We start from the raw sequence: 110,676 nt of genomic DNA on the forward strand, positions 1-110,676 counted from the left end.
CCTCAACCAGATGAGCGCCAACCTGTTCGGCATCGTCGCCGACGTCGGCGTCAACGTCGCGGGCGTCCTGGATGCGTCGGGGCGGATCACCACCGGCAACCAGAACCTGTCGGCGCGTACCGAGGCCCAGGCCAGCGCGCTGGAGGAGACCGCCGCGGCGATGGAGGAGCTCACCAGCACGGTCAAGCAGAACGCCGACAACGCCCTGCAGGCCAACGCATTGGCGGTGTCCGCCTCCGACGTCGCGCTGCGGGGCGGCGACCTGGTGGCGCGGGTGGTGGACACCATGGGCTCGATCGACGCGTCCTCGCGCAAGATCGTGGACATCATCGGGGTGATCGACGGGATCGCGTTCCAGACCAACATCCTGGCGCTCAACGCCGCGGTGGAAGCGGCGCGGGCCGGCGAGCAGGGCCGCGGCTTCGCGGTGGTGGCCGGCGAAGTGCGCAACCTGGCGCAGCGCTCGGCCGCGGCGGCCAAGGAGATCAAGGGCCTGATCGGCGACTCGGTCGGCAAGGTCGACCAGGGCAGCCAGCTGGTGGGCGAGGCCGGCCGCACCATGACGGAGATCGTCGAGAGCGTGCGGCGGGTGACCGACATCATGGCGGACATCACGGCGGCCAGCCGGGAGCAGACCATCGGCATCGAGCAGATCAGCCAGGCCGTCACCCAGATGGACCAGGTGACGCAGCAGAACGCGGCGCTGGTGGGCGAGGCCCTGGCCGCCGCGCAGTCGCTGCAGGCGCAGGCGCGTGGCTTGTCGGTGGCCGTGGGCACCTTCCGCCCTGCCGGCGCCCGCGACCCGGCGGCGGCGCCGCGCCTGCCGCGCCGCCCTCAAGCTTTCGCGCCGGCTGCCGATATCAGGAAGGAAGCCCTTTCCATGGAAGACCATGTCTAACCTGTTCAGCACCGGCCTCAGCGGCCTGGCCGTCGCGCGCGCCGCCTTGCAGACCACGGCGCACAACACCGCCAACGTGTACACGGAGGGCTACAGCCGTCAGACCGCGCAGGTGGTTTCCAGCGGCGGGATCCTGCGGCCCGGCATCGGCTTCTTCGGCTCCGGCGCGCAAGTGACCACCATCGCGCGCAGCTACGACCAGTACCTCGTCTCGCAGCTGGTGCAGGCGCAGGCGGGCAGCGCCGCGCTGTCCACCTACCACGCGCAGATCGGCCGCATCGACAACCTGCTGGCCGACCCCGAAGCGGGCCTGGCGCCGCTGCTGCAGGGCTTCTTCGCCGGCGTGCAGGGCGTGGCCAATGCCGCCGCCGACCCCGCCGCGCGCCAGCAGCTGGTGAGCGCGGCCCAGACGCTGGCCGGCAAGTTCCGCTCCGTGGACCAGTACCTCAACGAGCTCCATGCCAGCGTCGACAGCCAGGTCGAGGGCACGGTCGGCCAGATCAACAACTTCGCCCGCGAGATCGCCGGCCTCAACAAGCAGATCTCGATGATGCGCGCCAATGCCGGCGGGCTGCCGCCCAACGACCTGCTGGACCAGCGCGACCAGCTGGTGAGCGCGCTGAGCAAGCTGGTGGGCACCCGGGTGGTGGTGCAGGACGGCGGCCAGTACAACGTGTTCATCGGCAACGGCCAGACGCTGGTGCTGGGCGACACTGCCCGCCAGATGCAGGTGGGCCCCTCGCACGCGGACCCCAGCCGCCAGATGGTGTCGCTCACCATGGCCAGCGGCGCGGCGGTCGAGCTGCGCGATGCCGACCTGGCCGGCGGATCGCTGGGCGGGCTGCTGCAGTTCCGCTCCGAAACCCTGGTCCAGGCGCAGAACTCGCTGGGCCGGATGGCGATCGCCCTGGCCGACAGCTTCAACCGCCAGCACCAGCTGGGCGTGGACCTGCACGGGGCGGCCGGCCAGGCCTTCTTCACGCAGTCCACGCCGGCGGTGATCGCCAACGACCGGAACCAGGGCAACCTGCAGCTGCAGGCCGCCTTCGCCAGCACGTCGGACCTGACCGCCAGCGACTACGTGATCTCGGTGCAGGACGTGGCCGGCGTGCTGCAGTACACCGCCACGCGCTTGTCCGATGGCCAGGTGTTCCCGCCGGCGGCGGGCTTTCCGATGACGCTGGACGGCGTGACGCTGTCGGTCAGCGGCGGCACGGCGCAGGCCGGCGACTCCTTCCTGCTGCAGCCCACGCGCACCGGCGCGCGCGACCTGGCGGTGCGGGTGACGGACCCGACGCAGGTCGCCGCCGCCGTGCCCATCCTGGTCGAGCCGGCGCCGGGCAACCGCGGCGGCGCCGGCATCAGCGCGGGCGCGGTCGACCCCAGCTACCTGCACGGCACGCCGGCGGCGCCGGTCACGCTGCAGTACGCGGGCGGCCAGCTCACCGGCTTTCCGGCCGGCGCGGCCGTGAGCGTGACGCTGCCCGACGGCTCGCCGGCCGCCGGCAGCCCGTACGCGCCCGGCGCGGCGGTCACGCACGTGCCCGGGGCCACGGTGAGCTTCGAGGGCATGTCCTTCGTCCTGAGCGGCGCGCCCGCCGAGGGCGACAGCTTCACGGTCAGCCGCAACGGCGCCGGCGTCTCCGACGGCCGCAACGCGCTGCTGCTGCGCGCGCTGCAGGGCGCCAAGACCATGGACGGCGGCACCGCCAGCTTCGCCCAGGCCTACGCGCAGCTGGTCAGCAGCGTGGGCAACCGCTCCAACCAGCTCGGGATCGCGAGCGAGGCGCAGGCCAGCGTCACGGCGCAGATCCGCGCCGCCCAGCAATCGGTGTCCGGCGTCAACCAGGACGAGGAGACCGCCAACCTGCTGATGTTCCAGCAGATGTACCAGGGCAACGCCAAGGTGATCCAGACGGCGGCGGCCATCTTCGACGCCATCCTCGCCATCGACCGTTGACGCCCGCCGGCCCAGGGGACCCACATGCGAATCAGCACGCAATCCTTCTACGAACAAAGCCAGCTCGCGATGAACTCGCAGCAGGGCAGCCTGCTGCGCTCGCAGCAGAAGATCGGCGCCATGACGCGCATCCTCACGCCGGCCGACGACCCGGTCGGCGCGGCGCGGGCGCTGGGGGTGTCCGAATCGCTGGCGGTCAACGCCCAGTACCAGGCGACCCGCGGCGAGGCCATCCATACGCTGTCGCTGGAGGAGAACGCCCTGCAGGCGGTCACCGGCGTGCTGCAGGACGTCAAGACGCTGATCGTGCAGGCCGGCAATGGCGTGATGACCGACGCCGACCGGCGAGCCCTCGCCACCACCCTGGAGAGCGCGCACGCGCAGCTGCTGGGCCTGGCCAACACCGACGACGGCAACGGCCAGTACCTGTTCGCGGGCTTTCGCAGCGGCAGCCCGCCCTTCGTGCGCGACGCCGCCGGCGCCGTGAACTACCAGGGGGACCAGGGACAGCGCCTGATGCAGGTCGACGTCTCGCGCCAGGTCGCCGGCACCGATGACGGCCGGACCCTCTTCCAGTCGGTCCAGGGCGCCGCGGGCTACGTCACCTCCGAGGCCGGCGGCAATGCCGGCAGCGCCGTGTACGGCGCAGTCAGCGTGATGGACGCGGGCGACCCGCTGTACGGCCGCGACTTCAGCATCAGCTTTGCCGGCGGCAACTACACGGTGGAGACCCAGGACGCGCCGCCGGTGGTGGTCGCCTCCGGCGCCTTCACCGCCGGGGTGCCGATCGACTTCGGCGGCCTGCAGATCAGCATCGCCGGCACGCCCGCCGACGGCGACGTGGTGGAAGTCAGGAACGCGCGCAACGCCGGCACCGACGTGTTCGCCACCCTCTCCGAGCTGGTGGCGGCGCTGCGGGCGCCGCTGGCGGGCGGCGGCGATGCCGCCCAGGCGCGCCTGCTCAATGCCTTGAGCACCGCCAACGTGCGCATCACCAACGCGCACGACAACGTGCTGACGGTGCGCTCCTCGGTCGGCTCGCGCCTGAAGGAGCTCGACATCCTCAACGGCGGCGGCCAGGCGCGCGCGCTGATGGACAAGAGCCACCTGTCGGACCTGCAGGACCTGGACTATGCGAGCGCGATCACCGATTTCTACCAGCGCCAGTCGGCGCTGCAGGCGACCCAGCAGACCTTCCTGCGGATCCAGCAGATCTCCCTGCTGAACCTCCTGTAGGTCAGGGGCGCAGCGCCTGCAGCACCCGCAGCGTGGCGTCGAACGCGGCCGCGAAGCGCGGCTCCAGGAAGGCGGGCAGCTGCTGCACCACCAGCTGCAGCAGCACCAGGCCGGCCAGCAGCGTCATCGGGAACCCGACCGAGAAGATGCTGATCTGGGGCGAGACCCGGGTCAGCACCCCCATGGTCAGGTTCAGGATCAGCAGCGCGGCCACCATCGGCAGCGCCAGCATCAGGCCGCCGGCGATCACCTGGGTGCCGGCCGCGGCCAGCACCATCCAGCCGCGCGCGGCCAGCGGCTCGGTCGACACCGGCAGCGCCTCGAAACTGTGCACCAGCACGGCAACGACCATCAGGTGGCCATCGAACGCGAGGAAGGCCAGCATCGCCAGCGCGTTCAGCAGCCGTCCCAGCACCATGGTCTGCCCGCCGGAGCCGGGATCGAAGAAGGAGGCGAACGACAGGCCCATCTGCAGGCCGGCATACTCGCCGGCCGCCTGCACCATGGCGAACACCAGGCGCATCGAGAAGCCCATCGCGAGGCCGACCAGGACCTGCTGCGCGGCCAGCCAGGCCCCGTCGCCCGACACCGGCGGCACCTGCGGCATCGGCCCCAGTACCGGCGCGACCGCCAGCGTCAGCAGCGCGGCGGTCGCGACCTTGTGGCGGCGCGGCACCGCGCGTTCGCCGAACACGGGCGCCATCGACACCAGCGCCAGCATGCGCAGGAAGGGCCACAGGAAGGCCGCCATCCAGCCGGCCAGCTGGGCCGAGGTGACCGCGATCGGGCTGCCCATCAACCCACCAGCTGCGGGATGCTGGCGAACAGGTTGCGGATGTAGTCGAGGGCGACGCCCAGCATCCAGGGGCCGGCGACCACCAGCGTGGCGAACACGGCCAGCAGCTTGGGGATGAAGGACAGCGTGGCCTCGTTGATCTGCGTGGCCGCCTGGAACAGGCTCACGACCAGGCCCGTCACCAGCGCGACCAGCAGCAGCGGCGCGCCGAGCAGCAGCGAAACCTTCATCGCCTCGTGGCCCAGGGTGGTGACGGTCTCGGGGGTCATGGGTGGAAGCTTTGCGCCAGCGAGCCCACCAGCAGTTGCCAGCCGTCCACCAGGACGAACAGCATCAGCTTGAACGGCAGCGAGATGGTCGCCGGCGGCACCATCATCATGCCCATGGACATCAGCACGCTGGCGACCACCAGGTCGATGATCAGGAAGGGGATGAAGATGGTGAATCCGATCTGGAAGGCGGTCTTCAGCTCGCTGATCACGAATGCCGGCACCAGGATGCGCAGGGGCACCTGCTCGGGGCCCTGCATCGGCGGCACGTCGGCCAGCCGCGCGAACAGGCCCAGGTCGGCCTCGCGCGTCTGCTTCAGCATGAACTCCTTGAAGGGCTCGACGCCGCGCTCCATCGCCTGCTGCGCCCCCAGGGTGCCCTTGGAGTAGGGCAGGTAGGCGTCCTGGTAGGCCTTGTCGAACACCGGCGACATCACGAACAGCGTCAGGAACAGCGACAGGCCCACCAGCACCTGGTTGGGCGGCGTGGACTGCGTGCCCAGCGCCGTGCGCAGCAGGCCCAGCACGATGAGGATGCGGGTGAAGCTGGTCATGGCCAGCAGGGCGGCGGGCAGGAAGGACAGCGCCGTCAGCAGCACCAGCAGCTCGATGCTGAGGGACCAGGTCTGCGCGCCGCCGGGGCCCTGGCTGCTGGTCAGGCCGGGCAGGCCCTGCGCCCAGGCCAGCGCCGGCAGCGCGCCCAGCGCGAGCAGGGCGAGCGGGCGCCAGGGGCGGCGCGCCGGCTGCTGCGGGGCGCGGGCCATCAGCTGCGTCCCTTCAGGGCGTCGAGGGAGGCGCGCAGCTTGTGCGCGAAGGCTGCGGCATCGAAGGCCGGGGCGGTCGCGCCAGGCGCGGCGGCATCGGACGATTGCGCCGCCGCCGGCAGCGTGTGCAGGTGGCGCACCTGGCCGGCGGCCACCCCCAGCACCAGCCAGGAACCGCCCACTTCCACCATCACCACCCGTTCGCGCTGGCCGACCGCGGCGCTGGCGACCACCTTCAGCAGGTGCCCGCCGCCGGCCGCCGGCACGCCCAGCCGGCGCACGACCCAGGCGCAGGCGAACACCAGGGCCAGCACCAGCACCAGGCCGACGCCGGCCTGCAGCAGTCCGGCCGCCGCCGAAGGCGGTTGCGCCGCTGGCGCGGCCACGGTGGGCAGCGCCGCGCGCACGGCGGCGGGCGCCAGCGCCGCCAGCGGCAGGCCGGCCCGGAGCAGGCGCGCCGGGGTCATCGATTCAGCTTCTGGATGCGCTCGGACGGCGTGATGATGTCGGTCAGCCGGATCCCGAACTTGTCATTCACGACCACCACCTCGCCCTGGGCGATCAGGTAGCCGTTGATCAGCACCTCCATGGGCTCGCCGGCCAGCCCGTCGAGCTCGACGACGGATCCCTGCTGCAGCTGCAGCAGGCGCTTGATGGTGATGCGCGCACGCCCGAGTTCGGCCGTGATCGTGACCGGCACGTCCAGGATGCGGTCGATATCGGCCTTGACCGCGGCGGCGCCGGCGGCCTCCAGCGGGGGGAAGGCCGCGGCGCCGGCGGCGACCGGCTGCCGGGAGGCCATGGCCTGCGCGGCCAGGGCGCTTTCCCAGTCGTCCGCCGCGTCGTCGACGCCGTCCGGGGTGCCTTGTTCATTCATGCTCGCTCCCCTTGCTCGATTCGGGGTCCTGGTGCTTGATCATCTTTTCCACCCTCAGCGCGTAGCGGTCGCTGGAGGTGCCGTAGCCGCATTCCATGACGGGGATGCCGCCGACCTTGCCGACGATGGTCCGGGGCAGCTCGATCGGCAGCACGTCGCCGGCCTTGAGCGCGAGCGCCTTGCCGATGGTCGTGTGCAGGGTGACGAACTCCGCGCGCAGCTCGACGTCGGCGCTCTGCATCTGGTTGGTCAGCTGCTTGACCCAGCGCTTGTCGACCTCGATCTCGTCCTGCAGCGGATTCGACAGCAGGGCGCGGATCGGCTCGATCATCGAGTAGGGCATGCACACGCGCAGCGCCCCGCCGATGGGGCCGAACTCGATCTGGAAGGTGGTGCTGATCACCACTTCCGTCGGCGCCACGATGTTGGCCATCTTGGCGTGCATCTCGGCGCGCACGTACTCGAACTCCAGCGGGTACACCGCCTGCCAGGCCACGCCGTAGCTGTCCAGCGTGGTGTCGAGCAGGCGCTTGATGATGCGCTGCTCGGTGGGGGTGAAATCGCGCCCCTCCACCCGCACGTGGTAGCGGCCGTCGCTGCCGAACAGGTTGTCCACCACCAGGAACACCAGCTGCGGGTCGAACACGAACAGGGCGGTGCCGCGCAGCGGCTTCATGTGCAGCAGGTTGATGTTGGCCGGCACCGGCAGGTGCCGGATGAAGTCGCCGTACTTCTGGATCTGCACGGTGCCGACCGAGATGTCGGCATTGCGGCGCATGAAGTTCAGCAGCGCGCCGCGCAGGTGCCGGGCAAAACGCTCGTTGATGACCTCGAGCGTGTGCATCCGGCTGCGCACGATGCGCTCCTGCGCGCCCAGGTTGAACCGGGGCGGCGCCTCGCCGTCGGGCTCGGACCGGGCCGCCGGCTCCGCGGCGCCGGTGACGCCCTGCATGAGGGCATCGACCTCGTCCTGGGACAGCGGTTGCTCATTGGCCATGGATCGTGCGGGCGCGGCGTGCCTACTGCAGCACGAAGGCGGTGAACATCGCGTGGGTGATGCGCTGTTCGGGCAGGCCGGCGGCGAACGGCCGGTTGACGGTGGCGACGATCTCGTCGGCCAGCTGCGCCTTGCCGGCCGCGCTGGCCAGCGTTTCCGCCTCGCGGTTCGACAGCAGCGTCAGCACGCGGCTGCGCACCTCGGGCAGGTATTGGGCGATGCGCTCCTGCGACGCCGGGTCGGCCGACTTGAGCGTCAGGCTCACGTGCAGGAAGCGGCCGCGGCCGTCGGCGTGCAGGTTGACGGTCATGGGCTCCAGCGCCACGAAGATCGGCGGCGGCGCGGCGGGCGCGGCGGCCGGGGGCTGCGCCCGCGTGAGCAGCAGGTAGCCGCCGGCCAGGATGGTCAGCAGCGCCGCCACGAGCAGCGCCACCAGCACCAGGTTGATCTTGGAGGAAGGGGGCGTGCCGCCCGGTCTGGAACTGGTAGCCATGGTTGCCGCAAGTGGATGGACGAGATTCTTTTTCAGCAGGGGCCGAACCTATAGGGCGATGAGCAGCTGGAATCGCGCTCAGCTCCGGGCTTTGCGTCCTCAGGCGAAGGTGTCGACGGCATGGCCGCCGGAGCCTCCTCCGGCCGGGGGCCGGGTCGCGGCAGCCGGCACTTCGGCGGGGGCCTGGCCCGGGCTGGCCGGACGGCGCTGCGCCGACGGGTCGTGCTGGGACTGCGGGGAGCCTCCGGAGGCCGGCTGGTGCTCGGCGCCGACCGAGGCCTGCCCCAGGGCGATGCCGCTGTCGGCGAGCGCCGCGCGCAACTGCGGCAGGGCCGCTTCCAGCGCGGCGCGCACCGCCGCGTGCGGCGAGACGAAAAGCGCTTGCGCCTGCTGGTCGGCCACCGACAGCGTCACCGACAGCGGGCCCAGGCCGGGCGGGTTGAGCTCCAGCTGTGCCTGTCCCTGGCCGCGGTGGTGCATGCCGGTGAGCGCCTGGCCCAGGGCGGAAGGCCAGGCACGGCTGCCGACCGGCGGCTCGACGGCGGCCTGGCCGGCGAGTGGCAGCTCGGCGGCGGCGGCGGGGAACCCGGTCGCTGCCGGCGCGGCCGCAGCGGCTGCGAAGGGCGCCGCCGGCGCAGTGCCGGATCCCGGCAGCACCGGCGCATCGCTGCCGGCGGCGGGGCCGGCTGCGGCATCGGGATCGGCCGGCGCGGCCAAGGTGAACGACGCGCCGGTGGCGCTGGTGTCCGGCCGGCGGGCCGCGGCCTCGGCCTCGGCCGGCCGCCCCTGCGGCGGCACGGCGCCGGCGGCCGCTTGCGCGGCGTGGCCGCCGCCGGCCACGGGGCGCGCCGCGGGCGTCGCGGGCAGGAAGGCGGGCGCAAAGGCTGCGCGCCCGGCCCGGTCGCCGACGTCGTGCTCGGTGGCGCCGGCAGCCGCTGCCCCGGCCGCCGCCTGCGACAGCGGGGCCGCCACTGGTTCGGCTTCACCACCGCGGGGCGCCGGCCGAAGGGCTTGCGCGCCGGCCGTGTCCAGCCGAGGCCCGGCGGGAGCGTCGTGGACGCCCGTCGCGAGTGCCGTTCGGACCGGCCCGGCGGCCGCCACGGCGCCGCCCGCTGCGGCCTGGCGCGGGTCCAGCGCTGCCGCGATCAGCGGCGGCGACATGCCGGCCTCCAGTGCTTCGCGTTCGCCGGCCTCTTGCGGGCGCCGGGTGCGCGCGGGGCGGGCCAGGGGCGTGGCGAGGTCCTCCCGCACGGCGTCCGACCGCGTCTTCATGCGTCGCTCCAGGACTTCGGCGAAGGCGCCGGATTCGCCCGCCGGCGGAACATCGTTGCGCGCGGCGGCATTGACGGTGGGACTCAGGACGGCTGGGACGTTCATGACGGTTCCGGTGGGTCAGCTGGCGAACGCGGAGGAGCGCAGCTGGAAGCGGGTGGCGGAGCGCTCGTCGCCCTCGCGCTGTTCCTGCCGGCCGGCGGCCAGCGCCTGCTGGCTGCGCATGCGCCCGGCCAGCGTGTCGAAGGCGCCGAGCCGGCGCCGGCTGTCCTGCCAGTGGCTGCGGCCCTGCGCCAGGCGGGCCTCCGCCTGCTGCGCCAGCGCGCGCTGCTGCTCGATGGCGCCGTCGAGCGTGGCGACGAAGAGCTGGAAGTTGCGCAGCTCGGAGGCGGGCAGCCCGGCGCGCATGCGCTCGTGCAGCCGCGCCAGGTACTCGTCGCGGTACTGCTGCAGCAGCGCCAGCTTCTCGGCCGCGCCGGCCTGCGCCTTCAGCAGCTCGGCCAGGCGGCGTGCCGCCTGATCCGTGCGCTCGCTCGCGAGCTCGATCAGGGTGTCCAGGGGGAGCTTGCTGCTCATGCGTTTCCTTGGAAGAGGGCGTGCAGGCCGCCGATGGCGGCCGGGTAGTCGGAGCGCTCGTGCATTTCCTGCTGCAGGAAGGCCTCGATGCGCGGGTACAGGGCCACCGCCTGGTCCAGCTGGGCGTCGTGGCCGGGCGCGTAGGCGCCCACGCTGATCAGGTCGCGGTTGCGCTGGTAGCGCGAGAGCATCTGCTTCATGCGGCGCACCAGGGCGAACTGCTGCGGCTCGATCAGCGCGGTCATGGCGCGGCTGATCGATGCCTCGATGTCGATCGCCGGATAGTGACCGGCCTCGGCGAGCGCGCGCGACAGCACCACGTGGCCGTCCAGGATGGCGCGCGCCGCGTCGGCGATCGGATCCTGCTGGTCGTCGCCTTCGGTCAGCACGGTGTAGAAGGCGGTGATCGAACCGCCGCGACCGGACGCATCGACGGCGCCGTTGCCCGCACGCTCCACCAGCGCCGGCAGCTTGGCGAACACGGACGGCGGATAGCCCTTGGTGGCGGGCGGCTCGCCCACGGCCAGCGCGATCTCGCGCTGCGCCATGGCGTAGCGGGTCAGTGAATCCATGATCAACAGCACGTCCTTGCCACGGTCGCGGAAGTCCTCGGCCAGGCGCGTGGCATAGGCGGCGCCCTGCATGCGCAGCAGCGGCGAGGTGTCGGCCGGCGCCGCCACCAGCACGGCGCGCGCCAGGCCCTCGGCGCCGAGCGTGTGCTCGATGAACTCCTTGACCTCGCGGCCGCGCTCGCCGATCAGGCCCACCACGATGACGTCGGCGCTGGTGTAGCGCGCCATCATCCCGAGCAGCACGCTCTTGCCGACGCCCGAGCCGGCGAACAGGCCCATGCGCTGGCCGCGGCCGACCGTGAGCATGGCGTTGATCGCGCGCACGCCGGTGTCCAGCACCTGCTCGATGGGCGCGCGCGTGAGCGGGTTGAGCGGCGCGGCGCCCAGCGTGACCTGGATGGTGGCGGCGAGCGGACCCAGTCCGTCGAGCGGCCTGCCGGTGGCGTCCACCACCCGGCCGAGCATGCCGTCGCCGACCGGCAGGCGCTTGGTGCTGTCCTGCCCCGGGGGGGCGCCGGGATCCTCCGGCGGATAGACGCGCGCGCCGGGCAGCAGGCCGGCGACCTCGCTGCGCGGCATGAGGTAGAGGCGGTCGCCGGAGAAGCCGACCACTTCCGCTTCGGCGGTGGGCTGCGCAAAGCCGGGCGGCAGTTCCACCAGGCAGTCGCTGCCCACGGCCAGGCGCAGCCCGACGGCTTCCAGCACCAGGCCGACGGCGCGCGTCAGGCGCCCGTGGGCCCGCACCGGCCGGCAGGCCGCGACGTCGGCGCGGGCCTGGCGCAGCGTTTCCTGCCAGGCGCCGACGTGGGGATTGCCTTCAGGCCGCACAGCGCTCGCGGTCCGGCAGGCGGCAGGTGAGCGCGGCTTCCACCCGCTGCCAGCGCGTTTCCACGCTGGCGTCGAGTTCGCCGACGGCCGACTTGACCCGGCAGCCGCCGCGCGTGACCGCGGCATCGGCCTGCAGCGACCAGCCGGCCTCGCGCAGTTCCTCGCCCAGCTGCTCGCGCACCAGCGCAGCGTCGTCCGGATGCAGCAGCAGGCGCGGCGAGCCGCTCAGTTCCGGCGCGGACGCCAGCAGGTCGCGCACCACCGCGAGCACGCAGTCGGGATCCGTCTTCAGCGCGGTGCCGGCCAGCTGCCGGCCCAGGTCCAGCGCCAGCCCCAGCACGCCCTCGGCCAGTTCGCGCTCGGCGATGCGCAGGGCCGCCGGCAGGGCCTGCGCCAGGGCCAGCAGCTGCGCGGCTTCCTGGCGCATTTCCTCCAGGCCCGCGGCCCGGCCTTCCAGGCGGCCCTGGGCCAGGCCCTGGGTCCGCCCTTCGGCGGCGCCGGCCTGGCGGGCCGCCTCGCGCAGGCGCTCCAGCTCGGCCTCGTCGAACCGGCGCACCGGCTCGAGCGGCGTCAGCACGGGCGCCGGCGCCGGCTTCGGCGGCGGCGGCGGGGCCGGCACCGCCTGCCGATCGGGGCCGGCGAAGGAAGCCATCTCCCAGCGCTGCCAGGCGGTCAGGGTGACGGCCGGCGCGGCGGCCGTTGGCGCGTCGCTGCTAGACATAGGAGTCGTCGCCCGAGGCGCTGATCACGATATCGCCGGCCTCGGCCAGGCGGCGCACGACGGCCAGGATGTTCTTCTGCTCGGCTTCCACCTGCGACACGCGCACCGGGCCGCGCATCTCCAGGTCCTCGCGCAGCAGCTCGGCGGCGCGCTGCGACATGTTGCGCAGGAACTTCTCGCGCAGCTCCTCGGGCGAGCCCTTGAGCGCGACGATCAGCGACTCCGATTCCACTTCCTTGAGCAGCAGCTGGATGGAGCGGTCTTCCAGTTCCAGCAGGTTCTCGAACACGAACATCTCGTCGACCATGCGCTGGGCCAGCGCTTCGTCCTGCTCGCGCAGGTACTTGATCACCGCCTCCTCGTGCGCGGTGCTCATCTGGTTGACGATCTCGGCGGCCGCGCGCACGCCGCCCAGGCGGCTGCGCTTGACGCCTTCGCCGGACAGCATGTTGGTGAGCACGTCCGTGAGTTCGGCCAGCGCGCTGGGCTGCAGGCCGCCGAAGGTGGCGATGCGCTGCACCACGCCGTGGCGCGTGCGCTCGGGCAGCTGCTCCAGCACCGCCGAGGCCTTCGGGCGGTCCATGTGCACCAGCAGCGTGGCGACGATCTGCGGGTGTTCGTCGCGGATCAGCTCGACGATCTCGTTGGGCTCCAGCTGGTTCAGGCGCTCCAGGCCGGTGGTGGTGTCGTCCTGCTTGAGGATGTGGTCCAGCAGGTCGGCGGCCCGGTCATCGCCGAGCGCCTTGGTCAGCACCGCGCGCAGGTAGCCGCCGGAGTCCAGGTGCAGCGCGGAGTACTGCTCCGTTTCCAGCCGGAAGTCCTCCAGCACCTCGCTGACCTGGGTCCGGGTGACGTGGCCCAGGCGGGCCATCGCCGCGCCCAGCGCCTTGACTTCGCCGGCCGGCAGGTGCTGCAGCACCTTGGCGGCCGCGTCCTCGCCGAGCGACATCAGGAGGATGCCGGCGCGGCGGATGCCCTCACCGTTCATGCTGGGCCATCCAGTTCTTCAGCAGCACCGCCACCATCAGCGGCTCCTTGCCGGCGATCTCGCGGGCGTACTGCAGGTTGTCGGCGTGGCGCGCGGCGCTGTCCTCCTGCGCCGGGTCCGGCCCTGCTGCCAGGGCGGGGGCCGCCGTGGCAGCGGCCACCTGGGCCGGCGCGGCCGGCTGCAGGTGCTTGCGCAGGAGCGGACGCACCACCGACAGCCAGGCGTACAGGCCCAGCAGCGCCAGCAACAGGGTCCAGCCCGCGGACTTGGCCAGGGCGACGTTCTCCGGCTGCTTCCACAAGGGCAGTTCGGGGGCGGGACTTTCGGCCACGAACGCGCTGTTGACCACGTTGAGCGAATCCCCGCGCTCGGCGCTGAAGCCCACGGCCTCCTTCACCAGGTTGCGGATCTGCTCGAGTTCGGCCGGCGCCAGCGCCTGGGTGACGCGCTTGCCCTGCGCGTTGGTGGTGTCGCGATGGTTCACCACCACGGCCACCGAGACGCGACGCACCGCGCCGGGGGCCTGCTGCACGTGGCGCAGCGTGCGATCCACTTCGTAGTTGATGGTGGCGTCGCGGCGCGCGTTGCCGGCGCGGGTGCCGGCCAGGCCGGCGAGCTCGGTGCTCATCTGCAGCTGGCCTTCGACGCGCGGCGCGTCGGGCGGCCGGGTGAGCGGCGCCGTCGGGGTGGCCGGCGGCTGGTTGGACAGCGCGCCGGGCACGCCCGCGGCCGCCATGCCGGCCTGCTGCACCGATTCGCTGGACTGCTGGCTGCGCACCGCGGCGCTGCCGGGCTCCTGGTTGGGACGGTGCTTCTCGTCCGTCGCCTCGACGATCGAGAAGTCGATGTCGGCGGCCACCTGGGCGTGCACGTTGCCGGCGCCCAGCAGCGGCTGCAGGATCGCCTCGATGCGGCGGGTGTAGGCCTGCTCGATCTCCTGCACGTATTTCAGCTGGCTGCCGTCCAGTCCGCGGGCGGCGGCCGGCGAGGTCAGCAGCTTGCCGTGCTGGTCCACCACGCTGATGCTCTTGGGCGACAGCTCCGCGACGCTGCTGGAGACCAGGTGCACGATGGCGTTGACCTGGGCGTCGTCGATCGCCCGCCCGCGGTGCAGCGTCAGCACCACGGAGGCGCTGGGCTTCTTCTGGTCGCGCACGAACAGGGCCGGCTTGGGCAGCGCCAGGTGCACCCGCGCCGATTCGACCGCCGAGATGGCGTTGATGGAGCGGGCCAGCTCGCCTTCCAGCGCCCGCTGGTAGTTGATCTGCTCGGCGAACTGGCTGGTGCCGAACTTCTGGTTGTCCATCAGCTCGAAGCCCACCGCGCCGCCCTTGGGCAGGCCTTGCGAGGCCAGCCGCAGCCGCACCTCGGCCACCTTGCCGGCCGGCACCATGAGCGCCGTGCCGCCCTCGGCGAAGCGGTAGGGCACGTTCATCTGCTGCAGCGCGGTCATGATGGCGCCGCCGTCGCGGTCGGACACGTTGCCGTACAGGACCCGGAAGTCGGGGGCGCGGCTCCACAGCCACAGCGCCGCCAGCGCGGCGACGGCCAGCGCGGCGGCCACCATCAGCGGCAGCCGCGGGTTGGCGCGCAGCTGCGCAAGCAGGCTGGGCGGCGGGGACGGCACGGACGCCTCGGCCAAGGCAGCGTTGTTCATGATGCCGTGGCAAACACAAAGGACATGCGACGGGGTTCCGGTTGGATGGCGGGGCCGCGGGCCGCGGCCGGGAAGACGTGGCGTGAAGGCGGCGTGACGGAATTTTCGGCTCGGGGCCGCAGGGCCTATCGCGCGAACAGCCTCGCGTTTTGCCGTCTTTTCGCGGGGCCTGGGCGGCGGGCCCGCTGATAGCCTTGCCGGCCTTGTCCATCGAGGAGCGGCATGTCCATCTCTCCCATCGAATCCGTGCTGCAGCAGATCCGCGCGCTGTCCGCGGCCGCCGCCGGCGATCTGCCCGCCGCGCCCGCACCCGGCGGCGGCTTCGCCCAGGAGCTGGCGCGCTCGCTGGACCGAATCAGTGGCGCGCAGCAGCAGGCCCAGGCACAGGCGCGGGCCTTCGAGCTGGGCGTGCCCGGCGTCGCGCTGAACGACGTGATGGTCGACCTGCAGAAGGCCAACATCGGCTTCCAGACGGCGCTGCAGGTGCGCAACCGCCTGGTGGCGGCCTACCAGGAAGTCATGAACATCCCGGCTTAGGCGCTTTCCCTAAGCCATTGCTCTTCAAAATGCCGGGGGGCGGCCGATAGCCAGGAGAGCGATGGCTTGTTGATGACACCCGGTCAGGCAGGTCCAGCGTTACGGCGAACCCGCCGGTCCCCTTAGCCACACAGGAGTCGAACATGGCGTCAGTCATCAACACCAACTCGCTTTCGCTGCTCACGCAGAACAACCTGAACAAGTCCCAGGCCTCGCTGAACACGGCGATCCAGCGCCTGTCGTCCGGCCTGCGCATCAACAGCGCCAAGGACGACGCCGCCGGCCAGGCCATCGCCAACCGCTTCACGGCCAACATCCGCGGCCTGCAGCAGGCCCAGCGCAACGCCAACGACGGCATTTCGATGGCGCAGACCACGGAAGGCGCGCTCAGCGAGATCAACGCCAACCTGCAGCGCATCCGCGAGCTGACGGTGCAGGCCAACAACGCCACCAACTCCGGCGCCGACAAGAGCTCGATCCAGGCTGAAATCAACCAGCGCATGGCCGAGATCAAGCGCACCACCGAGCAGACCGACTTCAACGGCACCAAGGTGCTGAACGCGAACCAGTCGCTGAGCATCCAGGTGGGCGCCAAGGACGGTGAAACCATCAAGATCGACCTGAAGCGGATGGACCTGGAGGGCCTGGGCCTGAGCGGATTCAACGTCGACGGCCAGGGCAGCGTGGACAATGCGGCGGCCAAGGGCGACGACCTGTTCCTGGCGGGCTTCAGCAAGGCCGGTGCGGCCAACGCCAACGGTTCCTACACCTGGTCCAAGACCGTCGACACCGACAACGTGGCGGCGAGCGCCGCCAGCGTGCTGTCCAAGATGGCGAACGGCGACACCGCGACCTTCGCCGGCACGAACAACGCCTACGGGGCGGCGGCTGCCGGCAACGCCTACGTGTACGACGCCGCCAGCGGCAACTTCTCGTACGATGTCGCCGACGTGAGCGCCGCCAGCGCGGCGGCCGTCCTGACGCCCGGCGCCGGGGAGGCCGCGCGTGCCGCCAAGATCGAGATCGGCGGCACCGCCATGGACGTGCTGATCGCCAACAGCGGCGACATCACGACCGCCGACGGCAAGGCGCTCTTCATCGACGGCTCGGGCAACCTGACCGAAACCACTTCGGGCGCCAACAGCACCTACGCCAAGGCCACCGTCGCCAACCTGACCACGCTGATGGACAGCGATGCCGGCACGACCTCGATCCTGGCGGCCGACGGCCTCACCAACCTGGTCGTCGGCCCGGCCGACGACATCGGCGTCGCCATCGCCAGCGCGAAGATCACGCTGGCCGACGGCTCGACCCTGACCGGCAACGGCGGCGTGGTGGCCAACGGCATCGACGTCGTCGGCGCCAAGATGAGCGCGCAGCAGCTGCTCAACGCCGAAGCCGCCGACGCGGTCAACGACCTGACCTTCAGTGTCGCCGTGAACACGGCCGGCGTGAGCGCGGCGACCGCGGTGACGGTGAGCACCGCCGCCGGCGCGACGACCGTCAAGGCCGGCGCCGACACCATCCGCGCCGACGGTTCCGCCGGCAACGCCGGCGAGCTGACGATCGACCTGCAGTACTCGACGACCACCGATTACTTCGAGCAGACCAACGGCAACGTGACCGACGGCTTCGGCGCCCGGGTCTACCAGGAAACCGAAAGCAAGAAGTTCACGACCGACGAGAAGACCCTGTCGGCCGCCACGGCCAACCCGCTCGACGTGCTGGACAAGGCGCTGTCGATCGTGGACAACCTGCGCAGCGACCTCGGTGCGGTGCAGAACCGGTTCGACTCGGTGATCTCCAACCTGGGCACCACCGTCACCAACCTGTCCTCCTCGCGCTCGCGCATCGAGGACGCGGACTACGCGACGGAAGTGTCCAACATGACCCGCGCCAACATCCTGCAGCAGGCCGGCACCTCGGTGCTGGCGCAGGCCAACCAGACCACGCAGGGCGTGCTGTCCCTGCTGCGCTAAGCAGCGCCCGGCGAGGACCCGCCCGGGTCCTTGCCGCTCCGCTTGCAGGCGGCGCCCGCCGCCTGCGCTATGCCCTCCCGCTTCGGCTTCGAGGCGGGAGCGCATAGCGACTGTGAGAGCACCTGCCATGAGCCTTCCTCCGACTTCCGTGCTGCCCGCGGCCGCGAATCGCGACGTCGCGGCCGACCGGCCTGCCGCCCCCGCCGCCCGGCCCGAGCCCGGCGTGCGTGCCAGCGCGGCCAACGACGCCGACGCCGGCGACCGCCGGGCGGCCTTGGCGGTCGAGGAGGTGCGCGGCAGCCTGAGCATCGACGGCGTGAGCGTGCAGTTCGAGCTCGACCGCGAGCTCAACGAGATGGTGGTGAAGGTGATCGATCCCGCGACCGGCGAGCTGATCCGGCAGATGCCGTCCGAGGAGGCCATCCGGGTCGCCACGGTCATGGGCCGCCTGCGCGGCCTGCTCGTGGAACGCACCGCCTGAAACGGCCGCAGAAGGAGACGTTTTCCATGGCTTCCATCTCCAGCCTCGGCGTCGGCGCCAACCTCGACCTCAATGGCCTGCTCGAGCAGCTGGCCGCCGCGGAGCGCGCGCCGGTCGTCGCCCTGCAGCGGCAGCAGATCAGCTACACGGCCAAGCTCACCGCCTACAGCCGCCTGCAGGGTGCGCTGGGCACGCTGCAGGCCGCCGCGTCCAAGCTGAGCGATCCCAGGCTGTTCGAGGGCGTGAAGGCGGGCTCCAGCGCTGCGGACGTGCTCACGGCCGCCGGTTCGGCCCATGCCGTCCCCGGCGTCTACAGCGCCAGCGTCAGCCAGCTTGCGCAGGCGCAGTCCCTGGTGTCCGGCGGCCGCCCCTCCTCGACCACCGCCGCGGTCGGCGCCGGCACGGTCAGCATCAGCTGGGGCACGATCGCCGGCGGCGCGTTCGATGCCGCCTCGGGCCGGTACACCGGCGCCGGCTTCGCCGAGGACGCGGAGCGCGAAGCCGTCAGCATCGCCATCGCCGCCGGCACCACGCTGGAGGGCATCCGAGACGCCATCAACGCCAAGGCCGACGCGGGCATCACCGCCAGCATCGTCAACGACGGCAGCGCCTCGCCCCACCGCCTGGTGCTCACCTCGACCCGCACCGGCGAGAACGCGAGCCTCAGGATCTCCGTGAGCGGCGACGACGCCTTGCAGGACCTGCTGGCGCACGATCCGGCGGGAATCCAGAACCTGCGGCAGACCGCGGCGGCCCAGGACGCCAAGCTCACCGTCAACGGCATCGCCGTGACCAGCCAGAGCAACACCGTGGCCGAGGCGATCCAGGGCGTGACGCTCAACCTGCTGAAGACCGGCGCCAGCCAGGTCAACCTGCAGCGCGACACCGGCTCGGTGGGCAGCGCCATCGCCGAATTCGTCAACGCCTACAACGGGCTGCAGGCGACGGCCAGGCAGCTGACGGCGTACAACGCGGAAACCCGCAGTGCCGCGCCGCTGGTGGGCGACGGCACGCTGCGGCTGATCCAGACCAGCCTGCGCAGCGCGCTCAACACGCCCCAGGCCGGCAGCCTGCAGACGCTGTCGAGGATCGGGATCGCCTTCCAGAAGGACGGCACGCTGCAGATCGATTCGGCCAAGCTCACCGAGGCGCTCGGCTCCAACCTGGCGGGCGTCGCCGAGCTGTTCTCCACCCGCAACCCCGGCGGCGGCTACGGCCAGCAGCTGGCCCATCTGGTGGAGGGGTTCAGCAAGACCGACGGCACCCTGGACGTGGCCACCGCCGGCGTGAAGACCTCGCTCAAGCGCCTGGACGAGCGCATCGTGGATGCCGAGGAGCGCGTTGCCGCGACCGTGGCCCGTTACCGCGGCCAGTTCACCCAGCTCGACCTGATGATGAGCCGCATGGCGTCGACCAGCGCCTACCTCACGCAGCAGTTCGCCAACCTGAACCTGGGCGGTAGCGGCAAGAAGTAGGAGCCAGGACGAACACCATGTACACCTCCCAGGGTTTTGCCGGCGGCGCCGGCGCCTACGCCCGCGTGGGCGCGGAAAGCGGCGCCATGGCCGCATCGCCCCACCAGCTGATCGCCATGCTGTTCGACGGCGCCGCGGCCGCCATCCAGATGGCGCGCCTGCAGATGGCGCGGCGCGAGACCGCCGCCAAGGGCAAGTCCATCTCGAAGGCCATCAACATCATCGACAACGGGCTCAAGGCCAGCCTGGACCCGCAGGCGGCCGGGCCCGACGGAGCGGCGCTGGTGGCCGACCTGTCGGCCCTGTACGACTACATCAACCAGCGGCTGCTGTACGCCAACCTGCGCAACGACCCCGGGCTCCTCGACGAGGCGGGGCGGCTGCTGGAGAACATCGCTTCCGCCTGGCGCGCGATCGCCCCGACCGCGGCGGGCCGGCCATGAACCCGGCGGGCACGTGCACGGGCGAAGTGATGTCCTGCTACCGCCGGCTGGCCGAACTCACCCGCCAGATGCTCGGCCATGCGCGGCGCGAGGAGTGGGGCTCGCTGCCTGCGCTGGAGGAGCAGTGCAGCGCGCTGGTGCGCCTGCTGCAGCAGCTCGAGCCGGTCGCCCAGCTGGACGCCGCGCAGCGGCAGGAAAAGCTCGGCCTGCTGCGCGGCATCCACAGCGATCGGAACGAGGTGCGCGCCAAGGTGGGGCCGCAGCTGCTGCACCTGCGCGACGCGGTGCAGGGCCTGCAGCGCCAGCAACTGCTGCGCTCCTACGGCCTGTAAGCGACGTGATCCCGGTGCTGACTCCCAACGAGGCCGTGGCGCAGGCGCGACTGGCGCAGCACCTGGCGGAGCTGCTGCAGCGCCGGGCGGCCGCCATTGGCGAGCCGCCGCCGGCCCGGGCGGTCGATGCCGCGTCCCTCGATCCGCGCCTGCCTTCGCGCCACGCGATGGACGGCCTGGCGCAGTCCGGCAGCGCCGGCCCGGCCTCCGGGGGGCCGGGCCGCTCCGCCGTGCCGCCAGCCGATCCGACGCCGGCGCTGAGCGCGGCCGCGCGCGCGCTGGCCGCGCTGCTGTATCGCAGCGGGAGTGACACGGTGCCGCCGGTGCGCGCAGTCGCACCCCTGTGGCTCGCCGCCGGGCCGCCGGCAGGCCCCGTGCTGGCGCAGGCGCTGGAGAGCGCTGCGCGCGAGAGCGGCCTGTTCTACGAATCGCACCTCCAGGAGGTTGCAGGCGGCACGCGCGCGCTGGCGCAGCTGCGGCTCGAACCCCAGGCCGCGCTGGCGCCGGCCGACCCGGCGGCGGCAGGGCCGGTGCTGCATCCGGCAACGGTCGACCTGGTGCGCCAGCAACTGGAGCTGATCGAGTCGGGCATCTTCCGCTGGCGCGGCGAGGCCTGGCCGGGCGCGCCGCTGGAATGGGACATCCGCGACGAGCGCGGGCAGGACGACGGGCCGCCGGGCGAAGCGTCCCGCGCATGGAGCACCCGGGTGCGGCTGGTGCTGCCCGCGCTTGGCGCCGTGGAGGCCCGCCTGGAGCTGGACAAGGCGGGTGGGTTGCAGCTGGGCCTTGCGGCGCGGCAGGAGGCCTCCGCTTGCCTGCAGGAGCACCGAGCCGGGCTGCTCCTGCGCCTGCAGGCGGCTGGCACGACCGTGCTCGCCTGCGACATCGGAGCCACGCCGTGACGCCGCGGACGCAGGCCGTGGCGCTGTCCTACGCCGACAAGGGCAGCGCGCCCAAGGTGGTGGCGAAGGGTTACGGGGCGACCGCGGAAGCCATCGTCCAGAGCGCCCGTGACAGCGGTGTCTATGTGCATGGCTCGGTGGAGCTGGTGCAACTGCTGATGGGCGTCGAGCTCGACCGCCACATCCCGCCGGCCCTTTACGTTGCCGTCGCCGAACTGCTGGTCTGGCTGTACGAGACCGATTGCGCCGCAGCCTCGGCCAGCTCATCCGTGGGAAAGCCCCAAATACCTTAGGCGATTGGATTAGCGGTCCCGCCGGTCTTACTTACGCGTGAAATCTTCTAGCAAAGATACTTACTGGAACTTACCAAAAGACAGGATTGGTTGCTTTGTTTAGGCGCCGTCCAAAGTATAGAAATGACGGAGCAGTACCCATGAGTTGGATGACCGCTGGGGCGACCCCGGGCAACCAGGCCCGGCCCGCGGAGGCGGATATCGCGACCGACATCCGCGACGTGAACCTCGCCTACCTCCTGCTCGCGCAGCGCCTGGCGCGTGAGGATCGCGCCACCGCCATGGTCCGCCTGGGGCTGCGAGGCGAGATGGTCGACCTGGTTGCCAGCCTGTCGCTGGCGCAGGTGGTGAAGCTGGCCGGTTCAAGTTTCCTGCTGTGCCGCTTTCGAGTGGGGGACGATGCCGGCCTGCGCGCGATGACCGAGGACAGGAAGGAGTCGCCCCTGAAGCAGGCCCACGCGTCCATCCTCCTGTCGAGCCAGCAGTTGGAAGCCGCGTTGTGACCCGCGTCGCCGCCGCCTGTGCTGCGGGTACTGCCGTGGCCGCCAAGAGCGTCGCCGCCGAAGCGCGCCAGATCCAGCTGGCCATCGAGCTGATCCAGCTGGGCGCGCGCCTGCAGTTCCTGGAGGCCGAGACCGGCCTGAGCCGCGACAGGCTCATTCGCCTCTACAAGGAGATTCGCGGCGTGTCGCCCCCCAAGGGGTTACTGCCGTTTTCCACCGACTGGTTCATGACCTGGATGGCGAACATCCACTCGTCGATCTTCTACAACATCTACCGCTTCATGGTGACGCATGGCGGCTGCGGCAGCATCGACGCGCTGATCAAGAGCTACCGGCTCTACCAGGAGCAGATCGAACAGCAGGGCGGCGAGCAGGTGCTGGACTTCACCCGCGCCTGGCTGCTGGTGCGCTACTTTCGCAGCGACATGCTGCAGCTGAGCACCTGCGGCAGCTGCCGCGGGCTGTTCGTCGCGCATGCGCACGATCCCCGGCGCGGCTACGTCTGTGTCCTGTGCCGGCCACCTTCGCGCGCCGGCAAGACGCGCAAGGCCGTGGCGGCGACCTCGATCGCCGCCACGACCCTGGAGACCCCGCTGTTGGGCCCTGCAGCCTGATGCGCGGATCGGGCCGGGGTCCGGCCCCGGCGTCCGAAAGGAAACGACCTTGCTTGTACTGATTGGCTACGTGGTGGTTCTGGGTTCCGTCTTCGGCGGATATGCGCTCATGGGCGGTCACTTCGGCGCCCTGTACCAGCCGCTGGAGCTGCTGATGATCGGCGGCGCCGCCTTCGGCGCATTCCTTGCCGGCAACAACCGCAAGACGATCCTTGCCACCGTGAAGGAGCTGCTGCGGGTGCTGCGCTCGTCGCGCCACAACAAGGCCCTGTACATGGACCTGCTCGCGCTGCTGTTCCTGCTGCTGGCCAAGGGCCGCAAGGACGGGATGCTGGCGCTGGAGAGCGAAATCGAGAACCCGGCCAACAGCGCTTTGTTCCAGCAGTACCCGCGCATCCAGGACGAGCCGGGCGTGGTCGATTTCCTGTGCGACTACCTGCGCGTGATCATCAGCGGCAATGCCAACCCCTTCGAGGTGGAGGCGCTGATGGATCACGAGATCGAGACCTACCGGCACGAAGCCTCGGTGCCGGCCCAGGCGCTCGCCCGGGTGGGCGACGCGCTGCCGGCGCTGGGCATCGTGGCCGCCGTCCTGGGCGTGGTGAACGCGCTCGCCTCGGCCGACCAGCCGCCGTCGGTGATGGGCCAGATGATCGCGCACGCGATGGTCGGCACCTTCCTCGGCGTGCTGCTGGCGTATGGCTTCATCACTCCGCTGTCGTCCCTGATCGAGCAGAAGCTCGCCGAGTCGGCCAAGATGTACGAGGCCATCAAGGTCACGCTGCTGGCCAGCCTCAACGGCTACGCGCCGCAGCTGGCGGTGGAGTTCGGCCGCAAGGTGCTCTATTCCACCGAGCGGCCTTCCTTCGGCGAGCTGGACGCCCACGTGCGCGAGGTGAAGGCGCGCTGAGCCGGGGTCGCAGATGAGCACGAAACCAGACGGCCACCGCATCGTCGTCCGGCGCAGGCCCGCCAGCGGCCACGCCGCCGCGCACGGCGGCTCCTGGAAGATCGCGTATGCCGACTTCATGACCGCCATGATGGCGTTCTTCCTCGTCATGTGGCTCCTGCTGATCTCGCCCAAGGAGCAGCTCGAGGGCATCGCCGAACACTTCAGGATGCCGCTGAAGACCGCCGTCAACGGCGGCCCCCGGAGCAGCGCCAGCAGCACCGTCATCCCGGGTGGCGGCCGCAATCCCCAGCATGTCGAGGGCGAGGTGAGCCGGGGGCACGAGGCCGAAGCCGAAGCCGAAGCCGACGGTCGGCGCCTGGCCGACCTCAAGGAGCGGCTGGAGGGCGTCATCGACAACAGCCCGGAGCTGCAGCAGCTGCGGCCGCAACTGCTGATCGATCTCACGCCCGAGGGCCTTCGCATCCAGATCGTCGACACGCGCAACCGGCCGATGTTCGAGCTCTCCAGCGCCCGGGTGCTGCCGCACATGCAACTGATCCTGCAGCAGATCGCGCCCGTCATCGACGGCCTGCCGAACAAGATCACCGTGGCCGGCCACACCGACGCAACCCTCTATGCCGGCGGCGCCAGGAACTACGGCAACTGGGAGCTCTCCGCCGACCGCGCCAATGCCTCGCGCCGCGAACTGGTGACCGGAGGCCTGCGCGACGGCCGCGTGTTGCGGGTCACCGGACTGGCCGCCAGCGTGCCGCTGGACAAGACGAATCCAGCCGCCGCGATGAACCGCCGCGTCAGCATCGTGGTGCTCAACCGGGAGGCGCAGCGGCGCATCGAGCGCGAGGTGCTGGGCGAGGGCGGGCTGGCCCGCAGGGCGCCCGCCGCCGAGCCTCGGGGGGCTCTGCCTCCGCTCGAGCCCGCCCCGCCTGCCAAGCTGCTCGCCGGCATCTGAGCCCGCGGGCGAACCCTCCCTTTCCACGCGTACCGGCATCGAGCGAACATGGACGTCACCTCCTTCTATCAAGCCTTCTTCGAGGAAGCCGACGAACTCCTGTCCGAGATGGAGCTGCTGCTGATGAACCTGGACCTGGCGGCGCCGGGGAGCGAGGACCTCAACGCGATCTTCCGCGCGGCCCATTCGATCAAGGGCGGCGCCGCGACCTTCGGCTTCGCCGCGCTGACGGACACCACCCACCTGCTGGAGAACATCCTGGACCGGGCGCGGCAGCGCCAACTGACCCTGCGAACCGACATGATCGACACCTTCCTGAAGACAAAGGATGCCCTGAAGGAGCAGATCGGCGCCTACCGCGAAGGCGCCGAACCCGATGCCGAGGCGGTGGCGCACATCTGCGCCACCTTGCGCGACCTGGCGCTCGAGGCGCAGGGCGGCAGTGCCCCCGCGGCCGCGCCGGCGCAGTCGATGCCGGTCGAGCCGGCCGAGCCGGGCCCGAGCGGCCGCTTGCGCGTGCGCCTGTCCCGGCTTGCACCCGGCGAGGACGAGCTGTTGCGCGAGGAGATGTCCAACCTGGGCACCATCGTGGCCGAAACGCGCACCGACGACGGGCTGACCTTCTCGCTGGAGACCAGCTGCAGTGCCGAGGACATCGTGGCGGTGTGCTGCTTCGTGATCGACGCCGACCAGATCGAGGTGGCGGGCGAGCAGCCCGCGCCGACGCCCGCGCCCGCACCGCCCGCCGGGCCCATGGCCGCGCCCGTGGCCGCGGTCGGGCCGGCGGCCAGCTCGCCGGCCCCGGCCCCCGTGAAGGAATCGGGTTCGCTGCGCGTGGACGTGCACAAGGTCGACCAGCTGATCAACCAGGTGGGCGAGCTGGTGATCACCCAATCCATGCTCACGCAGACGGCCAGCCTGCTCGATCCGGTGCTGCACGACCGGCTCCTGAGCGGCATCGCCCAGCTCGAGCGCAACGCGCGGGATCTGCAGGAATCGGTGATGTCGGTGCGGATGATGCCGATGGACTATGTGTTCAGCCGCTTCCCGCGCCTGATCCGTGATCTCTCGGCGAAGCTGGGAAAGCAGGTGGAACTCGTCACGTTCGGCAAGGAGACCGAGCTCGACAAGGGATTGATCGAGCGCGTGGTCGATCCGCTGACGCACCTGGTCCGCAACAGCCTGGACCACGGCATCGAGTTGCCCGCGGAGCGCGTGGCCGCCGGCAAGGACCGGGTCGGCCGGCTGCGCCTGGCCGCCCAGCACCAGGGAGGCAACATCGTCATCGAGGTCGGTGACGACGGTGGCGGTCTGTCCCGCGAGCGCATCCTCGCCAAGGCGGCGCAGCAGGGCCTGGCGGTGAGCGACGCGATGAGCGACGACGAGGTCTGGCAACTGATCTTCGCCCCTGGTTTCTCGACCGCGGACCAGATCACGGACGTTTCCGGCCGCGGCGTGGGCATGGACGTGGTCAGGCGCAACATCGAGGACATGGGCGGTCACGTCCATGTCAGCTCCAGGCGCGGCGTCGGCACGACCACGCGCATCGTGCTGCCGCTGACCCTGGCCATCCTCAACGGCATGTCGGTCAAGGTGGGCGACGAGGTCTACATCCTGCCCCTGAGCTACGTGATCGAGTCGCTGCAGCCCGACCCCGAGCACATCCACGTGATCCGCCAGGGCGAGCACGTGATGCAGGTGCGCGGCGAGTACCTGCCGCTGGTGGCGCTGCGCCAGGTCTTCCAGGTCCCCGGCAGCCAGCCGGAGCTCACCCGCTGCATCGTGATGATCGTGGAGGTCGCGGACGCCCGCTTCGCGCTGATCGTGGATCACCTCGTGGGACAGCACCAGGTGGTGGTGAAGAACCTGGAGACCAACTACCGCAAGGTCCCCGGCATCTCCGGCGCGACCATCCTCGGCGATGGCAGCGTCGCGCTGATCGTCGACGTTCCCGCCCTGCGATCGCTGGCGGGCCGCCGACCGGTGCACGTACCGCAAGCGCTGGCCGCCTGAGCTTCAAACGGATCGCTGCAGTCCACGGCCAGCTGGCCGGGCTCGACGGGTCCTCCAGCAGCGGCCGCACAAGCCTGCACTCATGAACATTTTCGAAACCTCGTCCCTTGCTGAAGATCGCTGCCATGGCCACCAAAAGTAACCTGCCCCCGCCCGTGACGTCGAGGTCTTCGGGCGACTCGTTGGAGATGCTGAGCCGATACGCTTCCTCGCAGGGGCTGGCAATAAGCGGGACTTGGTTCAGGTGGGAGCTCGCTGGAAACGCATGTGACGCACGCAACTGCCTGCGCGCTCTGCGGTACCTGGGCTTGCCAGCTGTGCTGCGGCATGGCTCGATGAAAGAGTTCCTTGCGCTCGACCAGCCGAGCCTGGCAGAAATGAAGGATCTGCGAATGGCATTGGTCGAGCCCGGCCAAGGGCGGGTACGGGTCTGGCGGGAGGGCAGCGGCAGCCTTCAAGTCTGGACGCTCGAGCGTTTCCGACAGGCCTGGAGCGGCGCCTGGATCCTGATCGAGGATCCGAAGACCGAGGCGGATTGCACAAAACCCGCCAGGCAGTCGCACAGGTCACGAGCGCTGGTCATGCATTGAGGCCGGCGGCCAGGCATCGGGGTGGGACATCCTGCCGTCGGCAACCGTTGCGGCGCGTGACGGTCATCGCGATGGAGGCGGCAAGCCGCCTGGTGCAAGCCGAGAGAAGCTGCGGCGTTAGCGGTTTGTGATTGACTTGCGCCCTGAGATGTTGCCGTTCCCCGCATGGGGGGTACAGACAGAAAGGATTTCGTTGCGATCCCCGCGCACTACGGAGGGGGTAACCATAGCCGGGACGCGGCCGATGCTGGAGCGACCGCCCGTTCCAGGGAGCCGGTGGCACGGCGCCGGCTCCTGCTATACTCGCTGGCTTCGCGGCTGTAGCTCAGTTGGATAGAGTACTTGGCTACGAACCAAGGGGTCGTGGGTTCGAATCCTGCCAGCCGCGCCAAATTCGTTAGCGAATTAAGGGGTTACGTCTCACAAGGGCGTAACCCCTTTTCATTGGGCGGGGCCTGCCGGCGACCGCCCGCCCAGCTGTGTCGAGACTCGGCGGATCAGCTTGCCGGCGTGCCCAGCGGCCGCTCCGGCCTTCAGGAGCTGCAAGCTCCGGTTCCACCGTGTTGGCAGGCGTCGTGATCCTCTCCAGCGCCTCATGGATCTCGTGGATCGGCGCCTCATTGTCGTGATCCGGGAAGTTGCCACGGCAAATGCCAGAGGACGTCCCGGCTGGAATGGGCCCCTGAATGACATGACCGATTCCGCAGGACCGATTGAAGCGAGATCGGCAGTCTCTCGAATGACCGGCGGCAGGCCCCTGGTCGGCTGACTGCGAGAGCTCGTTCCCTGCACGCAGCGGCCCGGAAAGACCTTGTTCTACTCGCGGCTTTTTGCCCGGCCGCCCCATGACCGACTCCCACGGACGTTCCCGGCTGCACGCTGGCCGCATCCTCTCGACCCTTGCCGCCTGCCTGTCCCTGGCAATGGCCATGGCCGGATGCGGCGGGAGCGACACCGTGCCGACGAGGGACGCCCGCAGCCCCGCCGGCGCACCTGCGCCGGCCCCCGCGGCGCCGACCATTACGGCGGTCCCGCCGGGCATCGGCTCCACCAGCGGCGGTGACACCGTCACCCTCACGGGCGCAGGCCTGAGCGGCGCGACGGCGGTGCGCTTGGGCACCAGCCTCGCCACCGGCATCACGGTGGTCAGCGACACCCAGCTGACCCTGACCGCCCCGCCGCACAGTGCTGGCATGGTGGACGTGAGCGTCATGACCGCGCACGGCATCGGCACGATGGCTGGCGCGTTCAGCTACCGGATGGCCGGCCTGATCTTCACCCTGACCGGCACCGGGGCCGCGCTGGGGGCTCGAGCGGCGATGGCGGCCCGCCGCTCGCCGCTGCGATCGACGGGCCCACCGGCCTGGCATTCAATGCCGCCGGCAACCTGCTGATCAGCACGGAAAACGGCCGCGTCCGCGCGATCGCGGCGCGTACCCAGACGCGCTACAAGGTGGCGATGACGGACGGCAAGATCTACACCGTCGCCGGCGGCGGCAGCAGCATGCCGGGAGACGGGGGCCCTGCCGCGAGCGCGCTGATGGATCCGCTCTATGGCGTGGCCGTCGATGGCACCGGACAGGTGCTGGTGAACGAATTCTTCCAGCACCGGGTGCGCACGATCACGCCCTGACGAGGCATCCATGCCCAGGCTCGCGTCAGCGCAGGTCGAGGTCAGCATGGGAGAGGGCTGTATTGCCGTCGAGTAGCCGGCCTCCTACGCGATCACCGCCAGCCGGCTGACACAGCCGTCATGCAGCGGCTCTCTACAGTGGCGCTGCCGATGCAAACTTTTCTTACGCCGTGTAAGTGCAGCAGGCCCGCTGGAGCCCGGGCGGCGCGTGCGCCACGCTGCGCGCGTGGCGGCCGCCCTGGAGGCGGGCGGTGATCGAGCTGCTCTCGCGCGCCGAAGCCGCCGTGAGGCGGGTGCGCGCGCTCCAGCCGGCCCGGCCGCCAGCAGGCCAGCCGCTCACGCCCGGGCAACTCGCCATGCTGCATGCGGCGACGCTGCTGCCGGCCGACGAGCCGCAGCGGCTGGCGGAGTTGCGCGACGTTTCCCTCCTCGACACCGAGGCCGACGAGGAGTACGACAGCCTGGTCCAGCTGGCCGCGGCCGTCTGCGGCACGCCGATGGCGGCGCTGACGTTCGTCGATGCCACGCGCCAGTGGTACAGGGCCCGCGTCGGCATCCCGGTGGCGGATGCCCCGAGGGAGGCCGGCTTCTGCGCCCGCGCCATCCTGGTCGAGGACACGCTGCTCGAGGTGCCGGATGCGGCGGCGGCCTCGTGGTTCGATCCCTTCCTGCACGGGCCGGCGTCGCGGCCGGTGCGCTTCTATGCCGGGGTGCCGCTGCGCACGCGCGAGGGCAGCGCGATCGGCACCCTGTGCGTCATGGACGAGGTGGCCCGGCACCTGACGGTGTCGCAGCGGCAGGCGCTGGAGCGCCTGGGCCGCGCCCTGTGCTCGCAGCTCGGCCTGCGCCGCCAGCTGCGGCGGGCCACCCAGACCGACCGGCTGACCGGCCTGCCCAACTGGCTGCACTTCGAGTCGCAGTTCGAATCGGCGCATCCGCGCGAGGGGGTGGTCTGCTTCGTGCGGCTGAAGGCGCTCAGCCAGATCAGCACCGCCCACGGCTTCCGGGTCGCGGATGCGCTGGTGCAGCAGGCCGCGACCCGGTTGCGCGCCCTCGCCGAGGAAGGGGCTTTCGTCGGGCGCATCAAGCGTGGGCTGTTCCTGCTGTTCTTTCCCGACATGGCGCCGGCCGCCTTCACGAGCCTGCAGGCGCCCCGGCTCGCGGCCCAGCTGCAGGCGCCGTACACGGTCAACGAGCTGACCCTGGTGTGCCCGCTGCACCTGGGCTTCGCGGCGTACCCGCGCGACGGCGCCACGCTGGACGAGGTCGTCAACGCGGCCGACAACGCCCTGCAGCTGGCGATCGAGCGCGACGAGCCGGCGGCCTTCTTCGACCGCCACGTCGACACCGCCGCCAGCACCCACTACCGGCTGGAACCGCAGCTTCGCGCTGCCCTGGCGCGGGACGAGTTCGTCAACTACTACCAGCCCAAGGTCGAGGTGGCGAGCGGACGCATCGTCGGCGTGGAGGCGCTGATCCGCTGGATCCACCCCCAGCGTGGGCTGGTGCCGCCGGCCGAATTCGTGCCGGCGCTGGAGGCCACGGGTCTGATCCGCGAGGTCGGCCGCCACGTCCTGCAGCGCGCGGCGGCCGACTGGCAGCGCTGGCACGACGCCGGCTTGCCGGCCCCACGCATCGCCATCAACGTCGCGGCGGCCCAGTTGCGCGACGGCGAGTTCATCGGGGACCTGCAAGCCGCGCTGGCGCGGGTCGGCGGGCAGGCCGCGGCTCTGGGCATCGAGGTGACCGAGAGCGTGCTGATCCGCAACATGGAGCGGGCCACGGCCGTGCTCAGCCAGGTGAGGGCGATGGGGCTGCCGGTGGCGATCGACGACTTCGGCACCGGCTACTCCTCGCTGGCCTACATCGTGACGCTGCCGGTCGACGAGGTGAAGATCGACCGCTCCTTCGTCGCCCGGATCGCCACCGACGCGGCCTACCGCGGGCTGGTGGGCACCTGCGTCGGCCTGGCGCGCAACCTCAGCCTGCGGGTGGTGGCCGAAGGGGTGGAGAACGAGGCCCAGGCCCGGGAGCTGCTGGCGCTCAAGTGCGACCAGGCCCAGGGCTACCTGTACAGCCCGCCGGTGCCGGCCGGCGACATCGTCGGCATGCTGGCCCACCGTGCGCTGCCCGCCTGAGCCGCGGCAGCAGGGGTCCGGGGCGTGGTCGGCAGTAGGACTGAGCCTACCGGATTGGCCCGCGCAGCCGTCTTAACATGGCCCTTGCCCGCAGCACCTGCAGTTTCCCGTTGCGACACTGATCCATGCCCTTGACCGAACCGACGCTGGACGACAGCGTGGTGCCCATGCTGGAGCGCGCCGCATGCATCGGCGTGTGGCGGCTGCGGCTGGACGGCGGCGAGCTGTACTGGTCGGACCAGCTGGCCGCCATCCATGGCCAGCCGGCCGGCTACGCGCCGCCGGCGCAGGAGGCCTGCCGCCACTACGCGGCGGGCTTCCAGCCGCGCATGGAGGCGTTGCTCGAGGCCTGCTCGACCGAGGGCACGCCGTTCGACGAGGAAGCGCAGATCGCGCTGCCCGACGGGCGCCGATCCTGGGTGCGCTCGCTGGGCGAGGCCCTGCGCGACGGCGAAGGCCGCATCGTCGCGGTGCAGGGCGCGGTGCAGGAGATCGCCCCGCGCGGGCTGCGGCCGGGCACGCTGCTGCGCATGGGCGCCGCGCTGGCCAGCGGCGATGCCTTCGTCACCGTCGATGCCAACGGGCAGTACAGCTACCTCAACGAGCAGGCCGAGCGCCTGCTGGGGGCGGCCAGCCCGCAGCTGCTCGGCCGCCGGTTCTGGAACTCGTTCCAGAAGACGGTCCGCCTGCGCCTGGAAGAGCAGTTCCGCAGCGCCTGCTCGCGCGGCGTCAGGCTGGAATTCGAGGAGCTCGATGCGCGCCTGGCGCAGTGGTTCGAGGTGCGCGGCTTCCCGTTCGCCGACGGCATGGCGCTGCACCTGCGCGATGTCACCAGCCGCCGCAAGGCGCAGCAGCAACTGCGCCTGCTGGAAGGCAGCATCGCGCGCCTGAACGACATCGTCATCATCACCGAGGCCGGACCCTTCAGCGAACCCGGCCCGCGCATCGTGTTCGTCAACGACGCCTTCGAGCGGCGCACCGGCTACATGCGCGAGGAGGTGATCGGCCGCTCGCCCCGGCTGCTGCAGGGGCCCAACACGCCGCGCCCGGCACTGGACCGCATCCGCGCCGCGATGGAGGAATGGCGTCCGGCCCGGGTGGACCTGGTGAACTACAAGAAGAACGGCGAGCCGTTCTGGGTCGACCTGGACGTCTCGCCGGTGTGGGACAAGGAGCGCAAGCTCACCCATTGGGTGGCGGTCGGCCGCGACGTCACCGAGCGCAAGCTGGCCGAGGAGAAGATCCAGCACCTGGCCTTCTACGACCCGCTGACCAAGCTGCCCAACCGGCAGCTGCTGATGGACCGGCTCCATGCCGCGCTCAACGACCCGGCGCGGCCGCGCGAAGGCGCGCTGATGTTCATCGACCTCGACAACTTCAAGGTCCTCAACGACACGCTGGGCCACCAGAAGGGTGACCTGCTGCTGCAGCTGGTGGCCGAGCGCCTGCGCGCCTGCGTGGCCAAGGGCGACACGGTGGCGCGGCTGGGCGGCGACGAGTTCGTGATCCTGCTGGAAAACCGCGGCGACAAGCCGATGGACCCGGCCACAGGCGCGCACGCGGTGGCCGACCGGATCCTGGCCGCGCTGGGCGAACCCTACGTGCTGCCCGGGTACCTGCACCACAGCACCTGCAGCATCGGCGTGACCCTGTTCAGCCGCAGCGACCGCACCGTCAGCGAGCTGCTCAAGCAGGCCGACCTGGCGATGTACCAGGCCAAGAGCTCGGGCCGCAACGCGGTGTGCTTCTTCGACCCCGAGATGCAGGCGGTGGTCAGCGCCAACGCGGCACTGGCGGCCGACATGCGGCAGGCCTGGCGCGAGAACCAGTTCCACATCGAGTACCAGCCGCAGGTGGATGTCGAGGGCCGCATGATCGGCGTCGAGGCGCTGCTGCGCTGGCACCACCCGCTGCGCGGCGTGGTGCCGCCCGAGCAGTTCATTTCCGCCGCGGAGGAGACCTCGCTGATCATCCCGATCGGGCGCTGGGTGCTGGACCAGGCCTGCGCCCAGATCGCGCAGTGGGAGCAGCGGCCCGGACGCGCGCACCTGAGCATCGCCGTCAACGTCAGCGTGCGGCAGTTCCGCCACCCCGAGTTCGTCGATGAGGTGATGCAGGCCATCGGGCAGTCGGGCATCCAGCCGCACAAGCTCAAGCTGGAGCTGACCGAAAGCCTGCTGGCCGACGGCATCGAGGTGACCGTCGCCAAGATGGGCAGCCTCAAGGAGATGGGCGTGGCCCTGTCGCTGGACGACTTCGGCATCGGCTACTCGTCGCTCTCCTACCTCAAGCGGCTGCCGCTGGACCAGCTCAAGATCGACCGCGAGTTCGTCAAGGACATCCTGACCGACGCCAACGACGCAGCCATCGCCCGCACCGTGATCGGGCTGGCCCACAGCCTGGACCTGGACGTGATCGCCGAAGGGGTGGAGACGCCGGAGCAGCGCGACTTCCTGGCCCGGCAGGGCTGCCTGTCCTACCAGGGCTACCTGTACTCGCGCCCGCTTCCGATCGAGGCGCTGGAAGTCTTCATGGACCGGCTCTCGACGCCGGAAGCCGAGCCCGCCTGAGGTGCGGCGGGCGCCAGGCGCCTCAGAGCGGCGCGATCTGCAGCGGCGTGGTGGCGACCATGCGCGGCACGCGCATGACGATCTGGTCCTGCGTGCGGAACAGCTCGACGCCTTCGGCCAGCGCCAGCGCCTGCACGTCGGCCCACTCCAGCGCCCGGTAGTTGGGCTCGGAAGCGATGGCGTCCCGCATCAGGCCGCCGTCGTCGGAGCGCGGCGCGCAGCGGACGGTGAGCACGGCAAAGCCGGGTGACAGCTCGGCCGACACCGACAGTGCGGCGGGACCGTCGGCCGCATCGGCCAGAGTCAGCAGCGAAGCGGCAACCAGGTGGCGCAAGGCCACGCGCGAGGCCTCGAAGTCGGTATCCGGCACCTCGTTGGCCAGGGTGCAGCCGCGGAAGTTGAAGCCGCTGCGCAGCAGCCCCACGCACTCGTCCACGCCGTCGCGCAGGCGCACGCTCTCGTCCTCCGAGGGGGCGATCCAGGCGGCCACCTTCAGGCAGGTCATCACGGCGTCGCGCGCAAGCCGGTTGACCTTGGACACGCTGCGCTCGAGCTCGGCGGGCTCCGGCATGCCCTTGTCGAGCCGGGCGTTGAGGACCTCGGCCATCATGGCCACCGCCTGCAGGTTGACCACCATGTCGTGCTTGAGCGCGGGCGCCAGCCGCCGCAGCACGCCGTAGCGCGCGGCCTCGGCGCCGGTGCGCGGGACGCGGCGGCCGGATTGCGGCGCCGCCGCCGCGGAGGTGGGCGGGTGGATGGCGACGCTCATGTGCCCAGCCTTCGCGCCGCGCGCGCCAGCATCGGTGTTGCTGCCTGATTCATCGGCACCGATTGTTGGCAGCGGGGCCGTTTTCCCCCGTCAGGAGAAGACCGTGGCGACTGTAGGAGAGAGCCTGCGTTGCGTTTGCCGCGCGAGGAGCGGGCTATCCTACGCGGCATGAGCAAGGCGTTCACGCGCGAGAGCGAAGCCGCCGACGTCGACGACGACGAAGCACTGCCCCCGTTGCCGCCGGGCGGTCGCAACTACATCACCCCGCAGGGTTATGCGCGCCTGCGGGCGGAGCTGCTGCAGCTGATCGACGACGAGCGGCCCAAGGTGGTGGAGGTCGTGCACTGGGCGGCCGGCAACGGCGACCGCTCCGAGAACGGCGACTACCTGTATGGCAAGAAGCGCCTGCGCGAGATCGACCGCCGCATCCGCTTCCTCACCCGGCGCCTGGAGATCGCCGAAGTCACCGACCCCTCGCTGCACCACGGCGGCACCCAGGTCTTCTTCGGCGCCACCGTGACCTACGCCGAGCCGTCCGGCGCCGAGCGCACGGTCACCATCCTGGGCATCGACGAGGCCGACAGCGCCCAGGGGCAGGTGAGCTGGATCTCGCCGATCGCCCGCGCGCTGCTCAAGGCGCACGAAGGCGACGTGGTCCGGCTGGTGACGCCGGCGGGCGCGCAGGAGATCGAGGTGCTGGAGGTGCGCTACGCGGCGCCGCAGTCAGGCGCCTGACTGCCCGGCGCGCATGCGCTGCGCGCGCATCACCGAGGGCGTGCGCTTGAGCGTGCGCATCACCGCATCCAGGTGCGCGCGGTCGCGCACCGCCACCAGGAACCGCAGGTCGGTGGCGTCCTGGTCGCGCTGGTCGTCCATGTCCACGTGGGTGATGTCGGCTTCCACGCTGGCCAGCGCGGAAGCCACCCGCGCCAGGGCCCCCTTGCCGTTGGCCACGGTGACCAGGATCGCGGTCTCGAACGGCCGCACCGGCTCGTCGGACCAGTCGACCCCGATGAAGCGCTCGGCGTCCTTGTGCTGCAGCCGGCGCGCCACCGCGCAGTCCTCCAGGTGCACCACCAGCCCCTCGCCGCGGCCCAGGTAGCCGACGATGGCGTCGCCCGGAACCGGTCGGCAGCAGGCGGCGAACTGCACCGAGGCGTTCTCGCTGCCGTCGAGCACGACGCTGCCCTGCGAGACGTTCTCGTGCGCCGTGTAGCGCTCGCGCGTGATCAGCAGCGTGTCGGGCCGCTGGCCCAGCTCGCCCATCAGCGTCATCAGGCGCTTGGCCACGATGCCGGCGATGCGCTTGCCCAGGCCCAGGTCGGTCAGCAGCTCGGCCCGGCTCTTGCTGCCGGTGAAGCGCAGCAGCTTGTCCCAGATCGGGCGGTGCTCGTCGTCGTCGGCCGGCAGGCGTTCGATGCCCTCGGCGCGCAGCGCCTGGGTGAGCAGCTTCTCGCCCAGCTCCTGCGACTCGACCTGGGCCAGCGACTTCAGGTGGTGGCGGATCTTCGAGCGCGCACGGCCGGTGCGCACGAACCCCAGCCAGGCCGGGTTGGGCGTGGAGAACGGCGCCGTCACCACCTCCACCACGTCGCCGTTGTTCAGCTCGGTGCGCAGCGGCACCTGCAGGCCGTTGATCTTGGCGGCCACCGTGTGGTCGCCCACGTCGCTGTGGATGGCGTAGGCGAAGTCGACCACCGTGGCACCGCGCGGCATGGCCAGGATCTGGCTCTTGGGCGTGAACACATAGACCGCATCGGGGAACAGGTCGATCTTGACGTGGTCCCAGAACTCGGCGGCATCGCGGGTCTCGTGCTGGATGTCCAGCAGCGACTGCAGCCACTTGGTGCCCAGCCGGTCGGAGCCGTCGCCGTCCGGGTGGCTGGCCTTGTACAGCCAGTGGGCGGCCACGCCCGACTCGGCCACCACGTGCATGCCCTCGGTGCGCATCTGGAACTCCACGTTCACGCCCGAGGGACCGACCAGCGTCGTGTGCAGCGACTGGTAGCCGTTGACCTTGGGGATGGCGATGTGGTCCTTGAAGCGGCCCGGCACCGGCTTGTACATCTGGTGCAGGATGCCCAGGGCCGTGTAGCAGTCGGTCACCGTGGGCACGATGACGCGGAAGCCGTAGATGTCGGTCACCTGCGCGAACGACAGGTGCTTCTCGTCCATCTTGCGGTAGATCGAGTAGATGGTCTTCTCGCGCCCGGCGATGCGCACCTGCATGCCGGCCTGCTCGAACGCCGATTCGACCTCGCGCTGCACCTTCTGGATCAGGTCGCGCCGCCGGCTGCGGGCCTTGGCCACGGCCTTGTCCAGCACGCCATGGCGCCACGGCATCAGGTAGCGGAAGGCCAGCTCCTGCAGCTCGCGGTAGGTCAGGTTCAGGCCCAGCCGGTGGGCGATGGGCGCGTAGATGTCCAGCGTCTCGCGCGAGATGCGGCCCCACTTCTCGCGCGGCACGTCTTCCAGCGTGCGCATGTTGTGGGTGCGGTCGGCCAGCTTGATCAGGATGACGCGCACGTCGCGCGCCATGGCCAGCAGCATCTTGCGGAAGGACTCGGCCTGGCTTTCCTCGCGGGTGTCGAACTGCAGCTTGTCGAGCTTGGTCAGGCCGTCCACCAGCTCGGCGACCGGCATGCCGAAGCGCTCCACCAGTTCGGGCTTGGTGACGCCGCAGTCCTCGATCGAATCGTGCAGCAGCGCCGCCATCAGCGCCTGGACATCGAGCTTCCACTCGGCGCACTTGGCCGCCACCGCGATCGGGTGGGTGATGTACGGTTCGCCGCTGGCGCGGATCTGCCCCAGGTGGGCTTCGTCGGCGAAGCGATAGGCCTGGCGGACCTGCTCGACGTCGGCGGGCTCGAGGTAGTCGAGCCGCGCCATCAGCGCCGCGAAACTGGCGGCCGCTGCGTTGGCGGCTGCGGGGCTGGGCAGCGCCGCCCCGGCGCGCTGGCCTTTGCCGGCGGAGGGGAGCACGGCACTCATGCCTCAAATGTAGCGTGAGCGTGCGCTCGCTGCGGCAGGGAAATGAGAAAGGCACCGCCGGGGCGGTGCCTATTGGTGAGGCAGGGACCGAAACGGCCCTGCTTGTGCAGCGGAATCCCCGCCGGCGCGGGGATGCCCGGACTACGCTGCGCTTAGCCGGGCACCTTCTTCAGCATCTCCAGGCCGACCTTGCCGTCGGCGATCTCGCGCAGGGCAGTGACGCCGGGCTTGTTCTTGCTCTCGATCTTGGGCGCGTGGCCCTGGCTCAGCATGCGGGCGCGGTAGGTGGCGGCCAGCACGAGCTGGAAGCGGTTGGGGATCTTTTCCAGACAGTCTTCGACGGTGATGCGGGCCATGGTCTCTCGCGTGTCAGGGGATGTTGAGGGCCTTGAAGGTCTCGGCCCGGGCCCGGCGCTGGGCGGAATACTTCAGCCGCTGGGCGTGAACGATGGCTTTGAGGTCGAACAGCGCTCGTTCGAAAAGCTCATTGATTATAACGAAGTCGAATTCCGGGGCCTTGGCCATCTCCTCGGCCGCATTGCGCAGCCGCAGCTCGATGGTCTCGGCCGAATCCTCGCCGCGCCGCTCCAGCCGCGAGCGCAGCTCCTCCCAGCTCGGGGGCAGCACGAACACCAGCACCGCGTTGGCGAAGATGCGCTTGATCTGCAGGGCGCCCTGGAAGTCGATCTCCAGGATCACGTCGGCGCCCAGGGCGATGCGCTCCTCGATCGCCTTCTTGGAGGTGCCGTAGCGGCGCCCGTGGACGAACGCCCACTCGACGAAGGTGCCGGCCAGCACCATCGCGTCGAACTCCTGCTCGGAGACGAAGTAGTACTCGCGGCCGTGCTTTTCCTGCCCGCGCGGCGCGCGCGTGGTGTGCGAAACCGAGGGCTGGACCTGCGAATCGAGCTCCAGCAGGGCCTTGACCAGGCTGGACTTGCCGGCGCCGCTGGGGGCGGCGACGACGAACAGGTTGCCGGGGTAGTCCATGGTGGTTACTGCTTCACTCGATGTTCTGCACCTGCTCGCGCATCTGCTCGATCAGGACCTTCATGTCCACCGAGATGCGCGTCAGCTCCAGCGCGGCCGACTTGGAGCCCAGCGTATTGGCCTCCCGGTGCAGCTCCTGGATCAGGAAATCCAGCCGCTTGCCGATCTCGCCGCCCTTGGTGACCAGGCGCTCGATCTCGTCCAGGTGGGCGGCCAGCCGGGTGAGTTCCTCGGCCACGTCGATGCGGATGGCGAACGCGGTCGCCTCCGTCAGGGCGCGGTCCTGGGCGGCTTCCGGCGAGGCCGTGCCTTCGGCCAGGCCCATGGCCTCGTTCCAGCGTTCCAGGAAGCGGGCGCGCTGCTGCTCCACCAGCTGCGGCACCAGCGGGCGGGCCTGCTCGGCCAGCCCGCGCAGCTGCGCCAGGTGGCCCAGGAGCATGGCGGCCAGGCGGGCGCCTTCGCGCTCCCGTGCGGCCAGCAGGTCGTCGAGCGCCTGCTTCGCCAGCGCCTGCAGGGCCGGGCCGGGGTCGGCGTGCGGCGCGTCCTCGCCGGCGCCCAGGCGCAGCACGTCGGCCACGCTCAGCGCCCGCGCATCGGGCAGCCAGGTGCGCACCGTGTCCTGCAGCGCGGCCAGCCGCTGCAGCAGGCGGGCGGTCGGCTCGCGCACGGCATCGGCCTGGGTCGATTCGAGGCCGGCGCGCAGCTCCACCTTGCCGCGCTTGAGGCGGCCCTGCAGCAGCTCGCGCAACGCCGGTTCGTGCTGGCGCAGGTCTTCGGACAGGCGCAGCGACAGGTCGAGGAAGCGGCTGTTGACCGACCGGATCTCGAGCCCGAGGCGGCCTTGTGCCGACGCCTTGGCGTCGGGGGCGGTCGCGCCCGCGGCCAGGCTGTGCTGCCCGCTTGCGTAACCGGTCATGCTGTAAACTGGCATCGACTCTCTGGGGTGTTGCGGGATAGCGAGGATAACGGGGCCGCGCCGGCGGCCCTAGACTGGAAATTATGTCAAAGGTCAAGCCGGCGCCCCTGCCGCCGGATACGGTCATCGGGGGCTATCGCGTGGTGCGCAAGCTCTCCGCCGGCGGCTTTGGCGTCGTCTACCTCGCTGTCGACAGCGAGGGCCAGCAGGTCGCCATCAAGGAATACCTCCCGGCCTCGCTGGCCACCCGCGCCCCGGGCGAGCTGCTGCCCCAGGTGCAGCCCGAGAAGCTGTCGCTGTACCGCCTGGGCCTCAAGAGCTTCTTCGAGGAAGGCCGCTCGCTGGCGCAGATCTCGCACGCCTCGGTGGTCAGCGTGCTGAACTTCTTCCGCGAGAACGAGACCGTCTACATGGTGATGAACTACCTGGAGGGCGCGACCCTGCAGGACTTCATCATCACCGCGCGCGAGCTGAAGAAGCAGAAGGTGTTCCGCGAGTCCACCATCCGCTCGCTGTTCGACGAGATCCTGCGCGGCCTGCGCATCGTGCACCAGCACAAGATGCTGCACCTGGACATCAAGCCGGCCAACATCTTCATCACCGACGACAACAAGGCGGTGATGATCGACTTCGGCGCCGCCCGCGAGGTGCTGTCCAAGGAAGGCAACTTCATCCGGCCGATGTACACGCCCGGCTTCGCCGCGCCCGAGATGTACCGGCGCGATTCGTCGATGGGCCCGTGGACCGACATCTACGCCATCGGCGCCTGCATCTACGCCTGCATGCAGGGCTACCCGCCCAACGACGCGCCGCAGCGGCTCGAGAAGGACCGCCTGGCGCTGGCCTTGTCGCGCCTGCGCGGCGTCTACTCCGACAACCTGATCGAGGTGGTGGAATGGTGCATGTCGCTCGACCCGCTGTCCCGCCCGCAGTCGGTGTTCGCGCTGCAGAAGGAACTGAGCCGCGAGGGCGAGCGGCGCTACACCAAGCTGACGGTGGGCGAGAAGGTGCGCCTGCAGTTCGACAACATGGTGGCGGACTCGAAGAAGGGCTTGCGCCGCGCCACCGGCGCGGCCAGGCTGAAGTGACCTCCGCGCGGGCCAGGCCATGAAGTTCTCCGTCTTCCAGATCAGCCGCAAGGGCGGGCGCGAGAAGAACGAGGACCGCATGGGCTACTGCTACACCCGCGGGTCGGGCCTGTTCGTGCTGGCCGACGGCATGGGCGGACACCCCGAGGGCGAGGTGGCCGCGCAACTGGCGCTGCAGACCATCTCGGCGCTGTACCAGAAGGAAGCGCGGCCCACCGTGCGCGACCCGGAGGAGTTCCTCTCCGGCGCGCTGATGGCCGCCCACCACCAGATCATCCGCTACGCCAGCGAGAAGGGCATGCTCGACACGCCGCGCACCACCCTGGTGGCGGCGCTGCTGCAGGGCACCTCGGCGAGCTGGGTGCATTGCGGCGATTCGCGCCTGTACGTGGTGCGCGAAGGCGAGCTGCTCACGCGCACGCGCGACCACTCGTACATGGAGCAGCACAGCTCCGGCGTGATCAAGCTCGAGCGCGTCAACCGCAACATCCTGTTCACCTGCCTGGGCTCGCCCACCAAGCCGGTGTTCGACGTCACCGGGCCGGTGGTGCTGCAGCAGGGCGACAAGATCCTGCTGTGCTCCGACGGGCTGTGGAGCTCGGTGCCCGACGCCGACATCGTGCGCCAGCTCAGCACCCGGACGGTGTCGGAGGCGGCCCCCGAGCTGGTGGAACTGGCGCTGCGCAATGGCGGAGCCACCTGCGACAACACCACGGTGATCGCGCTGGAGTGGGAGACGCCCGACGTGTTCGAGTCCACCCATGGCGTGTCCACCGACAGCATCTCCGACGGCGTGTTCGCCTCCACCATCCAGGCCGGCGTGATGGACACGCTGATCGACGACCTGGACGACGACGCCATCGAGCGCTCCATCGCCGAGATCAACGAGGCGATCCGCCGCTCCGCCGCGCGCAAGGGTTGAGCCGCGGCGCCGCGCAGCCGGCGCCGAATGACCCGGCCGCGGCGCGGCACCGATGGCGAATGAGAAAATGACAGGTTGCCCGCGCCGCTTTCCGCCAGGTCGAAGCGCAGCGAAGTCATCCGTCCTCCGTCACTTTCCCTCCATGATCCTTTCCCGCCCCAACGGCCGCGCCGCCGACCAGCTTCGCCCCGTGCGCATCAGCCGCGGCTACACCATCCATGCCGAGGGCTCGGTGCTGGTCGAATTCGGCCTCACCAAGGTGTTGTGCACGGCCTCAATCGAGGAGAAGGTGCCGCCGCACAAGCGCGGCAGCGGCGAGGGCTGGGTCACCGCCGAATACGGCATGCTGCCGCGCGCCACCCACACCCGCGGCGACCGCGAAGCGGCCAAGGGCAAGCAAAGCGGCCGCACCCAGGAGATCCAGCGCCTGATCGGGCGCTCGCTGCGCGCCGTGTTCGACCTCCAGGCGCTGGGCGAGCGCACCCTGCAGCTCGATTGCGACGTGCTGCAGGCCGATGGCGGCACCCGCACCGCGGCCATCACCGGCGCCTTCGTCGCCGCGCACGACGCGGTGAGCCAGCTGCTGCGGCAAGGCAAGCTGGCCGCCTCGCCCATCACCGGCCCGGTCGCCGCCGTGTCGGTCGGCATCGTGCAGGGCGTGCCGATGCTGGACCTGGAATACGTCGAAGACGTGGCCTGCGACACCGACATGAACGTGGTGATGACCGGCGCCGGCCACTACGTGGAAGTGCAGGGCACGGCCGAAGGCGCGGCGTTCACCCGCGCCGAGATGGACGAACTGCTGCGCCTGGCCGAGAAGGGCATCGCCGAGCTGGTGCGGCTGCAGCAGCAGGCGCTGGAAGCGCCGCTGCCGGCGTGACGGGGACCGCCCTGATGGTGTCGCGCATCGTGCTGGCCTCCAACAACCGCGGCAAGCTGGCGGAGCTGCAGGCCATGCTGGCGCCGCTGGGCGTGCAGCTGGTGCGCCAGGCCGAACTGGGCATCCCGGAGGCGGAAGAGCCGTTCCGCACCTTCGTCGAGAACGCGCTGGCCAAGGCCCGCCACGCCGCCCGCCACAGCGGCCTGCCGGCACTGGCCGACGACGCGGGGCTGTGCGTCGATGCCTTCGGCGGGCTGCCCGGTGTGGACACCGCCTATTACGCGACGCAGTTCGGCTACGAAAAGGGCGACGACCACAACGTGCGCGCGCTGCTGGAGCAGATGCGCGGCGTGGACAACCGCCGTGCCGCCCTGGTCAGCACGCTGGTGGCCGTGCGCGCGCCGGAAGACCCGGAGCCGCTGATCGCCGTCGGCCGCGCCGTCGGCCAGATCGCGCGCGAGCCGGCCGGCGGCAATGGCTTCGGCTTCGACCCGGTGATGTTCATTCCCGCCTTCGGCAAGACCTTCGCCCAGTTGCCGCCCGAGGTGAAGAACGCCCACAGCCACCGCGGCCAGGCCGCGCGGCAGATGGTCGAGCTGATGCGGGAGCGCTGGCTGTGAACACGCCGGTGGACGCCTCGCACTACCTGCGCCCCGGCCTGCTGCAGCTGCCGGCGCTGCCGCCGCTGTCGGTGTACGTGCACCTGCCCTGGTGCCTGCGCAAATGCCCCTACTGCGACTTCAATTCGCACGAGGCGCAGGGCGGCGCCGTGCCCGAGCAGCGCTACATCGATGCCCTGATGGCCGACCTGGAAGCGGCGCTGCCGCTGGTGTGGGGCCGCACCGTGTACAGCGTGTTCATCGGCGGCGGCACGCCCAGCCTGTTCTCGCCGGCGGCGATCGAAGGCCTCATCGCCGGGCTGCGCGCACGGCTGAAGCTGGAGCCGGGCTGCGAGATCACGCTGGAAGCCAACCCCGGCACCTTCGAGAAGGACCGCTTCCGTGCCTTCCGCGACGCCGGCGTCACGCGCCTGTCGATCGGCGTGCAAAGCTTCAGCGACCCGCACCTGCGCGCGCTGGGCCGCGTGCACGACCGGGCGCAGGCGATCGCCGCCGCCGAGGAAGCCGCGCTGGCCTTCGGGACCTTCAACCTGGACCTGATGTATGCCTTGCCAGGGCAGGACCTGGCGATGCTGGAACAGGACCTCACCCAGGCGCTGGCGCTGATGCCGCCGCACCTGTCGGTCTACCACCTGACGATCGAACCCAACACCTTCTTCGCCAAGCATCCGCCGCCGCTGCCCGAGGACGACCTGGCCTACGCCATGCTGGACCGGATCACCGAGATGACCGCGGGCGCCGGCCTGGAGCGCTACGAAGTCTCGGCCTATGCCAAGCCGGACCACGCCTGCCGCCACAACCTGAACTACTGGCAGTTCGGCGACTACCTCGGGCTGGGCGCCGGCGCCCACGGCAAGCTGAGCTTTCCGCACCGCGTCGTGCGGCAGGTGCGCTTTCGCGAGCCTCGCCTTTACATGGAAAAGGCACTGGCCGGCAATGCCGTCACGCAGGAAGAAGAGGTTCCGCGCCGCCAGCTGCCCTTCGAGTTCATGCTCAATGCGCTGCGGCTGCGCCGCGGCTTCGCGCTGCAGTCTTTCTTCGAGCGCACCGGCCTGCCGCTGTCGGCAATCGAGCCGCAACTCGCGCAGGCCCAGTCCAAGGGCCTGCTCGAGGTGGAGGCCGGCTGGGTGCGTCCGACCGAGCGCGGCTTCGACTTCCTGAGCGACCTGCAGGGCCTGTTCCTGGCCGGCTGAACGCCGGCCGAACACTAGAATGCGGCTTCCCCCGGAAGCGGCAGAGCGGTTGAATGCACCGGTCTTGAAAACCGGCGACGTCGCAAGGCGTCCGTGAGTTCGAATCTCACCGCTTCCGCCAAGACGGCAGTCCAGCCCCTCAGTGCCCCGCGCGCGGTGTGTGCGTCCAGTTCCCGCGCGATCCCTCCCCGGACCTTCTCGCCAGGAGCAGTCCGCCGGCCGCCGCCAGTGCACCGGCCGCCGCCAGCAGCGTGCCGCTGCTCATCGACCGCGCCATGCTGCCGGCCAGTTCACCGCTGCGCGGGCCGATCAGCTGCAGGCGCCGGCGGGTCATGCGCGCCCCCATCTCGGACAACTGGCCGGACAGCAGGCGTTCGGCCTGCGGCAGGAGCTGTGTTTCCTCCTCGGCCACGTGGTGCAGCACGGTGCGCATCAGGTCGAACACGGTCTGGTCGAAACCGGCGTCCTGCGGCTGCAGCGCGCGCAGCCGCGCGATCAGGCTGCGCATCTCGTCGTGGTCCGCGCGCGACTTGTCGATCGCCTCGCCCGGCTCCACCTCGCGCATGGCCGGATAGAAGATCTCCTCCTCCAGCTGCGCATGCACCTCCAGGGCCAGGCAGATGTTGTCGGCCAGGCCTTTCTTCACGCGCGCCGGCGTGTCGATCTGGTACTGGTGGAAGGCCGAGACCACATGGGCGTGGTCCATGCGGATCATGTTGGTGATGGTGGGCGACATCCGGCTGAGGATGGAAGGGGAGGTCATGCGAAGCTCCTTTGCTGCATTCAGTGCCATGCGAGATCCAGGTGGCCGCGCAGGCTGCAGGGCATGATGCGGGGCGCCGGGGCGCACCGGTGTAGGAGCAACGCCCCACCGGGTGGTGCACCGCGCGGCCTGGTCGACCGGAACGCCGGTCCGCCATCCGACGACAGCGCGCCGGGCACGGCACCTACCTCATGAGGGGTCCCGGCCCCTCAGGGGCGGCCGGTGGCGGCGGTTACCTTCTGGCCATCAGAAACACGGGAGATTCCAATGCCGGTGATCCTTTGGCTGCTGGGCGTACCGCTCGTCGTCATCGTCATCCTGATGCTGCTGGGCGTGCTCTGACGCGGCGACCGGCTTCCGTCGTCAGGGCGGGGTGCCCTTGATCTGATCGAACTGCTCGGCGGTGCGGCCGGATCGCTCGCGCCGGTTGCCGCCGGCATATTCCGTGCCGCTGCTGGGTGTCTCCACCGGCCCCTGGTTGCCGTAGGGCTGGCGCCCGCTCAGCCGTGACGGGTCGCCGCTGGGCATGTCGCCGCGGCCGGAGCCGCCCTCCCAGTTCACTTCGTTGCGGTAGCCGTGGCGGGCACGGGCAGGCTCGGGCTGCTGCCGCGCGGCAGGCGTTTTCGGGTCTTCCATGGAGCTGCGTCCCTTCGTCTTCGCGCCCCGTCCAGCCGGGCGCTGCACAACGCTACAAGGCTAGCGGCAGGCGCAGCCCGCGGTGTAGGACGCAGGCTCGGCTGCGCGCTGTTACGCGCAGCCCACCCGGGCGCCGGACTACTGTGCCGGCTTCACCTGGGTGGCCGGGACCGGCACCAGCAGCACCGGGTCCGACGTCTTGGGTTCGATGGTGACCGAGTCCTGGCCCGGCGGCAGGACCACGGTCTCGACTTCCCGCAGCACGCCGCCGCCCGCCACGCTGCCGCTCACGTTGCCATAGCCCATCACGCGCGCCTCGCAGGCCGCCTTGCTTTCGGCATCCTTGAACACCTCGCAGCGGGCCATCGCGTTGGCTTCGTACTGCGCCGGGCTGGCGCCGTTGGAAAGGGCGCCGCGCTGTTGGGCGGCATGCGCGTTGCGCGCTTCCAGCAGGCAGGTGGCGCGGTCCTGCTGGGTGCGCCCCGCCTTGCAGTCCTGCACTTGCGCGCGGTAGCTGGCGGCGGATTCGGCGGGCGGGGCCGCATCGGCCGCGGCGGCCACCTGGGCGGTGGCGGCGCCCAGTGCCAGCAGCGAGAAGGCGGCGAACGACAACAGGGGCTGGCGCGAGCGCAGCCGCAGCTTGGCTTTCATGGCGGGCTCCTTCGGAACTGGAATCCCGCCAATCTAGCCCGGCTTGCCGGCGCTGGATGCCGGAGCGGGCGAACGGCCCGGGGCGGCCGCTGGCGGCTCTCCCCGTAGGACCGTGCTTGCACCCCCCGGTCTGGTTACTGCCCCTGCGAACCGCGGTGCGCCCAGGCGGTGGTGTGCCGCTCGATCCAGCTGAACAGCTCGTACATGGCCATGGCCATGATGCTGATCGCCACCAGCCCGGCGAAGGCCAGCGGCATGCGCTGCTGGCTGCCCGCGCTCTGGATCAGGTTGCCGATGCCCGAGTCGCCGGCGGTCATCTCCGCCAGCACCGTGCCGACGAAGGCCAGCGTGATGGCGATCTTCAGCGAGCCGTAGAAGTAGGGCATGGCGCGCGGCAGCCCGACCTTGACCAGCACGTCCCAGCGCCGGGCGCCCAGCACGCGCAGCACGTCCTCCAGTTCCGGCTCCAGCGTGGCCAGCCCGGTGGCGATGTTGACCATGATGGGAAAGAAGGAGATCAGGAAGGCCGTCAGGATGCCGGGCCCGATGCCGATGCCGAACCACACGACCAGGATCGGCACCACGGCCGCCTTGGGGATGGCGTTGAAGCCGACCATCAGCGGATAGACGGCGGCGTAGGCCAGCCGCGACGAGCCGATCAGGAAGCCCAGCAGCACCCCCGCCACGATCGACAGCGCGAAGCCGACCATGGTGACCCAGAAGGTGGCCCAGGCTGCCGCCAGCAGCGGCCCCTTGAATTCGGTGAACTGCTGGGCGATCTGCCAGGGGCTGGGGAAGATGAATTCCGGCACGTCGAAGGCGACCACGCCGGCCTGCCAGAGCAGCACCAGCAGCGTGCCCAGCAACACCGGCGCCCAGCGCTCGAAGGTCTTGCCGGTCGTCATCGGGACACCTCCACGCCGGGACTTTGGGGCCCCACGCTCACTGGCGTTTGGGGCGGCGCGCCGGAGCTGCGGCGGATCGCGCCGATGTGCCCGCGCAGCTCGTGCACCACGTCGGTGAAGTGCTTGGTGTAGGTGAGCTCCAGCTCGCGCGGCTGCGGCAGGTCGATCTCGCGGCGCACCACGAAGCGGCCCGGGCTGCGGCTCATGACGTAGACCGTGTCGGCCAGGAACACCGATTCGCGCAGGTCATGGGTGACCAGGATCACGTTGAAGCGCTGCTCGGTCCACAGGTCGCGCAGGATGCACCACAGCTCCTCGCGGGTGAAGGCATCGAGGGCGCCGAACGGTTCGTCCAGCAGCAGCATCTGGGGTTCGTGGATCAGCGCGCGGCAGATGCTGGCACGCTGCTGCATGCCGCCCGACAGCTGCCAGGGGTACTTGTCCTCGTAGCCGGCCAGGCCGACCTTGCGCAGCAGCTCGCGGGCCCGCTGCTCGAACTCGGCCCGGCGCGCCTTGAACTGGCGGCGATAGGGCTCGACGATCTCCAGCGGCAGCAGCACGTTGTCGACCGTGGTGCGCCAGGGCAGCAGCGAAGGCGCCTGGAACGCCATGCCGGAGATCTTCAGCGGCCCGGTGACGGGCTCGCCGGCGATGCGGATGCGCCCGCGCGAGGGCATGCGCAGCCCGGTGGCCAGCTTCATGAAGGTCGATTTCCCGCAGCCCGAGGGCCCGACGATGGCGATGAACTCGCCCTGCTGCACCTGCAGGTCGATGGCCTCCACCGCGAACTGCCCGGCCGCGAGCAGTTCGTCGTTGTAGGCCAGCCAGACGTCCTGGAATTCGATGAAGGCGGTGCCTTCGCCCGCCATCACTTGCGGGCCGGCGGCAGCACGTCGAGCTCGGCCTTGGCCGGCAACAGGCTGCCGTTCCAGACGGCGTCGGCGTTGACGCGGGTCTTGGTGGCGAAGGCATCGGAGACCTGCGAAGCCATCAGCGACAGTCGGCCCGGGTTGACTTGGCCGAAGCCGTCGGCACGCGCGTCGGGGCTGGCGATCACCGCGTCGATGGCCATGCGCAGGCGGCGCTTTTCCAGCTCGACGTTGATGATGCCGTCGCGCTGCTTGACGTGCTCGATCGAGGCGTCGGGGTTGGCCATCACTTCCTTGGCGCCGCGCGCGAAGGCCGACAGGAAGGCCTTGACCGCCGCCGGGTTCTCGCGCACCAGCTTGGGCGAGGCGATGATCACGTTGCCGTACAGCTTCACGCCGTGCTGCGAGTAGGGCATGACCACCACGTCCTGCATCTTGACCCCGCGCGCCTCCAGGTTGAGCAGCGAGGTGAAGCCGAAGCCGGTGATGGCGTCCACGTCGCCGCGGGCCAGCATGGTCTCGCGCAGCGGCGGGTCCATCGACACCCAGTTGACGTTGCCGACGCTGTTGGCCTTCTGGAAGATCGGAAAGCCGCGCCGGCCGGCGTCGAACACCGGGGCGCCGAGCTTGCGCCCGGTCAGGTCGGCGGGCGACTTGATGCCGGACTTCTTCAGCGCGAGCACGGCGGCCGGCGTGTTGTTGTAGACCATCATCACGGCCACCGGCTTGTTCGGCGCATCCGGGTTGTTGGCGTGGAACTCCATCAGGGCGGCCAGGTCGGCGAACCCCATCTCGTAGGTGCCGGTGGCGATGCGCTGGACGGCGGCGCCGGAGCCGGTGCCGGCGTCGATGGACACGTCGAGGCCGGCCTGCTTGAAGTACCCCTTGGCCAGCGGCTGCAGGAACAGCGCCGCCGGGCCCTCGAAGCGCCAATCGAGCAGGAACTTGACGGGTGTGCCCGACTGCGCCGAAGCCCCGGTGAAGGCGGCGCTCGCCGCGAGGGTCGCCAGGGTCTGGATGAGGATTCTTCGGGTCGTCATGGCTGTTGGAAAGGTTGGGTGGATGCGGGCGGCTGCTGGCTCAGGTGTGGTGCTGCCGCGCGGCATTGTCGCCTTGGCCCCGCAGCCTTTCTCCCCGGGGAAATACCGGCTCTCGCGGGTGCGGCGCAGGCCCGGGCCGAGGTAGGGGTTGTCTGACGTTTCCTCGCGAACCCCGCGCACGGTCAGCCTGTGCCCCCGACTACGCCTGCGCTAGGGGTACGCAACCATATTGCGATCACCGGCTGCCGACAAAGGGGCGGCAGGGGGTCGAGGCCAGGGGTCCGGCCGCTATCAACAAGAGCCGTACGCGGCATCAAAGGAGTGCATCATGGGCTTTCTCATCTGGTTGATCGTGGGTGGTGTCGTGGGCTGGCTGGCCAGCTTGATCATGCGCACCGACGGGCAGCAGGGCATCCTGCTGAACGTGGTCGTCGGCATCATCGGCGCCTTCCTCGGCGGCTGGATCATCTCGCCGATGGTGGGTGTGGGCACCATCAACGAGGGCATCAGCATCGGCTCGGTCCTGGTGTCGCTGGTCGGCGCCATCATCCTGCTGGCCATCGTCAACCTGTTCCGCCGCGGCCGCGTGCGCTGAGCGCACGCCAGCCGCTGCGCCACGTCGCAGCCGCCGTCGGACAAGGCCGGGCCGAGCCCGGTCTTGTCATTTGGCAAGCAGGTCCAGCAGCGTGCGGGCGATGACCTGGGTGGCGCGGCGCAGGTCCTCCAGTGCCAGGCGCTCGTCGGCCCGCTTGGCGTTGGACTCGCGCACGCTGCGCGGTCCGGCGCCGTAGATCACGCCGGGGATGCCGGCTTCGGTGTACAGGCGCACATCGGTGTACAGCGGCGTACCCACCGCGGGCACCGTTTCGCCGAACACCGCCTGGGCGTTGCGCTGCAGCGCCTCCACCAGCGGCCGGTTGCCCGCCAGCGGCACCATGGCCCGGGCCAGCAGCAGGCGCCGCACCTCCACCCGGATGCCCTTGCCGCCGCGCGGCGGATCGAACGAGCGGGCGGCCTGCTCGATGGTCGAGCGCAGCGCGGCCTCCACCTCGGCCGGGTCCTCCTCGGGGATCATCCGCCGGTCGAGCTTGAACTGGACCTTGCCCGGCACGACGTTGGTGTTGGTGCCGCCGGCGATCCAGCCGACGTTCAGGTAGGGGTGGCTGATGCCGGGCACGTTGGAGCGGACCTGCAGGTACTGCGCGTTCAGCCGGTACAGCGCCTGCAGGATGTGCACCGCGCCCTGCAGCGCGTCGGTGCCGCTGTCCGGGATGGCGGCGTGGCTCATGTCGCCCTGCACCGTCACTTCCATCTGCAGGCAGCCGTTGTGCGCCACCACCACCTCGTAGCTGAAGCCGGCGGCGACCAGCAGGTCCGGGCGCGTGATGCCGTTCCGCAGCAGCCAGCCCGGCCCCAGCTCGCCGCCGAACTCCTCGTCGTAGGTGAAGTGCAGCTCCACGCTGCCGGCCAGCGGCGCCTGCAGCGACTCCAGCGCTCGCACCGCGAACGTGAAGCTGGCGAAGTCGCTCTTGCTCACCGCCGCCGCGCGGCCGTACAGGAAGCCGTCCTCGATCTGCGCGCCATACGGGTCGTGCTGCCAGCCGTCGCCGGGCGGCACCACGTCGCCATGGGCGTTGAGCGCGATGGTGCGGCCCTCGCCGTAGCGGCGCCGCACCACCAGGTTGGTGATCGACTGCAGCCCCCGGGCCTGCACCTCGGCGGCCGGCACCGGGTGCTTCTCGGCCTCGAAGCCGAAGCCCTGCAGCAGCTCGGCCGTGCGCTCGGCATGCGGCGCGTTGTTGCCGGGCGGCGTGTCGGTGGGCACGCGCACCAGCTGCTGCAGGAATCGGACTTCTTCGTCGAAGTGGGCGTCGATCCAGGCGTCGAGCTTGTCGTGGTTCGTCATGGCGTATTCAGGCGGGGCGGGCGAGCCCGTCGAGCAGGTGGTGCAGGGCGCGCACCGCCAGCTCGATGTCGGCGGCGGTGGTGCTCTCCAGCGGGTTGTGGCTGATGCCGGCGTTCTGCCCGCGCACGAACAGCATGGCCTGCGGCATCACCTCGTGCAGCTTCATCGCATCGTGGCCGGCGCCGCTGGGCATGCGGTGCAGCGGAAGGCCCAGCGAGTCGACTGCGCGCTCCCAGCGGGCTTGCCACTGCGGGTGGCTCGGCGCGGCGGCGGCGCGCATGGTCTGCTCGCAGGTGAAGTGCAGGCCGCGCCGTTCGCAGATCGCCTGCAGTTGCGCCAGCACGTCGGCCACCAGGGCATCGCGCTGCGGATCGTTGGGCGCGCGCAGGTCGAGCGTGAACTGGCAGCGCCCGGGCACCACGTTGGTGGAGCCGCCCGGCACGGTGAGGATGCCGATGGTGCCGACCGAGTCGCCGTCGCGCGCCGCGCGCTGCTCGACGTACAGCGCCAGTTCGGCCACGCCGACCGCGGCATCGCGCCGCCGGTCCATCGGCGTGGTGCCGGCGTGGCTGGCCATGCCGGTCACTTCGCACAGGTAGCGCACGCCGCCGTTGATCGAGGTGACCACGCCCAGCGGCAGGTTCAGCTCGTTCAGCACCGGCCCCTGCTCGATGTGCACCTCGACGAAGCCCAGGTAGCGCGCCGGGTCGCGCCGCAGCGCCGCGATCGATTCCAGCGTGGCCGGCAGGCCGGCGCGCTGCATGGCCTCGCGCATGGCGACGCCGTCGGCATCGCGCTGGTCCAGCCAGGCCGCGTCGAACGCGCCGATCAGCGCACCGGAGCCCAGGAAGGTGGCCTTGTAGCGCTGGCCTTCCTCCTCGGCGAAGGCCACCACCTCGACGTCGAAGGGCAGCCGGCGCTGCCGGCGCGCGAGTTCGCGCACGCAGGCGATCGGCACGTAGATGCCCAGCCGGCCGTCGTACCGGCCGCCGTTGCGCACGGTGTCGTAGTGCGAGCCGGTCAGCAGCCGCCGGGCTTCGCCCCCGGCATCCTGGCCGGCCCGGTACAGGCCGACCACGTTGCCCACTGCATCGACCGACACCTCGTCGAACCCGGCCTCCTGCATGTCCTGCACGATCCTTGCCGCCGCCGCGCGGTGCGCCTCGGTGAGGTAGGTCACGGTGAGCTGACCCTGCTCCTTGAAGCCGGGATCGCTGAACTGCGCCAGCCGCTCGAGCTGGTCCCACACCTGCTCGCCCTGCACCGGCGTCGCATCGAACTTGTCGTCCAGGCGGATCTCCGCGATGCGGTGCACGTTGCGCAGTCCTTCGGCGAGTTCCACTTCCACCGGATTGCCCAGCCGGCGCTCGAAGGTTGCGATGATCTCGGCGCGCGTCAGCCCGGTGCCGCGCGGCCCGCGCACCGCCAGGATGAAGGGAAAGTCGAATTTCGCGTTGTAGTCGGCATTGAGCTGCTGGATCGTCGCGAATTCCTGCGGCGTGCAGTCGGCCAGGCCGGCCCTGCCCTGCTCGTTCGTGGATTCGGCCGTCAGCGTCCTGCTCACCATGGCCTTGCCGGCCAGCTCCGGGTGGGCGCGCAGCAGCGCCAGCTGGCGCTCGGGGCCGGCGTGCTGGACGACCTGCGCCAGCGCGTGCTTGAGGCCGGCCAGCGAGCGGAACGGCCGCTGCGCGACGGCGGCCTGCGCGATCCACGGCGAGTGCTCGTAGACGCCGTCCAGCAGGCGTGCGGCCTCGTCGGCGGCGGCGGCATTGAGTGTGTCCAGGGTCAGGGGCATGGGTTCAACCGGGGAAGGGGTGGGTCTGCTTCCAGTGGCGGGCCAGGTCGATGCGGCGGCACACCCACACGTGCTGGTGCCGCTCGATGTGGTCCAGGAATTTCTGCAGCGCGACGATGCGGCCGGGCCGGCCGAGCAGGCGGCAGTGCATGCCCACGCTCATCATCTTGGGCCGGTCCAGTCCGTTCGGGTCGCCCTCGGCGTAGAGCGCGTCGAAGCTGTCGCGCAGGTAGGTGAAGAAGTCCTCGGCCTGGGCGAAGCCTTGCGGCAGCGAAAAGCGCATGTCGTTGGTGTCCAGCGTGTAGGGCACCACCAGGTGCGGCACCACCCGGCCGTCGGAGCGGCCGACCTTCATCCAGAACGGCAGGTCGTCGCCGTAGTAGTCGCTGTCGTACTCGAAGCCGCCGTCGTCGGCCACCAGCCGGCGGGTGTTGGGGCTGTCGCGGCCGGTGTACCAGCCGGCGCCGTGGATCGCGCCGGGGCTGCCGTGGCGCACGCCGGTCAGCCGCTCGATGGCGCCGATCGCCAGCTGCATGTGCTCGCGCTCGAATTCGGGGTCGGCGTCCTGGTAGTGGATCCAGCGCCAGCCGTGGCTGGCGATCTCGTGGCCCAGCTCGACGAAGGCGGCCGTCACCTCCGGGTGCCGGTGCAGCGCCATCCCGACGCCGAACACCGTCAGCGGCAAGCCGCGCCGTTCGAACTCGCGCAGGATGCGCCACACGCCGGCGCGCGAGCCGTACTCGTAGATGCCTTCCATGCTCAGGTGCCGCGCCGGGTAGCTGGCGGGGTTGAACATCTCGGAGAGGAACTGCTCGGAGCCGGCGTCGCCGTGCAGCACCGCGTTCTCGCCGCCTTCCTCGTAGTTCAGGACGAATTGCACCGCGATGCGGGCCTGGCCCGGCCACCGGGCGTGCGGCGGGTTGCGGCCGTAGCCGGCCAGGTCGCGCGGGTAGGCGGCGGTGCAGTCGTAGATGTCGCTCACGTCGGTGTCCTTGCGGGGTGCTCAGCTTCTCAGGCGGCGGCCAGCGCCTGCGCGATGTCGTGGCCGGGCAGCGGCCGGTCGAAGGCCAGGCTGGCCTCGACGTTGTCCAGGTGCTGCTGCATCAGCAGCACCGCCCGGGCTTCGTCATGCGCCGCCAGCGCGCGCACGATCTGCACGTGTTCCTGCTGCGAGTGGCGGGCGGCGCCGGCGCGCTGGTACATCAGGGTGATCAGCGAGCTGCGCGAGATCAGGTCGCGCAGCAGCTGCGCCAGCACCTCGTTGCCCATCAGCTCGGCGATGCGCACGTGGAACTCGCCCAGCAGGCCGATGCCGGCGGCCGTGTCGTCGCCCTCCAGCGCGGCCTTCTCGCGGGCGATGTGCTCGCGCAGCGCGCGCAACTGCGCCGGCGTCGCCTGGCGCGCGAAGGCACGGGTCATCTCCAGCTCCAGCATGCGGCGCACGGCGAACACCTGCCGCGCTTCCTCCACCGTGGGCGCCGCCACGAAGGCGCCGCGCGCCGGCTCCAGCCGCACCAGCCGGCGCTGGGCCAGCTGGTGCAGCGCCTGCCGCACCAGCGTGCGCGAGACCCCGAAGTGGTCGGCCAGCTTCTGCTCGGCCAGCTTGGTGCCCGGCTGCAGCCGGTGCCCGGCTATGGCCTGGGTCAGCGCGCGTGCGATGAGGCTGGTCGTCGAGGTCTGCACAGCCGGCATGATAGTGGTGTCCACGAAAGTGTATACACTTCGCTCGACCATCAGGAGCTGAACATGGGCCTGAGCACCCACGTGCTGGACACGATGCATGGAACGCCGGCCGGCGGCATGGCGGTGGCGCTGTTCACCACCCAGGCCGGCCAGTCCGCGCTGGTGCGCCGCTTCACGCTGAATGCCGACGGGCGCAACCCCGACGGGCCGCTGTACCGCAACGAGGACCTGCGGGCCGGCACCTACCGGCTGGTGTTCGACGTGGCCGGCTACTTCCGCTCGCGCGGTGTCGCGCTGCCGGATCCGCCCTTCCTCGACCAGGTCGCCATCGATTTCGGCATCGCCCGGCCGAACGAGCACTATCACGTGCCGCTGCTGGTCAGCCCCTGGAGCTATTCGACGTACCGGGGGTCATGAAGTCCCCCGTCGCCTCAGTCCTGTCCCTCGGTCAGGGTGTCGAGCTGGAAGCGGCCGCTCTTGTGCCACAGCCAGGTGTCGGTGTAGACCACCTTGCCCATGCGGGCGGGCACGGGGTAGGGCGCGGCGGCGCGCACCATGCGCTCGATCTCGGCGATCACCTCGGGGGCGTGGCGCGGTGCGCGCATCCAGCTCACGTCGCGCACCTCACCCTTGCCGTCCACCTCGACCTGGATCACGCCGATGGCATACAGCAGCGGCGGCATGCGGCCCTTGTAGATGCGATCGCGGTGCAGCGTGTACAGGTGGCCGGCGGCATCGCGCCGGTAGGCGCGCGGCGTGCTGGCGGAAGAAACCGCTCTAGGGGCCGGCTCCACCACCGGCGGCGGTTCGGCGGGTGGCGGGATCACCACGACCGGCGGCTCGGGCTCGGGCGGCGGCAGGGGCGTGGAAGTGCAGGCGGCGAGCAGGGCGGCGGTGCCGCCGGCCACCAGCCAGCCGGCACCGCGCAACGACAACTTCTTCATCTTCTCTCCTCGGGCTCGGCAGGCCGGGCCTGCCGGGCGCGATCATCCGTGCTGCTGAGCCAGCCCGCCAGCGTGAAATTCCTTACGTTGTTTCTTACCGCTGTGTTCGCCTGTTGCCCACCGACACAGACAAGCGGGGCGCAGGTGTGATGGACGCCTTTGCCGAACTCGCCGCGCAGGGCCGCGCCGTGCTGGTCACGGTGGCATCGGTCGAGGGCTCGGGCCCGCGCGAGCCGGGCGCCTGGATGCTGGTGCTGCCGCAGGGCGAAGCCGGCACCATCGGCGGCGGCCGGCTGGAATTCGATGCAATCGCGCTGGCGCGCGAGATCCTCCGTGGCCGTGCGGCGGCGCCGCACCGGCAGCGCTACGCGCTGGGCCCCAGCCTGGGCCAGTGCTGCGGCGGCGTGGTGCAACTCGACTTCGAGGCTGTCGCCGCGTCCGACGCGCCGGCCCTGCAGCGGCGGCTGGCGCGTCCGCTCACCCCGGTGGCGCTGTTCGGGGGCGGCCACGTCGGCAGCGCGATCGCACGCCTGTTCGAAGGCCTGCCGCTGCAGCTCACCTGGATCGACAGCCGCGACGGCGTGTTCCCCGCGCAGCTGCCCGCCAACGTGCAGTGCGAGCACTCCGACCCGGTCCAGCGCGCGGTGCCGCTGCTGACCCCCGGCAGCCTGGTGCTGATCATGAGCTTCAGCCACGCCGAGGACCTGGACATCCTGGCGGCCTGCCTGCAGCGCCGCCGCGAACGCGCCGACCTGCCCTTCATCGGCCTGATCGGCAGCAAGACCAAGTGGGCGACCTTCCGCCACCGGCTGGAGCACCGCGGCTTCGGCGCGGCCGAACTGGCCGCTGTGCACTGCCCGATCGGCATCGCGGGCATCGCCGGCAAGCAGCCGGCGGTGATCGCGGTGGCGGCGGTCGCCCAACTCCTGCAAGCGGCGTCCGCGCCCGCCTGAACGCATCGACCCCCATGGAAAGCTACCTGCTCGACTGGTCCAACCTGCTGCTGCGCTGGCTGCACGTCATCACCGCCATCGCCTGGATCGGGTCTTCCTTCTATTTCGTGTTCCTCGACTCCAGCCTCACGCCGCCGCAGGACGAGGACCTCAAGCGCCAGGGCGTGTCGGGCGAGATGTGGGCGGTGCACGGCGGCGGCTTCTACCACCCGGTGAAGTTCGCGGTCTCGCCGCCGCAGTTGCCGGCCCACCTGCACTGGTTCTACTGGGAGGCCTACACCACCTGGCTGTCGGGCTTCGCGCTGTTTGCGGTGTCCTACCTGTGGAACGCCAGCAGCTACCTGATCGACCCGGCGCGCAGCAGCTGGTCGCCGTCGCTGGCCGGCGCGGTGGCGATCGGCTTCCTGGTGGTGTTCTGGCTGGCCTACGACGCCATCTGCCGCGTGTTCGGCAGCCGGCCGAACGGCGACCGCATCGTCGGCGCGGCGGTGGCGGTGCTGGTGGCGCTGGCGTCCTGGCTGGCCTGCCACTGGTTCCCGGGGCGCGCCGCCTTCCTCCTGGTGGGCGCCATGATCGCCACCGCCATGAGCGCCAACGTGCTGTTCTGGATCATCCCCGGCCAGCGCAAGATGGTCGCCTCGATCCGCGCCGGCCAGCCGGTGGACCCGATCCACGGCATCCGCGGCAAGCAGCGCAGCGTGCACAACACCTACTTCACGCTGCCGGTGCTGCTGGCCATGCTGTCCAACCACTACAGCTTCCTGTGGGACCACCCGCGCAACTGGCTGGTGCTGGTGCTGCTGATGGCCGCCGGCGCCGCCATCCGCCAGTTCTTCGTGCTGCGCCACGGCTGGAAGCTCGGGCGCAACCGCCATCCGCTGCCCTATGCGCTGGTGGGCGTCGCCCTGATCGCCGCCACCGCGGCCTGGATGGCGCCGGCCGCGGACCGCAGCGCGGCGGCCGCGCCGGCCTTGCCGGAGAAGGTCGGCTACGCGCAGATCCAGCCCGTGCTGGCGCAGCGCTGCTACCTGTGCCATGGCGAGCAGGTGCAGATGAAGAGCGTGCGGCTGGATTCGCCCGAGGCGCTGCGGCAGCACGCCGCCGCCGTCCAGCAGCAGGCGGTGGAGGCCAAGCTGATGCCGCTGAACAACGCGACCGGCATGACCGACGCCGAGCGCGCGCTGCTCGGCCGCTGGTTCCAGCAGGGCGCCCGGGTGGAGTGACGCGGGCGTGAGCGGGCCTGGCCGGGCGGCACAATCGTCCGCTGTGGAACACCCGGCCCTCCCTCCCGATCCGCGGCGCGAGCCGCGCGCCTTCCTCGAGCACCTGTTCCGCGCGGCCGTGCACCGCGCGCTGCCGCTGCACAACACCGCGCCCTTCCTGCCGCCGCCGCCCAGGGGCCGCACGCTGGTGCTGGGCGCGGGCAAGGCCGGCGGGGCGATGGCCCAGGCGGTGGAAGCGCTGTGGCCGGCCGAGGCGCCGCTGTCGGGCCTGGTCGTGACCCGCTACGGCCACGTGCCGCCGCGCCCGCCCGGGCTGCCCCGGCGCATCGAGGTGGTGGAGGCGGCGCACCCGGTGCCCGATGCGGCCGGGCTGGCCGCGGCGCAGCGCATCCTGTCGCTGGCGCACGGCCTCACGCCCGACGACCTGGTGCTGTGCCTGATCTCGGGCGGCGGCTCGGCCCTGCTGACGCTGCCGGCGGAACAACTGTCGCTGCAGGACAAGCAGCGCATCAACCGCGAGCTGCTGGCCAGCGGCGCCAACATCGCCGAGATGAACTGCGTGCGCAAGCACCTCTCGCGCATCAAGGGCGGGCGCCTGGCCGCCGCCTGCGCGCCGGCGCGGGTGGTCACGCTCACCATCAGCGACGTGCCGGGCGACGACCCGTCGATCATCGCCAGCGGCCCGACGGTGCCCGATGCGACGTCCTGCGCCGACGCGGTGGCCATCCTGCAGCGTTACGGCATCGACGTGCCCGGAGCGGTCATGAGCCTGCTGGAGCAGGGCGCGCTGGAGACGCCCAAGCCGGGCGATGCGGCCTTCGACGGCCAGCAGGTGCACCTGATCGCCACGCCGCAGCAGTCGCTGCAGGCAGCGGCCGAGGTGGCCCGCGCGGCCGGGCTGGCCGCCCACATCCTCAGCGACGAGATCGAGGGCGAGTCGCGCGAGGTCGGCAAGGTGCACGCGGCGCTGGCGCGCGCGGTGGCGCGGCACGGCCAGCCGTTTGCCCGGCCGTGCGTGATCCTGTCGGGCGGCGAGACCACCGTCACGGTGCGCAAGCCGCCCGCCGGCGCGGCACCGGGCCGCGGCGGCCGCGCCGGCGAGTTCTGCCTGGGGCTGGCGCAGGCCCTGCAGTCGGAACCCGGCGTCTGGGCGCTGGCGGCCGACACCGACGGCATCGACGGCATGGAAGACAACGCCGGCGCCTTCGTCGCGCCCGACACGCTGGCGCGCGCGATGGCGTCCGGCCTCAAGGTCGACGCCCACCTGCAGCGCAACGACGCCTACGGCTTCTTCGGCGCGGTGGGCGACCTGCTGGTCACCGGCCCGACCCACACCAACGTCAACGATTTCCGCGCGCTGCTGGTGCTCTGACGGACGCATCCCAGGACCGCCTGCCGGCCGGAGACTGCGGGAACAGGCACGGCCGAGCTGGTACCCAGCTCAGTGTCCAAGTGAAACGCCGCTTACAGAACGGCATGTGCCATGCCCTGGGCAAGGGCCTACCGTGGCGGCGCTTCAGGAGAGAGCGCCATGCCGCATTTCGCTCGTCCCCTGGTCGCCGGGAACTGGCGACCGTGGTTGCTGCGCGTGATCCTGGTGGCCGGCCTCGCGGCTTGCGGCGGCGGGGGCGATGGCGGCACAGGCATCGGCGAGGTCGCCGGCGGTGGTGACGCCGTCGCCGGTGGTGGCACGGCAGGCGGCGGCACGGGCGGCACCGCTTCAGGCGGCGGTACGACCGGCAACGGCGGCGCCATGGGCGGCGGGGGCGACGTGGCCGTTGCCCAGTACCGCGTCTTCCAGCTGACCCCCTACGACGACGGCAGCTGCCACACCTGCGTCAACGCGGCCGGCCAGATGGCCGTGACGGCCTCGCACGCCGGCCGTTTCGCCACCTTCTTCGACGGCAACACCAACACCTCCCGGTTGCTCGATTTCTCGCCTTTCCGGTGGTCGTTCGCGACCGCCCTGAACGAGGCCGGGCAGGTGGCCGGCGGCATCCAGATGGACGACGGCCGCACGCACGCCGCGCGCTGGACCCCGGCCGCCGGCAGCGGCCCGATTCCGCCGCTGGACCTGGGCGCGCCCGAAGGCGGGTCTTCCGCGGGGGCGGCCATCAACGAGGCCGGCCAGGTCGCCGGCACGCAGTCTGCCGTGGGCGGCATCGGCTCCAGCAGCCCCCAGCGCGCCTTCCTGTGGACCGAGGGCTCCGGCCGCATGGAGCTGGGCGAGCCGCCGGCGCCCTTCACCCAGACCTCGGCGTTGCGGCTGAACGAAGCCGCCCAGGTGGCCGGCTCGATGCGCACCGACGGCCCGCAGCCGATCACCCACGCCTTCTTCTGGAGCGCGGCCGCCGGCCTGCGCGACCTGGGCACCTTCGGCGGACCCAATGCGATCGCGAAGGACCTGAACGACGACGGGCAGGTCGCCGGCCAGGCCGAGTTCGCGCCCGATCCTTCGCAGGAAGGATTGACCCACCATGCCTTCCTCTGGAGCGAGCAGGGCGGCTTGCGCGACCTGGGCACGCTGGGCGGGCGGCAGTCCAGCGCCGAGGCGCTCAACAACGCGGGGCAGGTGGTGGGACAGTCCGACATCGCCTTGGGCAGCGAACCGCGGCCGCATGCCTTCCTCTGGTCCGGCGGCACGATGCGGGACCTCGGCACGCTGGGCGGCCCTTCGTCGATCGCCACCGCCATCAACGACTCGGGCCAGGTGGTCGGGCGGTCGGCGCTGGCCGGCACGGATCGCACCCATGCCTTCATCTGGACCGCGGATCGGGGAATGGTGGACCTGAACACCCGCGTCTCCGGCGTGGAGCTGCTCACGGCGTTCGCCATCTCCCGCACTGGAGCCATCCTGGCGATGAGCTCCGATGCCTTCCTGGTGCTCCTGCTGCCGGCCGCCGGCTCCTGACACCGGTCGTGGCGCGCGGCCGTCGCGCCGGGACCTCAGTGCGCGCGCCGCTGCGCGCTGGCGCGCGCCAGCTCCGGCGGCAGGCGGCTGAGCATCCAGCGGATCGCCAGCGGCACCAGCACCAGGTCGTCGACCACGCCGACGAACGGGATCGCGTCGGGCAGCAGGTCGATCGGCGACAGCAGGTACAGCGCGACCAGCGCCGTGCCGAGCTTGAGCCAGCCCGGCGCGGCCGGGTGCCGCAGCGCGAACCAGAGCTGGCGCGCGTCGCCGCGCACGAGGGTCCACAGCAGGGTCAGGCGTTTGAACATGGGCGCTCCGCAGGGGTCTGGCGCGCGCCGCGGCGCGCATTGCCGCACAGGTGGCGGCGGACGGGGGCGCTGCAAGGGGCTGGTACGGGGCGTTACACAGCGCTCGGACCCGCCACGGCCGGGCGAACCGCAGGGCACGGCCCGCGTCCAAGCGCCCATGCACCGGCGAGCCCTGCTCCTGCTGTTGTCCGCCCCGGCCCTGGCTGCTGCGCGCGCCGGCGCGCCCGCGGGCGAACCTGCGCTGCAGTGGCAGGGTCCGGTGGAGCTGGCCCGCGGCCCGGGCCTGCGCGGTGCCTGGCGGCAGAACGACTCGCGCTACGACTTCGTGGACGATCCGGCTGTCGCGCTGGCGCCGGACGGCAGCGCCGTGGTGGCCTGGGTCGACCAGGCGCGCAAGGCGGTGCTGGTGCAGCGCCACGGCACCGATGGGCGCGCTGCGTCCGGGCCGGTCGAGGTCTCGCGCCAGCCCGATACCTTTTCCTGGCTGCCGCGCCTTGCCCTGGCACCCGAGGACCCGGCGGTGGTGTACCTGCTGTGGCAGGAGATCATCTTCTCCGGCGGCTCGCACGGCGGCGAGATGATGCTGGCGCGTTCGGGCGATGGGGGCCGCAGTTTCGACGCGCCGCTGAACCTGTCGTCATCGCCGGGTGGCGACGGCAAGGGCCGCATCACGCCGGAGATCTGGCACAACGGCAGCTACGACCTGCTGGCGGCGCCCGGCGGCCGGGTCGTCGCGGCCTGGACCGAATACGAAGGCACCCTGTGGCTGGCGCGCTCGCGCGATGGCGGCCGATCGTTCGCCGCGCCGCGGCGCATCGCGGGCGGGGCCGGGCAAGCCCCGGTTCGGGCGCCGTCGCTCGCCATTGCGTCCGACGGCGCCCTGTTGCTGGCCTGGACCGAAGGCGACCGCCCCGACGCCGACATCCACCTGGCGCGCGCGGCCGATGGCGAGCGTTTCGCCGAGCCGGTGCGGGTGGCACGCAGCGCCGGCTACTCCGACGCGCCCCGGCTGGCCGTGGACGCGAACGGCGTGCTGCACGTCGCCTGGGGCGAGAGCGAGGGCGCGCCCCTGCAGCGCCAGCGCATCCTGCACGCCCGCTCGCGCGACGGCGGCCGGCATTTCGAAGCGGCGCGCACCGTCTCGGCCCGCCTGCCGCCGCCGTATGCCAGCGCCGGCTACCCGTCGCTGGCCATCGACGGCCGCGGCACGGTGTATGTGCTGGCCGAACTGCAGGAGGACCCGCGCCAGCGGCCGCGGGCGCTGGGCCTGGGCGTGTCGACCGACGGCGGCGAGCACTTCGCGCCGATGGCCGTGGTGCCGCACAGCCGCGACCCGGAGGGCGGCTTCAACGGCAGCTCGCAGGGGCTGCTGATCCCCAAGCTGGCGGTCAACGCCAGCGGGGAACTGGCGATCGTCAACAGCAGCCTGCGCGAGGGCTCGCACAGCCGGGTCTGGCTGCTGCGCGGGCGCCTGCGCTAGACGGCTATTCGCACAGGCGCCGGATGTCCGCCGGCACCGGCAGCGCGTAGATGCTGCCGTCCTCGCGCCTAGCGGCGAAGATGCGCACCTCCTCGCACTCCATCAGCAGGTCGTCGCCGCGCAGCACGCGGTAGGCCATCACGAAGCTCTTGCCGCGCCACTCGGCGATACGGGTGCGGATCTGCAGCGTGTCGCCGTACGTGGCGGTCTTGATGAAGCGCGCATGCGTGTCCACCAGCGGCGTGCCGATCAGGCCGGTGTCCCGCTCGGTCTCGCTCCAGGACGGCACGCCGCAGGAGACGAAGAAGTGCCGCGAAGCGGCATCGAGCCAGCGGAAGAAGTTGGGAAACCAGACGATGCGGGCCGGGTCGCAGTCGCCGAACTCGACCCGCTGGGTGAAGACGATCTCTCTTGTCATCCCCTGATTGTCAATCGGCCGAGATGCCGCGCGCCTTGATGATGGCGCCGAACCGCTTGGAGTCGTCCAGCGCGCGGGCGCCGAACTGCGCCGCGGAGCCTGGCAGCGCCTCGCCGCCCATGGCCACCAGCCGGTCCTGCATCGCCTTGGTCTGCAGGATCTTGTTGATCTCGCGGTTCAGACGATCGATCACCTCGGCCGGCGTGCCGGCCGGCGCGTAGAAGCCGAACACCGTGTCCGCATCGAAGTTCTTCAGCCCGGCTTCGTGCAGCGTCGGCACGTCCGGGAACAGCGGCGAGCGCTTCAGGCTGCCCACCGCCAGCAGCTTCAGGCGACCGCTCTTGGCGTGCTGCAGGCCGATGCCGGGGTCGAAGAAGAAATCGAGCTGGCCGGCCAGCAGGTCCTGCAGCGCCGGCGCGGCGCCGCGGTAGGGCACGTGCACGGCGAACAGGCCGGCCTGGCTCTTCATCATCTCGGCGGCCAGGTGCGGCGAGCTGCCGGTGCCCGGCGAGCCGAACGACAGCTTGCCCGGGTTGGCCTTCATGTACTGCACGAACTCCTGCACGTTGGCCACCGGCAGCGCGGGCTTGGCCATCAGGTACACCGCGATCCGCGCGGCGGCGGCCACCGGCACCAGGTCCTTGGCCGGATCGAACGCCATCTTCGCGTACAGGTGCGGGTTGACCGACACCATGCCGCCCGAGCTCATGAGCAGCGTGTAGCCGTCCGGTGCGCTCTTGGCCACCGCCTCGCCGCCGATGTTGCCGTTGGCGCCGCCGCGGTTCTCGATCACCACCGGCTGGCCCAGCGCTTCCGACAGCGGCTGGCCGATGGCGCGGGCGATCTGGTCGGCGGCGCCGCCGGGCGCGAAGTTGACCACCACCTTGACCGGCTTGGCCGGCCACGCCTGGGCGTGGGCCAGCGGCGTGCCGAGCAGGGCGGCGAGGCCGAGCGCCAGCAGGGCGCGCCGCGGCGCGGCGTTCAGCAGGAAAGGGATGGGTTTCTTCATGTCGTCCTCCGGGGTCTTCTGTGGGTCAGGCAGGCAGGCGCGAGCCCTTGGGCTTGCGCACGAATCGGATCGGTTGCGGCTGGATCTCGCGCGGCGGCGCGCCATGCCGCACCAGCGCGGCATCCAGCGCCGTGCCGGCATCGTCGGCCAGCGCGGCGGCGCGCGCCTCGGCGATGGCGCGGGCAGCGGCGGCCGCGTCGGGCCCGGCGGCCAGGTGCTCCAGCACGTGCAGCAGCGAGTGCTTGCCGCGCTCGTTGGTGGCGCCGTAGCCCTTGATCAGGCGGCCGCACAGGGCGATCTCGTGGCCCAGGTGCCAGTCGCGGCGCGTGCCTTGCAGCACGCCGTCGAGCCACTGGCCGATCATGCGTTGCTCGAAGGCGAAGCGGCTGCCGCGCACCCGCAGGCCCTTCAGGCTGGCCAGCGTGCGCAGCGCCAGCATGCCGAACACGGTGTGGGTGCCGACCTTCAGCGGCATGGCCCACGGCTCGCGCCCGGCGGCGATGCGGCGCCGGTCCCAGGCGAGCAGCCGCTGCGCCGGCCCGATCGGCAGCAGGGCGGCGAACTCGGGCACGCCCGGCTTGAAGTGGTCATAGACCTTGAGCAGCTCGCCCTCGGCCGCCTTGACTTCACCGCGCACGCGGTCGGCGCGGGTGGCCCGGGCCTTCAGCGCCGCGACCCGCACGATGTCGTCGAACGCCATCCACAGGGCCAGCCAGCGCGCCATCTCGCGCGTGATCGCGAAGCCGTGGGCGCCGGCCGGATCGGCTTCGCGCTCGGCCGCCAGCACCTGGCGCAGCCGCTGCGTGTAGAGATCGGCGTAGGCGCGGTCCTGGTAGTCGAGCAGGCGCGCGTAGCCCAGGGCGAACATTTCCTGCACCGGCTGGGGGAAGTCCTCGGCGTGCCGGACGGGGGCCGCGGCCTTGGCGGCGGCCTGCGCCGGCGCCATCAGCTGCGCGACGAAGTCGGCCTGCACCCGGCGCTGCGCCACGATGTCGAAGGCGCGGGCGAAGCCGCGCAGGCTGGCCTGCGCCATGCCGCCGGCCTGCTGCGGCTCGCGGCCGCCGCAGATCGCCTGCTCGTAGCAGCGCCGCTCGAACGGAAACAGTCCGCTGCCGGCAATCGCACCGAGCATCACGGCGCTGACCACGGTGCCGCATTCCTTGGCCACCGCGTTCATGTCGAACACCTGGTGCTCGCGGCTGAAAACCTGCACCACCTTGAGCAGGTCGGTGGCCTCGACCCGGCCGTCGGCCAGCTGCATGCGCTCCTGCGTGGTCAGCAGGCGCGCGGTGGAGCTGAGCACGCGGGTGCGATCGGGCGAGGCCATGCCGTTGCCGATCTGGCGCGCGGTCTCCAGCAGCTCGGACGACACCAGCGCGTCCAGCGCGCCCGGCACCGGGCTGAGGCTGAACACCGGCTCGCGCCCGCCCAGCTGGGCCAGCGGCACCGGCAGCACCTCGATGTAGTAGGTGGTGGCGCCGGTACGCTGGGCGACGCCGGGAATGGAGGTGGCCTGGGCCGGGTGGCCGGCGCGGCGCGCCGCGTCGACCAGCCATTCGGTCAGCACGCCGCCGCCTTCGCCGCCCAGGGCGCAGACCAGCAGGGTGATGGGGGATGCGTTCATGTTCAGGCGGGCTGGAGGGCGCGGACGACGGCGCCGCGCAGGGAGTGGATCAGGCGCTCGTGCCACTTCGGGTTCTGCACCACCTCGGCGCGGTAGAAGCTCGGGCACAACGTCGCCGCATGGGCGTTGGCGCCGCACAGGCCGCAGCCCACGCAGCCGTCGATCACGGTGGCGACCGGGTCCACCTTGAGCGGATCGGGGTTGTCCTTGAGCGTCAGCGTCGGGCAGCCCGACAGCCGGATGCAGGCGTGGTCGCCGTTGCACACGTCCTCGTCGACGCCGTACTTGACGCGGACCACGCGCTTGCCCTTTTTCAGCAGGCCGGCGATCCAGGGCTTGATGCGGCGCTGCCGCTCGAGCTGGCACTCGCCCTCGGCGATGATCACCTTCAGGCCGTCGAAGTCGCTGGTGAACGCCTCGATGATCGTGCGCCGCATTTCCTCGACGTGGTAGGTGTGCACGGTGCGCATCCACTTCACGCCCAGCCCCTGCAGCGTCGATTCGATGGTGCGGTTGACGTGGGCCAGGCTCTGGGCCTTGTCGCCGCTGGCGGCCTTGGCGTCTTCCTCCGGCGTCGAGATGATCTCCTGGGTGCCGGTGGCCGAGGTGTAGCCGTTCTTGAAGATCAGCAGCACGGCGTCGTCGCCGTTGAACAGGGCGCTCTGCACGCCGGTGAGCAGGCCGTTGTGCCAGAAGCCGCCGTCGCCCATGATGGCCAGCGTGCGCTTCTGCATCATGGGCGACACGCCGGCGCGGCTGGCCAGGCTCATGCCGTAACCCAGGATCGAGTGGCCCATGGAAAAGGGCTCGAAGGTGGCGAAGGCGTGGCAGCCGATGTCGGCCGCCACGTGCACGGGGCCCATCTTCTCCTGCGCGAGTTTCAGCGCCGCGAACACCGGCCGCTCGGGGCAGCCGACACAGAAGCTCGGCGGGCGCGCCGGCAGCGGCTTGGCGAGCAGGGCGGCCGCTTCCTGCCGGCGCCTGGCGTTGGCGTCCAGCCAGTTGCGGGCCGGCTGCCCGCTGTCGCCCAGGAACCCGAGCAGGCCCTGCACCAGCACCTCGACTCCCAGCTCGCCGCCCATGGGCAGCAGGTCCTTGCCATGCAGCCGGGTCTGCAGGTCGCGCCGGCGCAGGTGGGTGGCGATCTCCTGCTCGATGTACTCGGGCTGGCCTTCCTCCACCACCAGCACGGCCTGCTTGCCGACGCAGAAGTCGGCGACCTGCTCGGGCACCAGCGGGTAGGTGACGTTGAGCACCAGCAGCGGGATCTCGCTCTCGCCGAAGGCGTCGGCCAGGCCCAGCTGCTGCAGCGAGCGGATCAGCGAGTTGTACAGCCCGCCCTGCACGATGATGCCGACGTCGCTGCGCCGGCCCGGCATCAGCTCGTTCAGCCCGTTCTCCACGATGTAGCGGCGCGCCGCCGGAATGCGCTCTTCGGTCTTGAGCTTCTCGTGGCGGAAGGTCACCGGCGGGTGCGCCAGCCGCATGTAGTCGAAGGCGGCGGGGTTCTCCATCAGCTGGCGCGTGGACACCGGCGGCGCCTGGTTGTCGGCAGCGACGAAGCTGCCGCGCACGTGGCAGGCGCGGATGCGCAGCTCCAGGATGGCCGGCATGTTGGAGGCCTCCGACAGCCGGAAGCCGTGCTCGACCATCTTCACCATCTGCGGCAGGTGCGGGCGCGGGTCCAGCAGGCACATGGTGGACTTGAGCGCGTAGGCATGGGTGCGCTCCTGGATCACCGAGGCGCCCTCGCCGTAGTCCTCGCCCACCACGATCAGCGCGCCGCCCTTGACGCCCGGCGAGGCCAGGTTGGACAGCGCGTCGGAGGCGACGTTGGTGCCGACGATCGACTTCCAGGTCACCGCGCCGCGCAGCGGGTAGTGGATGGACGCGCCCAGCATGGCGGCGGCCGAGGCCTCGTTGGAGCAGGCTTCCACGTGCACGCCCAGCTCGTCGAGGTAGGGGCGGGCCTGCACCATCACGTCGAGCAGGTGCGACACCGGCGCGCCCTGGTAGCCGCCGACGTAGGCCACGCCGGACTGCAGCAGCGCCTTGGTGATGGCGAGGATGCCCTCGCCATGGAACACCTCGCCCTTCGAAAGGCGCAGTTGTTCGATTTCCTTGCTGAACGAGACTTCCATGGGTGCGGCTCCGCGTGAAGCGCGAGTGTCGGCGCTGGAGCGACATCCATCAATACAATGAACCGACTAAGCGACATAAGCAGGATGCATCTCAAGGACGTCGACCTGAACCTGCTGCGGCTGTTCGACGCGGTCTACCGCGCGCGCAGCGTGAGCCGCGCCGCCGAGCGGCTGGGCCTGACCCAGCCGGCCGCCAGCCAGGGCCTGACCCGCCTGCGCACGCTGGTGCGCGACCCGCTGTTCATGCGCGCGCCCGGCGGCGTCAAGCCCACGCCCAAGGCCGACCGGCTGGCCCCTTCGGTGGCCGGCGCGCTGGCCATGCTGGAAGGCGCCCTGGGCGAGTCGGTGGAGTTCGACCCGGCCTCGTCGCAGCGCACCTTCCGCCTGCACCTGAGCGACATCGGCGAGGGTCGCTTCCTGCCCGAGCTGATGGTGGCGCTGCGCGAGCGCGCGCCGGGCGTGCGGCTGACCAGCCAGCCGCTGCCGCGCGACGAGATCGCCGACGCGCTGGACAGCGGCCGCATCGACTTCGCCATCGGCTTCCTGCCCATGGTGCGCGACACCCAGCGGCTGGAGCTGCTGCGCGACCGCTATGTCGTGCTGCTGCGCGCGGGCCACCCCTTCACCCGCAAGCGCCGCAGCGGCGCCGCGCTGCTGCAGGCGCTGCGCGAGCTGGAGTTCGTCAACGTGCGCACCCACGCCGACACGCTGCGCATCCTGCAGCGGCTGCGGGTGGAAGACCGGCTGCGGCTGACGGCCGAGCACTTCATGGCGCTGCCGTCGATCGTGCTCGCCACGGACCTGGCGGTGGTGATGCCGCTGAACATCGCGCGGGGCTTCGCGGAGGCCGGCGGCTTCGCGATCGTCGAGCCGCCGGTGGCCGGGCGAGAGTTCGCGGTCTCGCTGTACTGGAGCCGGAGGTTCGAGGGGGATGCGGGGAATGGGTGGTTTCGAGTACTAGTCAAGCAACTTTTTCTCGACGCATAACAGTTTTTTAGGGCTGCCTTGGAGATTCGAGGCGGTGGCTTTTTTACAGGCTGCTAGGTGAAAGTGGAGACAACCGGTCGGTTCGGACGCGCCGCTGCATCCCAAGCCGTCTTCAGTTCTATATTCGTCTCCAACAGACCTGAGGAGGAGACATGGCAAAGATTGCGGTAACCCGGGGCGATATCGTCCTTGTCGACCTGAGCGGCGCCACGGGTGGCGAGAAGATGAATGACAAGGACTCTGGCGCTTAGACCGTGTGTCGTTGTCCAGAACGACTTCGGTAATAAGGTCTCGCCGCTCACCATCGTGGTGGCTCCCCTCACGGATCAAGCACAGTACAAGAAGTACCCCGATTCAGGTTCCCGTGACGGCAGAGGAACTAGGTGCTGGAGCCCGAGAAGGGCGCGGTCATTGAGTGCGGGCACCTTCGCTCGATCGACCGAGACGAGCGAACCCTGAAACATCTAGGCAAAGTCGCTGCCAAGGTTCTGCCTCGACTTGATGCTGCCCTGAAGGTTAGCCTCGGAATCAAATAGTCGGAAGCACCCTCTATAGGGCGAAGTCTCTGAAGACCGCTTCGACATCTGGGTGCGGTCCGAGCCAGCCCAACTTGACCGGCTCGTCAATAGAGTTGGGGGTTGGTTGAGCATCCAAGTCCGACCGGACACCGTTTGACCGGGCGCCCTGCTCCCGAACGAACCAGTCGAGTGACTGAAACTCGAAGAACACACGATTGAAGAGAGGTCGCGAGATGGCCGCAGTGAACTCTCCGTCATCACTTCGAATCCAAAACGCCCACGGACCTTCCGGGAGAAAAGCGACGCGGAAGCCCAACTCCGTGAACTTCTCCTTGACTATCTCCAAGTCGATAGTCACCAGCACCGAGACTTGTCCCCGGATGAACTCAAAGAGTGAGGTGGGTTCTCGAATTGAGAGGGTGAAGGGGTAATTCGGCATCCAAACCCTGTCAGCCTTCGCGTCATTCAACAACGTGGCGACGATCTTCGATCCGCTCAGCACTGAACTGAGAAGAGAAGTTCCGACATCGGGATCGCGAATGCACGCATAGCGGACGCCCGGCTCCGGCTCGCAGGTAGCCGCTCCTGCAACTTCTGAGTCTTTAATGCACTGGCCGATTTCAGCGAAGTAGTTCCGCTCGGTAGAACTCAGCGCAGTGCGAACTACATGCGGCGTGCCCCTGAAATTCCTGGCCTCGTCATCTCGGAAGAAGCCCGCAAGCTTCCCTATGCTCTCTAGCTGTCGCGCGATCCTCTCGTTAGTGTTCGTGCTTGACTTCACCTCCACCAAGAGCGGGTCTGGACCGACGAGAATGCAGACGTCCCCGTGCCGAAGCGTGTTGGTCAGATCACACAGCAGCGCGGGGACACCATGTGTAAGAACGTACTTGACAAATGACCATTCCACAGCCAAGCCCGCCTTACCGGAAAGACTTCCGGGTTCCTGCTTGACCACGTAGTCGACGGTGTCGAAATAGACATGCTTCAGCGCGTACTTATCCAAGTACATAAAGGCGATGCCATCACCGAAACATCGCCAGATGAACGTGAGGTAGCGATACGCATTCAGCGACTCTTCCGAAGCTGCGATTTGGCGCCTGAGAGCACTCGCAATCTTTTTGGGAGGACGCTCGCCTCTGAGCTTGGACTTCAGGCGGCGGGTCTGTTCTTTAGCCGCCTTTGCCCGACGTTCCGCGAGCTTGATGCGCCGAGTGATTGCCCCCTGAAGAGATCGGAGAAGGTCGAGGTTCTCTAAGTCTTCCTCGAGTCGTCTTAGGTCCGCCGAAATTGCAAGCACCGACGCCTTGTAGCGGCGGACCAATTCAAACGTGTCCACAACTTAGGATTGCTTCGGACGGAACGGGACAACAGTTCCTTGGCGTTGGGCGCCGCTGACCCCAGTTGGTGCCTCCGAACGCTGACGCAGACTGGCTAACTGCACCACGTTGTCTTTGCCCTCGAGGTATCCGTCAGGCAAGCCAGCCAGCATCTGCACATCTCGTGCCGAGATTCCAATCTGACGCGGAATCGATTCAAGCGTAAGCACGCCAGACTCAATCAGTAGGTCGAGAGTGCGCCGTAGCAGTCGGGGCTGTTCTGGCCGTCGGTCACCATCGAAAGGCTCTGACTTAGCTCCCCATCTCGCAGAACGGCGCTTGAACAGCACTTGGGCAGCTTCATCCGACAAGATCGAGAGGGCACGAAGCCTCATCATCATTGCCGCCACCGACACACCCCACCGCCGCTTCAAGAGCAGCAGGTCATCCAACGTCACCGGCGTGCGCACATCAGATGCGAACGTTTCCGCGGGGAGAAGAAACGCCCCCGCGAATTGATGCGCCTGCCGTTCCAAGAGCTTGTGACGGTCGCTGTCCGTAGGGTCGGTGATGTGTTTGTGCAGGATCAAATGGCCTAGCTCATGGGCCAGATCGAACCTGCTTCGAAAACCGTTGTCCTTGTCAGCGGAGAGCAAGATGAAGGGTCGGTTCAAGACGGCACTCCAAGCGGACAGCCCTTCAATCTGGGCAATGCCGGTTTCTTCCCGGAGAAGAATTACTCCTGCACCTTCCACTGCAAGAGCTAGATCAGGAATCGCCGCTCGTCCAAGTCCCCACAAGTCTCTGCACTCGCAGGCCGCACGTTCGATCTCCTCCGAAGTTATCTCCTCCGGGTTTTTGAACTCGCGGTGCGGCAACAAGACGTCTGGGTAATCAACGTACTCCTCCAAGATGGCAGCGAGTTCCTGGCCCCACTCCAGCCGTTGGCCCAGCATGGCACGAGCGGCCACATGAGCCGACGCATTGCTCCGAAACAGGGGCGTCGAGAGCGGAGGTGAAATCTTTCTGGTGAACCATTCCGGTGTCACATTGACAACGGTCGCAAGCCTCTCAAGCGCCTCCGCTTCGGGGTCCTGTTGCCCCGACCTCCACTTGCTGATGGTTGCAGGCGAAACGCCCACCAAAGAGGCAAGCTGCACTTGCGTCAGTCGCCGAGCAGCAAGAGCTTGGCTAAGACGCGCCCGCTCAAAACCTTGGATTCCGTTCCTAGCCACGCCCGGTCCCGTCCTGTTCGTCCTTCTTGACGATGGCGCTCTTGAGGCGCGGCACAGCGCGGTCGTTCACGGCAGCGGCAGGAGCTTGATCCTCGTATTGTTCAATGAATGCGGCAAGCGGAGCGCGATACAGCCAGCCAGTCATCTGCGGATTCGGCACAGCGATCTGGATCGAGACCGGACCCTCAGGTTGCACACGGATCGAACCGCTGAAGCACGCGACGAAAAATGCCACGGCATCTGCAGGCGGGGCGTAGTTAGTGAAGAGGCCGTGCTGCACGAGCGGCTCGATGGAACTGTTGGCAAGCGCCATCTGACGCCGCGTCTTGCTCCGCCTGCCGTTCACCCAGAAGCCCTCGGGGATGTTGAAACGAGCCAAGGTCACGACACCAGTCCGCCCGGTCACCACCGTGTTCCCACGCAGAGCAGTGGGCTGGGCCTCAGCGAGTGCCAGCGCTTGATGGAATGCCTCATTCATGTGGAAATGCCGGAGCTGTCCGACCACATGGGGAAGATGGCCGTCTTGCATGCCCTCGGCCGCCGCATAGGCTCGGGCTGCACCGGCAGTGAGCGCCTCCTCCACGGCCAAGACGAGTGGGCGCGGAATATGCCGCGAAAGCAGAGAAGGAACGGTTTCGGTAGGTTTAGCCACGGCGGCCCTTAGAGTTTCGTGCGACCGGATTCTATGGCCGTAAAGTTTCGTTTACAACCCCTGGCCTGCAGCTGCGTTTCGTTTTTCGTGCTGCGGAGGCGGTCGGCTAGGATGCGCCCGGGCAGATGACACTGTCCAAAATTTGTCCAACCCAAATGGGCAAGACGGCATCGGAGAAATCGCCTCGCGCCATATAAATCAACGACTTAGCCTCGCCCTGCTCACCATCTACGACATGTGCAAGGCAGTGGATCACTTCGCTTGCCTCTAAGTGCTACTGCACTTAACTGCTTTGAGTAGGCCACTCAGTCTATGTGTCGCTGGTACTGGGGCTCCGACGATCCGTGCGCAAGCCGCCGCGGTCCCTGAATGTGCAGATCAGCTCTATTTGGTTGGGACGACGGTGGCAAACTGACCTTCATGAGCGACTTTCAGCCGCAACTCGCCACCATCGACGTCAAGCCCGGCGCCGCGCTGGAGAGCCAATCGGGACTGCAACTGCTGCGCCCGCGCATCTACGGCGCCTTCGCGCAGCCGCCCGGCCCGAAGCGGGTGGCGGCGATCGTGATGCACCCGGCCAGCAACTTCATGGGCCACTACCTGCTGGCGCCGCTGGCGCAGCGCGGCGTCGCCTGCCTGGGGTTGAACTCGCGCTATGCCGGCAACGACACGCTGCTGCTGATGGAGCGCGTGATCCAGGACTTGGGCGCCGGCGTGCAGTGGCTGCGGGCGCAGGGCTACGACAAGGTGGTGCTGGTGGGCAACTCGGGCGGCGCCGCGCTGGCGGCGTCCTACCAGGCGCAGGCGGAGAACCTGACCATCGACCGCATGCTCGACGGCGACCCGGCCGGCCTGTCGCCGGCGGACCTGCCGCCGGTGCAGGGCATCGCCCTGTGCGCCGCGCACGAGGGCCGCTCGACGCTGATGCGCAACTGGATCGACCCGTCCGTATTCGACGAGGCCGATCCGCTGTCGGCCAACCCCGACCTCGACATGTACGACCCGGCCAACGGCCCGCCGTATGCGCCGGAGTTCCTGGCGCGCTTCAAGGCCGCCCAGCAGGCCCGGCTGGCGCGCATCGAGCGCTGGGTGCAGGAGCGCCTGGCCGTCCTGCGCCGACTCGACGCGCCGGGCAGCCCGCGCGACCAGGTGTTCGTCATCCACCGCACCCACGCCGATCCGCGTTGCCTGGACCTCTCGCTCGATCCCAACGACCGCGAGGTCGGCAGCGTGTGGGGCAGCGGGGCGGCCGGCGCCCGCGCGGTGAACTTCGCGGCCAGCCAGATGGGCCGCATCACCTCGCTCACGGGCTTCCTGTCGCAGTGGTCGTCGCTCAGCCGCGCCGACGGGCCGGCCAACCTGGCGCGCACCAGCGTGCCGGTGCTGCTGCACACCTACACCGCAGATCAGTCGACCTTCCCCAGCACGCGTGACGCCTGGCTGGCCGCGGCGCCCGGGCGCATCCGGAACATCGACGTGAAGGGCGGCAACCACTACCTGGCCGGGCAGCCGGCGCTGGTCGAGCAGGTGGCCGACGAGATGGCCGACTGGATGCGGGCGCTCTGAAGGCCCGGGCGCGCTCGCGGCGGTTCCCGGCACCGCCCCGATCCCGTGACAAGCCGGCGGGCCACGCAAGCACGTGGCCCGGTAGCGGGCAGAGCGCGAGGTATTAGCCCCTCTCGGGGCCGACGGAGCGCTCGTGCGATTCCCAGTCCGTCTTCACCTCCAGGTTTCGGCCCATGGGTTTTCCTCCCATGGAATGGCGCCAATGGTGCGGCGAGCGGCACGGCCGTGCCGTAGGAGCGGGCGGCAAAGCCCAGGTTTGAATTCGCCGACACCACTGGCCCGTTCGGGCCGGGCCCGACCGGTGATTCCGTGTGGACAGCGAGCATCGCCACCGTGCAGCCGGGCACGCAGCGCGGGTTTCGCCGCCGCGTCAGGCGGCTGGCCCAGCGATGGCGCCCATCCGTGCGGCAAGATGAGCCGATGCGCGAGATGCTGACCCGCTCCTTCGCCCGCTCGCCCGCCCGGCTGGTCCGGACGGGCCTGTGGATGTTCCTGGCCGGTACCGCGGCGCTGCTGTGCGCGGCGCTGGGGCAGCTGGCGGCCCCGGTGTCCGCCGGGCAGGACCTGGCCGCGCGCTTCCCCGCGCTGCCCACCTGGTTCGTGCCCGAGACGGCGCTCGGCTTCACCCTGTCCGCCACGCTGGTGTGTTGGGGCGTCTGGGCCATGGGCGCGGGCCTGCGCCAGGCTCGCAGCCGCATCGACTGACCGGCCGGGAAACCCGGAAAAACCCGGGTCCGGCGCCATCGGCGGCGGCTTTGGGCGGAATCCCTCCGCCGACTACGCCCGATTCCTACAGTGACGGCCCGGCGTCGCCGCGAGCATGGCCGGCATGTTGCCCGTCCTGCCGCCCGAGCTGCTTTTCGCGAACACCGCCTTGCCCGTGTCGCTGCCCGCCAGCGGCTGGGTGTCTTGGGCGCCTGAGGTCGCCGATGCGCCGGCTGGCCCCGAACCCGAGTTGCCGCCCGAGCCCCTGTTCTGGCTCGGTGGCTCGCTGACCTTGCTGATGTGGGGCTGCGCCTGCCTGCTGGCGGCCTGGGCGCTGTGAAGACGGGCGCGATTCAGCCGCGCAGCAGGCTCTCGGCCTGCGCCGGCGTGATGCCGAGCAGGTAGCCGCGCGACAGCACGCGGGCGAAATGCCGGATGCCGCCCGGCTGGTGCCGCAGCGACACCCGGTAGGCCTCCACCTCGGCCCACAGCCGGAACGCCCGGCAGCTGAAATACAGCCACCAGAACCGCAGCAGCCCGACTTCGCGCATCTGCCGGCAATGCACCGCCTCGTGCGCCAGCAACCCGGCGTCGTGCCGCACCCGCGGGTGCAGCAGCACCAGCCCGGGCGCGAGGGTCATGCCGTCGGCCCAGAACAGCAGGGGCGTGGTGAGGATGCGCATGCGGCCATTCTGCCGATGCGCCGCCGTTTCAGGGGGCGACCGCTCCGGCCGACCTGCCCCGCCGCAGGGCCTTGAGCACGTTCTCCGCGGTGGCCGGCGCCACCAGCGGGGCCCGGCGGTCGCCGCGCGCCTGCGCCACGGCGTCGCGCAGCGCCTCCCAGGCACTGACGGCCAGCATGAAGGGCGGCTCGCCCACGGCCTTGCTGCCGCCGACGTTGTCCTCTCGGTTCGGTTCGGGCCAGAACTCGATGCGGAAGTGCTCGGGCACGTCGCCGGTGGCCGGGATCTTGTAGGTGCTGGGGGCGTGGGTGGCCAGTGCGCCCCGGCCGTTCCAGACCAGCTCCTCGGTCGTCAGCCACCCCACGCCCTGGATGAAGCCGCCCTCGATCTGGCCGATGTCGATGGCCGGGTTCAGCGAGGTGCCGACGTCGTGCAGGATGTCCACCGCCAGCACCCGGCTCTCGCCGGTCAGCGTGTCGATCGCCACCTCGGTGCAGGCGGCGCCGTAGGCGAAGTAGAAGAACGGCCGGCCGGTCAGGGTGGCCTTGTCGTAGTGGATCTTGGGCGTGCGGTAGAAGCCGTCGCTCCACAGCTGGATGCGGTTGGCATAGGCGGCCTTGACCACCTCGTCGAAGCTGCGGGTGGCCTTGGGCGAGAGCACCTGGCCGGCGCGGAAGCTCACCGCGCCGGCGCCGCAGCCGTCCAGCCCGGCGACGAAGGCCGCCAGGTTGTCGCGCACGTTGCGGGCGGCGAACTGGGCCGCGCGGCCATTCAGGTCGGTGCCGCTGGAGGCGGCGGTGGCCGAGGCATTGGGCACCTTGCCGGTCTCGGTGGCGGTACAGCGCACCCGCTCGAACGGCACCCCCAGTTCGTCGGCCACCACCTGCATCACCTTGGTGTGCAGGCCCTGGCCCATCTCGGTGCCGCCGTGGTTGACCTGGATGCTGCCGTCGGTGAACACGTGCACCAGCGCGCCGGCCTGGTTGAAGAAGGTGGCGGTGAAGCTGATGCCGAACTTGACCGGCGTGATCGCCAGCCCGCGCTGGATCACCGGGCTGGTCGCGTTCCAGGCCGCGATCTCGGCGCGCCGCTCGCGGTAGTGCGAGGTGTGTTCGAGGCGGTCGATGAGCGGATGCAGGATGTTGTCCTCCACCTTCATCTGGTAGTGGGTGACGTTGCGCTCCTCGACGCCGTAGAGGTTGGCCTTGCGCACGTCGAGTGCGTCGATGCCCAGGTGGCGCGCGATCTCGCCCAGGATCGCCTCGATCAGGATCACGCCCTGCGGCCCGCCGAAGCCGCGGAAGGCGGTGTGGCTCTGGGTGTTGGTCTTGCAGCGGTACGAGGCGATCTCGACGTCGCCCAGGTAGTAGGCGTTGTCGGTGTGGAACACCGCGCGGTCGGCCACCGGCCCGGACAGGTCGGCCGAGAAGCCGCAGTTGGCCAGCATGGTGATCTTCAGGCCGGTCAGGCGGCCGTCGTCGTCGAAGCCGGCGTCCCAGTCGTAGGCGAACGGGTGGCGCTTGCCGGTGACCAGGAAGTCGTCGTCGCGGTCCAGCCGCAGCTTGACCGGGCGGCCGAACTTGCGCGCCGCCAGCGCCGCCCACACCGCCATGTGGCCGGCCTGGGTTTCCTTGCCGCCGAAGCCGCCGCCCATGCGCCGGCACTCCACCGTCACCGCGTTGTTCTCCAGCCCGAGCGCGTGCGCCACCCAGTGCTGGACCTCGCCGGGGTGCTGGGTGCTGGAGTGGATCCACCACTGGTCCTGCTCCAGCGGCAGCGCGTAGGCGACCTGGCCTTCCAGGTAGAAGTGCTCCTGGCCGCCGACCTCGAGCTGGCCCGACAGGCGATGCCGGGCCCGGGCCAGGGCCTGTTCGGGTTCGCCGCGGCGCACGACGATCGGCGGCAGCACGTAGCTTTGCTTCGCGTGGGCCTCGCGCACGTCCAGCACTGCCGGCAGGGGCTCGATGTCGAGCTTGACCAGGCGCGCGGCGCGGCGCGCCTGCATCACGGTCTCGGCCACCACCAGGCCGACCACCTGGCCGACGTGCTGCACGCTGTCGCGGGCGAACACCGGCTCGTCGTGCACGAAGGTGGCCAGCACCGGGTCGCCCGGGATGTCGCCGGCCAGCACCACGCCGTGCACGCCGGGCAGGGCCAGCGCGGCGGCCGGGTCGATGCCGCGCAGCCGGCCGTGCGCCACGGTCGACAGGATGGGCGCGGCGTGCAGCGTGCCCTTGATCTCGGCGATGTCGTCGATGTAGGTGGCCGCGCCCATCACCTGGGCGCGCGCGCTCTCGTGCGGGCGCGAGCGGCCCATGGCGGGCTGCGCCGCCGCAGGGGCGTGCGGCGAGACGGTGGCGGGCGCCAGGTTGCGCTCGCCGGCATCCGCCGGGCCGGCCGGGCCGCCGCCGGTGGCCGAGGTGAATTCGTCGTCGCGGGCGGTCATGCGGCGGCCTCCTGCAGCTGGAACTGCTCCAGGTTGATCGAGGCGGCGCCCTGGCTTTCCAGCCAGAACCGCTGCAGCAGGTTGCCCAGCACCTCGCTGCGGTACGCCGCCGAGGCCCGCATGTCGGAGATCGGCTGGAACTCCGCGCGCAGCACTTGCGCGGCCTGCCGGGCGGTGTCGGCGGTCCAGGGCTGGCCGGCCAGGAACGCCTCGGTGTTGGTGGCGCGCACCGGCGTGGCGGCCACGCCGCCGGCGCCGATGCCGATGCGCGCCACCCGGCCGTCCTCCAGTTCCAGCCGGACGACCAGGCAGACGGCGGAGATGTCGTCGTCGAAGCGCTTGGAGATCTTGTAGGCGCGCAGGAACTCGCCCTCGCGCGGCCGCGGCACCAGGATCCAGGCGACCAGCTCGTTGGGCGCCAGCACGTTGGCGCGGTAGCCGGTGTGGAACGATTCCAGCGGCAGCTGGCGGTGCCCGCCCTGCTTCATCAGCACCAATTGCGCGCCCAGCGCGATCAGCAGCGGCATCGAGTCGCCGATCGGCGAGCCGTTGGCGACGTTGCCGCCCAGCGTGCCGGCATTGCGCACCGGCAGGCCGGCGAAGCGGCTGGCGAAGGTCTTGAGTTGCGGTCGCTCGGCCACCAGCGCGGCGAACGCGTCGGTCAGGCTGACGGCGGCGCCGATCGCCAGGTGCTGCGGGTAGTCCTCGATCCGAAGCAGCTCGCGCGCGCGGGTCACGTCCAGCACCTGGGCGAAGCGGCGGTGCTGCTTGGTGACCCACAGGCCGACGTCGGTGCAGCCGGCGACCACCTGGGCCTCGGGGTGGGCGGCGCGGGCGGCCAGCAGGCCGGCGAGGGTGTCGGGGGCCAGATAGGTGGCCGCCTCGTCCCCGGCGCGACGCAGATCCCGCAGTTGCGCCAGGACCTGGCCCTCATCCACGGCCACCCGCGGCAGCTCCCCCATCCGCTGCGCCGCATCCAGGATCGGCCGGTACCCGGTGCAGCGGCACAGGTTGCCGGACAGCTCCTCCTGCGCCAGGGCCCGCGTCACCGGTTCGCCCGGCACCACGTGGTTCTGGTACATGCCGAACAGGCTCATCACGAAGCCGGGCGTGCAGAAGCCGCATTGCGAGCCGTGGCTGTCGAGCAGGGCCTGCTGGGCCGGGTGCAGCGTGCCGTCGGCCGCCGCCAGGTCCTCGACCGTCCACAGCGCCAGCCCATCGATCGAGTGCGCCAGCCGGATGCAGCTGTTCACGGCCCGGAAGCGCAGCCGCTCGCCGTCGGGCTCGCCGACCACCACGGTGCAGGCGCCGCAGTCGCCCTCGCCGCAGCCTTCCTTGGTGCCGGTGGCGCCCAGGTCCTCGCGCAGCACCTCGAGCAGGGTGCGGTCGGGTGGTACATTGCCCAGCACGACCGGTCGGCCGCGGCGGATGAATCGAATCGTTCTGCTGTCCATGGGGTGGCGTGAAGGCGAACCAGTTGCCAAGGGTAGGCCGCCCGCGTGCCACCGGCATAAGCCCCGCCTTATGAGAACCATGCCGCTGCGGGTATGAGAGACCAGGACCTTTTCGACAAGATCGACCTCCACCTCATCCGGGTCCTGCACACCGTGTTGACCGAACGCAGCGTCTCCCGCGCCGCCGTGCGCCTGGGCATGCACCAGCCGCAGGTGTCCGCGGCGCTGCGCCGGCTACGCGAGCTGGCCGGCGATCCGCTGCTGGTGCGCTCGGGCACGGGCATGGTGCCCACCGATGCCGCGCTGCGCATGGTCGAACCCAGCGCCCGCATCCTGCGCGCCGCCGAGTCGCTGTTCTCCGACGCGCGCGGGTTCGACCCGGCCACCACCGCCCAGACCTTCCGCGTCGCCGCCAGCGACTACCTGGACCCGCAGTTCCTGCCCGCCCTGGTGGCCGACGTGAAGGCCCAGGCGCCGCACGCCGGCATCGAGATCCACCCGCTGTCGCCCGACGGCCACTACTCCGAGCGGCTGGCCCAGGGCGAGGTCGACGTGGTGATCGGCAACTGGCTGCAGCCGCCGGGCGACCTGCACCGCGCCGAGCTGTTCACCGACCCGGTGGCCTGCCTGGTCGGGCGCGACCACCCCGCCGTGCGGCGCGGCTGGAGCGCCGACGACTGGCTGGCCGCCGAGCACGTCGCGCCGACGCCGCTGCACCCCGGCGCGCGCGGCGTGATCGACGAGCACCTGGAGAGCCTGGGGCTGGCGCGCAACATCACCGCCCGCTGCGCCCACTTCGGCCTGATTCCGGCCATGGTGGCCGCCAGCCTGCTGGTGATGACCACCGGCCGCCAGTTCTGCGAGCGCTATGCCGGCGGGCTGCCGCTGGCCATCCTGCCGCCGCCGATAGACTTCCCGCCGCTGACCTATTACCAGCTGTGGCACGAGCGCAGCCATGCCTCGGCCGCGGCGCGGTGGCTGCGCGCCCGCATCAAGGCCGCCGCCGGCCAGCTGCGAACCGCCTGACAAGAACATGACCGAACCCGCCGCCCGCCTCCAGTTGCAGGGCATCACCAAGCGCTACCCCGCCGTCGTGGCCAACGACGGCATCTCGCTGTCCGTGCGGCCCGGGCAGGCCCACGCCGTGCTGGGCGAGAACGGCGCCGGCAAGTCCACGCTGATGAAGATCATCTACGGCTCGGTCAAGCCCGACGCCGGGCAGATCCTGTGGAACGGCCGGCCGGTGCAGGTGCGCAACCCGCAGGAGGCGAGGGCGCTGGGCATCAGCATGGTGTTCCAGCACTTCAGCCTGTTCGACACGCTGACCGTGGCCGAGAACGTCTGGCTCGGCCTCGGCAAGCGCCTGAAGCTGGCCGAGGTCACCCGCCGCATCGAGGCCAAGGCCTCCGAGTACGGCCTGCCGATCGATCCCTCGCGGCCGGTGCACACGCTGTCGGTGGGCGAGATGCAGCGGGTGGAGATCATCCGCGCGCTGCTGACCGACCCGCAGCTGCTGATCCTGGACGAGCCGACCTCGGTGCTGACGCCGCAGGCCGTCGACAAGCTGTTCGTGGTGCTGCGCCAGCTCGCCGCCGAGGGCTGCAGCATCCTGTACATCAGCCACAAGCTGCACGAGATCCGCGCCCTGTGCGACGCCTGCACTGTGCTGCGCGGCGGCCGGGTCACCGGCGAGTGCGACCCGCGCCAGGAAAGCAACGCCTCGCTCAGCCGCATGATGATCGGCGCCGAGCCGCCCGAGCTGGAGCACCACGAGCGCCAGCCCGGCGAGGTGGTGCTGCAGGTGCAGCGGCTGGCGCTGGAGCGCGAATCGCCGTTCGGCGTCGACCTGGACGGCATCGACTTCCAGGTGCGGGCCGGCGAGGTGGTGGGCATTGCCGGCGTGTCCGGCAACGGCCAGCGCGAGCTGCTGTACGCGCTGTCGGGCGAGGACCGGCGCGCCCGCCCCGAGGCCATCCGGCTGGGTGGGCAGGCGGCCGGCCGCATGGGCCCGGCGCACCGGCGCCACCTGGGCCTGCACTTCGTGCCCGAGGAGCGGCTGGGCCGCGGCGCCGTGCCCTCGCTCGGGCTCGCGCACAACCTGATGCTGACCCGCACCGACGCCGTCGGCCGCTCGGGCTGGGTGAACGTCAAGGCGCTGCAGCGCCAGGCGGGGGACATCATCCGCCGCTTCAACGTCAAGGCGGGCGGACCCGAGGCCGCGGCGCAGTCGCTGTCGGGGGGCAACCTGCAGAAGTTCATCGTCGGGCGCGAGATCGACGCCCGGCCGAAGCTGCTGGTGATCTCGCAGCCGACCTGGGGCGTCGACGTCGGCGCGGCGGCGCAGATCCGCAGCGAGATCCTGGCGCTGCGCGACGCCGGCTGCGCCGTGCTGGTGGTCAGCGAGGAACTGGAGGAGCTGTTCGAATTGAGCGACCGCCTGCACGTGATCGCCAAGGGCCGCCTGTCGCCCTCACTGCCGCGGGCCCAGGCCACGGTGGAGAAGATCGGCGCGTGGATGAGCGGGCTGTGGGATGCGCCGCCCGCCGTCGCCGCCCGGGAGGCCGCCAATGCTTAGGCTGGAAGCCCGTCCCGAGCCTTCGCGCTTCTGGAGCCTGGCCTCGCCGCTGCTGGCGCTGGTGCTGACGGTGGTGATCGGCGTGCTGCTGTTCGCCGCCCTCGGCAAGGACCCGGTGCGCGGCCTGCAGGTGTTCTTCTGGGAGCCGGTCAAGTCGGCCTACGCGCTGGGCGAGCTGACGGTGAAGGCGACGCCGCTGCTGCTGATCGCGCTCGGCCTGGCGGTGTGCTTCCGCTCCAACGTCTGGAACATCGGCGCCGAGGGCCAGTTCATCGTCGGCGCCATCCTGGCCGGCGGGGTGGCGCTGATGGCCGGCAAGGACACCAGCCGCTGGATCGTGCTGGCGGTGCTGCTGGCCGGCACCGTGGGCGGCATGCTGTGGGCCTCGGTCACGGCGGCGCTGCGCGACCGCTTCAACGCCAACGAGATCCTGGTCAGCCTGATGCTGGTCTACGTGGCCGAGCAGCTGCTGTTCTACCTGGTGTTCGGGCCGTGGAAGGACCCGGGCGGCTACAACTTCCCGCAGACCCGCACCTTCGAGGCGGTGACCCAGGTGCCGCGGCTGATGGCCGGCTCGCGCGTGAGCATCGGCGTGCTGATCGCGCTGGCCGGGGTGGCGCTGCTGTGGATCTTCCTGTTCCGCACCCGGGCCGGCTTTGCCCAGCAGGTGGGCGGGCTGGCGCCGGCGGCGGCGCGCTACGCCGGCTTCTCCTCGCGCAAGGCGCTGTGGCTGGCGCTGCTGCTGTCCGGCGGCACGGCCGGCCTGGCCGGCGCGCTGGAGGTGGCCGGCCCGATCGGCCAGCTGACGCCGCACGTGCCGGCCGGCTACGGCTTCGCCGCCATCATCGTGGCCTTCGTCGGGCGCCTGCACCCGGTCGGCATGGTGTTCTCGGCCATCCTCATGAGCATGTTCTACATCGGCGGCGAACTCGCGCAGTCGCGGCTCGGCCTGCCCAAGTCGCTGACCGGCGTGTTCCAGGGGCTGCTGCTGTTCACGCTGCTGGCCTGCGACACGCTGATCGCCTACCGGCTGCGCTGGCGTTCATCGGCGACCCAGGCGAAGCCCTCGGTGGCGATGGCGTCGAAGAAGGGGGCCGCCTGATGGAAAGCTACGCACTCCTGCTGGCCGCCACGCTCAACGCCGGCACCGTGCTGGCGCTGGCGGCCCTGGGCCTGCTGATCAACGAGAAGGCCGGCATCGTCAACCTGGGCGCCGAAGGGATGATGCTGTGCGCCGCGCTGGCGGCATTCGCCGCCGTGGTGCACAGCGGCAGCGACACGCTGGGTTTCCTGGCCGGCGTCGGCGCGGCGGCGCTGCTGGCAGCCATCTTCGGGGTGCTGGTGATCTGGCTCAACACCAACCAGTACGCCACCGGGCTGGCGCTGAGCCTGTTCGGCGCCGGCTTCTCGGCCTTCGCCGGCATCGGCTACGTGCAGGAAAAGCTGCCCGAGCGGCTGCACTTCACCATCCCCTTCCTGGGCGACATCCCGCTGCTCGGGCCGGCGCTGTTCCGCCAGCACCCGATGGTGTACCTGGCGATCGGCCTGGTCGCCTGGCTGGTCTGGTTCCTGTACCGCTCGCGCGCCGGCCTGGTGCTGCGCTCGGTCGGCGAGTCGCCCGAGTCGGCCCACGCGCTGGGCTACCCGGTGCGGCTGATCCGGCTGGCCGCGGTGGTGGCGGGCGGCGCGCTGTGCGGGCTGGCCGGCGCCTACCTGATCCTGGTCTATACCCCGCTGTGGGTGGAAGGCATGGTGGCCGGGCGCGGCTGGATCGCGCTGGCGCTGACCACCTTCGCCACCTGGCGCCCGGCGCGGGTGCTGCTGGGCGCCTACCTGTTCGGCGGCGTGACCATGCTGCAGTTCCACCTGCAGGGCGCCGGGGTCGACGTCGCCACCCAGTTCCTGACCATGCTGCCCTACCTGGCCACCATCGTGGTGCTGGCGCTGATCTCGCGCAACCCGACCTGGATCCGGGTCAACATGCCGGCCTCCCTGGGGAAACCCTTCCATCCCGGCTCATAATTCGCGCTTTCGTCGCCACCACCCCTCAGAGGACCCCATGACCGACCTGAAGAAACGATCCCTGCTGCAGGCAGCGGCCCTGTCCGCCATCGCGGCGACCGCGCTGGTCGCCTGCGGCAAGAAGGAAGAGCCGGCGCCGGCCGCCGCGCCCACCGCTGCCGCGCCGGCCTCGGCACCGGCCGCGCCCAAGCCCGAGCCGCTGAAGATCGCCTTCGCCTACATCGGGCCGGTCGGCGACGGCGGCTGGACCTTCGCCCACGACAACGGCCGCAAGGCGGTGGAGAAGGAGTTCGGCGACAAGGTGGTGACCTCGTTCGTCGAGAACGTGCCCGAGTCGGCCGACGCCGAGCGCGTGATCCGCGACATGGCCTCGCAGGGCAACAAGCTGATCTTCGGCACCACCTTCGGCTACATGGAGTCGATGATCAAGGTGGCGGGCGACCACAAGGACGTGAAGTTCGAGCACGCCACCGGCTACAAGACCGCCGACAACCTGCGCACCTACGACAGCCGCACCTACGAAGGCGCCTACATGGCCGGCGTGATCGCCGGCAAGATGACCAAGACCAACACGCTGGGCGTGGTCGGCTCGGTGCCGATCCCCGAGGTGGTGCGCAACATCAACAGCTTCACGCTGGGCGCACAGTCGGTCAACCCGAAGATCAAGACCAAGGTGGTGTGGGTCGGCAAGTGGTTCGATCCGCCGAACGAGACGGCCGCGGCCACCTCGCTGATCAACGGCGGCGCCGACGTGCTGATGCAGAACACCGACTCGTCGGCCGTGCTGCAGACCGCCGAGAAGATGGGCAAGCGCGCCTTCGGCTGGGACAGCGACATGACCAGCTACGGTCCCAAGGCGCACCTGGGCTCGGCGGTCATCAACTGGGGCCCGTACTACGTCAAGGCGACGCGCGACGCGCTGGAAGGCACCTGGAAGGGCAACGAGCAGTCCTGGTGGGGTGTCAAGGAAGGCGCCATCGACATGGTGTCGATCGCCGAGGACGTGCCGGAAGAGACCAAGAAGAAGATCGAGGAAGTCAAGGCCGGCCTGAAGGACGGCAGCTTCGTGATCTGGAAGGGCCCGCTCAAGGACAACGCCGGCAAGGAAGTGCTGGCCAAGGACGCTGTCGCCGACGACAAGTTCCTGGGCGGCATCAACTTCTACGTGCAGGGCGTCGAAGGCAAGGTGCCGGGCGGCGACAAGAAGTAAGCCGCCGCGGCGGAGAACAAGGGGCCGGGGGGCGCACCCCCGGCCCCTTTTCTTTTGCGCGCCGCCTTGGCGCACGGCCCGGGCCGGCTCAGCCCACCCCGTGCCTGGCCCCGCGCCCGGGCGTCAACGGCTGGCGGCGCGGCGCCGCTGCGGCGCCGGCACGGCCAGTTCCTCCGCCAGGTACCGCACCATGCCCTGGGCGGCCGGCGACAGCGACCGGCCGATGCGGCTCACGATGCCGATGCGCCGGCCCACCACCGGCCGCTGCAGCGGCACCACCGCCAGCCCGCGCGAGGCCACCAGGCCCAGGGCCAGACGCGGCAGCACCGTGATCCCCAGGCCCTCGGCCACCATCGCGCCGCCGGCCGCCACGCTCGGGTACTCGAGCGTGGGCGTGACGGTGATGTCCTGGCGCAGCAGCGCCGCGTCGACGATCGGGCCGATGCTGCCCTGGGCGGAACTGCCGATGAAGGGCCGGCCGGCCAGCGCCGTCCAGGGCACGGCCTTGCGCTGCGCCAGCGGATCGTCGCGCCGGCACACCAGCACGAACGGGTCGTCCAGCAGGTGCGTGTAGCGCAGCCGCGCGTCCGCCGGCGGCTCCACCGTGATGCCGAAGTCGACCAGGCCCTGCTCGACCCGCTGCAGCAGCGGCGCCGCCGGTGCTTCCTCGAGCGTGAAGCCGACGTCGGGCAGCCGCCGGCGCAGCGTCGCCACCGCCCGCGGCAGCAGCGCCACGCCCACCGACGGCAGCGCGGCGACCGTGACGTGGCCGCGGCGGCCGTCGACGAACTGCGACAGCTCGCTGAAGGCGCTGTCGAACTCCTGCAGGATGCGGCGGGCGATCGGCAGCAGCTCCTGGCCGGACGGCGTGAGCGCGACGTGGCGCGTGTCGCGGTCGAACAGCCGGGTGCCCAGCGCGGCCTCCGCCACGCGGATGGTGCGGCTGAGCGCCGGCTGCGAGACGAACAGCGCCTGGGCGGCGGCGCGGAAGCTGCCGCTGGCCGCGACCTTCTCGAAGGCCTCCAGCTGCTGCAGGGTGAGGTTGATCCGCATCGCTGATCAGGAAAGCCGATCACACATATACCTTTATTGTCCTTGTTCTATCGCCGGGGGCGTGCCTAGACTGCCGCTCTCTTCCATCCAGGCATCTGCAACGAAGGCGCGCGCGTGATCAAGGTTCTCGAAGGCATCCGGGTGCTGGAACTCGGCCAGGTCCTGGCGGGGCCGTTCGCCGGCTCGATCTTCGCCGGGCTCGGCGCCGAGGTCGTCAAGGTCGAGCGCACCGAAGGCGGCGACGACGCCCGCCGCATGGGGCCGGCCTTCCACGACGGCGACTCGCTGATCTTCCAGGTCTTCAACGCCGGCAAGCAGTCGGTGGCGCTGGACCTCAAGAGCGAGGCGGGCCGCGCCGGCCTGGAGCGCCTGCTGGCCGGCGCCGACATCCTGCTGCACAACCTGCGCCCGGGCGTCACGCGCGACCTCGGCATCGACGCCGCTTCGGTCTGCGCGCGCCACATGCACCTGATCTACTGCGAGATCTCCGCCTTCGGCCACCTCGGCCCGCTGGCCAACCATCCCGGTTACGAACCCCTGATCCAGGCCTTCAGCGGGCTGTCCAGCACCAACGGCGGACCGGACGATCCGCCCATGCGCTCGGCGACCTCGCTGTGCGACCAGGGCTCCGGCATGTGGCTGGTGATCGGCGCCCTGGCGCTGCTGGCGCAGCGCGCGCGCACCGGCCGCGGCGGCGTGGTCAACACCTCGCTGCTGGAGACGGCCCTGTCCTGGAACGCGCAGAAGGCCGACGCCTGGCGCAACGAGGGCGCGCTGCCGCCACGCCACCGCTCGGGCCATCCGGGCTTCGTGCCCTACGAGGCCTTCGATACCGCCGACGGCCCGCTGCTGGTGTGCTGCGGCAACGACCGCCTGTTCGCCAAGCTGGCCGCCGAGATCGGCCGGCCGGGCTGGCTGGAGGACGCGCGCTTCGCGACCAACCGCGCGCGCCTGCAGCACAAGGAGGCGCTGGTCGCCGAGCTCGGGGCGCTGCTGCGGCAGGCGCCGCGTGCGCAGTGGCTGGCGCGCTTCGCGCGCGCCGGCGTGCCCTGCGCCCCCGTGCACAGCGTGCCCGAGGCGCTGGCGCACCCGCAGGTGCAGGCGCTGCAAATGGTGCAGCCGATGGCCGATGCGGGCTTCGCGCTGACGGCGCTGCCGCTGTCCATCGACGGCGTGCGCGCCGGCTGGGAGCGCGCCGCGCCGGCCCTGGGCCGCGACAACGCCGTCTACGAGGAGGCTTCCCGATGAATTCCACCACCACCCGTGAGGCCCGCGCCAGCGGTGATCCACGCTCGACCCCCGTGCGCATCGGCGGCGCCAGCGGCGCCTGGGGCGACAGCCCGCTGGCCGTGCCGCAGCTGCTGGGCGCGGGGGTGGACTACCTCATGATGGACTTCCTGGCCGAGGTCACGATGTCGCTGCTGGCGCGCGCCCGCATGAAGGACGCGGCCGCGGGCTTTCCGCCCGACGTCATCGGCTACCTGCGGCCGCACCTGGCGACGCTCGCGCGGCAGAAGGTGAAGGTGGTCACCAACGGCGGCGGCGTCAACCCGCTGGCCTGCAAGCAGGCGCTGGAGGCGGCCTGCAGCGAGCAGGGCATCCAGCTGCGCATCGCCGCCGTCGAGGGCGACGACCTGCTGCCGATGGCGCCGGCCCTGCGCGCCGAAGGCGTGCGCGAGTGGGTGAGCGGCGCGCCCCTGCCCGAGCGGCTGCTGACGGCCAACGCCTACCTGGGCGCGCTGCCGATCGCCGCCGCCCTGGCCGCCGGCGCCGACATCGTCATCACCGGCCGCTGCGCCGACAGCGCACTGGCGCTGGGCATCCTCATGCACGAGTTCGGCTGGGGCGCGCACGAGCACGACCGGCTCGCCGCCGGCAGCCTGGTCGGGCACCTGCTCGAATGCGGCCCGCAAGCCACCGGTGGCCTGTTCACCGACTGGGAGCAGGTGCCGGGCTGGGACCGCATCGGCTACCCGATCGCCGAATGCAGCCCGGACGGCCGCTTCGTCATCACCAAGCCCGAAGGCACCGGCGGGCTGGTGACGCCGCAGACCGTCGGCGAGCAGGTGCTCTACGAGATCGGCGATCCGGCCGCCTACGTGCTGCCCGACGTGGTGGCCGACTTCTCGCAGGTGCGGCTGGTGCAGCAGGGCCAGGACCGGGTGGCCGTGGACGGCGCGCGCGGCCGCCCGCCCACTGCCCAGTACAAGGTGTCCGCCACCTGGCAGGACGGATTCCGCGCCACCTCCCTGGTCTGCATCATCGGCACCGACGCGGCGCGCAAGGCGGAGCGCACCGCCCAGGCCCTGCTGGAGCGCTCGCGGGCGCTGCTGCAGGCGCGTTCGCTGCCCGACTTCAGCGCGACCCACGTCGAGGTCCTCGGGGCCGAGGCCAGCTACGGCGCCCAGTCGCAGGCACGCGCCAGCCGCGAGGTGGTGCTGCGGCTGGTGGCGGAGCATCCGGACCCCAAGGCGCTGGACCTGCTGGCGCGCGAGGTCGGCTCGGCCGGCCTGAGCTTCGCCCAGGGCACGGCCGCCTTCATCGGCGGACGCCCCAAGCCGTCGCCGGTGGTGCGGCTGTACACCTTCCTGGTCGACAAGGCGCGGCTGCCGGCCCCGCGCGTGCGGATCGGCGACGAACCGGCCTTCGAGGTGCCGGTGCCCGCCGGCGAGCACTGGGAGCCCACGCCCGCCGCTGCAGGCACCCCGGCCGCGGGCGCTGCTGGCGCTGCCGGCGAGCTGGTGGAGGTGCCGCTGCTGGCCGTGGCCCACGCGCGCTCCGGCGACAAGGGCGATTTCTCCAACGTGGCCATCTTCTGCCGCGAGCCGCGGTTCTACGACCACCTGAAGCGCGAGCTCAGCTGCGAGCGCATGGCGGCCCACTTCGCCGGCACCGTCGAAGGGCCGGTCCGGCGCTTCGAGGCGCCCGGCATGGCGGCCCTCAACTTCCTCATGCAGGACGCCCTGGGCGGCGGCGGCATGGCTTCGCGCCGGATCGACCCGCTCGGGAAAGCCTACGGACAACGGGCGCTGGAGATGCGCGTGCGCGTGCCCGCCGACTGGCTGGCCGCGCCGGCCCCCGCCACATCACGATAAAGGAGACGCAAGACGATGAGACGCCAATTTCTGCAGGGCCTGGCCCTGGCCGTCGGCCTGGCCGCAACGCTGGGCGTGCAAGCCCAGGGCGGCGGCTTCCCGGACAAGCCGGTGCGCCTGGTGGTGCCGTTCCCCCCGGGCTCGGGCACCGACATCGGCGCGCGCCTGCTCGCCCAGCAGCTGCAGGCCGCGCTGGGCCAGCCCTTCGTGGTCGACAACAAGCCGGGGGCAGGCGGCTCGATCGGCGCGATGGAAGTGGTTCGCGCGGCCCCGGACGGCTACACGCTGCTGTTCGCGTCCAACTCGCCGGCCGCCTCCAACGTGGCGCTGCTCAAGAGCATGCCCTACGACCCGACGCGCGACCTGGCGCCGATCGGCGGCGTGGGCGACAGCGTGATGGTGCTGCTGGTGCGCAACGAGCATCCGGCGAAGAGCCTGAAGGACTTCGTCGCCTACCTCAAGCAGCGCCCCGGCAAGGTGTCGGCCGGCTACGGTTCCTCCAGTTCCCAGACCAGCATCGCCCTGCTGAACAAGCTGGCGCAGGTGGACGTGCTGGCGGTGCCCTATCGCGGCATCCCGCTGGCCGTCACCGACACCATCGGCGGCGTGGTCGACTTCACCTTCGCCGACCTGGCCAACGGCGTCGCGCAGGTCAAGGGCGGCAAGATGCGGGCCCTGGGCGTGACCTCCGCCAAGCGGGTCGCGATCGCCCCCGACTGGCCGGCGCTGGGAGAAACCTGGCCCGGCTTCGACATCACCGCCTGGCTGGCGGTGTTCGGTCCGGCCCAGATGCCGGCCGAGCGGGTCGAGAAGCTCAGCACCGCGATCGCGGCGGCCCTGCGCAGCCCCGAGCTGCGCGAGAAGCTGGCGGCCACGGGCATGCAGCCGATGCCGATGACGCCGGCCCAGCTCAAGCAGTTCCAGGGCGCCGAGATCGCCAAGTGGATCCAGCTCGCCCGCGACGCGAACATCGAGCCGCAGTGAGCCGGACCGCCGCCTGAGGATTGCGCCGGCCGGCGCGGGTAGAGTTCCGGCCATGTCTGAACGAAACCATTGGCATCCGGTGGCGGATGGCGCGGCGCTCACGGACGCGCCGGTCGCCGTTTCGCTGCTGGACGAGCAGCTCGTGCTCTGGCGCGACGCGGCCGGAGCCGTGCACGCGTGGCCGGACCGCTGCCCGCATCGCGGCGCCCGCCTGTCGCTGGGCCGCATCGAAGGCGGCCGGCTGGAGTGTCCGTACCACGGCTGGCAGTTCGCCGCCGGCGGGCAGTGCGTGCAGGTGCCGGCGCTGCCCGGCTTCGAGCCGCCGGCCACCCACCGGGTCGCCGCCTACGAGGCGCAGGAGGCCCACGGCCTGGTCTGGGTGCGGCTGGCCGCCGGCGGGCCGCCGCTGCCGGCCTTCGCCGCCGAGGACGACGCGCGCCTGCGCAAGCTCAATTGCGGGCCCTACGACGTGGCGGCGAGCGCGCCGCGCATCGTCGAGAACTTCCTGGACATGTCGCACTTCTCCTTCGTGCACGAAGGCTGGCTGGGCGCGCGCGGCATGGCCTCGATCGACGACTACGCGGTCGAGGAGACCGCCGCCGGCTTTTGCGCCACCGGCTGCAAGGCCTGGCAGCCGCAGTCCAACCTGCATTCGACGGCGCCCGCCCAGGTCGAATACACGTACGAAGTCACCGGCCCCTACGCCGCGGTGCTGACCAAGCTGCCGGAGCCCGGCACGGTGGCGCGGCCCGACTGGCGCGAGGCCATTGCGCTGTTCATCTGCCCGGTCGGGCCCGAGCGCAGCCGGGTCTGGTTCCGGCTGGCGGTGGCCGATTTCGATTCGCCCGACGAGCGCCTGCGCGAATTCCAGGACACGATCTTCCGGCAGGACCAGCCGGTGCTGGAGTCGCAGACCCCCAAGCGCCTGCCGCTGGACCTGCGCGCCGAACTGCACACCCGCGCCGACCGGGCCTCGGCCACCTACCGTCGCCACCTTGCCCGCCTGGGCGTCACCTTTGGAGTTCTCTGATGGCCGCGATTCCCGCGCTTCCCGCCATTTCCGCCGAGCGCCTGCCCGGCCTGCTGCGCCGCATGCCCAAGGCCGAGCTGCACATCCACATCGAGGGCTCGCTGGAGCCCGAGCTGATCTTCGCGATGGCGCAGCGCAACGGCGTGGCCATTCCGTACGCCAGCGTCGAGCAACTGCGGCGCGCCTACGCCTTCAGCAACCTGCAGAGCTTCCTGGACATCTACTACGCCGGCGCCAGCGTGCTGATCACCGAGCAGGACTTCTTCGACATGGCCTGGGCCTACCTGGAGCGGGCCAAAGCCGACCACGTGGTGCACGCCGAGATCTTCTTCGACCCGCAGACCCACACCGCGCGCGGCGTCGCCATGGAGACGGTGATCAACGGGCTGCACCGCGCCTGCGAGCAGGCGCGCACGCAGCTGGGGGTGAGCGCGTCGCTGATCCTGTGCTTCCTGCGCCACCTGAGCGAGGACGAGGCATTCCAGACGCTGGAGCAGGCGCTGCCCCTGCGCGACAAGTTCATCGGCGTGGGGCTGGATTCGAGCGAGGTCGGGCACCCGCCGGAGAAGTTCGCGCGGGTGTTCGCGCGCTGCGGCGAGCTGGGCCTGCACCGGGTGGCGCACGCCGGCGAGGAGGGCCCGCCCGAATACATCTGGAGCGCCCTGGACGTGCTCAAGGTCGAGCGCATCGACCACGGCGTGCAATCGGCCAAGGACCCGCAGCTGATGCGCCGGCTGGCGCAGGAGCGGGTGCCGCTGACCGTCTGCCCGCTGTCCAACCTGAAGCTGTGCGTGTTCCCGCGGCTGGCCGATCACAACATCCGCCAGCTGCTGGACGCCGGCCTGGCGGTGACCGTCAACTCCGACGACCCGGCCTACTTCGGCGGCTACCTGAACGACAACTTCCTGCAGACGTTCGAAGCCACCGGACTGACGGCGCAACACGCCTGGCAGCTGGCGAACAACAGCTTCGAGGCCAGCTTCGTCGGGGCGGAGCGCAAGCGCCGATGGCGCGACCAGCTGGACGAGGTGTTCGCCGGTTAATTGGGGTCAGATTCCAATTTCCGCCGGGTCGGTGTCATCGCGGCCTTGCGCCGCAATCCTTCTCTCGTGCGTCGTCCGGCGTCGGGAGGGAATCCCGGCGTTCGCCGGGATGACATGAGGGAGGGCGCTGAACCGACCCGAGGCGCACTCCTCAGCCCCCCAACCCCTCCACCGCCTGCCCCATCGCCTCGCGCGCCTGCTCCCAGATGCGCTGCTGCCACTCGGGCGTGTCGGTGTAGAAGGCCTCCAGCATCTGGCGCTTGATCGAGGCGGCCAGCTCGGGCGAAGCCTCCGGGTGCTGGGCCAGCCAGTGCTCGGCGCGCACCGCCTGCAGCACCTGCTGCAGCGGCTGGGTGCCGTACTCCATGGCGATGCCGGTGTACTCGGCATCGGGGCACTCGTCGGGCACGCAGGCCCACATCATCCCGGTCAGCTTGGACGAGGTGGACGAGCCGTCGTAGATCGAGGTGACCGGCGTGCGCCCGTCGCCATCCCACCAGCGGCGCGCCCGCGCCACTTCCGCGGCATCGTCGGGCCCGGCGTAGATGCGCTCGCCCAGGCCGCTCGGCCCGAGCCCGGTGTGGAAGTCGATCCAGCCGATGCGCCGCGCAGTGCGCGCGTGGGCGCGCAGCACCTCGCGCAGCGTGCGGTTGCTCCAGGTCGGCCCGAGCCCGCCGTAGTACATGCCGTCCGGGAACTCGTGCTGGCCGCTGCTGATGGCCGCCTGGTAGGCGGCGGCGCCGTGCTGCTCGACCCAGCGCTGCAGTTCGGCTTCGTTCTGCGCCGACGGCGGCCAGTGGTCGGGGAACATCAGCCCGTGCAGCTGTGCGTAGCCGGGGTTGCGCGGCAGCGGCTTGGAGAAGTCGTGGAAGTTGCGGTTCAGGTCGACGTTCTCCTGCGTGGTGCGCCGGATGTGCGAGAAGCCGTAGGGGTTGAGCGCGTGCACGTACAGCACGGCCACGCCGCCGCGGCGGGCCTGCTCGCGCCAGGCGGCGTCCTGCAGCGCCGCCACCTGCACGCCGCTGCCGCAATAGCCCTCGACGCCGTGGCAGGCGCTGGACAGCACCAGCAGCGCCGTGGCATCGGGCGCGCCGTCGCGCGCCACGTCCATCGCCAGTTCCTCGCCGTCACGGCCCCGCTCGGGGTGGATCTTCGACTCGACCTGCAGCCCGGCGTCGGCCGCGGCGTCCAGGAAGCGCCGGCGCGCCTGCGCGTAGCTGGCGGAAAAGCAGTCCTGCAGCTTCATGCGCGCTCCTTGGCGAACCAGGCCTCGGCCAGCCGCACCCAGTAGGTGGCGCCCAGCGGGATCAGGTCGTCGTTGAAGTCGTAGCTCGGGTTGTGCAGCGTGCAGGGCCCGGCGCCGTGGCCCATCTCGCGGTGGGCGCCGTCGCCGTTGGCGATGAAGCAGTAGGCGCCCGGCTTGGCCTGCAGCATGAAGGCGAAGTCCTCCGCGCCCATGGTGGGCTCCTGCACCAGGACGTTGTCCTCGCCGACGATCGAGGCCATCACCTCGCGGCAGAACTCGGCCTCGGCGGCGGAGTTGACGGTGGCCGGGTAGTTGCGCACGAACTCGAACTCGCACTTGGCGTCGTGCGCGGCGCAGATGTGCTCGGCCACCTGCTGCATCCGGCTCTCGATCAGGTCCAGCACCTCGGGCTTGAACGTGCGCACCGTGCCCTGCAGCTCGCAGCTGTCGGGGACCACGTTGGTGGCCTCGCCGGCGTGGATCATGGTGACCGAGATCACGCCTGCGTCCACCGGCTTCTTGTTGCGGCTGATGATGGTCTGGAAGGCCTGCACCATCTGGCAGGCCACCGGCACCGGGTCGATGCCGTTGTGCGGCAGCGCGGCGTGGCTGCCCTTGCCGCGGATGGTGATCTTGAACTCGTTGGACGAGGCCATCACCGGCCCCGGGCTGACGGCGAACTGGCCGACCGGCATGCCCGGCCAGTTGTGCATGCCGAACACCGCCTCCATCGGGAACTGCTCGAACAGGCCGTCCTTGATCATCTCGCGCGCGCCGCCGCCGCCTTCCTCGGCCGGCTGGAAGATCAGGTAGACCGTGCCGTCGAAGTTGCGGTGCTTCGCCAAGTGCTGGGCCGCGGCCAGCAGCATGGCGGTGTGGCCGTCGTGGCCGCAGGCGTGCATGCGGCCGGCGTGGCGGCTGGCGTGGGGGAAGGTGTTGAATTCCTGCATCGGCAGGGCATCCATGTCGGCGCGCAGGCCGATGGCGCGCGGGCTGCTGCCGGCCTTGACGATGCCCACCACGCCGGTGGTGCCCAGGCCGCGGTGGATCGGGATGCCCCATTCGGTGAGCTTGGCCGCCACCAGGTCGGCGGTGCGCACTTCCTGGAAGCACAGTTCGGGGTGGGCGTGCAGGTCGCGCCGGATGGCGGTGAGGGCCGCCGCCTGCGTGACGATGGAATCAAGGACGTTCATGGTCGGCAACTTCTTGGATTCGAGCCGGCCAGTCTAGCCCGTGGCACCGGGTCCGCGCATGAGGGCAATCCGCCACAATCCGGCCCATGCCCGCCGCCCCCACGCCCTCGCCGCGCGCCCTGGAACTGGCGCAGTCCCTGGTGCGCATGAACACCATCAGCGACCGCAGCAACCTGGAGCTGATCCATTTCATCCGCGATGAGCTCCTGCGGCTGGGCGTGCGATCGCGCCTGACCTTCAACGCCGACAAGACCAAGGCCAACCTGTTCGCCACCCTGGGCGAGGGCAAGCCGGCCGGGGTGATCCTGTCGGGCCACACCGACACCGTGCCCTGGGACGGGCAGGACTGGTCGCTCGACCCGCTTTCGGCCACGGTGCGGGACGGCAAGCTCTACGGGCGCGGCGCGGCCGACATGAAGGGCTTCATCGGGCTGGCGCTGGCCCACGCGCCGCAGTTCCTGGCGAGCCAGGCGCCGTTCGCCATCCACCTGGCGTTCAGCTACGAGGAGGAGATTGGCTGCTTCGGCGTGCGCGAGCTGATCGCCGACCTGCGCGACGCCGGCGTCAAGCCGCTGGCCTGCATCGTCGGCGAGCCCACCGGCATGGTGCCGGCGATCGCCCACAAGGGGGTGTACCGGTACCGCTGCTGCGTGCGCGGCAAGGAGGCGCATTCCTCGCTGACGCCGCTGTCGGTCAACGCCATCGAGATGGCGGCGCGGGTGGTCGGCAAGCTGCGCGACATGGCCGAGGGTTTCGAGCGCGAGGAGCCGCGCTACGACGGCTTCGACGTGCCGTTCTCCACCGCCAGCGTCGGCCAGTTCCACGGCGGCATTGCCGACAACGTGGTGCCGCGCGACGCCGAGTTCCGCTACGAATTCCGCGACCTGCCGACGGCCGACGCCCAGGCCATGCAGCGGCAGGTGCTGGACTACGCGCGTTCGCTGGAGCCGGCGATGCAGCGGGTGGCGCCGGAGGCGGGCTTCCGCTTCGAGACGATCTGCGAGATCCCCAGTTTCCAGGGCCGGGCCGAGGACCCGGTGACGCGGCTGGCGCAGCGGCTGGCCGGCGAGGACAGGACCACGCTGGTGGCCTTCGGCACCGAGGCCGGGCTGTTCAGGAACGCCGGCATTCCCACCGTGGTGTGCGGGCCCGGCTCCATCACCCAGGCCCACCAGCCCGACGAGTTCGTCAGCCTGGAGCAGCTGGCCCGCTGCGAGGCGTTCCTGCGCGGGCTGGCGGCGGCGACGGAAGTGGGCTGAGGCCCGCCCCGCGCTATTCCCGCACCCGGCCCTGCGAATCGATCAGGCTCAGCTCCACCATCCGGGAGCCGACCCGCTCGTTGCCGAAGTGCACGCGGAAGCCGCCGACATCGACGTCTTCCAGGCCTTCGATGGCCTTCCTGATGCGCGCCCGCGAGGGGTCCTTGGCGCGGCGCAGGGCCTCGACGTAGGCTCGGGCGGCGAGGTAGCCCTCCAGCATGTAGACGTTGGGCTTGCCGAGCTTGGCGGCCTGGGCGTCGGCCATCAGCTCGCGCACCACCGCGACCTTGGCGCTGTCGCTCTTGGGCACCACGCGCACCACCACCACCCCGGCGCCGGTGGGCCCCAGCTCCTCGGCCAGCAGGCTCTCGCCGGTGTTGGAGAAGCCGTAGATCGGGCCGCGGAAGCCCTTGGCGCGCAGGTCGCGCACGGCGCTGGCGGCATTGCCCGCGTCGCTCAGGATCAGCACCGACTGGGGTTTCGTCTCCAGCGTCTTGTCGACACTGTTGGCCACGCTGCCGGCGTTGACCACGTTGTTGGCCAGCAGGTTGGCGCCCATCGCCGTCATGGTGCGCTGGGCCGCGTCCAGCGCCGCCATCGACTCGCTGTCGGCCGCATGCAGGATGGCCAGCTTGCGTGCGCCCAGGGTCTCGGCGTGGCGCGTGACGGCCGCGGCCTCGATCGAATAGCCCGGCCGCAGCGAATAGATGTTCGGGTACTGGGCGCCGCGGAATTCGTCGGCCGCCGCCATCGGGGCGAAGACCAGCACGTCGCTGTCCTTGACCAGCGGGTAGGCGGCCGTGACCTGGGTCGAGCCGTAGAAGCCGAACAGCGACAGCACTCCCTGGGCCAGCAGCTTCTTGGTGTTCTCCACCGTCAGGGCCGGGTTGCCGCGGTCGTCCAGCGTCACCAGCTCGACCTTGCGGCCGTTGACGCCGCCGGCGGCGTTGACCCGGTCGAAGTACAGCTTGGCGCCTTGCTGGTACGGCTCGGCCAGGGAAGAGCCGGGACCGGTCAGCGCCACCGACTGGCCCAGCACGATGCTGGTCTTGCTGACCCCGTCCTCGGCGGCGACCCCCGCCGCGCCCGCCACCGCGAGGACCGCTACCATGGCGGCTCGCGCCCAACTCTGGGTGGTCTTCATCGTTCGGATCTCCTTCGTTGGCCGTAAGCGGATGTAACGTGACGAGCACTCTAGGGAACAACTTGGCCGCCGGCATCCGCAATCCCCCTAGCGTCCACGCGCCGCAACAGGTGCTTGGCGCATGCCCGCACGACTGCCCCGACACCTGTTCGCTGGTGACCACCGTGGCCGAGGGGAGGGCGATCCAGGTGCAGGGCAACCCGGCGCACCGGCCGACCGACGGCGTGCTGTGCGCCAAGGTCGCGCGCTACACCGAACGCACCTACCACCCCGACCGGGTGCTGCAGCCGCTGCGCCGGGCGGGGCCCAAGGGGTCGGGCCGGTTCGAGCCGGTGGGCTGGGACGAGGCGCTGGACGACATCGCCGCCCGCCTGTCGGCGATCGCCGCGCGCGACCCGCAGGCCATCCTGCCCTACAGCTACTGCGGCACCATGGGCCAGGTGCAGGGCGAGGGCATGGCGGCGCGCTTCTTCTTCCTGCTGGGCGCCTCGCTGCTGGATCGCACGATCTGCTCCACTGCCGGCTCCACCGCCCTGGTGCACACGCTGGGGGCCAAGGTCGGCATGAAGGTGGAGTTCTTCGCCGAGGCGAAGCTGATCCTGGTCTGGGGCAGCAACTCCATCACCAGCAACCTGCATTTCTGGCGGTTGGCGCAGGAGGCCAAGCGGCGCGGCGCGCGGCTGGTCTGCATCGACCCGCGCCGCACCGAGACGGCGCAGAAGTGCCACGAGCACCTGCAGATCCTGCCCGGCACCGACGCCGCGCTGGCGCTGGCGCTGATGCACGAGCTGATCCGCCACGACTGGCTGGACCACGACTACATCGCCCGGCACACGCTCGGCTGGGAGGCGCTGCGCGAGCGCGCCCTGCGCTGGAGCCCGCAGCGCGCCGCCGCCGTTTGCGGCATCGCGGCCGAACGCATCGAGGCGCTGGCGCGCGACTACGGCACGATCCGGCCGGCCGCGATCCGCCTGAACTACGGCATGCAGCGCGTGCACGGCGGCGGCAACGCGGCGCGCGCGGTGGCCTGCCTGCCGGCGCTGGTGGGCGCCTGGCGCGACCGCGCCGGCGGCGTGCTGCTGTCCAGCTCGGGCTGGTCCACCCTGGACAAGGCGGCGGTGCAGCGGCCCGACCTGCTGGCCGGCCGCACCCCGCGCACCCTCAACATGGTGACCATCGGCGACGACCTGCAGCGGCCCGCCTCGCCGGCCTTCGGCCCGCGGGTGGAGGCGGTGGTCGTCTACAACTGCAACCCGGTGGCGGTGGCCCCCGACTCGGCCCAGGTGGTGCGCGGCTTCGCCCGCGAGGACCTGTTCACCGTGGTGCTGGAGCACTTCCGCACCGACACCGCCGACTACGCCGACTACATCCTGCCGGCCACCACCCAGCTCGAGCACTGGGACCTGCACAGCGCCTACGGCCACACCGACGTCCTGCTCAATCGCCCGGCGATCGCGCCGCTGGGCCAAGCCCGGCCCAACTCGCAAATCTTCCGTGATCTGGCCGCGCGCATGGGCTTCACCGACCCGTGCTTCGCCGACAGCGACGAGGACCTGTGCCGCCAGGCCTGCGCCGGCCGCATCGACTTCGATGCGCTGCTGCAGCACGGCTTCGCGCCGCTGCCGGTGCCGGACGCGCCGTTCGCCGACGGCCACTTCCCGACCGCTTCGGGCCGCTGCGAGTTCTTCAGCGCCGCGCTCGCGCGGCAGGGGCTGGACGGGCTGCCCGACCACGTGCCCAACCACGAGGCCTACGGCAGCTCGGCGCGCTACCCGCTGGCGATGATCTCGCCGCCGGCGCGCAATTTCCTCAACTCCAGCTTCGTCAACGTCGATTCGCTGCGCGCCATCGAGCGCGAGCCGCTGCTGGAGATCCACCCGCAGGATGCGCAGGCGCGCGGCATCGCCGACGGCGCCGTCGTGCGGGTGTTCAACGACCGCGGCGAGTACCGCTGCAAGGCCCAGGTGTGCGAGCGGGCCCGGCCGGGCGTGGTCAACGGGCTGGGCGTGTGGTGGCGCAAGCTGGGCCTGGCCGGCACCAACGTCAATGAGCTCACCAGCCAGCGCCTGACGGACCTGGGCGCCGGCCCGGTGTTCTACGACTGCCTGGTGGACGTGCAACCGGCGTGAAGGGCAGGTGGCTGGTGGCATCGGCACTGGGAGCGGCGGTGGTGGCGGCTTCGCTGCTGTGCCTGTCGGGTTGCGCCAACCTGGGCTACTACTGGCAGTCGGCCACCGGGCACCTGCGGGTGATGAACGCCTCGCGTCCGGTGCAGGAGTGGCTGGGCGACGAGCGGGCCTCGCCCGGCCTGAAGCAGCGGCTGGAACTGAGCCAGCGCATCCGCAGCTTCGCCTCCGGCGAGCTGCACCTGCCCGACAACCCCAGCTACCGGCGCTACGCCGACCTGCACCGCAGCGCCGTGATCTGGAACGTGGTGGCGGCGCCGGAGTTCTCGCTCACGCTCAAGACCTGGTGCTTCCCCGTCACCGGTTGCGTGGGCTATCGCGGCTACTTCGACGAAGCCGAGGCCCGGGCCGAGGCCGACCAGTTGCGTGGCGAGGGCTACGAAGCCAGCAGCTACCCGGTTCCGGCCTACTCCACGCTGGGCTGGATGAACTGGGCCGGCGGCGACCCGCTGCTCAACACCTTCATCCACTACCCGGAAGGCGAGCTGGCGCGGCTGATCTTCCACGAGCTGGCGCACCAGGTGGTGTACGCGCGCGACGACACCATGTTCAACGAGTCCTTCGCCACCGCGGTGGAACGGCTGGGCGTGCAGCGCTGGCTGCAGGAAGAGGCGTCACCCGAGGCGCGCGCCGACTACGCCCGGTACGACGGCCGCCGGCGCGACTTCCGCGCGCTGACCCGGACCACCCGCGAGAAGCTGGATGCGGTCTATGACCAGAAGGCTTCGCTCGGCGACGAGGAGGTGCGGCGGCGCAAGGCGCAGCTGATGGCCGACTTCCGCGCCGACTACCGGCGGCTGCGCGAGGCCTGGGGCGTCGAGCCGGCGCGCCTGCGCGGCTACGACAATTGGGTGGCCGGTGCCAACAACGCCTCGTTCGGCGCGCAGAAGGCGTACGACGGGCTGGTGCCCGGCTTCGAGGCGCTGTTCCACTCGCTGGGCGGCGACTGGCAGCGCTTCTACGCCGAAGTCAAGCGGCTGGCCGCGCTCCCCAAGGCCGAACGACACGACTACCTGAAGCACAAGGAGAAGGGCCGTGCCTGACATCCACATCGAACGCGAACACAGCCTGGGACTGGCGCGCGCCCGCGAACTGGCCTTCAAGTGGGCCGAGGCGGCCGAGGACAAGCTCGACATGGAATGCACCTACGAGGAGGGCAAGACCTCCGACCTGGTCAGCTTCACCCGCTCGGGCGTCGACGGCGAGCTGCGCGTCACGCGCGACCGCTTCGAGCTGCATGCGCGCCTGGGGCTGCTGCTGGGCGTGTTCCGGGAGCGCATCGAGAGCGAGATCACCAGCAACCTGGACAGGCTGTTGGAGCATGGCGACCCCGTCACGGCGTTCGAAAAGGGCGTGGCCGAAGCCACGGGGCGGCGGGTGGCGAAGGAGGGGGATGCAGGCAAGGCTGCTGCGGCGGGCAAGGCGGCCAAGCCGGCGGCGCGCAGCCGCAAGGCCTGATCCAGCGCAACGCGCCTCCGCGTGGATCTCCCCCCGGCGCCGGGATGACGAAAGAACTCAGCCCCGCAGCGACTCGATCAGGTCGATGTACTGCTGCATCGCGTCGTCGCTGGACGTGCCCTTGAAGCCGTTCCAGGCGTCCCACTTGGCGCGCCCGACCATGTCGCCGAAACCGGGCTTCTTCTCGGCGTTGTCGCCCTGCGTGGCCTGCTTGTACAGGCCGTAGATCTTCAGCAGCGTGCTGTTGTCGGGCCGCTCGCTCAGGGTCTTGGAGTTGGCGACGGCGGCTTCGAATTCGGCTTTGAGATCGGCCATGGTGGGGGCTCCGGTGGGAAAGTCCGCGGTATCTTAAGCGGGCCTGCGCACCCACAATAGGCGCCGCTCCCCACCCGGACAAGGACACCCGCCATGGTCACCCGCATCGTTCGCAGCGTCGCCCAGCAAGCCGCCCGGAGCGCCGCCCGCGGCGCCGTGAAGCAGGCCCGGCGCGCGGCGCGCGGCGTGCTCGGCCTGGCCGCCGAGCGCATGAGCAAGGTCGATACGGCCTGGCTGCGCATGGACAACGAGCACAACCTGATGATGATCCTGGGGGTGTGGACGCTGCGTCCGGGCATCGACTACGAGGCGCTGTGCCGGCGGGTCCAGGAGCGGCTGCTCCAGTACCCGCGCTTTCGCCAGCACGTGGTGGAGGACGCCACCGGCGCCAGCTGGGTGGACACGGCGGACCTGGACGTGCACCAGCTGGTGGTGCGCGAGAAGCTGCCGCGCAGCCGCGCGGCCAGCCCGCAGGTCGCGCTGCAGGCGCGCGTGGGCCAGCTGGCGATGGAGCCGCTGGACCGCAGGCTGCCCCTGTGGCGCTTCCACCTGGTGGAGGACTACGACGGCGGCAGCGCGCTGGTGGTGCGCATCCACCACTGCATTGCCGACGGCATCGCGCTGATCTCGGTGGTGCTGTCCCTGGTCGATGGCGGCGCCGCGCCGCCGCTGCGCCGGTCGCGGGCGCCGGTCCACGGCGCCGGCGGCTGGATCGCCGACACGCTGCTCAAGCCCTTCACCGACCTCACCGTCAAGGCGCTCGACGCCGCCGGCGAAGGCGCCGCCCGTTCGCTGCACCTGCTGGAGGACCCGCACGCGGGGCTGGAGGGTTCGGTCGAACTGGCGCGGCTGGCCTACCAGGTGCTCAGCGATGCCGGCGCGCTGCTGCTGATGCCGGACGACGCCCGGACCCTGCTCAAGGGCCAGCCGGCCGGCAGGAAGCGGGTGGCCTGGTGCGACCCGCTGCCGCTGGACGAAGTCAAGGCGGTGGGCAAGGCGCTCAACTGCTCGATCAACGACGTGCTGCTGTCCTGCGTGTCGGGCGCTATCGGCGAGTACCTGCGCGCCCACGGCGACGATCCCGCCGGCAAGGAGATCCGCGCCATGGTGCCGGTGAACCTGCGGCCGATGGACCATGCCTGGAAGCTGGGCAACCACTTCGGGCTGGTGCCGCTGGTGCTGCCGATCGGCCTGGAGAACCCGGTCGAGCGCGTCTACGAGGTGCGCCGGCGCATGGATGCGCTCAAGGGCAGCACCCAGCCGCTGCTGGCGTTCGCGGTGCTGACCGTCGCCGGGTTGCTGGTCAAGCCGGCGCAGGACGCGATCCTGCGGCTGTTCAGCGACAAGACCACGGCGGTGATGACCAACGTGCCGGGGCCGCGCGAGAAGCTGCGCTTCCTGGGGGCGACGCTGGAGCAGTGCATGTTCTGGGTGCCGCAGTCCGGCAACATCGGCCTGGGCGTGTCCATCCTCAGCTATGGCGGCAACGTGCAGTTCGGCGTCATCGCCGATGCCGCCCTGTGCCCGCAGCCGCAGAAGATCATCGATGCCTTCGGGCCGGAGTTCGCCAAGCTGTCGTGGCTGACGCTGATGCTGCCGTGGGGGGAGGGGTAGGGCCGAACGCCCTCAGTGCTCCCGCTCCTGCCCCTCTTCCTCCTTCGCCGCCAGCCGTTCATGCTCTTCGCGATAGGGCTCGCCCAGCGCTTTCTGCTCCCTGCGTGACAGCACCTCCCGCGCCTGCGGGAAGAATTTCTGTTCCTCTTCCTGCAAGTGGTGCTCCACCTTCTGCACCAGCTTGCCGATGGCCTCCAGCCACCCGGGTGAGCCGGCGTCGGCCTTGTCCAGGTCCTCGACCATCTCGTCCATCTCGTGGTGTTCGGCGATGCCGTGGCGGGCGGCGTCGACCGTTTCGTCGTGTTCGATGAGCGGCACGTAGAAGGTGCGCTCCTCGGCGGTCTCGTGCGCGGCCATCTCGGCCTTGAGGTCGTCCAGCGCCTGCCGGCGCGGCCCGGGTTCGCCGATGGCGGTCAGCAGGCGCCGGCAGATCGCGCGCTGCCGTTCGTGGCTTTCGAGGAGGGCTTCGAAGATGTCCATGCCGCCAGTCTCGACGGGCCGGCGGCGCCAGGCTGTAGGCCGGGCCGCCGCCTGCCGCCCGGCGGCCACCTACTCTTCGAGTTCGGCCTGGGCCAGCGCGACGTCCAGCCGCTGCGTCGCATCCAGCGGCTCGATCGCCGCGGCCTGCTCGTACAGGGCCGTGGCTTCGGCCAGTCTGCCTTCGCCTTCGAGCATGACCAGCCCGTTGGCGTACTCGATCAGGCCGATGGCCGACCGGGGATTGAGCGCCAGCGCCTGCCGGAACAGGGTGAGCCCGGTCTCCTTCTTGGCCCCGTACGTCATGCCGCCGATCAGCGGGCCGACCTTGTCGATCACCTCGGCATGGAAGGCGCCCAGCGCGATGTGCGCGTCGGCATGGCGCGGGTTCAGCCGGATCGCCTTCTCGAACGACTCCTTGACCTTGCTGCCCAGCCCCTGGGCCAGCGCCTTGGCGACGCTGATCGCCTGGCTGTAGCGACCGAGCGCATAGCCGCGGTGGTGCCAGGCGCCGGCGTTGTTCGGCTCGCGCGCGGCCTGCGCCTCGGCGCGCTGCGCCACTTCCTGGAACAGCTCGAGCCGGGTCCTTTCCTTCTTTTCCAGGTAGGTGGCATAGATGCAGGCGGCCTTGTTGGCGACCGTGATCCCGCCGCCGCCGGCCGCGAGCCCGGCTTGCACCGCCTGCTGGAATTCGCCGCGGTGGTACAGCGTCCAGGCGTGCAGCACGGCGGAGTCCGCGGGCAGCGGCTCGGCGTCGCCGGCGTGCAGGCGCGCCCAGTTGCTGCGGACCTCATCGTCGCCGAAGCCGAAATCGCCCAGGTACGGGAACGCCGCCCACTTGCCCACTCTTGTCTCCCGATTGGCCTTGTTGCAGCCGCAGCGACTTATCGGCTGCCGGCCGTGTACGCCCCGGCCAGGCCCAGCAGGTGGGCGCGCTGGTCGGCGCGCAGGTAGGGTACCAGCAGATGCAGCAGGTGGTGGGCGCCGCGCAGCAGGGCGGCCTGCGCGCCGGCCGGCTCCAGCGCGTGGCGCGGGTCGCCCACGTATTCGAAGCTGAGCCAGTAGGTCAGCAACACCACCATGCTGGTGGCCATCGGTTCGGCCTCGCGCGAATCGATGCTGGCGCAGCCGCTGCGGTTGATGCCATCGAGCATCGCGCGAATGGCGCGGGCCTTGTTCTTCAGCACCGCCTGGAACTGGGTCTCCAGCTTGCGGTTGCGCGAGAGCAGGTCGTTCAGGTCGCGATAGAGGAAGCGGTACTGCCAGATCAGCTCGAACAGCGTGTGCAGGAAGAACCAGGCGTCCTCCACGTCGCGCACGTTGTCGGCGGCGGCGAGCAGCTCCGACAGCGAGCGCTCGTAGCGCTCGAACAGCGAGTTGACCAGTTCTTCCTTGGCCGGGTAGTGGTAGTAGAGGTTGCCCGGGCTGATGTGCATCTCGGCCGAGATCAACGTGGTCGACACATTGGGCTCGCCGAAGCGGTTGAACAGGTCGAGCGTCACCTCCAGGATGCGTTCGGCCGTGCGGCGCGGGGCCTTCTTCGCCATCAGCCGCGGACCCTGCGCGTCATGCCGCTGCCTGGCCGGCGCCCTGCACCAGCCGCCCCAGGTCGTCCAGCGTGCCGTTCAGCGTCGCCATCGCCTGCCCGAGGCGCGCCGGGCGCTGCGGCGGCGCGAGCAGCCTGCGGTCGTCCTGCAGCCTGTCGTCGCGCAGCCGCACGCCGTGGCGCGCCAGCTTGGGCGCGATCTCGGCCCGGCGCTCGCGCAGCAGGGCGCGCGTCTGCTGGTAGGCATGCTCGGCCAGCTGGCGCCGCTGGCGGTAGCTGAAGGTGTTGGCCAGGTACAGCTCGGGGTCGCGCCGGTCCGGCTCGATCAGCACGATGTCGGTGCCGGGATAGCTGCGCTCGTAGTGCTTCATGCCCAGCGCCATGCGCGAATGGATCATCGAGCGGAAGGTCTGGCTCAGCACCGCCGGCAGCCCGCCCTCGACGATGCGCGGGATGCCGCGCTCCCCGGCGCGCGCCGCAGCTCCGGCGTTGAAAGGCACCAGCGGGTTGATGCACAGCATCAGGTCCACGCCCTCGTCCAGCGCCACGCTGGCGTGCAGCGTCTTCTCCAGCGCGCCGTCGACGAAGTCGGCGTCGCCGATGCGCACCGGCGGGAACAGCCCCGGCAGGGCGGCGCTGGCCTGCACCGCGCGCGAGATCGGCACGTCGTCGAACCCCGGCCGGCCGAACGGGGCGGCCTTGCCGGTGTCCAGGTTGGTCGCCACCAGCGTCAGCCGGGTCGGCAGGCGGCGGAAATCGTTGGTGCGGCCGGGCCGCGAGAACGCCTCGGCCAGCCGGCGGTGGATCTCCTCGCTGGAGAAGATGCCGGTCGGCAGGGCCGGGCCGAGCTGCTCGAGGGCGTGCGTCAGCGGCTTGCGGCCGCCCGTGGCGCGCCACAGCGCCGAAGCCGCCAGCCGCGGCAGGCGCGCCAGCCGGCGGCCGAACTCGCCATAGGCCGGCACCATCAGCCAGGCCGGGTCGAACACTTCGCTGGCGGCGCTGTTCTCGATGAAGGAGGTGCACAGCTCGCGCGGGGTGAAGCCGTTGGCCAGCGACGCCGCGATGAAGCCGCCGGCCGACACGCCGACGTAGTGGTGGAGCCGGTTGAAGGCGATGCCCTGCAGCGAGTCCTCCAGCGCGCACAGCGCCCCGATCTCGTAGATCGCGCCGAGCGGTCCGCCGCCGGCGAGGGCGAGGGCGATGCGCGGCTGGTTGCTGCTTGTGCTCATGGACGCCAGTTTAGGTGGCGATGGAGGATGGGGTTGCTGCGATGCAGCATGGGCTGGCAGCGGGGTTCGTGCCTCAGTACCTTGTCATCCCGGCGCAGGCCGGGATCCACCTGCGGAACGCTGCGCGTGCGCAGGCGTCGGTTGGTGGAGGGGCGGGTCAGTCAGCCCGCAATGACAAGGAAGGGCGCCATCAGGCCGCCTTCTTCGCCGCCCGCTTGCGCGAGGGCTTGGTCGCCGGCGCCACCGTCTTCGCGCCTGCCGCCCGCGTGCTCTTGCGCGCGGGGGCTGCCGCCTTGCCACCCAGCTTCGCCACGTTGCGATTGAGTTCGTCGATGCGCGCGATCAGCGCATCCACTTCCTTGGCCGAGGGCACGCCCAGCTTCTTCAGCGCGCGGGCGACGCGCTCCTCGAAGATGGTCTCCAGCTTGTCCCACTGGCCCGAGGCCTTGGATGACAGGTCGGTGGCCATCAGCGCCATGCGGTTGGTGGCCTCGGAGATCTTCTCCTCGGCCACGGCCTGGGTCTTGCGCTGGATCGACAGGCCTTCCTTGACCAGCGCGTCGAAGACCTTGTTGCCTTCGCCCTGCGCCTTGGCGAAGGCGCCCAGCCCCGCCAGCCAGATCTGGCTGGCCGACTCGCGGACCGTGCTGGACAGGGGCACGCCGCCCTTGCCCTTCTTGTCTTTGCCACTGCCGTTGCTCGTGTCGGTGCGCTGGATCTTCTTGACCATGGTGCGGGACTCCAGGTGAGGGTGGATGGGTGAAGGCTGACTTTACGGCGCGGGGCGGCGCGCGGGTAGGCGCGGGCTCCTAAATGCGGCCGCGCCATCCGCCGCGTCTTTGGGTTAACGCGGAATCTCTGCGCCTGGCCTTTGCACCAGAATCCTTTGCAGCAAGCCCGCGCGCGCCCTCCATCCGCGCCGCCCACCCGGAGGTCATCCCATGCACTATTTCGTCACCGGCGCGACCGGCTTCATCGGCAAGCGCCTGGTCGGCAAGCTGCTCGAGCGCAAGGGCTCGGTGGTGTACTTCCTGATCCGCAAGGAAAGCGAGGCCAAGGTCGCGGCGCTGCGCGAGCACTGGGGCGTGCCGGCCTCGCGCGCCATCCCCGTGTACGGCGACCTCACGGCGAAGAAGCTGGGCGTCGCCGCGGGCGACGTGAAGCAGCTCAAGAACACGATCGACCACTTCTTCCACCTGGCCGCGGTCTATGACCTGGCGGCCGACCCGGAAAGCCAGGTCGCCGTCAACATCGAAGGCACGCGCAACACGGTGGAGTTCGCCAGGGCCATCGCCGCCGGCCGTTTCCACCATGTCTCGTCCATCGCCGCAGCGGGCCTGTACGAAGGCGTGTTCCGCGAAGACATGTTCGAGGAAGCGGAGAACCTGGACCACCCGTACTTCATGACCAAGCACGAGAGCGAGAAGATCGTGCGCAAGGAGTGCCAGGTGCCCTGGACGGTGTACCGCCCGGCGATGGTGGTGGGCGACAGCCACACCGGCGAGACCGACAAGGTCGACGGCCCGTACTACGTCTTCAAGCTGATCCAGCGCATGCGCCAGATCCTGCCGCCCTGGATGCCGGCGGTCGGCCTGGAAGGGGGCCGCGTCAACATCGTGCCGGTGGACTTCGTGGTCGATGCGCTCGACCACATCAGCCACAAGCCCGACATCGACCGCAAGTGCTTCCACCTGGTCGACCCGGTCGGCTACCGGGTGGGCGACGTGCTGGACATCTTCGCGCGCGCCGCCCATGCGCCCAAGATGAACCTGTTCGTCAACGCGGCGCTGCTGGGCTTCATCCCCAAGGGCGTGAAGAAGGGGCTGATGGCGGTGGCGCCGGTGCGCCGCATCCGCCAGGCGGTGATGAAGGACCTCGGCGTGCCCGAGGACCTGCTGGACTTCGTCAACTACCCGACGCGGTTTGACTGCCGTGAAACGCTGGCCGCCCTGAAGGGCAGCGGCATCGCCTGCCCGAACCTGAAGGACTACGCCTGGCGCCTGTGGGACTACTGGGAGCGCCACCTCGACCCCGACCTGCACATCGACCGCAGCCTCAAGGGCACCGTGGGCGGCAAGGTGGTGCTGGTGACGGGCGGCTCCTCGGGCATCGGCCTGGCGGCGGCGCACAAGTTCGCCGAGGCCGGCGCCATCACCCTCATCTGCGGCCGCGACCCGGAGAAGCTGCAGGAAGCCTGCGCCGAAGCCCAGGCCAAGGGCTACCGCTTCATCGCCTATCCGGTGGACCTGGCCGACATGGCCGACTGCGACCGCTTCGTGCAGCAGGTGATCGCCGACCATGGCGGCGTCGATTTCCTGGTCAACAACGCCGGCCGGTCGATCCGCCGCGCCATCGAGGCCAGCTACGACCGCTTCCACGACTTCGAGCGCACCATGCAGCTCAACTACTTCGGGGCGCTGCGGGTCACCATGGGCCTGTTGCCCGCCATGGTGGCCAAGCGGCGCGGCCATGTGGTCAACATCAGCTCGATCGGCGTGCTGACCAACGCGCCGCGCTTCTCGGCCTACGTGGCCAGCAAGGCGGCGCTGGACGCGTGGACCCGCTGCGCCGCCAGCGAGTACCAGGACCAGGGCATCACCTTCAGCACCATCAACATGCCGCTGGTGCGCACGCCCATGATCGCGCCCACCAAGATCTACAACAACGTGCCCACCCTCGCGCCGGAGGAGGCGGCCGACATGATCGCCGAAGCCTGCATCGCCAAGCCGGTGCGCATCGCCACCCGGCTGGGCATCACCGGGCAGCTGCTGCACGCCCTGGTGCCGCGCATCGCCCAGATCGTGATGAACACGAGCTTTCGCATGTTCCCCGATTCACCGGCAGCCAAGGGCGTCAAGGATGGCGCCAAGCCGCAGCTGTCGGCCGAAGCGGTGGCGCTGCAGCAGATGATGCGGGGGATTCACTTCTGATATGGCGCTGCCCGAGACCGTGCTGGATTCCGTTGCATTTCACGCCGAAGAGCTTTCTGCGCCAGTGCCATAATCGTCGGCTGCACGTCATCAAGAAGGCCGCGTGAGGCGGCCTCTCCCCCTGGAATGGACAGAAAAATCGCAGTGGTGGGCCTGGGGTACGTGGGCTTGCCGGTGGCCGTTGCCTTCGGCCAGGCCCACCCGGTGGTCGGCTTCGACATCAAGGCAGCGCGCATCGCCGAGTTGAAGGCCGGCAGGGACAGCACCGAGGAGGTGGCCCCGGCCGACCTGGCCCGCGCCGACATCCTGTTCACCGACAGCGTCGATGAGCTGCGCTCGGCCGACTTCTTCATCGTGGCCGTGCCCACCCCGGTGGACTCGGGCAACAAGCCGGACCTCAGCCCGCTGGTCGGCGCCTCGCGCTCGGTCGGCAAGGCGTTGAAGAAGGGCGACATCGTGGTCTATGAATCGACGGTCTACCCCGGCGCCACCGAAGAAGACTGCATCCCGGTGCTGGAGCAGGTGTCGGGCCTGAAGTTCGGAACCGATTTCACGGTGGGCTACAGCCCCGAGCGCATCAACCCGGGCGACCGCGAGCACACCTTCACCAAGATCAAGAAGATCGTCTCCGGCTCCGACGCCCGCACGCTGGATGTCGTGGCCGGGGTCTACGGCTCGGTGGTCACCGCCGGCGTGCACCGCGCCAGCAGCATCAAGGTGGCCGAGGCCGCCAAGGTGATCGAGAACACCCAGCGCGACCTGAACATCGCGCTGATGAACGAGCTGGCGGTGGTGTTCAAGCGCATGGGCATCGACACGCTCGAAGTGCTGGAGGCCGCCGGCAGCAAGTGGAACTTCATCCACTCGCGCCCCGGCCTGGTGGGCGGCCACTGCATCGGCGTGGACCCGTACTACCTGACGCACAAGGCCGAGCAGCTGGGCTACATCCCGCAGGTGATCCTGGCCGGGCGCCGCATCAACGACAACATGGGCCGCTTCGTGGCGCACAGCACCATCAAGCTGATGCTGCGCAACAGCCAGGACGTGCCGCGCTGCCGGGTCGGCGTGCTGGGCATCACCTTCAAGGAGAACTGCCCCGACATCCGCAATTCCAAGGTGGCAGACGTGGTGCGCGAGCTGCGCGACTGGGGCGCCGAGGTGGTCGTGCACGACCCGCACGCCGACCCGCACGAGGTGCAGGAGGAGTACGGCATCGCCCTGGGGCGCATCGATGCGCAGAACCCGGTCGATGCCCTCATCGTGGCGGTGGCGCACCGCGAGTTCAAGGCCATGAGACCGGCCGAGCTGCGCGCCCTGGTGCGCTGCGAGCGGCCGGTGCTGGCCGACGTCAAGTCCATCTTCCCGCGCGCGGAGCTGGAAGCCGCCGGCTTCACCGTGTGGCGGCTGTGAGCGCGAGAGCTTTCCCCATGAAGAACGCCATCCAGGGCCGCAAGGTCCGCTTCGCCATCGTCGGCTGCGGCCGCATCGCCAAGAACCACATCGGCTCCATCCGCCAGCACGGCGACGACGCCGAGCTGGTGGGCGTGTGCGACATCGATCCCGCGGCGCTGCAGGCGGCGGTCAAGGAAACCGGCGCCAAGGGGTACGACCACATCGAGGCGCTGCTGGCCGACACCAACGCCGACGTGATCGTGCTGACCACGCCGAGCGGCATCCACCCCGCGCATGCCATCCTGTGCGCCAAGGCCGGCTTCCATGTGCTGAGCGAAAAGCCCATGGCCACCCGCTGGGAGGACGGCCTGCGCATGGTGCGCGCCTGCGACGAAGCCGGCGTGCGCCTGTTCGTGGTCAAGCAGAACCGGCGCAACGCCACGCTGCAGCTGCTGAAGCAGGCGGTGGAAGCGAAGCGTTTCGGGCGCATCTACATGGTGACGCTCAACGTGTTCTGGCAGCGGCCGCAGCAGGGTTACTACGACCAGGCCAAGTGGCGCGGCACCTGGGAGCTCGATGGCGGCGCCTTCATGAACCAGGCCAGCCACTACGTCGACCTGCTCGAGTGGCTGATCGGCCCCATCGAGAGCCTGCACGCCTACACCGGCACCCTGGCGCGCGACATCGAGGCGGAAGACACCGGCGTGCTCAGCTGCAAGTGGCGCAGCGGCGCGATGGGTTCGCTCAACGTCACCATGCTGACGTACCCGAAGAACCTGGAAGGCAGCATCACCATCCTGGGCGAGAAGGGCACCGTGCGCGTGGGCGGCGTGGCCGTCAACGAGATCCAGCACTGGGAGTTCGAGGACAAGCGCCCGGAAGACGAATCCGTCAAGGCCGCCAGCTACGAAACCACCAGCGTCTACGGCTTCGGCCACCCGCTGTACTACCGCAACGTGATCGACGTCATGCGCGGCCAGGCCGAGCCCGAAGTCGATGGCCGGGAAGGCCTGAAGTCGCTGGAGGTGCTGGTGGCGGCCTACCGCTCGGCGCGCGACGGCGTGCGCGTGAGCCTGCCGCTGGAGCTGTGATGGGCTACACCGCGCACCCCTCCGCCATCGTCGACGAAGGCGCGCAGATCGGCGACGGCAGCCGCGTCTGGCACTTCGTGCACGTCAGCCCGGGCGCGCGCATCGGCCAGCGCTGCTCGCTG

The 110,676-nt window shown here is 70.6% G+C and carries 108 protein-coding genes and 2 tRNA genes (2 of these 110 only partly in view); 60 read left to right on the forward strand and 50 right to left on the reverse strand.

Annotated elements, in window-relative coordinates:
• The 3 genes in view from PE066_RS14145 to flgL are tightly spaced (at most 24 nt apart) and all read left to right on the forward strand, a layout consistent with a single transcriptional unit that may run on beyond the window.
• Positions 1-898: the 3' portion of a methyl-accepting chemotaxis protein gene (locus PE066_RS14145; RefSeq protein WP_271233173.1), read on the forward strand. The gene continues 764 nt to the left of window position 1, outside the view; the window shows 898 of its 1,662 coding nt (coding positions 765-1,662); the start codon falls outside the window, past its left edge; it ends in the stop codon at positions 896-898.
• Positions 891-2,858 carry a flagellar hook-associated protein FlgK gene (gene flgK, locus PE066_RS14150; protein WP_271233174.1) on the forward strand — a complete coding sequence of 656 codons (1,968 nt, stop codon included), beginning with the start codon at positions 891-893 and terminating at the stop codon, positions 2,856-2,858. Before PE066_RS14145 ends, flgK begins: the two co-directional genes overlap by 8 nt.
• A gap of 24 nt (positions 2,859-2,882) precedes the next feature.
• Positions 2,883-4,094, forward strand: a complete 1,212-nt coding sequence (gene flgL / locus PE066_RS14155; protein WP_271233175.1) for a flagellar hook-associated protein FlgL — start codon at positions 2,883-2,885, stop codon at positions 4,092-4,094.
• A 1-nt stretch (position 4,095) separates the two neighbouring features.
• Here the strand turns inward: flgL and fliR are convergent, their stop codons facing one another.
• The 13 genes from fliR to fliF form a co-directional block, all read right to left on the reverse strand.
• The gene (gene fliR / locus PE066_RS14160) at positions 4,096-4,890 is read right to left on the reverse strand and encodes a flagellar biosynthetic protein FliR (protein WP_271233176.1); all 795 of its coding nucleotides are present in this window, start codon (positions 4,888-4,890) and stop codon (positions 4,096-4,098) included.
• The gene (gene fliQ / locus PE066_RS14165) at positions 4,890-5,159 is read right to left on the reverse strand and encodes a flagellar biosynthesis protein FliQ (RefSeq protein ID WP_271233177.1); all 270 of its coding nucleotides are present in this window, start codon (positions 5,157-5,159) and stop codon (positions 4,890-4,892) included. Before fliQ ends, fliR begins: the two co-directional genes overlap by 1 nt.
• Positions 5,156-5,923: a flagellar type III secretion system pore protein FliP gene (gene fliP / locus PE066_RS14170; protein WP_271233178.1), complete on the reverse strand. Its 768-nt coding sequence runs from the start codon at positions 5,921-5,923 to the stop codon at positions 5,156-5,158. The genes fliQ and fliP overlap by 4 nt, the downstream gene beginning before the upstream one ends.
• Complete coding sequence (gene fliO, locus PE066_RS14175) at positions 5,923-6,390, reverse strand: flagellar biosynthetic protein FliO (protein WP_271233179.1); 468 nt, start codon at positions 6,388-6,390, stop codon at positions 5,923-5,925. The genes fliP and fliO overlap by 1 nt, the downstream gene beginning before the upstream one ends.
• Complete coding sequence (fliN, locus tag PE066_RS14180) at positions 6,387-6,800, reverse strand: flagellar motor switch protein FliN (RefSeq protein WP_271233180.1); 414 nt, start codon at positions 6,798-6,800, stop codon at positions 6,387-6,389. The genes fliO and fliN overlap by 4 nt, the downstream gene beginning before the upstream one ends.
• Entirely contained in the window at positions 6,793-7,797 is a 1,005-nt protein-coding gene (gene fliM / locus PE066_RS14185) for a flagellar motor switch protein FliM (protein WP_271233181.1), read from the reverse strand. Before fliM ends, fliN begins: the two co-directional genes overlap by 8 nt.
• Positions 7,798-7,819: 22 nt before the next feature.
• The gene (fliL, locus tag PE066_RS14190; RefSeq protein ID WP_271233182.1) at positions 7,820-8,290 is read right to left on the reverse strand and encodes a flagellar basal body-associated protein FliL; all 471 of its coding nucleotides are present in this window, start codon (positions 8,288-8,290) and stop codon (positions 7,820-7,822) included.
• 99 nt (positions 8,291-8,389) lie between these two features.
• Positions 8,390-9,667, reverse strand: a complete 1,278-nt coding sequence (locus PE066_RS14195; protein WP_271233183.1) for a flagellar hook-length control protein FliK — start codon at positions 9,665-9,667, stop codon at positions 8,390-8,392.
• Positions 9,668-9,682: 15 nt separating this feature from the next.
• Positions 9,683-10,138, reverse strand: coding sequence for a flagellar export protein FliJ (gene fliJ / locus PE066_RS14200; RefSeq protein ID WP_271233184.1), 456 nt, complete (start codon positions 10,136-10,138; stop codon positions 9,683-9,685).
• Complete coding sequence (fliI, locus tag PE066_RS14205) at positions 10,135-11,538, reverse strand: flagellar protein export ATPase FliI (protein ID WP_271233185.1); 1,404 nt, start codon at positions 11,536-11,538, stop codon at positions 10,135-10,137. The genes fliJ and fliI overlap by 4 nt, the downstream gene beginning before the upstream one ends.
• Complete coding sequence (gene fliH, locus PE066_RS14210; protein ID WP_271233186.1) at positions 11,528-12,259, reverse strand: flagellar assembly protein FliH; 732 nt, start codon at positions 12,257-12,259, stop codon at positions 11,528-11,530. Before fliH ends, fliI begins: the two co-directional genes overlap by 11 nt.
• Complete coding sequence (fliG, locus tag PE066_RS14215) at positions 12,252-13,247, reverse strand: flagellar motor switch protein FliG (RefSeq protein WP_271233187.1); 996 nt, start codon at positions 13,245-13,247, stop codon at positions 12,252-12,254. The genes fliH and fliG overlap by 8 nt, the downstream gene beginning before the upstream one ends.
• Positions 13,237-14,904, reverse strand: a complete 1,668-nt coding sequence (fliF, locus tag PE066_RS14220; protein WP_271233188.1) for a flagellar basal-body MS-ring/collar protein FliF — start codon at positions 14,902-14,904, stop codon at positions 13,237-13,239. Before fliF ends, fliG begins: the two co-directional genes overlap by 11 nt.
• 222 nt (positions 14,905-15,126) lie before the next feature.
• On the opposite strand from fliF, the gene fliE reads away from it, so the two are divergent.
• The 19 genes from fliE to PE066_RS14315 all read left to right on the forward strand — a co-directional run bounded on the left by fliE (position 15,127) and on the right by PE066_RS14315 (position 33,269).
• On the forward strand, positions 15,127-15,441 hold the full coding sequence (fliE, locus tag PE066_RS14225; protein ID WP_271233189.1) for a flagellar hook-basal body complex protein FliE: 315 nt from the start codon (positions 15,127-15,129) through the stop codon (positions 15,439-15,441).
• Between the two features lie 143 nt (positions 15,442-15,584).
• The gene (locus PE066_RS14230) at positions 15,585-17,420 is read left to right on the forward strand and encodes a flagellin N-terminal helical domain-containing protein (RefSeq protein ID WP_271233190.1); all 1,836 of its coding nucleotides are present in this window, start codon (positions 15,585-15,587) and stop codon (positions 17,418-17,420) included.
• A 127-nt stretch (positions 17,421-17,547) separates the two neighbouring features.
• Positions 17,548-17,901 (forward strand): flagellar protein FlaG, encoded by a 354-nt coding sequence (locus PE066_RS14235; protein WP_271233191.1) that lies wholly within the window; start codon positions 17,548-17,550, stop codon positions 17,899-17,901.
• A gap of 26 nt (positions 17,902-17,927) precedes the next feature.
• Complete coding sequence (gene fliD, locus PE066_RS14240; RefSeq protein ID WP_271233192.1) at positions 17,928-19,376, forward strand: flagellar filament capping protein FliD; 1,449 nt, start codon at positions 17,928-17,930, stop codon at positions 19,374-19,376.
• 17 nt (positions 19,377-19,393) lie between these two features.
• Entirely contained in the window at positions 19,394-19,819 is a 426-nt protein-coding gene (gene fliS / locus PE066_RS14245) for a flagellar export chaperone FliS (RefSeq protein WP_271233193.1), read from the forward strand.
• A gap of 29 nt (positions 19,820-19,848) precedes the next feature.
• Positions 19,849-20,151: a flagellar protein FliT gene (locus PE066_RS14250; RefSeq protein WP_271233194.1), complete on the forward strand. Its 303-nt coding sequence runs from the start codon at positions 19,849-19,851 to the stop codon at positions 20,149-20,151.
• Between the two features lie 5 nt (positions 20,152-20,156).
• On the forward strand, positions 20,157-21,053 hold the full coding sequence (locus tag PE066_RS14255; RefSeq protein WP_271233195.1) for a flagellar hook-length control protein FliK: 897 nt from the start codon (positions 20,157-20,159) through the stop codon (positions 21,051-21,053).
• Positions 21,050-21,346, forward strand: a complete 297-nt coding sequence (locus PE066_RS14260; protein ID WP_271233196.1) for an EscU/YscU/HrcU family type III secretion system export apparatus switch protein — start codon at positions 21,050-21,052, stop codon at positions 21,344-21,346. The genes PE066_RS14255 and PE066_RS14260 overlap by 4 nt, the downstream gene beginning before the upstream one ends.
• 140 nt (positions 21,347-21,486) lie before the next feature.
• Positions 21,487-21,849 carry a flagellar transcriptional regulator FlhD gene (gene flhD / locus PE066_RS14265; protein WP_440480532.1) on the forward strand — a complete coding sequence of 121 codons (363 nt, stop codon included), beginning with the start codon at positions 21,487-21,489 and terminating at the stop codon, positions 21,847-21,849.
• Positions 21,850-21,884: 35 nt separating this feature from the next.
• The gene (flhC, locus tag PE066_RS14270) at positions 21,885-22,463 is read left to right on the forward strand and encodes a flagellar transcriptional regulator FlhC (RefSeq protein WP_271233197.1); all 579 of its coding nucleotides are present in this window, start codon (positions 21,885-21,887) and stop codon (positions 22,461-22,463) included.
• Positions 22,464-22,512: 49 nt separating this feature from the next.
• A complete protein-coding gene (gene motA, locus PE066_RS14275) occupies positions 22,513-23,373 on the forward strand; it encodes a flagellar motor stator protein MotA (protein WP_271233198.1) in 861 nt (286 codons plus the stop codon).
• 13 nt (positions 23,374-23,386) lie between these two features.
• Positions 23,387-24,325, forward strand: coding sequence for a flagellar motor protein MotB (motB, locus tag PE066_RS14280; RefSeq protein WP_271233199.1), 939 nt, complete (start codon positions 23,387-23,389; stop codon positions 24,323-24,325).
• A 48-nt stretch (positions 24,326-24,373) separates the two neighbouring features.
• A complete protein-coding gene (cheA, locus tag PE066_RS14285; protein ID WP_271233200.1) occupies positions 24,374-26,338 on the forward strand; it encodes a chemotaxis protein CheA in 1,965 nt (654 codons plus the stop codon).
• 335 nt (positions 26,339-26,673) lie between these two features.
• The gene (locus tag PE066_RS14290; protein ID WP_271233201.1) at positions 26,674-26,928 is read left to right on the forward strand and encodes a hypothetical protein; all 255 of its coding nucleotides are present in this window, start codon (positions 26,674-26,676) and stop codon (positions 26,926-26,928) included.
• 314 nt (positions 26,929-27,242) lie between these two features.
• A tRNA-Arg gene (locus tag PE066_RS14295) sits at positions 27,243-27,319 on the forward strand.
• Positions 27,320-27,773: 454 nt separating this feature from the next.
• The gene (locus tag PE066_RS14300; RefSeq protein WP_271233202.1) at positions 27,774-28,322 is read left to right on the forward strand and encodes an IPT/TIG domain-containing protein; all 549 of its coding nucleotides are present in this window, start codon (positions 27,774-27,776) and stop codon (positions 28,320-28,322) included.
• A gap of 65 nt (positions 28,323-28,387) precedes the next feature.
• The gene (locus PE066_RS14305) at positions 28,388-28,561 is read left to right on the forward strand and encodes a hypothetical protein (RefSeq protein ID WP_271233203.1); all 174 of its coding nucleotides are present in this window, start codon (positions 28,388-28,390) and stop codon (positions 28,559-28,561) included.
• Positions 28,562-28,812: 251 nt separating this feature from the next.
• Positions 28,813-30,699 carry a putative bifunctional diguanylate cyclase/phosphodiesterase gene (locus PE066_RS14310; RefSeq protein ID WP_271233204.1) on the forward strand — a complete coding sequence of 629 codons (1,887 nt, stop codon included), beginning with the start codon at positions 28,813-28,815 and terminating at the stop codon, positions 30,697-30,699.
• 125 nt (positions 30,700-30,824) lie between these two features.
• Positions 30,825-33,269: a bifunctional diguanylate cyclase/phosphodiesterase gene (locus PE066_RS14315; protein ID WP_271233205.1), complete on the forward strand. Its 2,445-nt coding sequence runs from the start codon at positions 30,825-30,827 to the stop codon at positions 33,267-33,269.
• 22 nt (positions 33,270-33,291) lie between these two features.
• On the opposite strand, the gene PE066_RS14320 is transcribed toward PE066_RS14315, so the two are convergent.
• Positions 33,292-34,038 carry a hypothetical protein gene (locus tag PE066_RS14320; RefSeq protein ID WP_271233206.1) on the reverse strand — a complete coding sequence of 249 codons (747 nt, stop codon included), beginning with the start codon at positions 34,036-34,038 and terminating at the stop codon, positions 33,292-33,294.
• Positions 34,039-34,206: 168 nt separating this feature from the next.
• Between PE066_RS14320 and greB the strand changes: the two genes are divergently transcribed.
• Complete coding sequence (gene greB, locus PE066_RS14325) at positions 34,207-34,773, forward strand: transcription elongation factor GreB (protein ID WP_271233207.1); 567 nt, start codon at positions 34,207-34,209, stop codon at positions 34,771-34,773.
• Here greB and PE066_RS14330 read toward each other — a convergent pair.
• The 4 genes from PE066_RS14330 to PE066_RS14345 all read right to left on the reverse strand — a co-directional run bounded on the left by PE066_RS14330 (position 34,762) and on the right by PE066_RS14345 (position 38,950).
• A complete protein-coding gene (locus PE066_RS14330; protein ID WP_271233208.1) occupies positions 34,762-37,029 on the reverse strand; it encodes a RelA/SpoT family protein in 2,268 nt (755 codons plus the stop codon). The genes greB and PE066_RS14330 overlap by 12 nt on opposite strands.
• Before the next feature lie 152 nt (positions 37,030-37,181).
• Positions 37,182-37,385: a DNA-directed RNA polymerase subunit omega gene (gene rpoZ / locus PE066_RS14335; RefSeq protein ID WP_061496933.1), complete on the reverse strand. Its 204-nt coding sequence runs from the start codon at positions 37,383-37,385 to the stop codon at positions 37,182-37,184.
• Between the two features lie 13 nt (positions 37,386-37,398).
• A complete protein-coding gene (gmk, locus tag PE066_RS14340) occupies positions 37,399-38,019 on the reverse strand; it encodes a guanylate kinase (RefSeq protein WP_271233209.1) in 621 nt (206 codons plus the stop codon).
• Between the two features lie 13 nt (positions 38,020-38,032).
• Positions 38,033-38,950 carry a YicC/YloC family endoribonuclease gene (locus tag PE066_RS14345; RefSeq protein ID WP_271233210.1) on the reverse strand — a complete coding sequence of 306 codons (918 nt, stop codon included), beginning with the start codon at positions 38,948-38,950 and terminating at the stop codon, positions 38,033-38,035.
• Positions 38,951-39,018: 68 nt separating this feature from the next.
• On the opposite strand from PE066_RS14345, the gene PE066_RS14350 reads away from it, so the two are divergent.
• The 6 genes from PE066_RS14350 (at position 39,019) to PE066_RS14375 (ending at position 43,759) form a co-directional block, all read left to right on the forward strand.
• Positions 39,019-40,023, forward strand: a complete 1,005-nt coding sequence (locus PE066_RS14350; protein WP_271233211.1) for a serine/threonine protein kinase — start codon at positions 39,019-39,021, stop codon at positions 40,021-40,023.
• A gap of 19 nt (positions 40,024-40,042) precedes the next feature.
• The gene (locus PE066_RS14355; protein ID WP_271233212.1) at positions 40,043-40,945 is read left to right on the forward strand and encodes a PP2C family protein-serine/threonine phosphatase; all 903 of its coding nucleotides are present in this window, start codon (positions 40,043-40,045) and stop codon (positions 40,943-40,945) included.
• A gap of 142 nt (positions 40,946-41,087) precedes the next feature.
• The gene (gene rph / locus PE066_RS14360; RefSeq protein WP_271233213.1) at positions 41,088-41,825 is read left to right on the forward strand and encodes a ribonuclease PH; all 738 of its coding nucleotides are present in this window, start codon (positions 41,088-41,090) and stop codon (positions 41,823-41,825) included.
• Between the two features lie 14 nt (positions 41,826-41,839).
• A complete protein-coding gene (gene rdgB, locus PE066_RS14365) occupies positions 41,840-42,445 on the forward strand; it encodes an RdgB/HAM1 family non-canonical purine NTP pyrophosphatase (protein ID WP_271236583.1) in 606 nt (201 codons plus the stop codon).
• Positions 42,442-43,638 (forward strand): radical SAM family heme chaperone HemW, encoded by a 1,197-nt coding sequence (gene hemW / locus PE066_RS14370; RefSeq protein WP_271233214.1) that lies wholly within the window; start codon positions 42,442-42,444, stop codon positions 43,636-43,638. The genes rdgB and hemW overlap by 4 nt, the downstream gene beginning before the upstream one ends.
• Positions 43,639-43,671: 33 nt before the next feature.
• Positions 43,672-43,759: transfer RNA gene (locus PE066_RS14375), tRNA-Ser, on the forward strand.
• Positions 43,760-43,777: 18 nt separating this feature from the next.
• On the opposite strand, the gene PE066_RS14380 is transcribed toward PE066_RS14375, so the two are convergent.
• The 6 genes from PE066_RS14380 to PE066_RS14405 all read right to left on the reverse strand — a co-directional run bounded on the left by PE066_RS14380 (position 43,778) and on the right by PE066_RS14405 (position 48,502).
• Positions 43,778-44,401 (reverse strand): hemerythrin domain-containing protein, encoded by a 624-nt coding sequence (locus tag PE066_RS14380; protein WP_271233215.1) that lies wholly within the window; start codon positions 44,399-44,401, stop codon positions 43,778-43,780.
• A gap of 363 nt (positions 44,402-44,764) precedes the next feature.
• Positions 44,765-45,037 carry a hypothetical protein gene (locus PE066_RS14385; protein ID WP_271233216.1) on the reverse strand — a complete coding sequence of 91 codons (273 nt, stop codon included), beginning with the start codon at positions 45,035-45,037 and terminating at the stop codon, positions 44,765-44,767.
• A gap of 138 nt (positions 45,038-45,175) precedes the next feature.
• Positions 45,176-45,688: a hypothetical protein gene (locus PE066_RS14390; protein ID WP_271233217.1), complete on the reverse strand. Its 513-nt coding sequence runs from the start codon at positions 45,686-45,688 to the stop codon at positions 45,176-45,178.
• Positions 45,689-45,822: 134 nt separating this feature from the next.
• Positions 45,823-46,593, reverse strand: coding sequence for an ABC transporter permease (locus PE066_RS14395; protein ID WP_271233218.1), 771 nt, complete (start codon positions 46,591-46,593; stop codon positions 45,823-45,825).
• Entirely contained in the window at positions 46,590-47,462 is an 873-nt protein-coding gene (locus PE066_RS14400) for an ABC transporter ATP-binding protein (RefSeq protein ID WP_271233219.1), read from the reverse strand. The genes PE066_RS14395 and PE066_RS14400 overlap by 4 nt, the downstream gene beginning before the upstream one ends.
• On the reverse strand, positions 47,462-48,502 hold the full coding sequence (locus PE066_RS14405) for an ABC transporter substrate-binding protein (protein WP_271233220.1): 1,041 nt from the start codon (positions 48,500-48,502) through the stop codon (positions 47,462-47,464). Before PE066_RS14405 ends, PE066_RS14400 begins: the two co-directional genes overlap by 1 nt.
• A gap of 328 nt (positions 48,503-48,830) precedes the next feature.
• On the opposite strand from PE066_RS14405, the gene PE066_RS14410 reads away from it, so the two are divergent.
• Positions 48,831-49,097, forward strand: coding sequence for a GlsB/YeaQ/YmgE family stress response membrane protein (locus tag PE066_RS14410; RefSeq protein ID WP_271233221.1), 267 nt, complete (start codon positions 48,831-48,833; stop codon positions 49,095-49,097).
• Positions 49,098-49,163: 66 nt separating this feature from the next.
• On the opposite strand, the gene PE066_RS14415 is transcribed toward PE066_RS14410, so the two are convergent.
• Genes PE066_RS14415 through PE066_RS14430 form a run of 4 tightly spaced genes read right to left on the reverse strand, consistent with a single transcriptional unit; the run spans position 49,164 to position 53,886 of the window.
• Positions 49,164-50,408 carry a M20 family metallopeptidase gene (locus tag PE066_RS14415; protein ID WP_271233222.1) on the reverse strand — a complete coding sequence of 415 codons (1,245 nt, stop codon included), beginning with the start codon at positions 50,406-50,408 and terminating at the stop codon, positions 49,164-49,166.
• Positions 50,409-50,415: 7 nt separating this feature from the next.
• Positions 50,416-52,203, reverse strand: coding sequence for a 2-oxo-4-hydroxy-4-carboxy-5-ureidoimidazoline decarboxylase (gene uraD, locus PE066_RS14420; RefSeq protein WP_271233223.1), 1,788 nt, complete (start codon positions 52,201-52,203; stop codon positions 50,416-50,418).
• A 4-nt stretch (positions 52,204-52,207) separates the two neighbouring features.
• A complete protein-coding gene (gene puuE, locus PE066_RS14425) occupies positions 52,208-53,185 on the reverse strand; it encodes an allantoinase PuuE (protein WP_271233224.1) in 978 nt (325 codons plus the stop codon).
• A 29-nt stretch (positions 53,186-53,214) separates the two neighbouring features.
• Positions 53,215-53,886 carry a GntR family transcriptional regulator gene (locus tag PE066_RS14430; RefSeq protein WP_440480606.1) on the reverse strand — a complete coding sequence of 224 codons (672 nt, stop codon included), beginning with the start codon at positions 53,884-53,886 and terminating at the stop codon, positions 53,215-53,217.
• A gap of 63 nt (positions 53,887-53,949) precedes the next feature.
• Here PE066_RS14430 and uraH point away from each other — a divergent pair, with 63 nt between their 5' ends.
• A complete protein-coding gene (gene uraH, locus PE066_RS14435; RefSeq protein ID WP_271233226.1) occupies positions 53,950-54,303 on the forward strand; it encodes a hydroxyisourate hydrolase in 354 nt (117 codons plus the stop codon).
• Between the two features lie 14 nt (positions 54,304-54,317).
• Here the strand turns inward: uraH and PE066_RS14440 are convergent, their stop codons facing one another.
• A complete protein-coding gene (locus PE066_RS14440) occupies positions 54,318-54,830 on the reverse strand; it encodes a hypothetical protein (protein WP_271233227.1) in 513 nt (170 codons plus the stop codon).
• 149 nt (positions 54,831-54,979) lie between these two features.
• On the opposite strand from PE066_RS14440, the gene xdhC reads away from it, so the two are divergent.
• The 4 genes from xdhC to PE066_RS14460 all read left to right on the forward strand — a co-directional run bounded on the left by xdhC (position 54,980) and on the right by PE066_RS14460 (position 59,917).
• A complete protein-coding gene (gene xdhC, locus PE066_RS14445; protein WP_271233228.1) occupies positions 54,980-55,783 on the forward strand; it encodes a xanthine dehydrogenase accessory protein XdhC in 804 nt (267 codons plus the stop codon).
• A 14-nt stretch (positions 55,784-55,797) separates the two neighbouring features.
• The gene (locus tag PE066_RS14450) at positions 55,798-57,006 is read left to right on the forward strand and encodes a urate hydroxylase PuuD (RefSeq protein WP_271233229.1); all 1,209 of its coding nucleotides are present in this window, start codon (positions 55,798-55,800) and stop codon (positions 57,004-57,006) included.
• A 43-nt stretch (positions 57,007-57,049) separates the two neighbouring features.
• On the forward strand, positions 57,050-58,378 hold the full coding sequence (locus PE066_RS14455; RefSeq protein WP_271233230.1) for a glycerate kinase type-2 family protein: 1,329 nt from the start codon (positions 57,050-57,052) through the stop codon (positions 58,376-58,378).
• Between the two features lie 159 nt (positions 58,379-58,537).
• On the forward strand, positions 58,538-59,917 hold the full coding sequence (locus PE066_RS14460; RefSeq protein ID WP_271233231.1) for a hypothetical protein: 1,380 nt from the start codon (positions 58,538-58,540) through the stop codon (positions 59,915-59,917).
• A 35-nt stretch (positions 59,918-59,952) separates the two neighbouring features.
• On the opposite strand, the gene PE066_RS14465 is transcribed toward PE066_RS14460, so the two are convergent.
• Positions 59,953-60,228: a YkvA family protein gene (locus PE066_RS14465; RefSeq protein WP_271233232.1), complete on the reverse strand. Its 276-nt coding sequence runs from the start codon at positions 60,226-60,228 to the stop codon at positions 59,953-59,955.
• Between the two features lie 157 nt (positions 60,229-60,385).
• Between PE066_RS14465 and PE066_RS14470 the strand changes: the two genes are divergently transcribed.
• Positions 60,386-61,708 carry a sialidase family protein gene (locus tag PE066_RS14470; RefSeq protein ID WP_271233233.1) on the forward strand — a complete coding sequence of 441 codons (1,323 nt, stop codon included), beginning with the start codon at positions 60,386-60,388 and terminating at the stop codon, positions 61,706-61,708.
• A 4-nt stretch (positions 61,709-61,712) separates the two neighbouring features.
• On the opposite strand, the gene PE066_RS14475 is transcribed toward PE066_RS14470, so the two are convergent.
• Genes PE066_RS14475 through PE066_RS14490 form a run of 4 tightly spaced genes read right to left on the reverse strand, consistent with a single transcriptional unit; the run spans position 61,713 to position 66,900 of the window.
• A complete protein-coding gene (locus tag PE066_RS14475; RefSeq protein ID WP_271233234.1) occupies positions 61,713-62,126 on the reverse strand; it encodes an acyl-CoA thioesterase in 414 nt (137 codons plus the stop codon).
• 10 nt (positions 62,127-62,136) lie between these two features.
• Positions 62,137-63,135: a Bug family tripartite tricarboxylate transporter substrate binding protein gene (locus tag PE066_RS14480; RefSeq protein ID WP_271233235.1), complete on the reverse strand. Its 999-nt coding sequence runs from the start codon at positions 63,133-63,135 to the stop codon at positions 62,137-62,139.
• A 25-nt stretch (positions 63,136-63,160) separates the two neighbouring features.
• Positions 63,161-64,759, reverse strand: coding sequence for an indolepyruvate oxidoreductase subunit beta family protein (locus tag PE066_RS14485; RefSeq protein WP_271233236.1), 1,599 nt, complete (start codon positions 64,757-64,759; stop codon positions 63,161-63,163).
• Between the two features lie 2 nt (positions 64,760-64,761).
• Positions 64,762-66,900, reverse strand: coding sequence for an indolepyruvate ferredoxin oxidoreductase subunit alpha (locus tag PE066_RS14490; protein WP_271233237.1), 2,139 nt, complete (start codon positions 66,898-66,900; stop codon positions 64,762-64,764).
• 84 nt (positions 66,901-66,984) lie between these two features.
• On the opposite strand from PE066_RS14490, the gene PE066_RS14495 reads away from it, so the two are divergent.
• Both PE066_RS14495 and PE066_RS21430 read left to right on the forward strand, forming a co-directional pair.
• Positions 66,985-67,887, forward strand: coding sequence for a LysR family transcriptional regulator (locus PE066_RS14495; RefSeq protein WP_271233238.1), 903 nt, complete (start codon positions 66,985-66,987; stop codon positions 67,885-67,887).
• A 228-nt stretch (positions 67,888-68,115) separates the two neighbouring features.
• Positions 68,116-68,346, forward strand: a complete 231-nt coding sequence (locus PE066_RS21430; RefSeq protein ID WP_369128077.1) for a type II toxin-antitoxin system PemK/MazF family toxin — start codon at positions 68,116-68,118, stop codon at positions 68,344-68,346.
• A gap of 90 nt (positions 68,347-68,436) precedes the next feature.
• Here PE066_RS21430 and PE066_RS14500 read toward each other — a convergent pair whose 3' ends face one another.
• The 3 genes from PE066_RS14500 to PE066_RS14510 all read right to left on the reverse strand — a co-directional run bounded on the left by PE066_RS14500 (position 68,437) and on the right by PE066_RS14510 (position 71,608).
• On the reverse strand, positions 68,437-69,726 hold the full coding sequence (locus tag PE066_RS14500) for a hypothetical protein (RefSeq protein ID WP_271233239.1): 1,290 nt from the start codon (positions 69,724-69,726) through the stop codon (positions 68,437-68,439).
• A gap of 18 nt (positions 69,727-69,744) precedes the next feature.
• The gene (locus PE066_RS14505; protein WP_271233240.1) at positions 69,745-70,881 is read right to left on the reverse strand and encodes an XRE family transcriptional regulator; all 1,137 of its coding nucleotides are present in this window, start codon (positions 70,879-70,881) and stop codon (positions 69,745-69,747) included.
• A gap of 67 nt (positions 70,882-70,948) precedes the next feature.
• Positions 70,949-71,608, reverse strand: a complete 660-nt coding sequence (locus PE066_RS14510) for an alpha/beta hydrolase (RefSeq protein ID WP_271233241.1) — start codon at positions 71,606-71,608, stop codon at positions 70,949-70,951.
• Positions 71,609-72,028: 420 nt separating this feature from the next.
• On the opposite strand from PE066_RS14510, the gene PE066_RS14515 reads away from it, so the two are divergent.
• The 3 genes from PE066_RS14515 to PE066_RS14525 all read left to right on the forward strand — a co-directional run bounded on the left by PE066_RS14515 (position 72,029) and on the right by PE066_RS14525 (position 74,219).
• A complete protein-coding gene (locus tag PE066_RS14515) occupies positions 72,029-73,174 on the forward strand; it encodes an alpha/beta hydrolase family protein (RefSeq protein ID WP_271233242.1) in 1,146 nt (381 codons plus the stop codon).
• Between the two features lie 420 nt (positions 73,175-73,594).
• On the forward strand, positions 73,595-73,879 hold the full coding sequence (locus PE066_RS14520; RefSeq protein ID WP_271233243.1) for a hypothetical protein: 285 nt from the start codon (positions 73,595-73,597) through the stop codon (positions 73,877-73,879).
• A gap of 124 nt (positions 73,880-74,003) precedes the next feature.
• Positions 74,004-74,219, forward strand: a complete 216-nt coding sequence (locus PE066_RS14525; RefSeq protein WP_271233244.1) for a hypothetical protein — start codon at positions 74,004-74,006, stop codon at positions 74,217-74,219.
• Positions 74,220-74,232: 13 nt separating this feature from the next.
• Here the strand turns inward: PE066_RS14525 and PE066_RS14530 are convergent, their stop codons facing one another.
• Genes PE066_RS14530 through xdhA form a run of 3 tightly spaced genes read right to left on the reverse strand, consistent with a single transcriptional unit; the run spans position 74,233 to position 78,462 of the window.
• The gene (locus tag PE066_RS14530; RefSeq protein ID WP_271233245.1) at positions 74,233-74,562 is read right to left on the reverse strand and encodes a hypothetical protein; all 330 of its coding nucleotides are present in this window, start codon (positions 74,560-74,562) and stop codon (positions 74,233-74,235) included.
• 28 nt (positions 74,563-74,590) lie between these two features.
• Positions 74,591-77,008, reverse strand: coding sequence for a xanthine dehydrogenase molybdopterin binding subunit (xdhB, locus tag PE066_RS14535; RefSeq protein ID WP_440480533.1), 2,418 nt, complete (start codon positions 77,006-77,008; stop codon positions 74,591-74,593).
• Positions 77,005-78,462 (reverse strand): xanthine dehydrogenase small subunit, encoded by a 1,458-nt coding sequence (gene xdhA, locus PE066_RS14540; RefSeq protein ID WP_271233246.1) that lies wholly within the window; start codon positions 78,460-78,462, stop codon positions 77,005-77,007. Before xdhA ends, xdhB begins: the two co-directional genes overlap by 4 nt.
• 93 nt (positions 78,463-78,555) lie before the next feature.
• Between xdhA and PE066_RS14545 the strand changes: the two genes are divergently transcribed.
• From PE066_RS14545 to PE066_RS14565, 5 genes are read left to right on the forward strand one after another with little or no spacing between them, the layout of a single operon-like run.
• On the forward strand, positions 78,556-79,488 hold the full coding sequence (locus tag PE066_RS14545) for a LysR family transcriptional regulator (RefSeq protein WP_271233247.1): 933 nt from the start codon (positions 78,556-78,558) through the stop codon (positions 79,486-79,488).
• A 7-nt stretch (positions 79,489-79,495) separates the two neighbouring features.
• A complete protein-coding gene (locus tag PE066_RS14550; RefSeq protein ID WP_271233248.1) occupies positions 79,496-81,037 on the forward strand; it encodes an ABC transporter ATP-binding protein in 1,542 nt (513 codons plus the stop codon).
• Positions 81,030-82,139 carry an ABC transporter permease gene (locus PE066_RS14555; protein ID WP_271233249.1) on the forward strand — a complete coding sequence of 370 codons (1,110 nt, stop codon included), beginning with the start codon at positions 81,030-81,032 and terminating at the stop codon, positions 82,137-82,139. The genes PE066_RS14550 and PE066_RS14555 overlap by 8 nt, the downstream gene beginning before the upstream one ends.
• Positions 82,139-83,059 carry an ABC transporter permease gene (locus PE066_RS14560; protein ID WP_271233250.1) on the forward strand — a complete coding sequence of 307 codons (921 nt, stop codon included), beginning with the start codon at positions 82,139-82,141 and terminating at the stop codon, positions 83,057-83,059. The genes PE066_RS14555 and PE066_RS14560 overlap by 1 nt, the downstream gene beginning before the upstream one ends.
• 37 nt (positions 83,060-83,096) lie before the next feature.
• A complete protein-coding gene (locus tag PE066_RS14565; protein ID WP_271233251.1) occupies positions 83,097-84,269 on the forward strand; it encodes a BMP family ABC transporter substrate-binding protein in 1,173 nt (390 codons plus the stop codon).
• A gap of 123 nt (positions 84,270-84,392) precedes the next feature.
• On the opposite strand, the gene PE066_RS14570 is transcribed toward PE066_RS14565, so the two are convergent.
• On the reverse strand, positions 84,393-85,322 hold the full coding sequence (locus tag PE066_RS14570; protein ID WP_271233252.1) for a LysR family transcriptional regulator: 930 nt from the start codon (positions 85,320-85,322) through the stop codon (positions 84,393-84,395).
• Positions 85,323-85,436: 114 nt separating this feature from the next.
• Here PE066_RS14570 and PE066_RS14575 point away from each other — a divergent pair, with 114 nt between their 5' ends.
• Genes PE066_RS14575 through PE066_RS14595 form a run of 5 tightly spaced genes read left to right on the forward strand, consistent with a single transcriptional unit; the run spans position 85,437 to position 91,474 of the window.
• Positions 85,437-86,570: a CaiB/BaiF CoA transferase family protein gene (locus PE066_RS14575; RefSeq protein ID WP_271233253.1), complete on the forward strand. Its 1,134-nt coding sequence runs from the start codon at positions 85,437-85,439 to the stop codon at positions 86,568-86,570.
• The gene (locus PE066_RS14580) at positions 86,567-88,417 is read left to right on the forward strand and encodes an acyclic terpene utilization AtuA family protein (protein WP_271233254.1); all 1,851 of its coding nucleotides are present in this window, start codon (positions 86,567-86,569) and stop codon (positions 88,415-88,417) included. Before PE066_RS14575 ends, PE066_RS14580 begins: the two co-directional genes overlap by 4 nt.
• 15 nt (positions 88,418-88,432) lie before the next feature.
• On the forward strand, positions 88,433-89,401 hold the full coding sequence (locus PE066_RS14585; protein WP_271233255.1) for a Bug family tripartite tricarboxylate transporter substrate binding protein: 969 nt from the start codon (positions 88,433-88,435) through the stop codon (positions 89,399-89,401).
• A gap of 52 nt (positions 89,402-89,453) precedes the next feature.
• On the forward strand, positions 89,454-90,431 hold the full coding sequence (locus PE066_RS14590; protein ID WP_271233256.1) for an aromatic ring-hydroxylating dioxygenase subunit alpha: 978 nt from the start codon (positions 89,454-89,456) through the stop codon (positions 90,429-90,431).
• A complete protein-coding gene (locus tag PE066_RS14595; RefSeq protein WP_271233257.1) occupies positions 90,431-91,474 on the forward strand; it encodes an adenosine deaminase in 1,044 nt (347 codons plus the stop codon). Before PE066_RS14590 ends, PE066_RS14595 begins: the two co-directional genes overlap by 1 nt.
• 151 nt (positions 91,475-91,625) lie before the next feature.
• Here the strand turns inward: PE066_RS14595 and PE066_RS14600 are convergent, their stop codons facing one another.
• Together PE066_RS14600 and PE066_RS14605 are read right to left on the reverse strand one after the other, a co-directional pair.
• On the reverse strand, positions 91,626-92,720 hold the full coding sequence (locus tag PE066_RS14600; protein ID WP_271233258.1) for a M14 family metallopeptidase: 1,095 nt from the start codon (positions 92,718-92,720) through the stop codon (positions 91,626-91,628).
• Complete coding sequence (locus PE066_RS14605; protein WP_271233259.1) at positions 92,717-93,913, reverse strand: M20 aminoacylase family protein; 1,197 nt, start codon at positions 93,911-93,913, stop codon at positions 92,717-92,719. The genes PE066_RS14600 and PE066_RS14605 overlap by 4 nt, the downstream gene beginning before the upstream one ends.
• Before the next feature lie 86 nt (positions 93,914-93,999).
• On the opposite strand from PE066_RS14605, the gene argE reads away from it, so the two are divergent.
• A complete protein-coding gene (gene argE / locus PE066_RS14610) occupies positions 94,000-95,172 on the forward strand; it encodes an acetylornithine deacetylase (RefSeq protein ID WP_271233260.1) in 1,173 nt (390 codons plus the stop codon).
• Positions 95,173-95,185: 13 nt separating this feature from the next.
• Here argE and PE066_RS14615 read toward each other — a convergent pair whose 3' ends face one another.
• Positions 95,186-96,316 (reverse strand): ABC transporter substrate-binding protein, encoded by a 1,131-nt coding sequence (locus PE066_RS14615; RefSeq protein WP_271233261.1) that lies wholly within the window; start codon positions 96,314-96,316, stop codon positions 95,186-95,188.
• Between the two features lie 62 nt (positions 96,317-96,378).
• Here PE066_RS14615 and PE066_RS14620 point away from each other — a divergent pair, with 62 nt between their 5' ends.
• The 3 genes from PE066_RS14620 to PE066_RS14630 are packed head-to-tail and all read left to right on the forward strand — an operon-like array spanning position 96,379 to position 99,960.
• Positions 96,379-98,445, forward strand: a complete 2,067-nt coding sequence (locus PE066_RS14620) for a molybdopterin-containing oxidoreductase family protein (protein ID WP_440480607.1) — start codon at positions 96,379-96,381, stop codon at positions 98,443-98,445.
• Positions 98,442-99,545: an aminopeptidase gene (locus tag PE066_RS14625; protein ID WP_271233262.1), complete on the forward strand. Its 1,104-nt coding sequence runs from the start codon at positions 98,442-98,444 to the stop codon at positions 99,543-99,545. The genes PE066_RS14620 and PE066_RS14625 overlap by 4 nt, the downstream gene beginning before the upstream one ends.
• Positions 99,538-99,960 (forward strand): polyhydroxyalkanoic acid system family protein, encoded by a 423-nt coding sequence (locus PE066_RS14630; protein ID WP_271233263.1) that lies wholly within the window; start codon positions 99,538-99,540, stop codon positions 99,958-99,960. The genes PE066_RS14625 and PE066_RS14630 overlap by 8 nt, the downstream gene beginning before the upstream one ends.
• A gap of 57 nt (positions 99,961-100,017) precedes the next feature.
• Here PE066_RS14630 and PE066_RS14635 read toward each other — a convergent pair whose 3' ends face one another.
• Entirely contained in the window at positions 100,018-100,275 is a 258-nt protein-coding gene (locus PE066_RS14635; protein WP_271233264.1) for an acyl-CoA-binding protein, read from the reverse strand.
• Between the two features lie 93 nt (positions 100,276-100,368).
• Here PE066_RS14635 and PE066_RS14640 point away from each other — a divergent pair, with 93 nt between their 5' ends.
• Entirely contained in the window at positions 100,369-101,889 is a 1,521-nt protein-coding gene (locus tag PE066_RS14640) for a wax ester/triacylglycerol synthase family O-acyltransferase (protein WP_440480534.1), read from the forward strand.
• A gap of 12 nt (positions 101,890-101,901) precedes the next feature.
• On the opposite strand, the gene PE066_RS14645 is transcribed toward PE066_RS14640, so the two are convergent.
• The 5 genes from PE066_RS14645 to PE066_RS14665 form a co-directional block, all read right to left on the reverse strand.
• Complete coding sequence (locus PE066_RS14645) at positions 101,902-102,369, reverse strand: hemerythrin domain-containing protein (RefSeq protein ID WP_271233265.1); 468 nt, start codon at positions 102,367-102,369, stop codon at positions 101,902-101,904.
• 69 nt (positions 102,370-102,438) lie between these two features.
• A complete protein-coding gene (locus PE066_RS14650) occupies positions 102,439-103,212 on the reverse strand; it encodes a hypothetical protein (protein WP_271233266.1) in 774 nt (257 codons plus the stop codon).
• Positions 103,213-103,250: 38 nt separating this feature from the next.
• Positions 103,251-103,913 (reverse strand): TetR/AcrR family transcriptional regulator, encoded by a 663-nt coding sequence (locus tag PE066_RS14655; protein WP_271233267.1) that lies wholly within the window; start codon positions 103,911-103,913, stop codon positions 103,251-103,253.
• Between the two features lie 19 nt (positions 103,914-103,932).
• Positions 103,933-105,141 carry a patatin-like phospholipase family protein gene (locus tag PE066_RS14660; RefSeq protein ID WP_271233268.1) on the reverse strand — a complete coding sequence of 403 codons (1,209 nt, stop codon included), beginning with the start codon at positions 105,139-105,141 and terminating at the stop codon, positions 103,933-103,935.
• A gap of 190 nt (positions 105,142-105,331) precedes the next feature.
• Entirely contained in the window at positions 105,332-105,871 is a 540-nt protein-coding gene (locus PE066_RS14665; protein WP_271233269.1) for a phasin family protein, read from the reverse strand.
• 211 nt (positions 105,872-106,082) lie between these two features.
• Between PE066_RS14665 and PE066_RS14670 the strand changes: the two genes are divergently transcribed.
• The 4 genes from PE066_RS14670 to PE066_RS14685 form a co-directional block, all read left to right on the forward strand.
• Positions 106,083-108,071 (forward strand): SDR family oxidoreductase, encoded by a 1,989-nt coding sequence (locus tag PE066_RS14670; protein ID WP_271233270.1) that lies wholly within the window; start codon positions 106,083-106,085, stop codon positions 108,069-108,071.
• Positions 108,072-108,197: 126 nt separating this feature from the next.
• Positions 108,198-109,481, forward strand: coding sequence for a nucleotide sugar dehydrogenase (locus PE066_RS14675; protein ID WP_271233271.1), 1,284 nt, complete (start codon positions 108,198-108,200; stop codon positions 109,479-109,481).
• Positions 109,482-109,498: 17 nt separating this feature from the next.
• On the forward strand, positions 109,499-110,554 hold the full coding sequence (locus PE066_RS14680; RefSeq protein ID WP_271233272.1) for a Gfo/Idh/MocA family protein: 1,056 nt from the start codon (positions 109,499-109,501) through the stop codon (positions 110,552-110,554).
• On the forward strand, positions 110,554-110,676 hold the beginning of the coding sequence (locus PE066_RS14685; RefSeq protein ID WP_271233273.1) for an acyltransferase. 456 nt of this gene lie beyond the right edge of the window; 123 of the gene's 579 nt are visible here — the first part of the coding sequence; it begins with the start codon at positions 110,554-110,556; the stop codon falls past the right edge of the window. The genes PE066_RS14680 and PE066_RS14685 overlap by 1 nt, the downstream gene beginning before the upstream one ends.

The sequence above is a fragment of the Ramlibacter tataouinensis genome (assembly GCF_027941915.1).
In the GTDB taxonomy this organism is placed as follows: domain Bacteria; phylum Pseudomonadota; class Gammaproteobacteria; order Burkholderiales; family Burkholderiaceae_C; genus Ramlibacter; species Ramlibacter tataouinensis_C.

Bases quoted from the DNA above. Each gene is read 5' to 3' on its own strand.
- fliD (WP_271233192.1), top strand. From the start codon at position 17,928: ATGGCTTCCATCTCCAGCCTCGGCGTCGGCGCCAACCTCGACCTCAAT.
- PE066_RS14530 (WP_271233245.1), bottom strand. From the start codon at position 74,562: ATGCGCATCCTCACCACGCCCCTGCTGTTCTGGGCCGACGGCATGACC.
- PE066_RS14565 (WP_271233251.1), top strand. From the start codon at position 83,097: ATGACCGACCTGAAGAAACGATCCCTGCTGCAGGCAGCGGCCCTGTCC.
- fliO (WP_271233179.1), bottom strand. From the start codon at position 6,390: ATGACCCCGGCGCGCCTGCTCCGGGCCGGCCTGCCGCTGGCGGCGCTG.
- uraH (WP_271233226.1), top strand. From the start codon at position 53,950: ATGGGCCTGAGCACCCACGTGCTGGACACGATGCATGGAACGCCGGCC.
- PE066_RS14235 (WP_271233191.1), top strand. From the start codon at position 17,548: ATGAGCCTTCCTCCGACTTCCGTGCTGCCCGCGGCCGCGAATCGCGAC.
- PE066_RS14300 (WP_271233202.1), top strand. From the start codon at position 27,774: ATGACCGACTCCCACGGACGTTCCCGGCTGCACGCTGGCCGCATCCTC.
- PE066_RS14585 (WP_271233255.1), top strand. From the start codon at position 88,433: ATGAGACGCCAATTTCTGCAGGGCCTGGCCCTGGCCGTCGGCCTGGCC.
- PE066_RS14520 (WP_271233243.1), top strand. From the start codon at position 73,595: ATGCGCGAGATGCTGACCCGCTCCTTCGCCCGCTCGCCCGCCCGGCTG.
- PE066_RS14465 (WP_271233232.1), bottom strand. From the start codon at position 60,228: ATGTTCAAACGCCTGACCCTGCTGTGGACCCTCGTGCGCGGCGACGCG.
- PE066_RS14605 (WP_271233259.1), bottom strand. From the start codon at position 93,913: ATGAACGTCCTTGATTCCATCGTCACGCAGGCGGCGGCCCTCACCGCC.
- greB (WP_271233207.1), top strand. From the start codon at position 34,207: ATGAGCAAGGCGTTCACGCGCGAGAGCGAAGCCGCCGACGTCGACGAC.
- PE066_RS14345 (WP_271233210.1), bottom strand. From the start codon at position 38,950: ATGCCAGTTTACAGCATGACCGGTTACGCAAGCGGGCAGCACAGCCTG.
- PE066_RS14330 (WP_271233208.1), bottom strand. From the start codon at position 37,029: ATGAGTGCCGTGCTCCCCTCCGCCGGCAAAGGCCAGCGCGCCGGGGCG.
- PE066_RS14395 (WP_271233218.1), bottom strand. From the start codon at position 46,593: ATGACGACCGGCAAGACCTTCGAGCGCTGGGCGCCGGTGTTGCTGGGC.
- PE066_RS14290 (WP_271233201.1), top strand. From the start codon at position 26,674: ATGAAAGAGTTCCTTGCGCTCGACCAGCCGAGCCTGGCAGAAATGAAG.
- PE066_RS14680 (WP_271233272.1), top strand. From the start codon at position 109,499: ATGAAGAACGCCATCCAGGGCCGCAAGGTCCGCTTCGCCATCGTCGGC.
- PE066_RS14470 (WP_271233233.1), top strand. From the start codon at position 60,386: ATGCACCGGCGAGCCCTGCTCCTGCTGTTGTCCGCCCCGGCCCTGGCT.
- xdhC (WP_271233228.1), top strand. From the start codon at position 54,980: ATGGACGCCTTTGCCGAACTCGCCGCGCAGGGCCGCGCCGTGCTGGTC.
- rpoZ (WP_061496933.1), bottom strand. From the start codon at position 37,385: ATGGCCCGCATCACCGTCGAAGACTGTCTGGAAAAGATCCCCAACCGC.
- xdhB (WP_440480533.1), bottom strand. From the start codon at position 77,008: ATGACCGCCCGCGACGACGAATTCACCTCGGCCACCGGCGGCGGCCCG.
- PE066_RS14355 (WP_271233212.1), top strand. From the start codon at position 40,043: ATGAAGTTCTCCGTCTTCCAGATCAGCCGCAAGGGCGGGCGCGAGAAG.
- PE066_RS14570 (WP_271233252.1), bottom strand. From the start codon at position 85,322: ATGCGGATCAACCTCACCCTGCAGCAGCTGGAGGCCTTCGAGAAGGTC.
- PE066_RS14555 (WP_271233249.1), top strand. From the start codon at position 81,030: ATGCTTAGGCTGGAAGCCCGTCCCGAGCCTTCGCGCTTCTGGAGCCTG.
- fliS (WP_271233193.1), top strand. From the start codon at position 19,394: ATGTACACCTCCCAGGGTTTTGCCGGCGGCGCCGGCGCCTACGCCCGC.
- motB (WP_271233199.1), top strand. From the start codon at position 23,387: ATGAGCACGAAACCAGACGGCCACCGCATCGTCGTCCGGCGCAGGCCC.
- PE066_RS14350 (WP_271233211.1), top strand. From the start codon at position 39,019: ATGTCAAAGGTCAAGCCGGCGCCCCTGCCGCCGGATACGGTCATCGGG.
- PE066_RS14460 (WP_271233231.1), top strand. From the start codon at position 58,538: ATGCCGCATTTCGCTCGTCCCCTGGTCGCCGGGAACTGGCGACCGTGG.
- PE066_RS14560 (WP_271233250.1), top strand. From the start codon at position 82,139: ATGGAAAGCTACGCACTCCTGCTGGCCGCCACGCTCAACGCCGGCACC.
- rdgB (WP_271236583.1), top strand. From the start codon at position 41,840: ATGGTGTCGCGCATCGTGCTGGCCTCCAACAACCGCGGCAAGCTGGCG.
- PE066_RS14405 (WP_271233220.1), bottom strand. From the start codon at position 48,502: ATGACGACCCGAAGAATCCTCATCCAGACCCTGGCGACCCTCGCGGCG.
- PE066_RS14380 (WP_271233215.1), bottom strand. From the start codon at position 44,401: ATGACCTCCCCTTCCATCCTCAGCCGGATGTCGCCCACCATCACCAAC.
- fliG (WP_271233187.1), bottom strand. From the start codon at position 13,247: ATGAACGGTGAGGGCATCCGCCGCGCCGGCATCCTCCTGATGTCGCTC.
- PE066_RS14665 (WP_271233269.1), bottom strand. From the start codon at position 105,871: ATGGTCAAGAAGATCCAGCGCACCGACACGAGCAACGGCAGTGGCAAA.
- PE066_RS14600 (WP_271233258.1), bottom strand. From the start codon at position 92,720: ATGAAGCTGCAGGACTGCTTTTCCGCCAGCTACGCGCAGGCGCGCCGG.
- PE066_RS14450 (WP_271233229.1), top strand. From the start codon at position 55,798: ATGGAAAGCTACCTGCTCGACTGGTCCAACCTGCTGCTGCGCTGGCTG.
- fliJ (WP_271233184.1), bottom strand. From the start codon at position 10,138: ATGAGCAGCAAGCTCCCCCTGGACACCCTGATCGAGCTCGCGAGCGAG.
- rph (WP_271233213.1), top strand. From the start codon at position 41,088: ATGATCCTTTCCCGCCCCAACGGCCGCGCCGCCGACCAGCTTCGCCCC.
- PE066_RS14250 (WP_271233194.1), top strand. From the start codon at position 19,849: ATGTCCTGCTACCGCCGGCTGGCCGAACTCACCCGCCAGATGCTCGGC.
- fliL (WP_271233182.1), bottom strand. From the start codon at position 8,290: ATGGCTACCAGTTCCAGACCGGGCGGCACGCCCCCTTCCTCCAAGATC.
- fliR (WP_271233176.1), bottom strand. From the start codon at position 4,890: ATGGGCAGCCCGATCGCGGTCACCTCGGCCCAGCTGGCCGGCTGGATG.
- flhD (WP_440480532.1), top strand. From the start codon at position 21,487: ATGAGTTGGATGACCGCTGGGGCGACCCCGGGCAACCAGGCCCGGCCC.
- PE066_RS14590 (WP_271233256.1), top strand. From the start codon at position 89,454: ATGTCTGAACGAAACCATTGGCATCCGGTGGCGGATGGCGCGGCGCTC.
- PE066_RS14410 (WP_271233221.1), top strand. From the start codon at position 48,831: ATGGGCTTTCTCATCTGGTTGATCGTGGGTGGTGTCGTGGGCTGGCTG.
- PE066_RS14385 (WP_271233216.1), bottom strand. From the start codon at position 45,037: ATGGAAGACCCGAAAACGCCTGCCGCGCGGCAGCAGCCCGAGCCTGCC.
- PE066_RS21430 (WP_369128077.1), top strand. From the start codon at position 68,116: ATGACAAGGACTCTGGCGCTTAGACCGTGTGTCGTTGTCCAGAACGAC.
- PE066_RS14440 (WP_271233227.1), bottom strand. From the start codon at position 54,830: ATGAAGAAGTTGTCGTTGCGCGGTGCCGGCTGGCTGGTGGCCGGCGGC.
- fliQ (WP_271233177.1), bottom strand. From the start codon at position 5,159: ATGACCCCCGAGACCGTCACCACCCTGGGCCACGAGGCGATGAAGGTT.
- fliF (WP_271233188.1), bottom strand. From the start codon at position 14,904: ATGAACAACGCTGCCTTGGCCGAGGCGTCCGTGCCGTCCCCGCCGCCC.
- PE066_RS14660 (WP_271233268.1), bottom strand. From the start codon at position 105,141: ATGAGCACAAGCAGCAACCAGCCGCGCATCGCCCTCGCCCTCGCCGGC.
- flgK (WP_271233174.1), top strand. From the start codon at position 891: ATGTCTAACCTGTTCAGCACCGGCCTCAGCGGCCTGGCCGTCGCGCGC.
- fliH (WP_271233186.1), bottom strand. From the start codon at position 12,259: ATGTCTAGCAGCGACGCGCCAACGGCCGCCGCGCCGGCCGTCACCCTG.
- PE066_RS14545 (WP_271233247.1), top strand. From the start codon at position 78,556: ATGAGAGACCAGGACCTTTTCGACAAGATCGACCTCCACCTCATCCGG.
- argE (WP_271233260.1), top strand. From the start codon at position 94,000: ATGCCCGCCGCCCCCACGCCCTCGCCGCGCGCCCTGGAACTGGCGCAG.
- cheA (WP_271233200.1), top strand. From the start codon at position 24,374: ATGGACGTCACCTCCTTCTATCAAGCCTTCTTCGAGGAAGCCGACGAA.
- PE066_RS14655 (WP_271233267.1), bottom strand. From the start codon at position 103,913: ATGGCGAAGAAGGCCCCGCGCCGCACGGCCGAACGCATCCTGGAGGTG.
- fliE (WP_271233189.1), top strand. From the start codon at position 15,127: ATGTCCATCTCTCCCATCGAATCCGTGCTGCAGCAGATCCGCGCGCTG.
- PE066_RS14475 (WP_271233234.1), bottom strand. From the start codon at position 62,126: ATGACAAGAGAGATCGTCTTCACCCAGCGGGTCGAGTTCGGCGACTGC.
- PE066_RS14230 (WP_271233190.1), top strand. From the start codon at position 15,585: ATGGCGTCAGTCATCAACACCAACTCGCTTTCGCTGCTCACGCAGAAC.
- PE066_RS14305 (WP_271233203.1), top strand. From the start codon at position 28,388: ATGACGGACGGCAAGATCTACACCGTCGCCGGCGGCGGCAGCAGCATG.
- PE066_RS14495 (WP_271233238.1), top strand. From the start codon at position 66,985: ATGCATCTCAAGGACGTCGACCTGAACCTGCTGCGGCTGTTCGACGCG.
- flgL (WP_271233175.1), top strand. From the start codon at position 2,883: ATGCGAATCAGCACGCAATCCTTCTACGAACAAAGCCAGCTCGCGATG.
- PE066_RS14615 (WP_271233261.1), bottom strand. From the start codon at position 96,316: ATGAAGACCACCCAGAGTTGGGCGCGAGCCGCCATGGTAGCGGTCCTC.
- fliP (WP_271233178.1), bottom strand. From the start codon at position 5,923: ATGGCCCGCGCCCCGCAGCAGCCGGCGCGCCGCCCCTGGCGCCCGCTC.
- PE066_RS14525 (WP_271233244.1), top strand. From the start codon at position 74,004: ATGTTGCCCGTCCTGCCGCCCGAGCTGCTTTTCGCGAACACCGCCTTG.
- PE066_RS14675 (WP_271233271.1), top strand. From the start codon at position 108,198: ATGGACAGAAAAATCGCAGTGGTGGGCCTGGGGTACGTGGGCTTGCCG.
- PE066_RS14515 (WP_271233242.1), top strand. From the start codon at position 72,029: ATGAGCGACTTTCAGCCGCAACTCGCCACCATCGACGTCAAGCCCGGC.
- PE066_RS14640 (WP_440480534.1), top strand. From the start codon at position 100,369: ATGGTCACCCGCATCGTTCGCAGCGTCGCCCAGCAAGCCGCCCGGAGC.
- PE066_RS14400 (WP_271233219.1), bottom strand. From the start codon at position 47,462: ATGGCGGGCGAAGGCACCGCCTTCATCGAATTCCAGGACGTCTGGCTG.
- PE066_RS14645 (WP_271233265.1), bottom strand. From the start codon at position 102,369: ATGGACATCTTCGAAGCCCTCCTCGAAAGCCACGAACGGCAGCGCGCG.
- fliN (WP_271233180.1), bottom strand. From the start codon at position 6,800: ATGAATGAACAAGGCACCCCGGACGGCGTCGACGACGCGGCGGACGAC.
- PE066_RS14550 (WP_271233248.1), top strand. From the start codon at position 79,496: ATGACCGAACCCGCCGCCCGCCTCCAGTTGCAGGGCATCACCAAGCGC.
- PE066_RS14670 (WP_271233270.1), top strand. From the start codon at position 106,083: ATGCACTATTTCGTCACCGGCGCGACCGGCTTCATCGGCAAGCGCCTG.
- PE066_RS14490 (WP_271233237.1), bottom strand. From the start codon at position 66,900: ATGGAAGTCTCGTTCAGCAAGGAAATCGAACAACTGCGCCTTTCGAAG.
- PE066_RS14415 (WP_271233222.1), bottom strand. From the start codon at position 50,408: ATGACGAACCACGACAAGCTCGACGCCTGGATCGACGCCCACTTCGAC.
- PE066_RS14390 (WP_271233217.1), bottom strand. From the start codon at position 45,688: ATGAAAGCCAAGCTGCGGCTGCGCTCGCGCCAGCCCCTGTTGTCGTTC.
- fliM (WP_271233181.1), bottom strand. From the start codon at position 7,797: ATGGCCAATGAGCAACCGCTGTCCCAGGACGAGGTCGATGCCCTCATG.
- xdhA (WP_271233246.1), bottom strand. From the start codon at position 78,462: ATGGACAGCAGAACGATTCGATTCATCCGCCGCGGCCGACCGGTCGTG.
- PE066_RS14635 (WP_271233264.1), bottom strand. From the start codon at position 100,275: ATGGCCGATCTCAAAGCCGAATTCGAAGCCGCCGTCGCCAACTCCAAG.
- PE066_RS14485 (WP_271233236.1), bottom strand. From the start codon at position 64,759: ATGAACGCATCCCCCATCACCCTGCTGGTCTGCGCCCTGGGCGGCGAA.
- PE066_RS14320 (WP_271233206.1), bottom strand. From the start codon at position 34,038: ATGAGCGTCGCCATCCACCCGCCCACCTCCGCGGCGGCGGCGCCGCAA.
- gmk (WP_271233209.1), bottom strand. From the start codon at position 38,019: ATGGACTACCCCGGCAACCTGTTCGTCGTCGCCGCCCCCAGCGGCGCC.
- PE066_RS14315 (WP_271233205.1), top strand. From the start codon at position 30,825: ATGCCCTTGACCGAACCGACGCTGGACGACAGCGTGGTGCCCATGCTG.
- PE066_RS14595 (WP_271233257.1), top strand. From the start codon at position 90,431: ATGGCCGCGATTCCCGCGCTTCCCGCCATTTCCGCCGAGCGCCTGCCC.
- PE066_RS14195 (WP_271233183.1), bottom strand. From the start codon at position 9,667: ATGAACGTCCCAGCCGTCCTGAGTCCCACCGTCAATGCCGCCGCGCGC.
- PE066_RS14580 (WP_271233254.1), top strand. From the start codon at position 86,567: ATGAATTCCACCACCACCCGTGAGGCCCGCGCCAGCGGTGATCCACGC.
- PE066_RS14480 (WP_271233235.1), bottom strand. From the start codon at position 63,135: ATGAAGAAACCCATCCCTTTCCTGCTGAACGCCGCGCCGCGGCGCGCC.
- uraD (WP_271233223.1), bottom strand. From the start codon at position 52,203: ATGCCCCTGACCCTGGACACACTCAATGCCGCCGCCGCCGACGAGGCC.